The following is a 115,343-nucleotide window of genomic DNA, read 5'->3' as shown; positions in this document are numbered from 1 at the left end:
CAGCGAGTTCGAAGGGAGCACGAGCCATGGAACCATCCTTGCGTGACAACAACGCTGTTCTTCGTACTTTCCTTATACGCTCACGGTCACCGCAAGACGAGCCCCTCAATCCATACATTCATGAATGTAAAACCCCGCCGACTCGGGTAGAATACGGCTATCCCGTCATCTTCGGAGATCCCTCCCCCCATGGCCAGACGCACCAAGGCCGAGGCCGCTGCCACCCGGGAAGCCCTGCTCGACGCCGCCGAGGAAGTCTTCCTGGAGAAGGGCGTGGCCCGCACTTCCCTGGAACAGATCGCCCGTCATGCCGACATGACCCGGGGTGCCATCTACTGGCACTTCCGCAACAAGGCCGACCTCTTCCAGGCCATGCTGCAGCGCGTGCGCATGCCCTTCCAGGAACTGGTCGAGGAGATCGGCGACCCGAGCCTCGTCGAGCGTCCCCTCGAGGCGATCCGCCTGGCCTGCCTGAAGGGTTTCGAACGCCTCGAACAGCCCCGCTACCGGCGCGTGCATGCCATTCTCATCCACCACTGCGAGGTCTTCGGCGATATCGACCCGCTGGCCATGCAGACCGAGATGGCCGAGGAGGCGTGCGGGGCACTGATCGACTATTTCGGCTGTGCGGCCCGCCTGGGCCACCTGCGTCCGGACCTGAGCCCCGAGGTGGCCGCCGAACTGCTGCAGGCCATGCTCGGCGGCCTCTTCCACGACTGGCTGCGCAACCACGAGAGCTACTCCCTGCGGGAGCGCGGCACGGTGCTGCTGGACACCCAGCTGGACCTGATGCGCGCCTCGCCCTCAGGGTGAGGCTGCCGGCCCGCCGTTGCGCGCCCCACCCTTCTTGCGTTTCTGTTGCAGGCGCAGCCGGCTGAGCCGGGTACGGGCATCCAGGTACTCGCGTTCGGCCACGCTGCGGTAGGCCCCTTCTCCCGGCAGGTACTTGACCAGCACCCGGCGCTCTCCGGCCCGTGGCAGGGCGCCCGGCTTGCCGTGGAGGCGGACATCGCACGCCGGGTCGTCGATGACCCCCGCCGTGGTGCACTCGTCGCTGCCCGGCGCCTCCTTCACCACCACCGTCTCGCCGAGCAGGCAGCGGCGCGGCGAGTGGCGATGGAACCAGCGATGCAGCCCGTGGCAGAGCGATGCGGCCAGCGGGGAGGCGAGCGCGAAGGCCCCCCACAGCACCACCGCCCCTACCGGTATCCGGAACAGCCCCAGCGGCAGCCAGCGCAGCACGAGGAGTTCTACTGTCAAGGTGATGCCACCCGCCAGCACCAGCAACACCGTCAACGCGAACGACGCCGGCACGCCGGCAAAGCCCAAGGTGACCAGGGTGCTGGCCAGGTGATCGCCCTTGAGGCTATCGTGCTCGAAGAGTTCCACCGGTGCCAGGCGTATCGCCACCAGCAACCAGTAGAGGGCCACCAGGGGCAGCAGAACGCTGAATACCACCAGCGGAAAGCTCAGGGCAATCTGACGAACGACTTCCATGGCGCGCTTCTCCTGCCACCCCAGTCTCGGAGGACGGGGCCGACAAAGGGGTTGTCTCCCTCAGCGTAGACCACCCTCCGCCGGGATCGGCCCGGCACCGTGCCGATCGGCCGGGACCGTCCTGGTGGCGACAGGCCGAAAAAAGGGCACCACCCCGCCTGGAGTGGTGCCCTATCGCCGGAGGCGACACGCGATCAGCGCTGATCGCTCTCCAGTGCCGGCGGGTGCTCGGAGGCCTCCTGGCTGCCCAGCTTGCGCCTCAGCCAGTCGGTGACATGGGCGATCATCGTGTAGAAGGTCGGCACGAAGAAGCTGCCCAGTATCGCCACCGAGGCCATGCCCATCGCCACCGTGGTGCCGATATGGTGGCTGCTGGTGTCGCTGGCACCGGTGGCCAGGGCCAGCGGCAGGGTACCGAAGATGAACGCCAGCGACGTCATGACGATCGGCCGAAAGCGCAGCTCCGCGGCGGTCACCGCCGCCTCACGGATCGACTTGCCGAGCTCCCTGCGCTGGAGCTCGGCGAATTCCACGATCAGGATGGCGTTCTTGGCCGCCAGGCCCACCACCACCAACATGCCGATCTGCACATAGACGCTGGTATCCAGGCCGCGCACGACGATGCCGCCGATGCCCCCCAGGAAGGCGAAGGGAGTCGCCGTGAGCACCGCCAGCGGCAGCGACCAGCTCTCGTACTGGGCCGCCAGGATCAGGAACACCATCAGCAGGCCGAAGACAATGGCCAGCGTCGCGGTGCTGCCCATGTTGCTCTCCTGATAGGCCGTGCCGGTCCACCCCATGCCCCAGCCGCCACCCAGGGTCTCATCGACGATCCCCTCCATGGCGGCGATGGCCTCGCCAGAGCTGTAGCCTTCGGCGGGTCCGCCCTGGAACTGCGCGCCCAGATAGACGCCGAAGCGTGACACCACTGCCGGCTTGGCCTGGCGCTCCAGGGCCACGAACTCAGTCAGCGGAATCCGCTCGCCGTCCCCCCCACGCACATAGACATTGGCGATATCGTCGGGCGTCTTGCGAAACTCGTCCTCGTTCTGCAGGTAGACCTGGAAGTTGCGGTTCTGGTAGCTGAAGTAGTTGACGAAGCCGTTGCCAAAGGTATTCGCCAGAGTGGCGTTGAGATCCTCGAGCTTCACGCCATAGCTCAGCGCCTTCTGCTGGTCGATCTCGGCCCGGTAGCCCGGCACGTTGACGTTGAAGGTGGTGAACACCCGCTGAAGCGCCGGGTGCTCGCCCGCCGCCTGCATCACCTGCAGCGAGGCCTGGAAGAGCTCCTGGGGGTTCGCCCCCTCGAAGGACTGCAGGTAGCCGGTGAAGCCGCCCGTGGTGGAGAGTCCCATGATCGGCGGCATGTTGAAGGCCATGGCCGAGCCGCCGGGAACCTGGGCGCCCAGCTGCATGATCCTGCCCACCAGCTCGCCGGCCGTCAGGTCGCGATCTTCCCAGGGGGCCATGTTGATGAACATCACGCCCCGCGCGGTGTTCACCGCGCTGGAAAGGATATCGTAGCCGGCGACCGCCGCCACGTAGCTGACCCCCGGGATCTCCTCGATACGCGAGCTCAGCTCGCCCATGTAGCCCTGGGTGCGCGCCAGGGAGGCCGAGTCCGGCAGCTGCACGCTGGCCAGCACGATGCCCTGGTCAGTCTCCGGCACCAGGGTCGAGGGCGTTATCTGGTAGAGCCACCAGGCGCCACCGATCACCAGGGCGGTGAGCAGCAGCGCCAGGCCCCAGAAGCGCACCAGCGCCTTGACCACCCACATGTAGACGGCGGTGATGGCGGCGAAGAGGCGATCGAAGAGACGCAGCGGGGTATGGATGGCCCGCTTCAGCTTCGACTCGCCCATCGGCGGCTTGTGCTTGATGAAGATCGCCGAGAGCGCCGGGGTGAAGGTCAGCGCCATCAGCGCCGAGAAGGCCACCGAGATCGCCACGGTGAGGGCGAACTGTTGGTAGATCTGGCCGGTGAAGCCCCCCAGGAAGGCCACCGGCACGAAGACCGCGGCCATGATCAGCGAGGTGGCGATGACCGGCCCCCCCACCTCCTTCATGGCCCGGATGGTGGCATCCCACACCGATATCGATTCGTCCTCGCTGAGCACCCGCTCGACGTTCTCCACCACCAGGATGGCGTCATCCACCACGATGCCGATGGAGAGCACCAGGGCGAACAGCGTCAGCAGGTTGATGGAGAAACCGAAGGCGAAGAAACCGGCGAAGGTGGCCAGCACGGAAACCGGTACCACCGACATGGCGATCACCGTGAAGCGCCAGTTCTGCAGGAAGATGAACAGGATGACACCGACGATCAGGAAGGCCTCGATGAACACCTTGGTCACGGTGTTGACGGACGCATCGATGAACAGGGTGGTGTCGTAGGGCACTACCTGCTCGAGCCCCGGGGGGAAACGCCCCTCCAGCTCGGCCATGGTCGCCTTGACCGCCTCGGCCGTCTCCAGGGCGTTGGCCCCGGGCTGCTGGTTGATGATGATCGGCGTCATGGAGGCGCCGTTCAGACGAGCATCCACCCCGTAGAAGGAGGCCCCCAGTTCGATGCGCGCCACGTCGTCAAGACGCAGCGACGAACCATCCGGGTTGGTGCGCAGGAAGATGTCGCGGAAGTCGTCGACATTCGAGAGTCGCCCGCCCGCGGTGATGGTGTAGCTGAAGGCCCGCGGCTCGCTCTGGGGCGTGGCGGCCAGGCTGCCCGCCGGCACCTCGGTGTTCTGGGCGCGAATGGCGGCGGCCACCTCGGTGGGCGTCAGGTCATACTGGGCCAGCTTGTCCGGGTCCATCCAGATGCGCATGGCGAAATCGCCGCCCCCGAGCACCTCGGCATTGCCGACGCCAGGCACCTGGCGCAGCTCGTCGAGGACATTGAGCGTCGCGTAGTTCTGCATGAAGGTGCGGTTGTAGTCACCCTCCGGCGAAATCAGCGCCACCAGCATCAGGATCGAACTCGATTGCAGCTCCACGGTAACGCCCTGGGCCTGCACCGCCTCGGGCAGCTGGGAGAGCGCCCCCTGCACCCGGTTATTGACGTTGATGGTGTTGATGTCGCCATCGGTGCCGATATTGAACGCCACCTCGAGACTCATCGAGCCGTTGTCGGCGCTCGTCGAGGTCATGTAGAGCATGTTCTCGACGCCATTGATCGCCTCGGCAAGCGGCGCCGCTACCGTCTGGGCCACCGTCTCGGCGTCGGCCCCGGGAAAGCTGGCCTGAACGGAGACCGTTGGCGGTACCACGCTGGGGTATTGCTCGATGGGCAACACGCGCATGCTCATCACGCCGACGACCGTCAGGATGATCGCCAGTACCGTGGCGAAGATCGGTCGCGCGATGAAGAAATTGGAAAACTTCATGACTCCCCTTCTCCATCATCCGCGTCCGGGGCTACCCCTTCCTCCCTGGCGGCGGCCGTTTCCGGGCGTTCCTCTTGCTGCTCTTGCGCCTCGGCCTGCTCGACGTCCGCGACGATCTCACCGGCCTCCCCCGCGAACGGTTTCGGCTCGATGGGTGTGCCGGGCTCGATACCGGACGGATCGCCGACTATCACCCGCTCGCCGGTTTCCAGGCCGTCGCGAATGATCTGCCACGGACCGGCCACTTCCCCCAAGTCCACGGTGCGGGCACGGGCCACGTCGTCGTCATCCAGCACGAACACCTGTGGGCCCATCAGCCCCTGGGTCACGGCGATCTCGGGCACCGCCAGCACAGCGAAGCGCTTCAGCCCCACGATGCGCACGCGCGCGAACTGGCCGGGCAGCACCCGGGCCCCGGGGTTGGCGAAGGTGGCGGAAGCCTGCACGGTGCTGGTGCCCTCGTCGACCCGTGAGCCCAGGAAATCCAGGTGGCCTTGCAGTTGCCCGGCGTCGCTGCCGGCCAGGCCCGGGACCTCGAGGCTGGCGCCGATATCGGTGAGGGACTGGTCCTCGAGCTGGCGACGCAGCTCGAACGCATCGCGCTGGGGCAACTGGAAGCGCACCTCCAGCGGGTCCAGCGGAGTGATGGTGGCGAGCTCGGTACCGGCGTTGACCAGGTTGCCCACGTTGATCCGGCTCAGGCCGATCATGCCGGAGACCGGAGCCGTCACCTCGGCATAGCCGAGATCGATATTGGCGCTGGTCAAGGCGGCTTCCGCCTGGGCGACACGGGCCTGGGCGACACCCAGATCGGCTCGCGCCTGGTCAACCTGCTGGCGGCTCACCGAGTTCTGGTTCAGCAGCCGCTCGAAGCGCTCGGCGTCCCGCTGGGCGCGGGCGAGCTCGGCGCGGGCGCTCTGCAGGTCGGCCTGGCGCTGATTGACCACGGCCTGATAGAAATCCGGCTCGATGGTGTAGAGCTTCTGCCCCTCGTTTACCAACTGGCCGGGTTCGAAGTGCCGCTCCTCGAGGAAGCCGGTCACCCGGGCCACCAGGGTGACCTCGTCATCGCTGCGCAGCAACGAGGGATAGGACTTGTCCAGCGGGATATCCTGCCGGGCCATCTCCACTACCTCCACTGACCGCGGAGGCCGCTCCTGGCCGCCGGCCACCTGCTGCTGTGGTGCCTCGTCCTGACCACAAGCCGCCAGCAACAGGCCCGCGGCCAGCACCAGCAGGACGGTCCGGCCACTACGGATCATCGTTCTCATGACTTCTCTCAATCCCGTCGGGTACTGCGGATAAGTGGGCGAACCTTACATCCATACGTGTATGGATGTAAACGTTAGGCGACTAGTGACCGACCTCAGGGACGCGGCGGTTCGCCGATCTCCATGGCCTCGTCATAGCCATCGCTCTCTTCCGGCAGAGTGAAGGAGACGTTGCCGCCGTCCAGCCAGTCATTCAGCGCTTCCATGGCCGGGACATCCAGGGTGCCCGACTGCTGGCGCAGGCTGAGCAGGTTGATCACGTAATCGAAGCGCGCCTCGGCATGGTCGGCGATGGCGTTGGAGAGGTCCTGCTCGGCATTCAGCACGTCGACGATATTGCGCGTGCCCACTTCATGGCCCGCCCGGGTAGCATCCAGCGCACTCTCGCTGGAGACGATCGCCTGGGCCCGGGCCTCCACTGTCGAGACATCGTTGCTGACCTGGGTGAAGAGCGAGCGAACCTGCTGGATGGTGTCGCGACGCTGATCCTCGAAATCGTACTGGCTGGACTCCAGCAGGTAGGTATTCTGGCGGATGCTGGCGCTGGTGCGTCCCCCGGTATAGAGCGACATGCTGATGCCCACGCCAACCTGGCTGATGGAGGTCACACCCTGAATGCCTTCCCGGTCATCGTCGGCGTAGTTATAGTTGGCGAAGGCATCGACAGTCGGCAGGCGTTCCGCTCGGGCAATGTCGAGCCCGCTGCGCGAGACCTCGACACCGGCCTGGCTGGCCAACACCAGGGGGTTGTTGTTCACGGCCAGCTCCACCCAGTGGTCGCGACCGCGGGGGGTCGGTGGCTCGATGGGCATCTCGCCACTCAGGGCATCGATGCTCGCGTAGCGCTGGCCGGTCAGGCGCTCCAGTGCCTCGAACCTGACCTGCAGGTTGCTCTCTGCGACGATGCGATCCGCCCGTGCCTGGTCGAAGCTGGCCTGGGCCTCCTCCACCTCGGTGATGGCGATGAGCCCCACCTCGAACCTCTCCCGGGCCTGCTCCAGCTGGCGGCCGATGGCGCGTTCCTGGGCCCGCCGGGCCTCGAGGACTTCGTAGGCGCGCAGGATCTCGAAGTAGGCCGTGGCCACGTCGAGCAACACCTGCTGCTCGGTGGCTGCCAGCTGATAGGTCTGCTCGTCGATCTGGCGCTCGGCCTGCGCCAGCTCACGGCGGTTGCGCGCATCGAAGAGGGCTTGTGAGGCCTCCAGCGTCAGGCTCACGCTGTTGTAGCGATCATCGGCTGTAAAGCGATCCGCACCGCCCCCGGTCGTTTCGGCCACCTGGCTCTCGTACTGCTGCGAGTGGGCCGCGTTGCCACGTACGTCGACCTGGGGCAGCAGGTCGGCACGCTCGACGTCCCGGCCCGCCTCCACACTGCCGAACTGGGAACGTGCCGACGCCAGCTCGGCATTGTTGTCCAGGGCATCGCGAGTGATGGTCAACAGGTCGGCCGCCTGCAGCGGCGCTGCGAAGGCCGACGCGATCAGCGCCGGCAACAAGGCCCGGCGGGACAGCCGCCTGCCGGTTCGACGTGAGTGACGGGGGGGGCGAAAACGCATCATCGGCTCATCCTTGATCTGGAGCGAGAACATACATACATTCTCGCATGTTTTTATGACGAATCAATCGCACCGCGACCTCAAAATGTGGAACTTTTCCGTAACGCCGAAAAGTCCGCTATGCTGCCATGCAGCATAGCCCTTCGAGGGAGGCAATGATGGATGCACTGGAGCTGGTCCGGGTGCGCGAGCTCGAGGTGGCGGTTCGCATCTGGCACCCTCGGGCACCGAGGACCCTGGTCGCCTGGCATGGCCTGGCACGCCATGGCGGCGACTTCGCCGGTCTGGCCCGCGAGCTCGGCCCCGGGTGGCGGATCCTGGCCCCGGACACCCCCGGGCGTGGACTGTCGAGCTGGTCGCTCTACCCCGCCCACGACTACCTCTATTCCCACTACATGACGGTGGCCGTGGCGGTGCTCGATCACTTCGGCCTCGAGCGGGTGCCTTGGGTGGGCACCTCCATGGGCGGCCTGCTGGGCATGCTGCTGGCCGCCGAGCCCGACACCGCCGGGCGCATCGAGCGCCTGGTGCTCAACGACGTGGGGCCCGAGCTCGACCCCGACGGCCTGGCCGAGCTGGCCACCTACTTCGGCGTACCCCACCGCTTCTGCCGTTTCGGCGACCTGGAGGCCGAACTGCGCCGCCACTATGTCGGTTTCGGCATCGAGGGCGACGATGCCTGGCGCCGCCTGGCGCTGGACAGCGCCCGCCGCCTGCCCGACGGCAGCTGGACCTACCACTACGATCCGCGCATCGGCGAGCAATTCGTCCATGACACCCCCCGCGACACCTGGGCCGACTGGCAGGCGATCCGCTGCCCGCTGATGGTGATCCGCGGCGAGACCTCGCCGCTGCTGCGCGCCGACAGCGTGGCGCGCATGGCCGAGGTCCATCCCGGCCTGGTCAGCCTCGAGGTACCCGGCTGCGGCCATGCCCCCATGCTCGATCGAGCGAGCCAGGTTGCCCCCATCGCCGACTTCCTTACCCGCCCCCGACGCGACCTGCTGCCGGCCGCCGACCGGCGCCACGACCGGCCCTGGTGGCAGCGCGGCATCGCCTGGCTGAAGGAATTTCGCGCCGACTGATCAGGCCGCCTCCAGCCGCGCCACCGTGCGCTCCACTCCGCTGCGGTAGGCACCGCCGAACAGCAGCAGGTGGTTGAGCAGCGGATAGAGTTGGAACAGCGCTTCCCGCCTCGGCCAGTCGGCCGGGGCGGCGCCGTTCCAGTAGGCCTCGAAGAAGGCCTCGCCCGGCGAGCCGAACAGCGTCAGCATCGCCAGGTCCACCTCCGGATAGTGACGGTACACCGCCGGATCGATGATCGCCGGCCCCTGCGGCGTGAAGAGCACATTGCCCGACCAGAGATCGCCGTGGACCAGGCTCGCCGGGGCGTCCGGCAGCCACCCTTCCAGGCCATGGGCGATGGCCTCGAGCCGAGAGCGCAGGCGGCCATCGAGCACCCCCCGCGCCCGGCAGGCCTCGACCAGTGGCAGCAGGCGCCGTTCGCGCTGGAAGGCCCGGCCATCGGCGAGGGGCGCATTGGGCTGGGGCGTGCTCCCGCAGGCGTTGTCCCGGGGCCAGCCGTGCTCGGAGCCGGTACGGGCATGCAGTTCGCGCAGTCCTTCGCCCAGGCGGGCCTCGTCGCCCGCGGCACGGGAGACCGCCTCCAGCGCCTCCATCACCAGCCAGCCCTCGCCCTGGGCCAGCACGACGGGCACGACCAGCCGGGTGCCGGCCGCGCGCAGCGCCTGCAGCCCCTCCGCCTCACCGGCCAGGCGTGCCGGCGCATCATGCTTGATCACTACCGCCCCCTGGGCGGTGGTCAGGCGGTAGACCGCGGCGATATCGCCGCCGCCCAGGGGGCGAAGCTCACCCTGCGGCGTCAGCCCATGACGCTCCAGCAGTTCCACGAGATCGGCTTGCATGCATTTTCTCCTTGGCCCGAGTGCCACAGACTCGCCACTCCCGGGGTCTAAATCAAGACACGCCGGCGCGGAGCCCCGACACCGGGTTGCCCGACGCGCGAGGGAACTCCCTGCATGCTCCCCGGCCGGCATCTACACTAGGCTCTGTACGAAAAGTGTCTGCGCTCGGCCATACGGCGTTAAAAATCAGCTCAAAGCACTCATTTACACTCCGTAAACTCCGACTTTCCGCTAATTTTTGCTTTGTGACCCACACGGATGTGGGAAATGCGTGGGCCCGTAGGGAACGGGCCTAGCCCTGACCATCGCTCGCCGACTTTTCAGACAGTGCCAAGTCGCCTCATCCCCGGCGTCACTGGGACGGAGGCAGGGCAAGCCGCGAGGTCACCGATGGCCCGACCCGACGAGACCCGGCGTGCACGACAAGCCGAGGCAATGCAGCACCGGCTGCTCGAGGTAATCGACGCCCTGGTGCGCGAGACGCGGCCCCACCGCGGCGCGGCCGGCCGACCGACGCTGGACGCGCGCCTGGACCGGGACCTCGGCCTCGACAGCATGGCCCGCTCGGAACTGCTGCTGCGCCTCGAGGACGCCTTCGGCACGAAGCTGCCCGAGACCGCCCTGATGGCGGACACCCCGGCGGCGCTGCTGGAGATCCTGCTGGCCACCCCGGGCACCGACCGCGAGACACCGCCCATCCCGGCCGCGGCGGACAGCGAGCCAGTGGAAGGCACTCCCGTCGCCGCCGACAGCCTCAACGCGGTGCTGGATTGGCACCTGGCACGCCACCCGGACCGTGTCCATCTTCACATCCATGGCAGCGATGACACGCCGCGGACGCTGAGCCACGCCGATCTCGCCCGGGGCGCGCAGGGCATCGCCGCGGCACTTCGCCAGCGCGGATCGCGACCAGGAGATCGCATCGCGCTGATGCTGCCCACCGAGCCGGACTACTTCATCGCCTTCTTCGGCATCCTGTGCGCCGGCGCCGTGCCGGTGCCCATCTATCCGCCCGCCCGGCCGGCCCAGCTGGAGGAGCACCTGCGGCGCCACGGGCGGATCCTGACCAGTGCCGGCGTGAGGGTACTGATCACGGTGCCCGAGGCGCGCCACGTAGCACGCCTGCTGCGCGCCGAGGCGCCGCGGCTGTCGGCCATCGTCACGGTGGCGGAGCTCGCCGGGCCGAGCGTTTCCGGAGGCGCGAACGCCGAGCCACCCGGAGCGTCGAGCCTGGCGCTGCTGCAGTACACCTCCGGCAGCACCGGCGACCCCAAGGGGGTCATGCTGACCCATGGCCAGTTGCTGGCGAACATCCGCGCCATGGGCGAGCGCCTGGAGGTGAGTTCCCGGGACGTCTTCGTCAGTTGGCTGCCGCTCTACCACGATATGGGCCTGATCGGCGCCTGGCTCGGCAGCCTCTACCACGCCATTCCGCTGGTGGTGATGTCGCCGCTCGCCTTCCTGGTCCGCCCGCTGCGCTGGCTCGAGCTGATCCATCACCACCGGGCCACCCTCTCCGGAGGCCCCAACTTCGGCTACGAGCTCTGCCTTCGCGCCCTGACGCCCGAGCGACTCCAGGGGCTGGACCTGAGCAGCTGGCGGGTCGCCTTCAACGGAGCGGAGCCGGTCAGCCCCCGCACCATGCAGCGCTTCGCCGAGGCCCTGGCGCCATGTGGCCTGGCCCCTGAAGCGCTGATGCCGGTCTACGGCCTGGCCGAGGCGGCGGTGGGGCTGTGCATCTCCCCGCCCGGCCGCGGCCTCGCGCTCGACCGGGTCGAGCACGAAACCTTCACGACACGGCAGGAGGCGCACCCGGCCCAAAGCCACGAAGCGGCCCTGACCTTCGTCAACTGCGGTCCACCACTGCCGGGCTACGCGATCCGCATCGTCGCCCGCGACGGCAGCGAGCTACCGGAGCGGCGCGAGGGCGACATCGAGTTCCGCGGCCCCTCGGCCACGGCGGGCTACTACGATAACCCGGAGGCCACCCGCGAGCTCTTCGACGGCGAGTGGCTGTGCACCGGCGACCGCGGTTACCTCGCCGACGGCGACCTCCATATCAGCGGCCGGGTCAAGGATGTGCTGGTGCGTGGCGGGCGCAACATCTACCCTTACGACCTCGAGGAAGCCATCGGCCGCATCGAAGGGATCAGGAAGGGGTGCGTGGCGGTGTTCGGCCAGCTCGACCCGGAAAGCGGCATCGAGGAGCTGGTCGTGGTGGCAGAGACCAACGTCGCAGGCCGAGCCCAGCGCGACAGGCTCACCCGGGCGATCCGCGAGGTCACGGTCGACATCGTCAATATCCCCGCCGATGTCATCCGGCTGGTGCCCCCCCACAGCGTGCTGAAGACCTCCAGCGGCAAGATTCGCCGTACGGCCACCGCCGCGCTCTACCGCAGTGGCCGCCTCGGCAAGCCCGGTGCGCCCGTCTGGCGCCAGACGCTCGGCCTGGCGATGGAGGCCGGTGTGCAGCGCACTCGGCTGCACCTGAGATGGCTCGGCGAGTGCCTCTATGCCGGCCATGCCTGGGGCGTCTTCGGCCTGGGTGTCGTCCTGGTAGGCGTGCTGGTGCTTCCCCTGCCGCGGCTTGCCTGGCGCTGGCGCGTCGCGCACCATGTCGCCCGCCTGGCCGCCATGCTCGCCGGCCTGCGCATCGAGCGGCATGGCGTGGACCGCCTGCCCCGACGGGCCCCCTGCGTGGTGGTGGCCAACCATTCCAGCTACCTGGACGCCCTGGTGCTGACGGCGACGCTGCCCCGCGGGTTTCGCTACCTGGCCAAGGCCGAGCTCCAGGCCCACGCCCTCCCCCGGCTGATGCTGACGCGCATGGGGGCACTGTTCATCGAGCGCTTCGACCCCCGCCAGGCCACCCGGGAAACGGACCACCTCATCGCGACCGTGGCCGGCGGCGATGCCCTGGCGGTCTTCCCCGAAGGGACCTTCCGCGCGGAGGCCGGTATCGATGACTTCCACATGGGCGCCTTCGTCACCGCCGCCCAGGCGGGGGTTTCCGTGGTGCCGGTGGCCCTGCAGGGCACCCGTGCCGTGCTGCGCGGTCGCGAATGGTTTCCACGACACGGCAGGGTGAGGGTCCATGTCGGCGAGGCGCTCCAGCCGACGACCGGTGGCTGGACGGAAGCGGTCAGGCTGCGCGACGCCGCCCGATCGTTCATCCTTGCCGAAAGCGGGGAGCCCGACCGCGGCGAGCGTTGACGACGCCCCCGCCCCGACAGGACGCGCGCGCTCCGCCGCGTCCACCCCACGAGAAAAGGAGCCCCGAGATGTACAAGCTAGCCTTCTATGTCCCCCGGGAAGACGCCGAGGCGGTCAAGGAAGCCGTGTTCGCCTCCGGCGCCGGGCGCATCGGCGACTACGAGGCCTGCTGCTTCCAGACCCCGGGCACCGGGCAGTTTCGCCCGCTCGCCGGGGCCGACCCGCATATCGGCCGGGTCGGCGACCTGGAGCGGGTCGAGGAGCTCAAGGTCGAGCTGGTCTGCGACGACGCCCTGATCCGCAAGGCGGTGGCCGCCCTCAGGGCCGCCCACCCCTACGAGGAGCCGGCCTTCGATGTCTGGCGGCTGGAGGCGTTCTAGCCAGGCACTCTATCCCAGCCGCCGATCGATCCGCGCCTCCAGGGTCCGCTGGTCCTCATCGAAGCGGCGAATGCCCTCGGCCAGCTTGTCGTTGGCCATGGCGTCCTGGTTATGGCCCCAGCGGAACGCGGGCTCGCTGAGCGGTGCCGGCCGTGAGCCGCTGGCGTCTTCCATCACCACCCGGCGCTCCACCTCGCCGTCGCTGGCGGCGAGTTCCTCGAGCAGCGCCGGCGAGATGGTCAGCCGCGGGCAACCGGCCAGCGCCAGCACCTGGCCGGTGGTGCGGAAGCTCGCACCCATCACCACGGTGTCGTAGCCGCCCCGGCTCGCGCGGGCGCAGACGCCGCGCACGAACTGCACGCCCGGGTCCTCGTCCGGCGCGTAGTCGCGCCCGGTTTCCTTCTTGTACCAGTCGGTGACCCGGCCGACGAAGGGCGAGACCAGGTAGACACCGGCGTCGAAGCAGGCCTGGGCCTGGGCGTCGCTGAACAGCAGGGTCAGGTTGCAGTTGATGCCTTCGCGTTCCAGCACCTCGGCGGCGCGGATGCCCTCCCAGGTCGAGGCCAGCTTGATCAGCACGCGCTCCGGGCCCACACCGTGGCGCTCGTAGAGCGCGATCAGCTCGTGGGCCTTGGCGATGCTGGCCCGGGTATCGAAGGACAGCCTGGCCGCGACCTCGGTGGAGACGCGGCCGGGCACCCGCCTGGCGATCTCCGCGCCCTTGGCCACGGCGAGCCGGTCCGCCGCGTGCTCGACCTGCTGCTGGCGATCGCCGCCCTCGGCCTTGACCGCGTCCAGGGTCTCGGCAATCAGCTCCTGGTAGCCGGGCAGGTCGAAGGCCTTGAGCAGCAGCGAGGGGTTGGTGGTGGCATCCTGGGGCCGGTAGCGCTGGATGGCGTCGAGATCGCCGGTGTCGGCGACTACCAGGGAGTGCTGCTTGAGCGCGTCGAGTCGAGAAGGCATGGGTGGCTCCATATGTCGGAAGTCGGGATGGGCCGGCACGTCATCAGGCGACGGCATGACGTTCGGCGAGGGCCTCACGGTAGCGAGCATAGACTCCTTGATAGGCGGCAACACTCGCCGGGTCGGGGTCGGCCAGGGAGCGTTCGTCGAGATGCACCAGCCGTGTACAGAGCTGCTCCAGGGTCACCCCCTGCTCGCGTTGATGACACCAGGCCGCCTGCAGCGCCGCGCCCAGCGCCGCGGCGTCGGTGATCTCGGGGCAGATCACCTGGGTGCCGGTAATGTCGGCAACCATCTGCCGCCACACCGGGCTCTTGGCGCCACCGCCGATCAGGCGGATCTGGCTGGCCCCCTCGGCCAGCCCGCCGAGCAGTTCCAGGCCATAGCGCATGCCGAAGGTCGCCCCCTCGACCACCGCCCGGCAGAGGTTGGCCTGGGTGGTATTGACACTGGTCAGGCCCAGGAAGCTCCCCGTGGCCTCGGGCAGCATCGGCACCCGTTCGCCATTGAAGAACGGCAACACGGTGACGCCCTCGGCGCCGATGGGGGCGCTGGCGAGGCGTTCGCCGAAGGTCGCCAGGTCGAGCCCGAACAGCTCGCGCACGCGAGTCGTCGCGGAGGTCACGTTCATGGTGCAGACCAGCGGCAGCCAGCCGCCGTTGCTCGAACAGAAGTTGGCGACCATGGCGCTGTCGGGCACCACGGGCTCGGGGGAATGGGCGCAGACCGTCCCCGAGGTCCCCAGGCTCAGGGTCACCAGGCCCGGGCGGATATTGCCGGTGCCGATGGCACCGAGCATATTGTCGCCTCCCCCGCTCGACACCAGGACATCGTTGGCCAGCCCCAGCTCCCGGGCCAGTTCGGGGCGCACCGTACCGGCCGGCTCATGGGCCTCGATCAGCCGCGGCAGCACGCGGGGCGGATCGAGCTCCGGCGCGATCTCGGCGAACACGTCCTCACGCCAGCGCCGTGAACGGGTATCGAAATAGCCGGTGCCGGAGGCGTCGCCGGCCTCGGTGACCCGCTCGCCGGTGAGCCAGAAGTTGAGGTAGTCGTGGGGCAGCAGCAGGCTGTCGATGCGGTGGTAGGCGTCGGGCCGGGTGTCACGCAGCCAGGCCAGCTTGGAGGCGGTATAGCCTGTCTGCAGCACCAGCCCGAGCTTGTCGAGGCAACCCGCCTCGCCCCCGAGCCGCGCGACCAGCTCGGCATTCTGGGCGGCCGTCTCGGTATCGCACCACAGCTTGGCCGGATGGACCGGCTCGCCCCGGGCGTCCAGCGCCACCATGCCGTGCTGCTGGCCGGACACGCCGATGGCGCGGATGGCCCGGCTGTCGATGCCGGCCCTGGCCACCGCCTCATTGAGCGCGCCGCGCAGTGCCTCGACCCACTCGCCGGGCCGCTGTTCGCGCCGCCCGTTCTCGCCCTCGATCAGGCGATGGGGACGACTCGCCTCGCCGAGGATGCGCTCACCCTCGACATCGAGCACCACCACCTTGGTGCTCTGGGTACCGCAATCCACTCCGATATACATCACGCACATCCTCGTACCGAAACCAGCGCTTCCAGTGTGGCACGCGCACCGCGCTCGTGAAGCGATGTCAGGGTCTCGAGATAGGCCGTGCGGAAGCGCTCGCTCTCGGCCAGATCCCCGAACAGTTCGCGATTCTCGATAAAGGCGGCCGGTTGCTCGCGGTTCCGGGCAGCCAGGCGCCTCAGGTCGTCCTTCAAGCGGTCGACCACCTCGATGGGCTCACCCCGCTCGTCGACACCCTCAGCATAGCGGGCCCAACTGGCCACCACCGCGGCCGAACGATGGATCTCGCCGCCCTTGGCCAGTTGCTCGCGGATCACCGGCAGCAGCCACTTGGGAATGCGATCCGAGCTCTCGGCACACAGCCTCGCCAGGGTGTCCTTGATCTCGGGGTTGGCGAAGCGCTCGATCAGGGTCAGCCGGTACTGCTCGAGATCCACGCCCGGCACCGGTGCCAGGGTCGGTGAGCCCTCGCGGCGCATGTAGTCGAGCAGGAAGTCGACGAACAGCGGGTCCCGGCAGACCTCATGGGCGTAGCGGTAGCCGGCCAGGTAGCCGAAATAACACAGCGCCTGGTGGCTGGCGTTGAGCAGGCGCAGCTTCATCAGCTCGTAGGGCTCGACATCGTCGACCACCTGCACGCCGACCGCCTCGAAGGCGGGACGCCCGGCGACGAAGCGGTCCTCCAGCACCCACTGGGTGAAGGGCTCGCAGACTACCGGCCAGGCATCATCGACGCCGAAACGACCGGCCAGCTCCTGGATATCGGCGGACGCGGTCACCGGGGTGATGCGGTCGACCATGGAATTGGGAAAGGCCACCTCGGCGGCGACCCAGGCACCGAGCTCGCCGTCGCGGGCCCGGGCATAGGCGGTGAACATGCGGTGCGCCACCTCGCCGTTGCCCTGGATGTTGTCGCAGGACATCACCGTGAAGGGTGCCAGGCCGCGCTCGCGGCGGCGCGCCAACGCCTCGGTGATCAGCCCGAAGGTGGTCTTCGGTGAGGCGGGATGCGCCAGGTCGTGCTGCACCTCGGGGGTATCGAGGTCGAAGGCGCCGCTGACCGGATGGAAGTTGTAGCCGCCCTCGGTGACGGTCAACGAGACGATGCGAGTGGCCGGGTCGACCATCCGGGCGATCACCGCCTCCGGGTCGTCGGGGGCGAACAGGTAATCGATCATGCTGCCGATGACGCGGGGCTCGCGGCGGCCATCGGGGTGCTTGACCACCAGGGTATAGAGGTGGTCCTGGGCGGCCAGCGCCTCCTGCATGCGGCGGTCGCCGGGCATTACGCCGACGCCGACGATGCCCCAGTCCAGCGCCTCGCCGCGGTTCATCATCTCGTCGAGGTACATGGCCTGGTGGGCGCGGTGGAAGCCGCCGACCCCGAAGTGGACGATGCCGGGGGTGACGGCGCCGCGGTCATAGCGGGGCGTGGCGACCTCGGGGGCCAGCCGGCCCAGGTTGGCGTTGTTGAGTCGGGTCATGAAGGGTCTCCTGCCGCTCGTGGCGATGGCGTCGTATGAGGAAATGGGGGATCAGTCGCTCGCGGCCCAGTGCAGGTCGGCGGCCACCGAGGCCGCCTTGATCAGCCGGGCATTGAGCATGTCCTTGTGGCGGGTGCGCTCGATGGCGCCGGCCTGGTCCTGGCCCATCTCCCGCCAGCGCTGGATGAGGCGCGCCTCGAGCAGTTCATCGGGCACCTCGAGAAACAGCGTCATGTCGAACAGCGGACGCAGGGTGGGCCAGGGGCCCTCGTCGAGTAGCAGGTAGTTGCCCTCGACGATGACGATGCGGTGCTCGGGGGTGATCAGCCGGCCGCCGGCCCGGGCCAGGTCCAGGGGCCGGTCGAACACCGGCACGGCGACGCTGCGATCGGCGCGGCGGATGCGCTCCAGGTCGTGCTTGAGCCCGTCGCAGTCGAAGGTCTCCGGCGCCCCCTTCACGGGTACCAGCCCCCGGGGCTCGAGCACGGCGTTGTCGTAGTGGTAGCCGTCCATCGGCACCACCGCGGCGCAGTCGGCCTGGCGGGCGTTGAGTTCACGGCACAGCCAGCCCGCCAGGAAGGACTTGCCGGCGGCGGGCGGCCCCGCCAGGGCCACGATGAAGCGACGGCGATCGCCCGCCGCCTCCAGCACCCGCCCTGCCACGTCATGGATATTGGGTGTCATGTCGTCTTGTCTCTTGTCGTCAGCTCATCCAGTTGCCACCGTCGACATTGAGGGTCTGGGCGACCACATAGTCGCTGTCGTCGGAGGCCAGGAAGACCGCGGCCCCGGCGTGATCCTCGGGGCGCCCCATGCGACCATAGGGCACCGCCTCCCCCACCAGGCGCTTCTTCTCGCCGAGCGGACGGTTCTCGTAACGGGCGAAGAGCGCATCGACCTCGTCCCACATCGGGGTGTCGACCACCCCCGGCGCGATGCCGTTGACGTTGATGCCGTGCGCGATGAGCGACAGGCCGCAGGACTGGGTCAGGCTGATCACCGCCGCCTTGCTGGCACAGTAGACGCTGACCAGCGGCTCGCCGCGACGCCCGGCCTGGGACGCCATGTTGATGATCTTGCCACCCCGGCCCCGCGCGACCATGGCCTTGGCCACCGCCTGGAGCGTGAAGAAGAGCCCCTTGGTGTTCACCGCGAACTGCCGGTCGAAGCTCTCCTCGGTCACCTCGAGCACCGGTGCCATGTCGAAGATGGCGGCGTTGTTGACCAGGATGTCGATACCACCGAAGCGCTCGCCGACGCTGGCGACCATGGCATCGACCGATGCCCGGTCACAGACGTCCAGGCGCACCCCCATCACCCGCCCCGCCTCGCCTTCGGCCCGGGCGGTGAGGCTCGCTGCCGCCTCGTCGATGGCGGCCTGGTCGATATCGGCGACCACGACATTGGCGCCCTCGTCCAGGTAGCGCTCGGCAATGGCCAGGCCGATACCGCGGGCACCGCCGGTGATCACGCTTGTCTTGCTGTCGAGTTTCATTGGTTCCTGCCTCTTGTGATTGGGTTAGCGAGCCGCGGCTCGCAGGCGGGCGTGGCGCCAGTCATCGACCATCGACTCGAGTCCGTGCATGTGGTCGAGAATGCGCCAGGCCCCGGCCTCGACCAGTCGACGCGCCTGCCCCGGCTCGACGTGACTGGCCCCGGTGAAGCCGATGACCGTCATGCCGGCGGCGTGGGCCGCGGTGACGCCCGAGACGCTGTCCTCCACCACCAGGCAGTCGGCGGGAGCACAGCCCAGCTCACGGGCCGCCAGCAGGTAGAGGTCGGGGGCGGGCTTGGGGTAGGCGACCTGGTCCGCCGTGAAGACCGGCGACTCGCCAATCAACCGATCCAGGCCGGTCGTGGCCAGCGAGGCCAGGACGCGGCGGCGGCGGCTGTTGGAGACCACCGCCTTGGGCAGGGGCAGCGAGGCGATCGCCGCGGCCACGCCGTCGATGGCCTCGAGCTCCCTGGCCAGCCGCGCCTCGATGGTCCGATCGACCCGCTCGGTGGCGTCGGCCGGCAGCCGATGGCGGCTCAGCGGCTCCAGGTGGCCCAGGATGTTGGCCGTGGTCATGCCCAGGGCCTGGCGCAGCACGGTGTCGGCGGCCAGGTCGGGCAGCCACTCCCCCAGCAGCCCGACCAGGGTGGCCTCGGCGATCGCCTCGCTGTCCACCAGCACGCCGTCGCAGTCGAAGATCAGGGTATCCATGGACGCTCCCCGTCACTGGCAACCGCTTGTGGAAGACAAGCGGTTATCGTGGCGGGTGAGGCCGGCCAGGGGATGCTGGTGCAGGCTGGGCAGCGCCTGGGTCTCGGCGTCGAAGAGGTGGGCGCGGCCCGGTGCGAAGCCGAAACGCACCTTGTCGTGGACGCGATGGGCCACGTCCCCGTCGGTCATGAGGGTGACCATCGCCTCGCCCATCTGCACATAGAGCGAGGTCTGGCCGCCCAGGCGTTCGAGGACCTTGATCTCGCCCGCCAGCGGCCCCTGGTCGTCGAGCTGCAGGTGCTCGGGACGGATGCCCAGCTCCAGCGGGGAGTCGACCGCTAGCCGACTGCCATCCACCGGCACCGTGCACGCCTCGCCGCCGGGGAGCCGGATGCGCACCCCCTCGGGGCCCGACTGGACGAGGTCGACGTCGAGGAAGTTCATCTTGGGCGAACCGATGAAGCCGGCCACGAAGCGGTTGCACGGATGGTGATAGAGCTCCATGGGCGAGCCCACCTGCTCGACCACGCCGTCGTGCAGCACCACGATCTTGTCGGCCATGGTCATGGCCTCGATCTGGTCGTGGGTGACGTAGATCATGGTGGCGTCGAGCTCCTCGTGGAGTCGCGCCAGCTCGATGCGCATCTGCACGCGCAGCGCCGCATCCAGGTTGGAGAGCGGCTCGTCGAACAGGAAGATGCTGGGGTTGCGGACGATGGCCCGACCGATCGCCACGCGCTGGCGCTGGCCACCGGAGAGCGCCTTGGGCTTGCGGTCCAGCAGGGGCTCGAGCTGCAGGATCTTCGCCGCCTCGAGCACCTTCTCGCGTCGCGCCTCCTTCGGCACGCCGGCCAGGCGCATGCTGAAGCCCATGTTGTCCTCGACGGTCATGTGCGGATAGAGCGCATAGCTCTGGAACACCATGGCCAGGCCGCGGTCGGCGGGCCCCACCTCGTTCATGCGCGCCCCGTCGATGAGGATATCGCCCGAGGTGGCGCTTTCCAGCCCGGCGATCATGCGCATCAGCGTCGACTTGCCGCAGCCGGAGGGACCGACGAAGACCACGAATTCGCGGTCGTTGACCTCGAGGTCGACGCCCTTGATGACGTCGGTGTCGCCGAAGCTCTTGGTGATCTGCTTGAGTTGTAGTGTTGCCATGATGGGATTCCTTTACTTGACGGCGCCGAAGGTCAGGCCACGCACCATCTGTTTCTGGGTCAGCCAACCGAAGACGAGAATCGGCGCGATGGCCATGGTCGAGGCCGCGGAGAGCTTGGCCCAGAACAGCCCCTCGGGGCTCGAGAAGGAGGCGATGTAGGCGGTCAACGGGGCCGCCTTGGAAGACGTCAGGTTGAGGCTCCAGAAGGCCTCGTTCCAGCTCAGGATCACCGACAGCAGGCCGGTGGAGGCGATGCCCGGCAGGGTCAGCGGCAGCAGCAGGAAGCACACCTCCTGGAAGGTGGTGGCCCCGTCCATGCGCCCCGCCTCGAGGATGTCCTTGGGCATGTCCTTGAAGAAGGTGTAGAGCATCCATACCACGATCGGCAGGTTCATCAGCGTATAGATGATGATCAGGCCGGTGCGGGTATCGAGCAGCCCGACGTCGCGAAAGATCAGGTAGATGGGCACCAGCACTCCGACCGGCGGCAGCATCTTGGTGGAGAGCATCCACAGCAGGGTGCCCTTGGTGCGCCGGGTGGGGAGAAAGGCCATCGAATAGGCCGAGGGTATCGCGATCAGCAGCGCCAGCAGGGTCGAGCCGAAGGCCACCGCCACGCTGTTCAGCGCGAACCGGGTGTAGCCCGCCCGCTCCTGGACCGCCTGGTAGCTTTCCAGGGTCGGCGAGAAGATCAGGCTGGGATCGGCAATGGCCGCGGACTCGGTCTTGAAGCCCGTCAGCACCATCCAGAAGATCGGGAAGAAGATCAGCAGGGCCACCGTCCATCCCAGCACGGTCAGGCCGAGCTTGCGGGTATTGGCCGAGGCCAGGAACGGCAGTTTCGCACTGCGTGCCGGCACTGCCTGGCCGCCGCCCCGCGAGGACGTTTCCAGCCTGTCATGCTTGGTCGTTGTCGTCATGATAAGGGACTCCCGAGACACTAGTCTTCCAGGTTCTTGGCCACCATGCGGACCAGGAAAATGGCAACGATATTGGCGAGGACGATGGCGATCACCCCACCCGCGGAGGCGGTGCCGACGTCGAAGTCGAGCAGGGCCCGGATATAGATCAGGTAGGCCAGGTTGGTGGTCGCCAGTCCCGGGCCACCGGAGGTGGTGACGAAGATCTCGGCGAAGATGGTCAGCAGGAAGATCATCTCGATCATGATCACCACACTGATCGCCCGCTTGAGATGCGGCAGGGTGATGAAGAAGAAGATCGCCACCGGGCCGGCCCCGTCCATGCGTGCGGCTTCCACCTGGTCCTCGTCCAGCGACTGCATGGCGGTGAGCAGGATCAGCAGCGCGAACGGCAGCCACTGCCAGGCCACGATGATGATGATCGAGGTCAGCGGCAGCGAGGAGAACCAGTCGACGGCCGGCAGGCCGAACGACTCGGCGACCCAGGAGAGCACCCCGTTGGACGGGTGCATCATCATGTTCTTCCACACCAGGGCGCTGACCGTGGGCATGACGAAGAAGGGCGAGATGGCCAGCACCCGGGCGATGCCGCGTCCGGCGAACTCCTGCTGGAAGAGCACCGCCAGCAGGGTGCCGCCCACCACGGTGATCGCCAGCACCCAGCCGACCAGCAGCAGGGTCGTGCCCATGGCCGACCAGAGGGCCGGGTCGGTGAACAGGTATTCGTAGTTTTCCAGTCCGGCGAAGCCGGTCATCTCCGGCATCAGGAGGTTGTAGCGCTGCAGCGAAAACCACACGGTCATCGCCAGCGGCACGATCATCCACAGCAACAGCAGGGTGACGGCCGGCGCCTGCAGCGACAGGGTCCTCAGACCCCCGACGGTGCGCCCGGAAGCTCTTGTCTTGTTCATGGGATTACCCGCAAAACCAGGTAGGGAAAAGGGCCCGGCCGGGAAGACCCGGCCGGGAACGGCAGACTCCGCTCAGTCGAGGTAGCCGGCGCGCTGCATGGCGCGCTCCGTGGCGCGTTGTGCGGTCTGCAGCGCCTGCTCCACCGTGACGTCACCGGTCAGGGCCGATGCCACCGTCTGGCCCACCTGGGTGCCGATCGACTGGAACTCGGGAATGCCGACGAACTGCACGCCGACATAGGGGCTCGGCTCCAGGGTCGAATCGGTGGGATCGGCGCTGCGCATCGCCTCGAGCACGAAGCCGGCGAAGGGGGCCGCTTCCTGGTAGTTCTCATTGGCGTAGGTGGACTCGCGGGTGCCGGGCGGCACGCTGGTCCAGCCCTGGGTGTCGCCGACCAGTTCGATATACTCACGCGAGGTCGCCCACTGGATGAACGTCCTGGCGGCCTCCTGGTTCTCGGAGGTGGCGGGAATGGCCAGCGCCCAGGACCACAGCCAGTGCGAGCCCTTGGGCGTCTTGGCCACCGGCGCCGGCGCGAAGCCCAGCCGGTCGGCCACGTCGGACTCGCCGGGGTCGTACAGCTTGCCGGCCGCCGAGGTGGCGTCGACCCAGATGGCGCAGCTCCCCCGTGAGAACAGCGCCAGGTTCTCGTTGAAGCCGTTGGAGCTGGCGCCAGGCGGGCCGAAGTCGTTCAGCAGGTCGACATAGAACTGGATTGCCTCCTGCCACTCGGGCGAGTCGAGCTGGGGCTGCCAGTCTTCATCGAACCAGCGCCCGCCGAAGGTGTTCACCAGGGTCGAGACGAAGGCCATGTTCTCGCCCCAGCCCGGCTTGCCACGCAGGCAGATACCGGCCCGCTGCTCCTCGGGATCATGCAGCTGGCTGGCCCAGTCGCGGACCTCCTCCCAGCTCGGCTGCTCGGACACCTCGATGCCGGCCTCGTCGAACAGGTCCTGCCGGTAGTACATCATCGAGCTTTCGCCGTAGAACGGCAGCGCATGCAGGGTGCCGTCATTGCTCAGGCCGTCGCGCACCGAGGTCAGCAGGTCATCGACCTGGTACTCGGCGGGGAGGTCATCGAGGGGCGACAGCCAGCCGCGTTCGGCCCAGATGGGCACCTCGTAGGTGCCGATGGTCATGACGTCGAACTGGCCGCCCTGGGTGGCGATATCGGTGGTCATGCGCTGGCGCAGCACGTTCTCCTCCAGCACCACCCAGTCCAGTTCGATGTCGGGATGCGCCTCCTCGAAGGCATCGGTCAGGCTCTGCATGATCACCATGTCGTTGTTGTTGACCGTGCCAATGGTGATTTCGGTCTGGGCCTGGGCCTGGGAGGCGGCGGCGACGGCCGCCGTCAGGGTAGCCAGCGGCAGGGCTCGGGTGAGCTTCATGATGGGCTCCTGTGGGATGCGTGTTGTTGTGTGTCGCGTCGTTTTGATCAATTTGATCATCGATCAATCAAATGATCGACTACGCACCGAAAAAAAGCAAAGCCTCGGGCATTAGACTTTAGGCACAGGTATCAGCGATTGCGGATAATGCGGTGCGTCATGACATCTCGGTGAGATAGCGGGCCGCCGTCTCGTCGGTGATCAGCCCGTTGAGCCAACCGCCGCGCAGGGCGGCCAGCAGGGCCGGTCCCTTCTCCCGGCCGCCCGCGATGGCGACCAGCGGCTGCTCGCGCAGCATCTCCAGCGGCAGGCTGGTGACCCGGCGGGTGATGGAGCAGTCGATGACCTCGCCGTCACGGTTCATCGGCCAGCCGAGCAGTTCGCCCACCGTCTCGAGACCCAGCAGCTCCTCGAGGTCGCTCTCGTCGATGAAATGATCCTGGAAGAGGGTCGCCTGGGGGTCGATGCGCCCCACGCCGATGAAGGCGGTCTCGGCCTGCTTGGCCACCGCCATGATCGCCTGGAACAGGCGCTGCCCGCGCATCGCCTCCTTCTCCTCCACCGAGTCGGCGACCACCGGGGTGGGCAGCAGGAAGCGCTCGCCGCCGGTCTTGTCGGCCAGCACCATGACGCCGTCGTAGCGGTTGGCGGAACCGTCGCGCGCCACGTTGCCGACCAGCGAGACGAAGCGGTGCTGCGGTCGATCGTAACGGCTCATGGCCTCGACGGTCGCGCGGATCGAGCGCCCGGTGCCCAGCGACAGGGTCAGCGGCTCGCTGCGCACCACCAGGCGGGAGATCCGTTCCGCCCCGGCCGTGGCCAGGTAGTAGGCGGCGCCGTCGGGCGCATCCGGCTCGGCCGGCACCACGTCGCAATAGTCCAGGCCGTAGCGGTCGCGAATGGCCGCGGCCATGGCCATGCAGGCGGAGATCGGATGATCGATGCGTACCTTGATCAGCCCCTCCTGGCGGGCCAGGGCCAGCAGGCGCTGCACGCCGGGCCGGGACACGCCGAGCTGCAGGGCGATCTCGTCCTGGGTGATCCCCCCCACATAGGACATCCAGGCGGCCCGCGCGGCCTGGTCCAGCTTGCGTTCGAACTTGTCCACGGCCTGTATCCTCGTTCCGCCCGGCATCACGCTCTTCATGATACCGCCGCCGCCCCGCACAATCTCGGCTGCCGCCCCGGTCAGGCGGAACCGAAGTAGCGCTCGCGGTCCACGGCGGTGATATCGCTGATATGCAGCGGGAAATGCCCATCGCCGCGGTCGGCATAGAAGTGGCGCAGGGTGCGCTCGATGGTGGGAAAGGCGAGTTCGTCCCAGGGGATCTCGTGCTCCTCGAACAGCGCCACCTCGAGGCTCTCCGGGCCGGCGCCGAAGCCGCCCGCCAGGTCCGCCCGGAAGATCATGTAGACCTGGTTGATGTGCGGCAGGTTGATCAGGGTATAGAGGCCATGGATGCAGACCTCGGCGCAGGCCTCCTCGAGGGTCTCCCGGGCGGCGGCCTCGACGGTGGTCTCGGCGTTTTCCATGAAGCCGGCCGGCAGGGTCCAGAAACCCTGGCGCGGGGGGATGGCACGGCGACACAGCAACACCCGCGAGCCACTCACCGGCAGGGTACCGGCGACGATGCGGGGGTTCTGGTAATGAATGGTGCCGCACTCGTCGCACAGGTAGCGCGGACGGTCATCCCCGTCCGGAATGGCGAAGCGCACGGTATGGCCGCAGTGGCTGCAGAAGTTCATGGTGCTCCCTGGCAGGCTGGCGAGCGGCCCGGTAGCCGCCCGGCTCGGGGCTTGACGCCGGCGACGGCGGCCGGGTAGAAGGGATCAAACCCGATGGAAACCCCATGTTAGAGAAACTTCGCGAACGCCTGCAAGCACACCGGCCGCAGCGGCTGACGCTCGACCTGCCCCAGGCCGCGGTCCTGATGCCGATCGTCGACCGTCACGAGCCGACCCTGCTGTTCACCCGCCGCGCCGATCACCTCACCACCCACAGTGGCCAGGTGGCCTTTCCCGGCGGCAAGCGCGAGGCCCAGGACCCGGACCTGCTGAGCACGGCGCTACGCGAATCCCTCGAGGAGATCGCCCTGCCCCGCGAACGGGTCGAGCTGCTCGGCCGGCTCTCGGACGTCATCTCGCTGTACGGCATCAGCGTCACCCCCTACGTCGGCCTGATTCCCCCGGACCTGCCGCTCGTGCCCGACCTCAACGAGCTGGATGCGATCTTCGAGGTGCCGCTGTCGCTGTTCCTCGAGGACCGTCGCCACCACACCGACGTGATCCCGGTGAACGGTCGACCGCACTTCGTGCCGAGCTACCATGTCGCCGGCCAGGTGATCTGGGGGCTCTCGGCCATGATGCTGGTGGAACTGCTGGCCGAGGGCTTCGGCCGCGAGATCAGCCTCCACCGCGAGCCAGCGGGCGGTCGGCTGTGCTATTTTCCCGAGCGACTCCTGCGGGCCCGGGATGGCCTGGCCCGGGCGCCCTGACACCCATCTCCGCTGCCGCATGGGGACACGCCACTGACTCCACGACTCATACACCCCGTCCTGGACACCGCCGCCCTGCCCCGCCTGGTCGACGCCCTGGTGGAACAGGGCTGGTACCTCGGCGAAGCTGTCATCGCCCCCGAGCTCTGCGCCGAGCTCCACCGCGAGTTGACGCTCCTGGCCGACCACGACGCCCTGGACGCCGCCGGCATCGGCCGTGGCCAGGCGCACGCCCTGCGCCGCGACATCCGCGGCGACGCCATCCGTTGGCTCGACCGCGAGAGCCTGGCCCAGCGCCGCTATCTCGACGCCATGGGCGAGCTGCAGAACGCGCTCAACCGGGCGCTGTTCCTGGGGCTCTTCGAGTACGAGGCGCACTTCGCCCACTACCCGCCCGGCGCCTTCTACCAGCGCCATCTCGACAGCTTTCGCGGCCGCGCCAACCGGGTCATCTCCACCGTGGCCTACCTCAACCCCGACTGGCCCGCCGACGGCGGCGGCGAGATGGTGATCTTCGACGCCATCGACCCCGAGCGCGAGGTGGCGCGGGCGCGCCCCGCGGCCGGCACCTTCGTCTGCTTCCTCTCCGAAACCGTTCCCCACGAGGTGCTGCCCACCCGCCTGCCCCGGGCCAGCATCGCCGGCTGGTTCCGGCGCAACGCCTCGCTGGGCGGCCGGGTGGACCCGGCACGCTGATGGCGGGCAACGACGACACCCGCCGGCGCCCGTCGTGGCGGGCCGCGCTCGAGGCCCGCTGTGCCGAGCTGGAGGCCCGTAACGCGGCCCTCGAGGCGGAGAAACGCCATTACCAATGGTTGGCGGAGAGCACCACCGACCTGATCTCGCGCCACGCCCGGGACGGTACCTTCCTCTACGCCTCGCGGGCCGCCCGCGACCTGCTCGGCTATGAGCCCGAGGAGCTGATCGGCGTCTCCGCCTACGACCTCTTCCACCCGTCGGACCTGGCCGACCTGCTCAACAAGTCGCCGCGGGTCTACTACCACGACGGCTTCTACCAGCAGACCTACCGCTTCCGTGCCAGGGACGGCCACTACGTCTGGTTCGAGACCACCAGCCGCACCCGTCGCGACCCGGCCACCGGCGAGCTGCTCGACATCCTCTGCGTCTCCCGCGACGTGGGCCGGCGCATCCGCGCCGAGGCCAACCGCGAGCGCCTCGCCCGGGTGGTGGAATCCACCACCGACTACGTGCTCTTCGTCGACGGCCAGGAGCGACTCTTCTACTCCAACGAGGCCGCCCGCCGGCTGCTTTCCCTGCCCCGGGAGGGGGGTGACGCCTGCCTGGAGCAGGCCTATACGCCGGCGTCGCTGGGCGTGCTGCGCGAGATCGTGCTGCCCGCCGTGGCCCGCTACGGCTCCTGGAGCGGCGAGCTGGAGATGCGCGGCCCGCGGGGGCCGGTGCCGGTCCTCAGCGTGGTGCTCGCCCACCGCGGCCCCGGCGCCGAGCCCGACCACCTCTCGCTGCTCAACCGCGACATCGGCCTGCGCAAGGCCGCCGAGGCCCAGGCCCGCCACCACCAGGAGCAGATCGCCCACGCCAACCGCCTGGCGACCACCGGCGAGCTGGCCTCCAACATCGCCCACGAGCTCAACCAGCCGCTGGGCGCCATCGCCAACTACGCCAGCGGCGCCCTGATGCAACTGCGCGCCGACCCCGGCCGGCCGGCCGGTGACCTGGAACTGCCGCTGACGCGCATCAGCGACCAGATCCAGCGCCTGGCCGAGCGGCTCCGCCATATCCGCACCTTCGTGCGCAAGGGCCAGACGCGCCCGCGCCCGGTGGCGCTCGCCGAAGTGGTCGACGCCGCCTGCCGGCTCTGCGAATGGCAGTACCACCAGGCCGGCGTCGCGCTCGAGCACGAGCTGCCCGAGACGCTGCCGCGGGTACAGGCCGACCCGGTGGCGCTCGAACAGGTGCTGGTCAACCTGCTGCTCAACGCCCTGGAAGCGAGCCGCAACCACCCCGGCGCCGATCGGGTGGAGATCCGGGCACGGCGCAGCGGCCCCCGGGAGGTCACCTTCACGGTCGACGACCGCGGCCCGGGCATTGCACCGGACGACGTCGAACGCATCTTCGCCCCCTTCCACTCCACGCGCCCCGACGGCCTGGGCATGGGGCTCGCCATCAGCCACTCGCTGATGGAGGCCATGGGGGGTCGCCTGGCGCTGGCCCCGGACGACGGTTCCGGCGGCGCCACCTTTGCCGGTACACTGCTCACCGAGCCCGCGCCGCTGCCCCCGGCGTAGCTCGCCCCACCTTGACTGCCCGGAGCCCCGCGTGACCGAGACCGCCAGCCCCCCGCCCTGCATCGCCGTGGTCGACGACGACGAGGCCCTGCGCGACTCCCTGGCCTGGCTGCTGGAATCGGTGGGCCTGTCGACCCGTGCCTACGGCGACGGCGAGGCCTTCCTCGCCGCGGCCCCCGAGGCCCACGACGCCATCCTGCTCGACGTGCGCATGCCCGGCCTGTCCGGCCTGCAGGTACAACAGCGGCTCAACGAGCGCGGCGACACCCCCCCGGTGATCTTCATGACCGGCCATGGCGACGTGCCCATGGCGGTGGCGGCGCTCAAGGCCGGCGCCTTCGACTTCATCGAGAAGCCCTTCAACCACCAGCAGCTGATCGACTGCGTGCAGCAGGCGCTGGCCGAGCACCAGCGAAAGCGCCGGGCCCGCTCGCGGCTCGAGACCCTCCAGGCACGCTACGTTGCCCTGCGCCCCAAGGAGCAGCAGATCCTGGTCCACGTGGCCGAGGGCATGACCAGCCGCGAGATCGCCGACCACCTCGGCGTCAGCGCCAAGACCGTGGAGGTCTACCGGCTGCGTGCCATGAAGGCGCTGGGGGCCGCCAATCTGGCCGAACTGGTCAGGATCTGCGTGGCGCTGGGGCTGGTGGAGGCGCTACCGACGGAACCTCGGCAGCGGTAGGTGGAGACGGTTCTTCCACCGGAGTGTGCGGTACCGTACCGACATCGTGCGTGCCGGACGCCAACCTATAGCTCATGGAACCCCAAGCGCCGACTATCGACATCACCGCCGAGCCACGGGCATTGAAGCGCGCCCTGGGCGAGTACCGCACGCCGCGCCTGGCGCGCAGCGTCGTGGAACTCATGGTCACGGTGGTCCCCTTCGCCGCCCTCTGGATACTGATGTGGGGCACCCTGAGCGCCGGCCACTGGCTTGGCCTGTTGCTCGCCGTGCCCGCCGCGGGGTTTCTCGTGCGCTTGTTCATGATCCAGCACGACTGCAGCCACGGGTCATTCTTTCGTTCCCGACGTGCCAATGACTGGGTCGGCCGAGCCATCGGCATCTTGACCCTGACGCCCTACGATCTCTGGCGACACAGCCATGTCCTCCATCATGCCAACTCCGGCAATCTCGATCGCCCGCGCGTCGGCGGCATCGACACCCTGACCGTGCGCGAGTTCCGGGGCTTGCCGCGAACGCAGCAGCTACTCTATCGCTTGTACCGGCACCCGCTGGTGCTGTTCGGTGTCGGCCCGACGTACCTGTTCATCCTGGACCATCGCCTGCCAGTGGGTTTCATGCGCGCGGGCTGGATGCCCTGGCTGAGCACCATGAGCACCAACGCGGCGCTCGCGCTTCTCGTCACCACCATGATCTGGCTGGTCGGCGTGAACCCCTTTCTGCTCGTGCAACTGCCCATCACGCTTCTCGCCTCATCGATCGGCGTCTGGCTGTTCTATGTCCAGCACCAGTTCGAGGACACCCTGTGGGAGCACGACGACGACTGGACGTTCCACGAGGCGGCGCTGTACGGCAGTTCCCACTATGACCTGCCGGGCCCCCTGCGCTGGTTCACCGCCAATATCGGGATCCACCATGTCCATCATCTCTGCAGCCGCATCCCCTCCTACCGGCTGTCCGAAGTGCTGCGCGACCATCCCGAACTGCGCCATATCGGCCGCCTCACCCCGCGGCAAAGCCTCGAGTCGGTGCGGCTTGTGCTGTGGGATGAGGAGCAGCGTCGCCTGGTCTCCTTTGCCGAGGCGCACGGGGCGGCCACCGACCGGGCTCCTAAACCGTGACCTCGTCGAGGAAGCCGTTGCCGCTGTCGGCGGCGGGCGCCTTCTCGGGTTCGGGGGGCGGCTCCAGGGCCTCGACCTGGCCGTCGGGGTTATCCAGCAGCTGGCGCAGCTGTTCGTAGTTCAGTGCCACGCTGGCCTCGCTGCTGTTGCGCTCCAGCAGTGCCAGGGTCTCGAGCAGCGCCGCCATGCCCTCCTCCTGCTCCTCGAGGGCCTGGTAGACCTGCACATAGGGCGTGTCGCCCTCCCAGCCGGCCTTGATCGGCTGGTCGATGATGTTGACTCGGGTGCCCTCCGGGACCCGATCGAACACCGACTCGATGTCCTCCGGGAACATGCGGATGCAGCCGCGGCTGGCGCGCATGCCGATGCCATCGGGCTGGTTGGTGCCGTGGATCAGGTAGCCGGGGATGTCGAGCAGGATGGCGTGGCGGCCCAGGGGGTTGTCGGGGCCGGGGGGCACCACCTCGGGGGGCGGGTCGCCACGCTCGGCGGCCTCTTCGCGCATCGAGCTGGGCGGATACCAGGCCGGATCCTCGAGGCGCATGGTGGTCTTGGTCACCCCCAGCGGGGTGTTGTAGCCCTCGCGGCCGATGCCGATGGGGTAGGTCTCGACCCGCGGCGTCTCGCCCTCGCCCACCTCGGGATAATAGTAGAGCCGCAGCTCGGCGATGTTGATCACGATGCCCTCGCGCGCCACCGGCGGCAGGATACGACGCGCCGGGATCACCACCTCGGTGCCCTCGCCCGGCACCCAGATGCTGACATCGGGATTGGCCCGGCGGATCTCCTCGTAGCCCACGTTGTGCTCGCGGGCCACGTCGAGCAGCGTCTCGTCCTCGCGGGTCTCGACGGTGTAGACCTCACCGATCACATCGCCGTCATCGGGCAGCGGGTAATGCCCCTTGGGCCACTCGGTCGCTTCCTCGGCCAGGGTCACGACCGAGAAAAGCAGGCCGCTGGCCACCAGCAGCCCTCCCAGGGTCCGCCTCAACCACCGCGGGGCTTGCCCCGACACACCAGGGTTACAGCTCGCTATTGCCATACTCTCGCCTCTTCCATGCTGCCGCGGTCCTCGCAACCTCGGCACGATCATCATGCACCAGTGTACCGGGAGCGCGCCCATCATGAGCAGGAACACTGTTGGGTTTTGTCACAGACGCCCCTCATGCCTTACGCCGAACCCGGTCGGCCGGCGGTCACAGCACCGCCGCCACGACCAGCAGACCGCAAGCGCAGGGGGTCTTGATGCGGATCAAGTCTCGTTCGGCGCCAGCGGGCTATGCTGAAACACCTATCGCCTCGTCACGAGGGCCCATGCCTCATGCAGCAGCAGGCGTCACGAGGCGGCGCCGAACTCCGCTCCCCCTTCGATCCGGGCATGGCGCCGGCTCGAGTCCCTTCCCCTTGTTCAACAAAGCGAGAGTGAATCATGAACATTACAACCTTTCATGACGTGGTCGAGTGGACACGGGCGTTACATGAGCATCTGGCACAGTGCCTGAAACATTGCGCTTCACAGCATGAAGAAGAGCGTGCCAAGTGGCTGCTGGGCTATCTGTCGGATCATGAAGCGGCGCTGGAAACAGTCGTGGCCGGTTTCGAGAAGCAGGCCGATCCCAAGGCATTGAACACCTGGCTCTACGACTACCAGTCATATGCCCCCATCAAACCGCACAAGACATGCACCGAACCCTACGCAAAGATGAGCTTCGACGAGATATGTCAGGAGATCTTCGACCTCCACGAGCAGGTCATCGGTTTCTACCGCTATCTCGAAGGCCGTACCGAGATTCCCGAGACGCGCGCGTTGATCGGTGAGCTCCTGAAACTGGAAGAGCATGAAGCGATGCGCCTGGTCCACCAGACCAACCGCTCCAGGGATCTCTGAATGACTCATGAGCGTTCCAGCTCGGCGACGGTTCGGACGTCGCCAGATGAACTGGTATACGCGGACCAGACACCGGCGTTCGAGCGAGTGTGTGCACTGTCTGCACACCACGTGACCTTCTATGAAACCTTTGTGGGGCCCTGGATACGGCTATTTTCAGGCGCCAGTGAGACACGGTGACAGCGACCCACCTTTGCGGGCTCAACGCCGAAGCCGATGCCTGGCAGGAAGTGTTCGCCCTCCAGTCCCGGATGGCCTGCCATGACAGCTCCAAGGCTCATGGCGGGCATTATCCTGGATGTTCTGATCAACGAAACGGTAATGCTCTTCCTTGAAACGCGTCCACCAGTCATGGCAGATCTTGACACCATGCTCCGTCAGGATTTCCTCGATGCAGTCGAGACAAAGACGTGAGGCGTCGTAGGCGAGATCGAGGGTGTGTTTCTTGTCATCGAACGTCACCCGGTCGATGCCATAGAGCCCATCGATCTCGCCGATGGCCGCTTGAAGCTGCTCGTGATCACAGGGTTCCAGCTTCAGATGCCTGCTGACACAGGTCACTTCGGAAACCCCCAAGCGATGCTCATCCTTCATGTCACTTCCTCCCTTCGATACCAGGCCATACGATTCTGGAACACCTCGACACCCGACGGCCCCGGATGGCGGTCATGAAAGCGAGTGTCTCCGCGGGAACGCATGGACGTTCCTTCACTATAAGGGCGGTCAACGATGCCTGCCTTGACACAGGTCACGTCGCTCACTTTCCTCAAATCGGCGATGGGATCTGTGCCCTTATCGGATGGCATGGGAATGAGGGAAGGGGCCGAAGCCACTGGATTGACGGGGATCAAGCGGGAGGTCATGCCAGTGGTCTATGGTTGAGGATAGAATCTTGTTACTGCTCCAGGAATCACCTTCCATGTTTCAGCGACCGTCATCGCCCCGTGTTCCGCCTCTCCTGACCTTGAATTGGGTCAGGCCCGCGCTGGTGGGGCTGGTAGTGGTGGTTGCCTTGCTGCTGAGCGGACACTCCCTGGCTGCCATGGAGCAGACTGGGCAAGCCAGCGCCAGCCGGAACGGCGTCTCCGCCACGACCGTGGCCTTTTTGTTGGAGTGGAACGACCATCACTGTCAGCACGATGAAGGCCGTGTCTCGTCAGCCTGGGGGCTGGCCCATGGCAAGCGCCAGGATCCCCAAGGCGATAGTGGTCCCGCCATCGGCTTCGCGGCCCCCTGCGCCCGCCTGATCACGGCGGCAGCCGGCAAGCCGTCTCGTCCAGCCCGTTCTGCCCCCCTTCCTCTCTTCCTCTTGACGCAGCGCCTGCGTCCCTGAGCCTCCGGTCCGACGAGCCCTACCAGCGATGCGATCGATGATAGGCCGAACATCCGCGCGCTTGGGCTCACTGCAGACGCTCGTAGCCCGCAAATACGACGGGCCAGTGCTTGGACATCGCAACCGGGGAGGACAAGACAATGACGAACGATCGGTGCCATCCGCTCAGGATGGCCACGCTCCTGGTGATGCTGGTCGTCCCCCCGACCACCGTGGCGAACGACGAGCACGATTCCGTTCCCCAGGCGGAGAGTGCGACATCATCGACGGCGCCTTCCGAGCCACAGTCCCTCGAGCAGCGAGTCGCCACTCTCGAGGAGGAACTGGCCAGGGTCGAGACGAGCCTGGAGGCTCTGCAGCCCGACATGACCATGATCATGCCGGATTTTGCCGAACGCTTTCATGTCATGCATCGAGCCGGAGACGCTGGCGACTGGGCCGTGGCCAATCACGAATTATTGACGATGCGACAGATCACCGACCGAGTGAAGCGCTTCGATCCGCAGAACGGTGCTCTGCTCGACAGCTACCTGTCGGGACCACTGAACAAGCTCGCGGAACTCATCGAGCATCGTGACCAGGAAGCGTTCGGCCAGGCCCTGGAGCAGACGGTTCAGGTCTGCAATGCCTGTCATCAGGCGGTGGGGAGTCCCTTCATCCGGGTCACGCTCGAGCCTCCGGAGGCGCTGAACATGCGCCACCCCCATCAACTCCAGTCGAGCGAGGCCTCTCGCGTGCACACCCATGGCGAAGCGCGAGAGGCCATGGGCGGCCACATGTCCGGTGGCCATCACGAGGGGGAGACCACGGATGATCACTAGCCCTGGATCATGAGCCATGTGTTGACTGGTCCGTGGTCGATGACGGTCTCATCGACGTCTTCCATGACATCCCGACCTCCCGCAGGCGGTCGCCCACGCCCCTCCGGGGCCTCAACACCTAGGAAATGCCTCTCATGAAGAACTCTCTGCAGAGACCGTGGCTGGCTTGTCTCATGGCCGGCGTCGCCCTCGGAGCCTCGACTGCCGCCATGGCGGCCAGCGACCGAGCATTCGTGCCGATGGGGACCGCAGATGCAGTAGATATCATCGACCTGGGCCGTCAGGAGGTGATATCGACCGTGACCGATACGATCAACACACACGGCTCCGCGCTCACTCCCGACGGTCAGCAGCTCATCCTTGGCAGTCTCACCCCTCAGGAAGCCGGTAGCGAGATCGCGCGCCCCGAGGGCGTGACGGAAGACGAGCACGCGGCCCATCATGGCGATGCCAGCACGGCTTCCATGGAGGAAGCGAGCACCGGCCTGCTTTACGTCGCCGACACCGCCACGAGCCGCATCATCAGGACCCTGGAGGTGCCAGGGCCCGTGCATCATGTGCTGGTCACGCAGGATGGACGCCATGCCGTCTCGACCCATCCCACCGGCGGAGGCATCAGCGTGGTGTCGCTGGAAAGCGGCCAGGTGATCGCCTCGGTACCCACGGGGCCGAACCCGAACTACCTGGTTCAGCATGACAAGGGCTCGATACTGGTCAGCAATGCGGGTAACGGCACCATCAGCGAGGTCGACCCCCTGCACTGGTTCGTGCGGCGCAACATGCGCGTCGGCGGCAGCCCGGAGCACATGGTGCTCTCGAAGGACGGCGACCGCCTGTACGTTAACGATAATACCGGAGGGAGAACCCTGGCGCTGAATCTCCCGACCGGGAGTGTGGCAGAAGAATATGAGATCGGCACGGCGCCTCACGGCATCGACCTGAGTCCGGATGGCCAGAGGCTCTATGCGACGAGTCAAGGCGATAATCGCATCGTCAGGATCTCCCTCAAGGACGGCACACGACATAGCGCCGAGCTGTCTCCGGCCCCTTACCATCTCGCCGTGGCGCCCACCGATGGCCGAGTTCTGGTCACCAGCCGCGTAGAACCCCACCTGTGGATCGTCGACCCGGATTCCCTCGAGGTGTTGCAGACCGTGGAACTGGGAGGCATCGGTCACCAGATATCTCTCGAGCCTTCGGGTTCTAGGTGAACCAGCAACAGGCGATTATCAAATCGCCCATTCCCGGGAGGCTGTAGGGCGAAGGCTCACCAAAGGGAAGCATGTGACAGGAGGTGACCATGCAACTGGTAGATAGTTCACGCTCCAGGAAAAGCAGATATCCTCCTTGAAAAGTGAAATATCATTCACTCATCCTTAGCAATTCTTGGAGAGAGGACGTGACCGAGATTCTAGCCGGCATCGTAACGTTCACAGGTGTTGTGATGCTGTTGGTTGCAGCGTTACTCGTCGCCAGGAAGTGGATGGTCGCTACTGGTCAGATAAACCTGTTTCTCAACGGTGACACCTCTCACCCCTTGGTCATCGAGCCAGGAAGAACGCTACTGGATACCTTGGCAAATCAAGAAATATACCTTCCAGCGAGCTGCGGTGGACGGGGTATCTGCGGAACTTGCAAAGTCTGCATACGCAAGGGCGCTGGCTCTCCCCTGCCGAGCGAGTTGTCCTTGGTAACGCTGGCCGAAAGACGCAAGGGGATCCGACTGGCTTGTCAAGTCAAGGTCAAGTCGGACATGGCCGTCGAGTTGCCAGCTGAATACTTCAGCGTTCGACAGTGGAAATGCCGGGTTCTCTCCAGCCGTAGCGTGGCCACTTTTATCAAGGAAGTGGTTCTGGAACTTTCTGATGGCGAATCGCTTCCCTTCCGCGCAGGTGGCTACGTCATCGTACAGTGTCCGCCCCACAAGCTTCACTACGCAGATTTTGACATTGATCCGCGATTTCAGGAACCGTGGAATAAACTTGACCTGTGGCAATACTCCTCTCACGTGAAAGAAGGCACAGAGCGGGCTTACTCCTTGGCAAATTATCCTTTGGAAAAAGGCATCTTGATTCTCAATGTGCGCATCGAGCTCCCACCGCCTTCACATCCGAAAGCACCGCCGGGGACCGTTTCTTCCTATTTGTTCAGTCTCAAGGCTGGCGACTCCATGACTGTAAGTGGCCCGTACGGTGAGTTTTTTGCCCGCGAAAGCGATGCCGAGATGGTGTTTGTTGGTGGTGGAGCGGGGATGGCCCCTATGCGCTCTCATATCTTCGATCAGCTTGAGCGTTTGCATACCAGTAGACGGATCAGTTTCTGGTACGGTGCCAGAAGCCTTCAGGAAGCCTTCTACGTAGAGGATTTTGACCGCCTGGCTGCTGAGCATGTGAATTTCCAGTGGATTTTAGCCCTTTCTGACCCACAGCCGGCAGATAACTGGCAAGGGGCACGCGGCTTCATCCATGAGGTAGTCCGGGAACGGTATCTGGCAAATCACCCTGCCCCTGAGGATATTGAGTACTACCTGTGTGGACCGCCAGCAATGATCGATGCCTGCGTGCTGATGTTGACAGACCTGGGCGTAGAACCGGAGAACATACTATTTGATAAATTCGGCTAAACATGCGTGCTGGCCCCGACCTGCAGTTCATGATTGATGAAGTTGCCGAGGCGACCAGCTCCCGGAACGATCGGCGAACGGGAGGCTGTGAAGTCGGTCAGCAGGAAGAAACCGAGGCGCTTGCGGGCAAACAGTCGGGCTTCGACCTGTAGACGGCACAGGCCGATACCCAGCAGCCAGGCCATGACAAGACGGGGCATCGGCACCGCCTTTTTCCGGAAAAGCATATATCTCGGCAGGAGTATTTCGCTTCGCCGCGGGCAACCTCAGAGCCACACCGAGGTTTTCAGCGCAGCATTGACTTGATATGGGTCAATGGTCATGGTCCGATTCTGGGCTATGGTGAGGGGTACATCCTTCCACAGGAGCCCTGCCGCATGGCTAGGCATGCCCCCTTTCCCAAGCATTCCACGCGGCCTGCCTCCGCGTGGCCTCGCCTTGGGATGGTCATCCTGCTGGGCATGGTGCTGCTGCTCTTCATTGCCGCCACGAAGGCGGATGTGCCCTCCTCCACCGCGTCTGGCCAGGTTGGCATCGAGCTTCACTCGGACACGCACTCGAACGCCGAACGCATCGACGCGGAACGTCCTCGGCCGCACTGTCACCATGGCCATGGCACTCGCCATGCCGGCAGCGCCCTGTTGCGCCAGGAACGCCCGGACCTCGAGTTCGAGCCCCTTCCCTTGAGCATGGCAACCCCCGTCATGGCACCTCGGCTTGTCACCGCCTGCGGCACGCCACGTGCCCTTCCCGCCCCATCGCCGGTTGCAGTCTACCTTTTGACTCAACGCTACAGGGTCTAAGTCATCCCCGTTTCCCTAGCCCCGCACGATTCCAGACGTCGACGCGCGGGAGGAACCCGTGCCCCGCCAAGAGAAAAACATGAACATTCGCAAGCACGCCCGCGGGCTCGGTGTGGGGCACGACTTAGCGGAAGTCACGATGAGGCATTTATGAACGCACTGTTTTACTTCCTGCTTTGGGCAGCGATCCTCTTCTTGATGATGCGCTTTGGCTGTGGAGCCCACGTCATGGGGCACCGCCATGGCAGGAGCAAGCATGGCGACGATAGTCCAGAGGATCCACACGCCACCGAGGGGCTGAAGTGGATTCCGCCAGCCGAGGACGTCGATCCCGTCTGCGGCAAGACCGTCAGAACCGAAAGGGCCAAGCCGAGCGTCCACGATGGCCACGTCTTTTACTTCTGCTCTCGTGACTGCCGGGAGCGCTTCGAGGCCGCGCCCGAACAGTATCTCGCACCTGCAGCAAAGGCCTTGCCTACCCAACCGGAGAACGAAGATGCCTGATGCCGATGTTCCGTCGACAACCAAGCCGCGTTACGGAACCCGCTTGCCGGTTCAGGCCACGCCACGGATTCCCGTGATCGCGCTCGGGATGAGCCTGGGGCTGTTTCTGGCAGTGACCTTCATCCTATGCGTCGGCTTCGACCTGCTGTTTCCCGACCAAGCGATGTATGAGAGTTGGCTGCGCCTGCTGCCTGGCTTCACCTGGCTGAGCTGGCCAAGTTTTTTCCTGGGCCTGGCTGAAAGCTTCGGCTACGGCTGGTACGTCGCCTTGGTCTTTGGCCCGCTCTACAACTTCTTTGTCACACGCCTCAACCGGCACAGTAGAGCATAGGCCATGAACGAAACCATCAATCATACCGGGGGCTGGGGCCTCGCACTGATCGTCGTCGTCTTGGTGTCCTGGTTCTTCTATCGCTATTTCGCACCGATGAACTGGCGCGAATGGGCCGGTGCCGGCGCGGTGCAGGCCTTTATCATCGCGCTTTACGCCGAGATGTATGGCTTTCCGCTCACCATCTATCTGTTGGTGCGTTTCTTCGGTCTGGATAGCGAGTCTGTCAGCGCCAGTCTCTGGTCGACGCTGGTGGGGCTGGGAGAAACCGGCATGCTTGTCTCCATGCTGCTTGGCTACGGGCTCGCGTTTACCGGCATCGGCATCTTTATCCAGGGCTGGCGGCAAGTGTACAAGGCACGGCGCGAGGGCCGCCTGGTGACCGGCGGACTATATGCCCTGGTACGGCATCCGCAGTACACAGGTTTGTTCATCGCCTTGTTCGGCGAAGGCGTAGTGCATTGGCCGACGCTATTCTCGGTCGGCCTGTTTCCGGTGGTCGTGCTTGCCTATGCTTGGCTGGCCCACCGCGAGGAACAGCAGATGCTGGCCCGGTTCGGTGACGCCTATCGCGCCTATCAGCGGCGAGTACCGATGTTTATTCCTCGCTGGGGGCAGTGGCGGAAGCTAGCGGATACTTCACGCAATACGCACGATGAGCCGGGGTTTCACTAACATGGATTCACACATCAAGGCATGCGTGGGGCGTTGATTCCATTCCACCGAAGATGCCGAAAGTTGACCGGGATCACGAGCCGCATGCTTTCAGCTCTATCTTATCTTGACCCTTGGGTTACCCGCAGGTTTTACCCTGTCATCAGGGCAGGATAATTCAATTCAACATGAAAGGAGATCCGACCATGTGGGGCGACATGATGGCGTATATGGGGAGTTACGGCTGGGGGCATATGCTCTTCGGCGGGCTCATGATGGTGTTGTTCTGGGGCGCCGTCATTGCCTTGGCCGTTCTCCTGGTGCGTGGCCTGACCCGAGGCCGGGGCGAGGCCATTTCTCAACAGCGGCCAACGGCACTGGACATTCTGCAAGAACGTTACGCCCGCGGCGAGATCGACCAGCAGGAATACGAGCAACGCAGGCGCGATCTGCGGCATTGACGACGCTGCACAGGCACCATGGCGTCCCTCACTCGCGGGAAGGAACACCCTGAGATACCACCAGCCAACGAAGGTAATGGAGACGGCTTCATGACTCAGCAGCACATCAAGCGACGCGAGCACTCGCATCACGGTAGGCTGAAGGAAGGCACAGATGCCGGCGCCATGAAAGGCACCGATCACAAGGCTTCGGCTTCCCAATACACCTGCCCGATGCATCCCGAGGTCGTCTCCGACCAGCCGGGTGACTGCCCGAAGTGCGGCATGTACCTCTTGCCCGTGGGAAGCGACGACGCTCAGGCGCCTTCCGATCATGGCAAGCATGCCCAGTGCCACGGAGATGCCACCGACCATGCGGGAAGCGAACCGGTGCGTGGCGGCAAGTACGACAAGGTGCCGGCCGGACATACCGGCGCCGTCTACACCTGCCCCATGCATCCCGAAGTGCGCCAGACCACCCCCGGTGCCTGCCCACTGTGCGGTATGGGGTTGGAGCTGGAATCGGCGGCGGTCGGCGATGAAGGGCCGAATCCCGAGCTGGTCGACTTTACCCGACGTTTCTGGGTCGCGGCCGTGCTCACGCTTCCGGTCCTGATACTGACAATGAGCCCTTACCTGGGCCTTGCGGCCATTCGCGACTTCTTCGGCGAGCGAAGCGCGATGTGGATCGAGTTCGCGCTCAGCACGCCGGTGATCCTGTGGTCCGGCTGGCCGTTCTTCGTGCGCGGCGTTAATTCCTTCCGCACCCTGAACCTCAACATGTTCAGCCTGATCGGGATGGGGGTCGGCGCGGCCTATCTCTTCTCGATCGTCGCGGTGCTGGTACCCGGCATCTTCCCCGAGGGTTTCCGCCGGGAAGACGGTACCGTCGGTGTCTATTTCGAGGCCGCGGCGGTGATCGTGACCCTGGTCCTGCTGGGCCAGGTGATGGAGTTGCGCGCCCGCGAGGGCACCGGCAAGGCGATCCGGGCACTGCTCGACATGGCCGCCAAGACTGCTCGGCTGATCCGGCCCGACGGCAGCGAAGAGGAGGTGGCGCTGGAAGACGTGCAGGTGGGCGATCACCTGCGGGTGCGGCCCGGAGACAAGGTGCCGGTAGACGGTGTGGTCGTCGAGGGGCGCTCCTCGATCGACGAGTCGATGATTTCCGGTGAGCCGGTGCCGGTGGAAAAAGTCGAAGGTGACAAGGTCACGGGGGCCACGATCAACGGCACAGGCAGCCTGATCATGGAGGCCACCCGCGTCGGTGCCGATACCATGCTCAGCCAGATCGTCGAGATGGTGGCTGCCGCTCAGCGCTCGCGCGCGCCGATCCAGAAATTCGCCGACAAGGTGGCGGGCACGTTTGTCCCCGCGGTCATTGGTGTCGCCATTCTCTCCTTCATCGCCTGGGCGATCTGGGGCCCGGCGCCGGCGCTGTCCTATGCGCTGGTCTCGGCGGTAGCGGTGCTGATCATCGCCTGTCCCTGTGCACTGGGCCTGGCCACGCCGATGTCGATCATGACGGCCACCGGGCGCGGCGCCCAGCTGGGGGTACTGATCAAGAATGCCGAGGCACTGGAGCGTTTCGCCAAGGTCGATACGCTGATGGTCGACAAGACCGGCACGCTGACGGAGGGCAAACCGAAGCTGGTGGCGGTGCTACCGGAGGCGGGGCATGACGAGGCCGAGGTGTTGCGCCTGGCGGCCAGCCTCGAGAAAGGCTCCGAGCACCCGCTGGCCGAGGCCATCGTCACCGGCGCCGAGGAACGCGACGTATCCCTCGCCGATGCCACCGATTTCGAGGCCGTGACCGGCATGGGCGTCAAGGGGGTCGTGGACGGCAAGTCGGTGGCCCTCGGCAACGCCAAGCTGATGGCCGAGCTGGGCCTCGACGGCGGCCGGATCTCCGAGACCGCGAACGCCCGCCGCGATGAGGGCGAAACGGTGATGTTCGTCGTGCTCGACGGCCAGATCGCCGGCCTGGTCAGCGTGGCCGACCCCGTGAAGGAGACCACACCCGACGCCCTGAAGGCCCTGCACCGGCTGGGATTTCGCATCATCATGGCCACCGGCGATAATGAGCGTACCGCCCGTGCCGTCGCCGGCCGGCTGGGTATAGACGAGATCCGCGCCGACGTGCTGCCCGAGGACAAGGCCCGCATCATCCGTGAATTGCAGGAACAAGGCCGCAAGGTGGCCATGGCCGGCGATGGGGTGAACGACGCCCCCGCCCTGGCCCAGGCGGATGTCGGTATCGCCATGGGCACCGGCGCCGACGTGGCGATCGAAAGCGCCGGCTTCACGCTGGTCAAGGGCAACCTCGACGGCATCGTCCGGGCCCGCAAGCTGTCGCTGGCCACCATGCGCAACATCAAGCAGAACCTGTTCTTCGCCCTGGTCTACAACGGGGCCGGAGTACCGATCGCCGCCGGGATCCTCTATCCGTTCCTCGGCATCCTGATCGGGCCGATGTTCGCCGCCTTCGCGATGAGCGCATCCTCGCTGTCGGTGGTGATGAATTCGCTGCGCCTGCGCCGGGTGAGGATCTGATCATGAATGACGAAAAGGGGTGACTGGAGCGAGGACCCAGCAAGGGCACCTTCTGGCTCATGGTAGCGCTCGCCCTGGCGGTGATGGGCTTCCTGCTCTGGGGGGAGCACAAGGTGCACCTGCTCGGTGCCCTGCCCTGGCTGATCCTGCTCGCCTGTCCGCTGATGCATGTGTTCATGCATGGAGGACACGGGGGTCATGGCGGACATGATGGCCACAAGGGAGGACGCGATGAGTGACGACGTACCCGCCTATGGCCTGTGGGGCCTGGTCATTCTCAACTCGGCGATCTTCATCTTCTTTACCTTCAGCTTCTTCAAGCCGCAGACGCGCCGCGACTGGCGCTCGCTCGGGGCCTTCAGCGCCTTCCTGGTGGCGCTGTTCACGGAGATGTACGGCTTCCCGCTGACCCTCTACTTCATCTCCGGCTGGCTGCAGTCGCGCTACCCGGAAGTGGACTGGTTCAGCCACGATGCGGGGCATCTGCTGGAGATGCTGTTCGGCTGGCAGGCCAACCCGCACTTCGGGCCGTTCCATCTGCTGAGCATGGTGTTCATCGCCGCGGGTTTCTGGCTCATCGCCGCCGGTTGGCGGGTGCTCTATGCCGCCCAGCGGCGGGGAGAGCTGGCTACCACCGGACTCTACGCTCATGTCCGGCATCCCCAGTATGCCGGCTTCGTGCTGGTGATGGCCGGTTTCCTGCTGCAGTGGCCCACCCTGCTGACCCTGGCCATGTTCCCGGTATTGGTGTGGATGTACTCCCGCCTGGCGATCCACGAAGAGCGCGAGGTAGCGCGCCAGTTCGGCGACAAATGGCAGACCTACGCGGCCAGCACGCCGCGATTCATTCCGCGTCTACGAGCCACTCACCCCAGTGGCCAGCGCCCGGTCGGGAGCCAATCATGACCACACTGGCACAGCAGGGGGCCGAAGAGCGCGCGGCGGGCCTGGTGACCGTCGGCGCCATGTTCGTGGCGCTGATGTTCGCCAACTCGCCACTGCGCGACTTCTACCAACTGGTGCACCATACCCCCGTGTCGGTTCAGGTCGGCACCCTGGGCATCGACAAGCCGTTGATCCTGTGGATCAACGACGGGCTGATGGTGTTCTTCTTCCTGCTGATGGGCGTCGAACTCAAGCGCGAGATGCTCGGTGGCCTGCTTGGCTCGGCCCGGCAGGTGGCGCTGCCAGCGATCGCGGCAGCCGGTGGCATGCTGCTGCCGGCGCTGGTCTACCTGCTCGTCAGTGGCACCGAGGGCATCGCCGCCCACGGCTGGGCCGTGCCCACTGCCACCGACATCGTACTGGCGTTGGCGGTGTTGTCGCTGTTCGGCGAGCGCGTGCCTCCCGCACTGCGGGTGTTCCTGATGGCCCTGGCGGTCTTCGACGATCTCGGCGCCATCGCGATCATCGCGCTGTTCTATACCGAGCGTCTCGCCGGGGAGGCGTTGTTGATTGCCGGTACGGCTCTTGCCGGATTCGTCCTCCTCAATCGCTTCCGGGTCACGCGCGCCATGCCCTATGTGCTGCTGGGGCTGGTGCTGTGGGTGGCGGTACTCAAATCCGGGGTCCATGCCACCCTGGCCGGCGTCGCCATCGCCCTGGCCATCCCCGCCAGAACGCAGGACGGCCGGCAGGAAGGCTCGCCCCTCGCTCGCACTTACCATGACCTGCGGCGCTGGGTCACCTTCGGGGTCGTCCCGGTATTCGCCTTCTTCAACGCAGGAATCGTGATACGAGCAGCAGGCGACGGCTTCAGTGACGTCTTCCTCGGAGTGGCCCTCGGCCTCTTGCTGGGTAAGCAGTTGGGAGTCTTCTCACTCGCCTGGCTGGCGATCCGGCTGCGCCTCGCCCGGCTTCCCGCGGGTGTTCGATGGTGCCATCTGTACGGGGTGGCCGTGCTGGCGGGCATCGGTTTCACCATGAGCCTGTTCATCGCCGGGCTCGCCTTCGATACCCCGGCGGCCCTGACCGCGGCCCGCCAGGGCGTGTTGGCCGCCTCGGCTATCGCGGCGCTGGTCGGCGCTGCGGTATTGGCGGTAACGCTGCCCCACTCGGCGGCCCCGCAATCCGAATCCAGGAGGCGATCATGAAACGCAGACGCTTTCTCGTCGGCGCGACGGTGGTGATCGGCGGCGTCGGGACGGCATTCACGGCCGTGCCATTCATTGCCTCCTGGCAACCCAGTGCGCGCGCCAGGGCCGCCGGCGCCCCCGTAGAGGTCGATGTCAGCAAGCTGGAGCCGGGGGAGCAGGTGACCGTGGAATGGCGCGGAAAGCCCATCTGGGTGTTGCACCGCACCCCGGAGATGCTTGATCGGCTGGCGACGCTGACGGACTCCGACAGACTCCGTGATCCGCTGGCCAAGGTGGCGACACAGCAGCCGGCCTATATCACCGGGCCGCTACGCTCGCTCAAGGAGGTGTATCTAGTGGTCATCGCGATCTGTACCCACCTCGGCTGCGTTCCCTCGTTTCGGCCCGAGCCGGGCTCGGTCGGCGACGACTGGCCGGGCGGCTACTTCTGCCCGTGCCACGGCTCCCGGTTCGGCTTCGCCGGCCGCGTGTTCAAGGCGGTGCCGGCGCCGACCAATCTGGAAATCCCGCCGTACCGCTTCCTGTCCAATACCCGGATCGAGATCGGCGTCGACCCTGAACCATCGACATCCTGACCATAAGAGGCAACATCCCATGCCAGCCAAGACATCGACCACCAAGGCTCGCCGCGCTCCGCGCAAGCGCCAATCCACCGCCCCGCAAGAGGCCACCGACCGGGTGAACCCACCCGAGCCCGGACCGGTCACCTCCCCGAGCCACCCGGCAGCGGAGCTGCTCACCTATCAGCTCGACCTGTGGCGACGCGGCGTGCGCTACCTGGACACGCTGCGTGAGCGCGCGAACAACATGCTCGAGCACGAGCGGGCCGGCATGCCGCCGCTGCTCGACTTCGACTACGAGACGATCCTCGACGCCCGCCGGCTGGAGCGCCCCGCCAACTATGCCCTGCTGCGGGTCACACGCGTGGGGGATGACTGCCTGGAGGACTGCCTCGATGCCAGCAAGCCGCCGGTGGTCATCGTCGATCCGCGCGCCGGCCACGGCCCGGGCATCGGCGGCTTCAAGCGTGACTCCGAGGTGGGCATGGCCCTCCACGAGGGCCACCCGGTCTACTTCGTGATCTTCTTCCCGGAACCCTTGCCCGGCCAGACCCTGGACGACGTGCTGCACGTCCTGCGCCGCTTCGTCGAGACGGTGGCCGCGCGTCACCCCGGCCAGCCGCCGGTGCTCTACGGCAACTGCCAGGCGGGCTGGGCCATCGCGCTGCTCTCCGCCGACTGCGAGGGCCTGGTGGGGCCGGCAGTGCTCAACGGCTCGCCTCTCTCCTACTGGGCGGGTGAATCCGGCGTCAATCCCATGCGGCTGGCCGGCGGACTGCTGGGCGGCGCCTGGATGACGCACCTGTTGGCGGACCTGGGCGATGGCCGCTTCGATGGCGCCCACCTGGCCGCCAACTTCGAATCGCTCAAACCGGCCAATACCCTGTGGCAGAAGGACTACCAGCTATTCGCCGATATCGACGGCCAGCGCGAACGCTTCCTCGACTTCGAGCGCTGGTGGACGGGCTTCTACGCGCTGAGCAAGGAAGAGATCACCGCCATCGTCGAGAACCTCTTCGTCGGCAACCAGCTCGAACGCGGGGAGCTGCAGGTCTGTCCGGGCTGCACCGTCGATCTCCGGCGTATCCGCAATCCACTGGTGATCTTCGCCTCCAGCGGTGACAACATCACCCCGCCCCATCAAGCGCTCAACTGGATCCCCGCGGTCTACCCGAGCACAGAGGCGCTCAAGGCCGCCGACCAGCACATCGTCTACCTGCTCAATACCCATGTGGGCCACCTGGGCATCTTCGTGTCCTCCAGGGTCGCGCGCCTCGAGCACCGGGCGATCCTCGAGAATGTCGGCGAACTGAACGACCTGGCGCCCGGCCTCTACGAGATGCGCATCGACAACCCCACCGGCGACCCCGACTGCCACAAGCCCCAGTTCCAGGTGCGCTTCGAGGAGCGCCGCGTGGAGGACCTGGAGTATCCCGACCAGGCCCCGGCATTCGACCGGGTGCGCGCCCTCTCCGAGCACAACGTGGCCCTCTACGAGACCTTCATCGGTCCCTGGGTTCGCCTGGCCGTCAATCCCTGGCTGGCGGAGACGCTGCGCCAGCTGCATCCCGCACGTACCAGCCGGCTGATGTTCTCGGAACGCTTCGCCCCCTGGATGACCGGCGTGAAGTGGCTGGCAGACGTGACAGAACCCGCACGGGAGCCGCTCGATGACGACAATCCCTTTCGGCAGTGGGAAGCCCTCGTGAGCGAGTCGATTGCCTCGGCACTGAGCCTTGCCGGCACCACCCGCGACAGCCTGTACGAGATAGGGTTTCGCAGCCTCTACGGCTGGGGGCTGCCGAGTGAGGACAAGAGGCAGAGCTGAGGCCGAGCCGGTTCACAGCAAATCCTGCAGAGCAAGTAGCCCATCAAAGGAGAACATCGGATGAAGATCGAGACCTTTCAAGACCTGATCGAGTGGACCCGGCAGCTGCATGCCTATCTGGCAGAGTGCCTGAAGCACTGTGCCACCCGGCAGGAGGAAGCCCGCGCCAAGTGGTTACTGGAGTATCTTGCGGATCACGAGGCGATCCTGGAACAGGCCGTGGCCGGCTTCGAGAAGCAGGCCGATCCGAAGGCCCTGCACACCTGGGTCTACGATTACCTGTCCCATGCCCCCATCGCCCCGCACCAGGTGTGTCATTCACCCTATGCCGAGATGAGCTTCGATGACATCTGCCAGGCAATCTTTGCGCTGCATGATCAGGTCCTCAAGCTGTACCGCTACCTGGAAGGACGCGCCGAGATCCCCGAGACCCGTGAGCTCGTTCGCGAGCTCTTGAAGCTGGAGGAACACGAGGCGATGCGCCTGACCCATCAGATCAACCGAGCCCGAGACCTCTAGATGAACCGGGACCATCTTCCGCCCCCGGAGAAGGAGGACCTCGATCGTATGGTATGGGGAACGGCCAGCGGGATCGGCACGCCACAAGGCCGGCTCCAGGTGTCGACGGCACAGGGGCAGTCGAAGTGGAGGCCGTGGCCACCGATGAAGAGCGGATGATCGCCCGGCACGTGCAGCGCACTCTGACCAACCAACAACAGGAGATGACATGACCAAGACGGCGACGCCAGTGGCCCTTGCGACGCTCGATGACCTGGTGCAGCAGGCCCGTGGCGGTGACCCGATCCGCGTCGCCGTCGTCAACTCGGCCCAGGCCGCGGTGCTGGAGACGCTTCGCGAGGCGGCGGGCATGGGCATCGCCGAGCCGGTGCTCATCGGCCGCGCCGCCGAGATCGTCGGGGCCGCCGCTGCGATCGGCTGGGACCTCGATCCGCAAGCGATGATCGAGGCCGATTCTGACGTGGAGGCCGCCGGTATCGGGGTGGAGCTCGTGCAGGCCGGACGCGCGGAAGCGCTGATGAAGGGACACCTCCACACCGATACCTTCCTGCATGCTCTGCTGGGCAATGGCCTGCGACAGTCCGGCCGGCGCGTCAGCCACGTCTTTCTGGTGGACGTGCCCGACTACCCACGCCTGCTGGCCGTTACCGATGCGGCCGTGAACATCGCGCCGGACCTCGACGCCAAGGCGCTGATCCTGCAGAACGCCATCGAGCTGATGCACATGATCGGGCTCGAGCAGCCTCGCGCCGCGGTCATTTCCGCCGTGGAAACGGTGAATCCAGCCATCGTCTCCACCCTGGATGCGGCCTGCCTGACGTTGATGGCCCGCCGCGGCCAGATTGCCGGCGCCGAGGTCGATGGGCCGCTGGCCTTCGACAACGCCATCTCGGAGCGTGCGGCCCGCGAAAAGGGCATCGATTCCCCGGTGGCGGGGAAAGCCGACATCCTGCTCATGCCGGATCTGGTGTCCGGCAACGTGTTGGCCAAGAACCTCGAGTACCATGCCGGCGCCACGGCGGCCGGGGTGGTCATGGGGCTGACGGTGCCGGTGGTACTGAGCTCCCGGGCCGACCCTCCCGAGGCGCGCCTGGCCGGACTGGCCGTGGCGGCGTTGATGTACCGAGCGGGGATCCGCCTGCCCGTGCCCTCCCCTGGCGAAGCGGAATCCACCTTCTGCTGTTCCCCGCAACCCGAGTCGGCCTGCTGCCCCACGGAGGTGCGCTGATGGACACCACGACCCGAACCACCATCGATGTGCCGGCAGCGAGCCCACCGGCGACAACCACCGACCAGCGCCTGCACGCCATGATGAGTCTGTTCACGGGAGGGCTGTCGCCGACCGCCGTCCAGCAGGCCTGGTGGGACTGGGCGCAACATCTGGCCGCGTCGCCCGACAAGCAGGCCGAGCTTGTCGGCAAGGCCCTGCGCAAGTGGCAGCGTTTCGGCAGCTACTGCGAGCGAGCTTGCCGGGCGCCGTGCGAGCCCTGCATCGAGCCGCTGCCCCAGGACAAGCGGTTCCGCGGCGAGGCCTGGCAGCGCTGGCCCTTCAACGTGCTCTACCAGGGCTTCCTGCTGCAGCAGCAGTGGTGGCATGCGGCCACCACCGGTGTACCGGGCGTCTCGCGCCATCATGAGGCGATGGTGAACTTCGGTGCTCGGCAAATGCTCGACGTCTGGTCGCCGTCGAACTTCCTGGTCACCAACCCCGAATTGCTGGAGCAGACGCGGCGCGAGGGTGGCGCCAACCTGGCCCGTGGTGCCGGCAATCTGCTGGAGGACTGGCGGCGCCGGCAGGCCGGCGAGGGGCCAGTGGGGGTCGAGGCGTATCGAGTCGGCCGGGACGTGGCGGTGACGCCGGGCAAGGTGGTCTATCGCAACCGACTCATCGAACTGATCCAGTACGCGCCCACCACCCAGGAGGTCCATGCCGAGCCGGTGCTGATCGTGCCGGCGTGGATCATGAAGTACTACATCCTCGACCTCTCCCCGGAGAACTCCCTGGTCCGCTACCTGGTGGAAAGGGGCCACACCGTCTTCATGATCTCGTGGAAGAACCCGGGCAGCGAGGAGCGGGACCTGGGCATGGCCGACTATCGGCGATTGGGCGTCATGGCGGCCCTCGACACCGTGACGGCCAGCTGTCCGGAACAGCATATCCACGGGGTCGGCTACTGCCTGGGCGGCACCCTGTTGTCCATCGCCGCGGCCGCCATGGGGCGAGACGGCGACAAACGCCTCGCCAGCCTCACGCTACTCGCCGCGCAGACCGATTTCAGCGAGGCCGGCGAACTGATGCTGTTCATCGACGAGGATCAGGTGCGTTTCCTCGAGGATCTCATGGCCGTCAGGGGCTACCTGGATACCCGCCAGATGGCCGGCGCCTTCCAGCTGCTGCGCTCCCAGGACCTGATCTGGTCGAGGATGGTGCGTAGCTACCTGGCCGGCGAGCGTCCGCCGATGTTCGACCTGATGGCCTGGAACGCGGACGGCACGCGCATGCCGGCGCGCATGCACAGCGAGTACCTGCGCTGGCTGTTCCTCGACAACGACCTCGCCGGCGGGCGCTACCGGGTGGACGGACGGCCCGTGTCCCTGACCGATATCCACATCCCCGTGTTCGCCGTCAGTACACTCAAGGATCACGTCGCCCCCTGGCGCTCGGTCTACAAGGTCCAGTGGCTGACGCCGGCGGACGTCACCTTCGTGCTCTCCAGCGGCGGGCACAACGCCGGCATCGTCAACCCGCCCGGTGATTCCCGCCGCTTCCACCAGATCTCGACCATCCGCCGCGACGACCCCTTCGTGGACCCCGACGGCTGGCAGGCCGAGGCGGCGCATCATGACGGCTCCTGGTGGCCCTGCTGGCAGGGCTGGCTGGAAGGTCACAGCACCGAGCGCGTACCTGCCCGGGAGCCGGGAGCAATCGAAGGCTATCCGGTGCTGGACGAGGCGCCAGGGCGTTATGTCCTGGAGCGCTGAGCGTGAATCAGGCTCCGCTGCTATTGGTCCCCTGCGGTCCGTACGGCCTCATCAAGCTGTGCCCTTCATGCCAATGGGGTCCGGCGATACGCGGCAACGGCGTGCCGATAAACCCCGTATGGCGAGGGACGACGCCGACCGCGTTGATGCAGGTCAAGCCCCTGCTCCACCCCTGGCCTGTCCCTGCCGTTGCGTCCCAACCACCGGCTGTCGGCGCGACGAGACGATCCGTGCTGCGCCCACGGCACGGATCGACAGTTCATGGTTGATGAAATGGCCGGTTCGCCCGGCCCCGGCGCGAGCGCGGCCTTCCGGGCTCGAGCCGGCTTACAGGGTCGACCAGTCCTGGCCGCCGTTGGTGCTGAGCAGCAACCGGCCCTGGTCATCCGCCGCCACCAGACGGGCAGGATCCTCGGGGTCCACCGCCAGGTGGATCAGGTAGCGCTCGCCCCAGTCGCGGCTCACCTCCTCCCACTGGCGGGTGGCCTCCTCGGCCCGGATCAGGCCGACACCGAGCATGAAGGCGTAGAGCGCCTCGCCATCGGCCGCCACCAGGCTGACGGGGCGACGCTCGGGGTGCAGCTGGCGCCAGCGCTGCCCGCCATTCGGGCTCATGAACAGCCCCGATTCGGTCGCGGCATAGAGATGGTCCGGATCACGGCCGGATGCCGCCAGGCCGATCAGTCCGTCCGGCACAGGGCCCTGCACCTGCCAGGTATGGCCTCCATCGCGACTGACCTGCAGCCGTCGGGCATGGGCCCCGTACAGCACCTCCGGGTCGGCCGCGCTGACGGTCAGCTGGTGGAAATCCACCGGACCGTCGACACCCGTCGAGCGCTGCTCCCAGCTCTGGCCACCGTCGCCGGAGACCAGCACACCGAGATTGCCGCCACGCGCCGGATGGCCGCTGGCGAAGAGCGTCTCGGCCTCCTGTGGGTGCGGCGTGAAGCCCATGAAGTCATGGGTCTCGTGGGAGACCTGGCGTGCCAGGCCATCGGCGCCGACCACATGGAAGCCGTGATGGGTGGCCAGCAGGATCCGTTCGCTGTCGGTGGGGTCGAAGGCCAGCCCATGGATATGGGTCTGCTGGCGCAGGGCGTCGAGCGTGATGCCCTCCGGCTCCGACTGGCAGGCGACCAGGGCCAGCGCCAGCAAGGGCATCAACAGGGGATATAGGCGAAATGGAGTCATGGTCGTATCCGTGTCGTGTTTCGATGAACGATGATATGCCAGTGGCAGAGCCAGTCGCCAGGCTCACGAAAGACAGGCGTTTCAGAACAGCGCCCGACACCTTCGCCCGGCTATCGGAGAGTCGCCGCGCCGAGCGTCGAGGCGGCAAGCCGGCAGAAATCCCAAACACTATTTCGATACCACTTGCTTGTCTGCTCACGCCGTCTATCTTTCTCTTTGCGACAACGCTGTGATCGCCTTGTCCTGTCGAAACGGTTCCCGGCAGCGGGGTGCGTCACGTTCGTTGTCACCCGAAATGACAGACACCGGCCACGAGCCTGTCGAGTCACAAGGCCGGCAGGCTACCGAAACGCCACGATGAGCATGGCAGGGACGGATGGCCCGTGGTGCAGCAACAGGCGGGCTAGGCAGAGGTTCCCTGTCTGCAAGGGGGCGCTGAATGAAACACTCATTATCACTGTATCAGGACTTTGGCCCCGACCCCGTCGCCTGTCGGGAGACAGGCCACTACCAGCGAGAGTACATCGAGGGCTTCGTCAACAAGTGGGACGAGCTCATCGATTGGGAGAGCCGGGCACAGAGCGAGGGCAACTTCTTCATCAACATGCTGCGTGAGCACGGCGCCAGGAGCGTGCTTGACGTGGCCACCGGCACCGGCTTTCATTCGGTGCGGCTGATCGAGGCGGGTTTCGAGGTCGTCAGTTCCGACGGTAGCCCCGAGATGCTCGCCAAGGCGTTCGAGAACGCGCGTGCACGAGGCCATATCCTGCGCACCGTCCAGGTAGACTGGCGCTGGCTCAATCGCGATATCCACGACCACTACGACGCCATCATCTGCCTGGGCAACTCCTTCACCCACCTGTTCTCGGAACACGATCGCCGCAAGGCGCTCGCCGAGTTCTACGCCACCCTCAAGCACGACGGCCTGCTGATTCTCGACCAGCGCAACTACGACGCCATCCTCGACGTCGGCTATTCCGGCAAGCACACCTACTACTACTGCGGCACCCATGTCTCCGTCAGCCCGGAGTACGTGGACGAGGGCCTGACCCGCTTCCGCTACACCTTTCCGGACCACTCCACCTACCACCTGAACATGTACCCGCTGCGCAAGGCGTATACCCGGCGCCTGCTGCAGGAGGTCGGGTTCCAGCAGGTGGACACCTACGGAGACTTTCAGGAGACCTACCGGGATAGCGAGCCGGACTTTTTCATTCACGTGGCACAGAAAGGTTATCGGGAGCCAATCTCATGAACAAGCTCATGGATCAGGTCGCATACCGGACCTATTCACCCGCGGTGGAGACGGCCCGCGAGTACTACAACAGCGACGACGCGGATAACTTCTACTCCCTGGTCTGGGGGGGCGAGGACATCCACGTGGGCCTCTACCACCACCCCCGGGAGGCGGTCTATGACGCCAGCCGCCGCACCATCGCCGAGATGGCGACACGCCTGCCGGGCCTGGACGCCACTACCCGGGTACTGGACATCGGTGCCGGCTACGGCGGCTCGGCGCGCTACCTGGCGCACCGCTTCGGCTGCCGGGTCACCGCGCTCAACCTCAGCGAGCGAGAGAACGAACGCGGTCGCCGGCAGAACCGTGAACAGGGCGTGGACGCCCTGGTGGAGGTCATCGACGGCAGCTTCGAGGACCTGCCCTTCGATGACGACGCCTTCGACGTGGTCTGGTCCCAGGACGCCATCCTGCACAGTGGCGACCGTCGGAAGGTGCTGGAGGAGGCGGTACGGGTACTGCGCCCCGGCGGGCACTTCATCTTCACCGACCCCATGCAGGACGACGACTGCCCGTCCGAGGCGCTGGCGCCGATACTGGCCCGCATTCACCTGGAGACGCTGGGTTCGCCGGGCTTCTACCGGGAAACGCTGGCCGAACTCGGCCTCGAGGAGCTGGCCTTCGACGACGCATCGGAGATGATCGCCACCCACTATGGGCGCATTCACGAGGTGCTCACCGAGCACGAGGACGAGGTCGCCCAGGTGGTCAGCCGCGACTACATCGAGCGCATGAAGCGGGGCCTCCAGCACTGGGTCGAGGGGGGGCGCAACGGCCACCTGCGCTGGGGCATCTTCCTGTTTCGCAAGCCGAACCGCGCGGCCATCTGAAAAACAAGAGAGGGCACCATGACCAGACAGTATCTGTTCACCTCAGAGTCGGTTTCCGAGGGGCATCCGGACAAGGTCGCCGACCAGATCTCCGATGCCGTCCTGGATGCGATCATCGAGCAGGACCCGCGGGCCCGGGTGGCCTGCGAGACGCTGGTCAAGACCGGCATGGTGATCATCGCCGGCGAGATCACCACCTCCGCCTGGGTCGACCTCGAGGCGCTCACTCGCCAGACCGTCTCCGGCATCGGCTACGACAGCGCCCAAGTGGGCTTCGACGGCGCCACCTGCGCCGTGCTCAATGCCATCGGCAAGCAGAGCCCGGACATCGCCGGCGGCGTGGACCGGGACACCGAGGAGGCCCAGGGCGCCGGCGACCAGGGCATGATGTTCGGCTACGCCTGCAACGAGACCAACGTGCTGATGCCCGCCTCCATCACCTATGCGCACCGCCTGATGCGCCGCCAGAGCGAGGTGCGTCGCCGCGGGGTACTGCCGTGGCTGCGCCCCGACGCCAAGAGCCAGATCACCCTGGTCTACGAGGACGGGGCACCGGTGGCGGTGGACACCGTGGTCCTCTCCACCCAGCACGCCGAGAGCATCACCCAGGACGACCTCAGGGAAGCGGTCATGGAGGAGATCATCAAGCCGGTGCTGCCCGCGGCCTGGCTCAACGAGCGCACGCGCTATCTCATCAACCCCACGGGCAAGTTCGTCATCGGCGGTCCGGTGGGCGACTGCGGCCTCACCGGGCGCAAGATCATCGTCGATACCTACGGCGGCATGGCTCGCCACGGCGGCGGCGCCTTCTCGGGCAAGGATCCCTCCAAGGTGGACCGCTCCGCGGCCTATGCCTGCCGCTACGTGGCCAAGAACATCGTCGCCGCGGGGCTGGCGGACAAGTGCGAGATCCAGGTCTCCTACGCCATCGGCGTGGCCCAGCCCACCTCCATCCACGTCGAGACCTTCGGCACCGGCAAGGTCTCCGAGACGCGGCTGGTGGAGCTGGCGCGGGAGCTGTTCGACCTGCGACCGTTCGGGATCCTGAAGATGCTCGACCTGGTGCGCCCCATCTACCGACCCTCCGCGGTGTACGGCCATTTCGGCCGCGAGGAGGAGACCTTCACCTGGGAGCGCACGGACAAGGCCGAGGCCCTGCGCGAGGCGGCGGCTTCCCCTATCCACCACCACAACGACACTCAATTCCGACACGGAGTGACACCATGAACCTGGTCGCTGAAAAGCGCGAGGAAGCCGTTATCGCCGACCCCGCCCTGGCTCCCTGGGGCCGCAAGGAGATCGCCATCGCCGAGACCGAGATGCCCGGCCTGATGGCGCTGCGCGAGAAGTACGGTGCCGAGCAGCCACTGGCGGGCGCGCGCATCGCCGGCTCGCTGCACATGACCATCCAGACCGCCGTGCTGATCGAGACCCTGCTCGAACTCGGCGCCGAGGTGCGCTGGGCCTCCTGCAACATCTACTCGACCCAGGATCACGCCGCCGCCGCGATCGCCGAGCGCGGCGTGCCGGTGTTCGCCTACAAGGGCGAGACCCTGGAGGAGTACTGGGAGTACACCCACCGCATCCTGGAGTGGCCCGGCGGCGAGCCCACCCTGATCCTCGACGACGGCGGCGACGCCACGCTCGCCGTCACCCTGGGCGCCAAGGCCGAGCAGGATCCCTCGCTGCTCGACAATCCGAGCAGCGACGAGGAGCGCGCGCTGTTCGACGCCATCCGCTGGCGCCTGACCCACCGGCCCGGCTTCTACGCCCGGGTGCAGCAGGCCCTGCGCGGCGTCAGCGAGGAGACCACTACCGGCGTCAAGCGCCTTTACGCCATGGAGAAAGCGGGCACCCTGCCCTTCCCGGCCATCAACGTCAACGACTCGGTGACCAAGTCCAAGTTCGACAACCTCTACGGCTGCCGCGAATCGCTGGTGGACGGCATCAAGCGCGCCACCGACGTGATGATCGCCGGCAAGATCGCCGTGGTGGCCGGCTACGGCGACGTGGGCAAGGGCTGTGCCCAGAGCCTCAGGTCCCTCGGCGCCACCGTCTGGGTCACCGAGGTCGATCCGATCTGCGCCCTGCAGGCGGCCATGGAGGGCTACCGGGTGGTGACCATGGAAGAGGCCGCCCCCCTGGCAGACATCTTCGTCACCGCCACCGGCAACTACCACGTGATCACCCATGAGCACCTGACGGCCATGAAGCACCAGGCCATCGTGTGCAACATCGGCCACTTCGACAATGAGATCGACGTGGCCAGCCTGCGTCGCTACGAGTGGGACACCATCAAACCCCAGGTCGACCACATCACCTTCCCGGACGGCAAGAAGGTGATCCTGCTCGCCGAGGGCCGGCTGGTGAACCTGGGCTGCGCCACCGGGCACCCGAGCTTCGTGATGTCGGCGAGCTTCACCAATCAGGTGCTCGCCCAGTTGGCCCTGCACCTTAACCGGGGCGAGTACGGCCAGGCGGTCCACGTGCTGCCCAAGCACCTCGATGAGGAGGTCGCCCGGCTGCACCTGGAGAAGATCGGCGCCCACCTCAGCGTCCTGCGCGAGGAGCAGGCACGCTATATCGACGTGCCGGTGGCGGGGCCGTTCAAGCCCGAGTACTACCGTTACTGAGGCGCCGCCGGCCATCTGCTGACAGGGGCTAGCGGATCCGGCAGTGGACTGCAGATCGAGAGGCCCGCTTCCCGGTCTCCGAAGCGCGCAGGAAGTGGACATCCACTCACCCGAGAGGAGGGGATGCTGATGGATAGCTTGGTAAACCGCCCGGCGCCACCCACCGAACTTGTCCTGGAGGCCGTGCCACCGGAACTCGGCCAGGGGGAAAGCGGCATCGAGGCGACGCTGGAGCGGATCGCCGGCCTGCACCGCGTGCTCGGCCTGGACGCCGTCAATATCCCGGAGATCCACGAAGAGCGCTCCCGGAGCCACAAGGGCGAGCGGCGCCGGCCCTTCGCGCCCCGCGTGGAACCCCGCCTGCTCGCCCGGTACATCCAGGAGCGCCTCGACCTCCCCTGCATCATCAACCGGGTGGTGGTCCACCTCGAGGCGGAGCGCCAGCTCGAATGGTTCCGGGAAACCTGGGAGCGCTACGGTGTCCGTCGCTTCGTGCTGGTCGGCGGCGAGCGCAGCGACCGCACCTATCCGGGCCCGTCGGTCCCCGAGGCCAACCGCCTGCTGCGTGAGCGGCTCGACGCGCCGCGGATGCGCATCGGCAACATCTGCATCCCCACGCGCCGCGGGGAGGCCGAACGAATGCAACACAAGGTCGCCGCCGGTGCGGACTTCTTCACCACCCAGGTGATCTTCCACGCCGAGGAGCTCACCGCGCTGCTCGACGTGCTCGGCGAGCCCAGGCACGGCCGACGCCCCCCCGGCCTCCTCATCTCGCTCGCGCCCGTGCGCTCCGCGCGCAGCATCCACTTCCTGCACTGGCTGGGGGTGAGCCTCTCCGACGAGCTGGAGACGTGGCTCACCCGCGGCCCCGAGTCGGTGACCGAGCGCTCGTTGTGGCACATCCACGACACCTGGGCGCGCCTCGCCCATCACGCGGCCGCCACCGGGACTGCCTCTCCGCTGGGTATCAACCTCGCACCGATCGGTGCCATCCCGGCAGCGACCACGATCAGGCTCGCCCAGGCACTGCGCGACGGCCGCGACCACTGGGCGGGCGCTGCGAGTCCTGCCCTGACGGCACGGCAGGCGGGGCTCCCCCCCGGCGAGTATCGCCGCCAGGGTCCGTAGCGAAAGCCCCCGGCGTAAGGCCGAGCCCGACGAGCCGACTAGACAAGACAAAGGAAGGAGAGTGTCACCATGAGTCGCGAGCTGATTCAGGCACTGCAAGCCCCCCACTGCTACGACCACCCGGTCAGCGACTTCACCCTGCACGAGACCCATATCTCCTGGGTCCTGCTGACCGGCGAGTTCGCCTACAAGATCAAGAAGCCGGTGGACTTCGGCTTTCTCGACTTTTCCACCCTGGAGCGGCGCCGGCATTTCTGTGAAGAGGAGGTGCGCCTGAACAGCCGCCTGGCCCCGGAGCTGTACCTGGATGTCGTGCCCATTACCGGCAGCCCGGCCGCCCCACGGCTCGGCGGCCAGGGTGACGCCTTCGAGTACGCCATCCGCATGCACCAGTTCGACACCGCGCAGATGCTCGATGCACTGCATGACGCGGGGCGCCTGCAGGCATCGCACCTGGATGAACTGGCCGACCAGATCGCCGACTTCCATGCACGACTGCCCGCCACCCACGACGAGTTGGGGACGCCGGCGCGGGTGCGTGCGGATGCCGAGGAGAACTTCCAGCAGATCCGCCCCCTGCTGGAGACGGCAACGCAACGCGATCAGCTGGGCCGGTTGGCCGCCTGGAACCAGGAGACCTTCGAGCGGCTGGCGCCGCACCTGGCACGGCGCCATCGCGACGGCCATGTACGCGAATGTCACGGTGACCTGCACCTGAGCAACATCACCCTCTACCGGGACCGGGTCACGGTGTTCGACTGTATCGAGTTCAGTGATGGGCTGCGCTGGATCGACACCTGCAACGACCTGGCGTTTCTGCTCATGGACCTGGAGCATCGCGGCTCGCCGCAGCTGGCCAACCGGGTCCTGAACCGCCACCTGCAGCTCAGCGGTGACTTCGACTGCCTGCCCCTGCTCGGCTTCTACAAGGCCTACCGCGCCACCGTACGGGCCAAGATCGCACTGCTGAGCCGGGGCAACCCCGACCTGAGCGAGGCGGACAAGCAGGCGCTGCTCGACCACTACCACTCCTATATCGACCTGGCGGAGCGCTATGCGACGCCGCGTCACCGCTGCCTGCTGGTGACCACCGGAGTATCCGGCAGCGGGAAGAGCTGGTTGAGTCAGCGGCTGGCCGAGTCATTGAACCTGGTCTGGCTGCGCTCCGATGTGGAACGCAAGCGCCTGTTTGGCCTGGCGACGCTCGCCAACAGCCACGCCCAGCCCGAACTCGATATCTATACCCGCCGGGCCTCGCGTGAGACCTACGAGCGCCTCTCGGCACTCGCCGCCGATGCTCTGGCGGCCGGCTATTCCGTGATCGTCGATTCCGCGGCCCTGCAGCGGGCGGAGCGGGACCAGCTGATCGAGGTGGCCGCCTCCCGCAACATCCCCCATCGGCTGCTGGCCTGCACGGCCCCCGAACGCCAACGCCGGCACTGGCTGCGGGCCAGGGCGGCCCAAGGCACGGACCCTTCCGAGGCGGATGAATCCATCATGGAGCGCCAGCAAGCCTGGGCACAATCCATCAGCGAAGCGGAGCGCGCCTACAGCCTGGAGGTGGACACGACGGACGAGGCTGCCGTGGACGACCTGGCGAGCCGGATCCGCGAACAGTGCGCACTCTGACCAAAAATCACCCAAAACAGTAACCCATGCCCTTCACACAGGTTCATTCCCGGCCTTTCGCTTGATACAGGTCAATGGCGACGGTGGGTGCCTCGACTATGCTGAGGTGGCATGTCACACCACAGGAGCCCGGCGTGACGACCCTCCACCCTGCCCGAAGCCGGCCCGGTCAAGGCTCCGCGTGTGGCTGCCGTCAGCGGCCTGCCGAGGGCTCGCCCCGAGCCCGCCCCGGCGCCTGTCGACCCGACGATTCCGATCCTGAGTGATTCACCGCCCGACTCGAGCGCGACGGCGCCTGACGGACCATGGCCGCACGACCTGCCTCACTTACTTCACGGCATCCCGCCGCAACGCATCCAGCGACAACCGCATGATGGGCCAGCGTGCCCGCAAGGAGAAACACCATGAACACTCGCAAGCGCACCCTCGCTCTCGGCCTGGCCCTGGCACTCGGTGCCGGTGGCGCCGGTTTCGCCATCGCCCAGGGCATGCCAGGCGGCATGATGGGCGGCGGCCAGGGCGACATGGGCCCCGGCAAGATGGGGGGAATGATGGGCGGCAGCCAGGGCGGCATGGGCCCCGGCATGATGGGGGGAATGATGGGCGGCGGCCAGGGCGGCATGGGCCCCGGCATGATGGGCGGAATGATGGGTCACGGCCAGGGTGGCATGGGCCCCGGCATGATGGGCGGAATGATGGGCGGGGGCATGATGCCCTGCCCGATGATGGCCGAAGGCATGGGCATGATGTCGCTGCTTACCCCCGAGCAGCGCGACGAAATGCGCGAGCTGATGCGAGAACACCGCCCCGCCCAGTTCGAGCGCATGGGACAGATGATGAACCTGCGCGAGGACCTGATGGCCGTGATGCGCGACTCGCGCCCCGACCCGGTGGCCGTGCAGGAACAGCACGCGCGCATGGCCGAACTGCAAGGCGAGATGATGGCCGAGATGGTCCGGATGCGTAACGCCATGCACGACCTGCTCACCGATGAACAGCGCCAGCAGCTGCAGGAGGCTGCGCCTCCTGCAGGGAACCCTGACGACAACGACTCCCATCGCTGATCGCCGTTCTCTCCCCCCCCTGAACCGGGCGATCGCGTGGCGGTCGCCCGCTCGGCCCTTCCATCAGGAGGATAGCAATGGCCGACATGACCCTGAGAACGATAACCCTGACGGTCCCCGGCATGGGCAGCGATCACTGTGCCGGTATCGTGCGCAAGACGCTCGAGCGCCTGGAGGGCGTCGGCGAAATCCAGACCAATATCGCCAATCACCATGTCAGGGTAGCCACCAGCGAAAACGGTCCCGATGGCGAGGCACTCAAGGTCGCCGTGGAGGGCGCCGGCTATGACGTGGCGGCGGTCCACGACGAACGCGAGGAGGAGAGCGCCGACGAGGCCGGGATCGAGGAAGCCTACCTCGGCCAGGCCCGCAAGCGGCTGATCATCGCCGCGGTGCCCACCGCCCTGATCATGCTGCTGATGATGCCGCACATGTTCTGGCAGCCGATCCCGGGGTATCTCGCGATCATCGCCGTGCTGGCCTTCCCGGTGGTGTTCCTCTACGGCGGCATCGCCACCCACCGCTCGAGCTGGCGCTCGCTGAGGAACGGCACCTTCAACATGGACGTGCTGATCTCCATGGGCAGCCTGCCCCCCTACCTGATTGGCCTGATCGGTTTCGTCTACCCGATGACCTCGTTCATCGAGATGGCCGCCACCATCATGACCTTCCACCTGCTGGGACGTTACCTGGAGGCGCTGGCCAAGGGGCGTGCCTCCCAGGCGATCCGCCGCCTGCTGACCCTGGGCGCCAAGACGGCGCGGGTGGAGCGCGACGGCGAGGAGATCGAGGTCCCGGTGAAGGAGCTCGCGCCCGGCGACATCATGATCGTGCGCCCCGGCGACAAGGTGCCCACCGACGGCGAGGTGGTCGAGGGCGAGAGCCACCTCGACGAGTCCCTCGCCACCGGCGAGTCGATACCGGTCTACAAGGGCACCGGCGACGGCGTGATCGGCGCCACCATCAACAAGGAGGGGCGGCTGCGGGTGAAGGCCACCCGGGTCGGCGGCGATACCTTCCTCGCCCAGGTGGTGCGCCTGATCGACCAGGCCCAGGGCTCGCGGGTGCCGATCCAGGAGTTCGCCGACCGCATGACCGGGCGCTTCGTGCCGGCGGTGCTGCTCATCGCCCTGGCCAGCCTGATCGTCTGGGCGCTGTTTCCGGAGGCCCTGCGCCCGATCCTCGACTGGGGCGCCACCTTCCTGCCCTGGGTGAATCCGGGGGCCACCACGCCGGTGCTGGCGATACTCGCTGCCATCGCCGTGCTGGTCATCGCCTGCCCCTGCGCCCTGGGCCTGGCCACCCCCACGGCCCTGATGGTCGGCTCCGGCATCGGCGCCGAGCGCGGCATCCTGATCCGTTCCGGCGAGGCGATCCAGACCTTCAAGGACGTCAAGGTGATGGTGCTCGACAAGACCGGCACCATCACCCGCGGCGAGCCGAAGCTGACCGACGCCATCCCCGCCGAAGGGGGCGACGAGACCCGCCTGCTGACCCTGGCGGCGAGCGTCGAGAACGCCTCCGAGCACCCCATCGCCCGCGCCATCGTCGACGGCGCCCGGGAACGCGGCATCGCCCCCGGCGAAGTGAGCGAGTTCCGTTCCACCGGCGCGCGCGGCGTGTCCGGCAAGGTGGACGGCGAGCAGGTATTGATCGGCAATCGCCGCCTGCTGGAAGAGGAAGGGGTGACCGGCCTCGACGCCCTGGGCGACGACATGCAGGCGCTCGAGGGCAAGGGGCGCACCGTGGTGATCGTCGCCGCCGAGGGCCGGGCGTGCGGTATCGTCGCCGTGGCCGACACCCTCAAGGAGGAGTCGATGGAGGCCATCCGCGGCATGCATGCCCTGGGCCTGCATGTGGTGATGATCACCGGCGACAACGAGCGCGCCGCCCGGGCGGTGGCCGACGAGGTGGGGATCGACGAGGTCCAGGCCGGCGTGCTGCCCGAGGGCAAGGTCGACGCCATCCGCAAACTGCAGGAGAAGCACGGCAACCATGTGGCCATGGTCGGCGACGGCATCAACGACGCGGCGGCACTCAAGCAGGCCAACGTGGGCATCGCCATCGGCGCCGGCGCCGACGTGGCCATCGAGGCCGCCGACGTGACCCTGGTGCGCGGCGAGCTCACCGGAGTGGTCGACGCCATGCACCTCTCCCGCGCCACCTTCGGCAAGATCGTCCAGAACCTGATCTGGGCCAGCGGCTACAACGTGGCCGCCATTCCCATCGCCGCCGCCGGCCTGCTGCACCCGATGATCGGTGTTATCGCCATGACCACCAGCTCACTGTCGGTGATCGGCAATTCGTTGCTGCTCAAGCAGCGCTATGCCCGCGAGCAGCCCAAGGGAGACGGCTCATGACTCGACGTCCTTCACCGCACTGCCGGGCGGGGTACGTGACGGTCGGCCGCTGTCACTCCTTGGCCAGGCGATCCAGCTCCTCGAGATAGCTTTCCAGCACCAGGTTGGGAGGCGCCCCCTTGCGGGTGATGGCGCTGTAATGGGTGAGATAGTGCCACCTGTCAGGATTCAGGGCGCGCATCCGGCCATCGCGTACCCACCTGTCGGCGTAGTGGGTCGGCAGGTAACCGATATAGCGGCCGGAGAGAATCAGGAAGGCGATGCCCTCGCGGTCGGTAGCGGAAGCGGCCGCCCTGAGGGGCCCATGCGACGCCTTGATCTCAGGGGCCTGGGCGTAGGCGGGTAACACGGCATCACAGTTCGCCAGCTGTTCTTCCGTCACTCCCTCGGCGTCGAACAGGGGATGATCGGAGGCGCAATACAGCTGCGAGGCCTCCTCGTAAAGCGAGAGATACTGCAGCCCGGGCAGGGTCTTGAACGCCGGGATCACTCCCGTGTGCAGGCGACCATCCAGGACGGCCAGCTCGATGTCGCTGGGGGGTATCATGCGGATGTTGATACGCACATCCGGGCCGCGTTTCTTGAGCGCGCTGAGCGAATCGGTGATATGCATCTCAGGCATGGTCACCAGGTTATCGGTGATGCCGATATTGAGCTCCCCCTTGAGCCAGGCGTGGAGGCCGTTGACCCGGGTGCGGAAGCCTTCCACCGCCGCCAGCAGCTGCAGCACGGCCTCGTAGACCTCGGCGCCATCGTCGGTGAGGGAAAAGCCGCTACGCCCCCGCTGGCAGAGCCGCAGGCCGAGTCGTGTCTCCAGATCGTTCATCGCCATGCTGATGGCGGCACGGCTGATATTGAGTTCCACCTCGGCAGCCGAGAAGCCACCGCATTCCACGACCTTGCGATAGATCCTCAACAGCCGAAGATCGGCATCGCTCGGCTGGCCCGTCAAGGCCTCCCTTCGGGGTGGCATCGGCACCTCCCTCCTTTCGACGACATGCAGTATCGAGGATACCCACGCCGAGGCAGAAAGTTAAACAATGACTTTCATGAGATTAAATATATCTAGATTTAACTTACCGGTAGCCGGGTCTAGCATGCCCTACAGAACCTCCGACAACGGCGATATCAACAGAGGGTGCGGCCATGTCAGATCAACATTTCCCACAGACCGCTGGTCTGAGCCCCGAGCAACTGGATGCCTACTGGATGCCCTACACCGGTAACCGCCAGTTCAAGCGTGATCCGCGGATCATCACCGGCGCCCGGGGCAGCTACCTGACCGATGCCCAGGGGCGCCAGGTCTTCGACGGCCTCTCCGGCCTCTGGACCTGCGGCGCCGGCCACTGCCGCCCGGAAATCACCGAGGCGGTGTCCCGCCAGCTCGCCGAGCTGGACTACTCGCCGGCCTTCCAGTTCGGCCACCCCAAGGCCTTCGAGCTGGCCCACCGCCTCCGTGAGCTGACGCCTCCGGGCCTCGACTACGTGTTCTTCACCGGCTCCGGCTCCGAGAGTGCCGACACCTCGCTGAAGATCGCCCGTGCCTACTGGCGCAAGAAGGGCAAGGCCACCAAGACCAAGCTGATCGGCCGCTCCAAGGGGTATCACGGCGTCAACTTCGGCGGCTTCAGCCTGGGCGGCATCGGGGCCAACCGCACCATCTTCGGCCAGGGGGTCGATGCGGACCACCTGCCTCATACCCTGCTGCCGGAAAACGCCTTCACCAAGGGCATGCCCGAGAAAGGCGCCGAGCGCGCCGACGAGCTGCTGGAACTGATCGCCCTGCACGATGCCTCCAATATCGCCGCGGTCATCGTCGAGCCCCTGGCCGGTTCCGCCGGGGTGATCCCGCCGCCCAAGGGCTACCTCAAGCGCCTGCGCGAGATCTGCGACCAGCACGACATCCTGCTGATCTTCGACGAGGTCATCACCGGTTTCGGCCGCATGGGCTCCATGACCGGCGCCGAGGAGTTCGGCGTGGTGCCGGACATCATGAACGTCGCCAAGCAGCTGACCAACGGCGCGGTGCCCATGGGCGCGGTCATCGTCCAGAACGAGATCTACCAGACCTTCATGGAACAGGGCGGGCCCGACCACATGCTCGAGCTACCCCACGGCTACACCTACTCGGGCCACCCGGTGGCCTGTGTCGCGGCCCTGGCCACGCTGGAGGTGCTCGAGCAGGACCGCCTGATCGAGCGGGTCAAGACTATGGCGCCGATCTTCGAAGAGACGCTGCACAGCCTCAAGGGCGCGCGCTACATCAGCGATATTCGCAACTACGGCCTCGCCGGGGCGCTGCAGATCGAGCCTTTCCCGGGCGAGTCGGCCCTGCGCCCCTACCAGATCGCCATGAAGTGCTGGGACAAGGGCTTCTACGTGCGCTATGGCGGCGACACCATCCAGCTCGGCCTGCCCTTCACCGTCGAGCGCGACGAGATCGATCGCCTCGTCAACGTCCTTGGCGACGCCATCGGCGAACTGGACTGAGCCATCAGCGGGCTGGAGAGAGCCCTCAGCGACCTGCAGAGAGCCTTCCCGAGCTGAAGAGAGCCCTCAGCGGAATATACCGAGCCAACAGCAAACCGAGCTCACGACTTTACTCACAACGACGACTTAGAGAGGTATCACCATGACCACGCTTGGCCATCTGATCAACGGCGCTCGTGTCGAAGACGCCGCACGGACCCAGGACATCTTCAACCCCTCCACCGGCGAAGTGGGGGGCCAGGTCGCCCTGGCCAGCCAGGCCACCGTCGAGGACGCCATCGCCGCCGCCCAGGCTGCCTTTCCGGCCTGGCGCGACACTCCCCCCGCCAAGCGCGCCCGGGTCATGTTCCGCTTCAAGCAGTTGCTGGAAAAGCATGCCGACGAGATCTGCCGGCTGATCGGCCAGGAGCACGGCAAGATCGTCCACGATGCCAAGGGCGAGCTGCAGCGCGGCATCGAGAACGTGGAATACGCCTGCGGCGTGCCGGAGCTGCTCAAGGGCGAGCACAGCAAGAACGTCGGCCCGGGCATCGATTCCTGGAGCGAGTTCCAGCCGCTGGGCGTGGTCGCCGGCATCACGCCGTTCAACTTCCCGGCCATGGTCCCGCTGTGGATGTACCCGATGGCCATCGCCACCGGCAACACCTTCGTGCTCAAGCCCTCCGAGCGCGACCCGACCTCGACGCTCTTCATCGCCGAGCTGGCCCTGGAGGCGGGCCTGCCCGCCGGCGTGCTGAACGTGGTCAACGGCGACAAGGAAGCCGTCGATACTCTGCTCGACGATCCCCGCGTGCAGGCGGTCAGCTTCGTCGGCTCCACGCCGATCGCCGAGACCATCTATTCCCGCGCCAGCGCCAACGGCAAGCGCTGCCAAGCCCTGGGCGGCGCCAAGAACCACGCCATCGTGATGCCCGACGCCGACATGGACAACGTGGTCAACTCCCTGACCGGGGCCGCCTTCGGCTCCTCCGGCGAGCGCTGCATGGCGCTGTCCGTGGCGGTGGCCGTGGGCGACGAGGCCGCCGACGCGCTGATCGCCAAGATGCAGGAGCAGATGCAGACCCTCAAGGTCGGCCCCTTCCATGACGCCGGCAACGACTTCGGTCCGGTGATCACCAAGGCCCACCAGGAGAAGGTCTGCGGCTACATCGACAGCGCCGAGGCGCAGGGCGCCGAGATCGTCGTCGACGGCCGCGGCGTCCAGGTGCCGGGCTTTGAAAACGGCTTCTACGTCGGCGGCACCCTGATCGACCGCGTGACCCCCGAGATGACCTGCTACCTCGAGGAAATCTTCGGGCCGGTGCTGCTGGTGGTCCGCGCCGGCTCCATGGAAGAGGCCATGCAGCTGATCGACGATCACGAGTATGGCAACGGCACCTGCATCTACACCCGCGACGGCGAGGCGGCCCGCTACTTCAGCGACCGCATCCAGGTCGGCATGGTCGGTATCAACGTGCCGCTGCCGGTGCCGGTCTCCTACCACAGCTTCGGCGGCTGGAAGCGCTCGCTGTTCGGTGACCTGGCCGCCTACGGCCCGGATGCCGTGCGCTTCTACACCAAGCGCAAGACCGTCACCCAGCGCTGGCCGTCGGCCGGGGTGCGCGAGGGCGCGCAGTTCTCCTTCCCGTCCTGAGCACACCAGTCGCTTGAGATGAGGTGATCTCACGATCAAAGCCGAATCAGGAGACCTGATTCGGCTTTTTTGTCGTGGATGGTAAGAGTAGAAGCGGCCTCGATCGCAAGCTCATTCGGTTTCACACATCTATCGCGTCTATACTTCACTAGTGCGATCCACCTTGACAATCACTTTGATCGAGGTACTGATATGCCACGCACAATCAACCACTTCGTGAACAGTGAAGAGAAGACGGGCCGAGGCACGCGTACCAGCCAGGTGTTCAATCCCGCAACCGGTGAACAGACCGGCACCGTGCTACTGGCCACCACCGAGGAAGTACGTGAAGTCGTCGCGGTTGCCAAGCAGGCCTTTCCCGCCTGGTCCGCCACCCCCCCGCTACGGCGCGCCCGCATCCTCAACCGCTTCCTGGGCATTCTGGAAGAACGCATGGACGAACTGGCGTCCGTGATCACCGCCGAGCACGGCAAGGTACTCTCCGATGCCAAAGGCGAAATTCAGCGCGGCATGGAAGTCGTCGAGTTCGCCGTGGGTGCGCCGCAACTGCTCAAGGGCGAGGTCACCGAGAACGTCGGCACCCGAGTCGACAGCCATGCGTTGCGGCAGCCTCTGGGCATCGTCGCCGGCATCACCCCTTTCAACTTCCCCGTAATGGTGCCGATGTGGATGTTCCCGGTTGCCCTGGCCTGCGGCAACTGCTTCATCCTGAAACCTTCGGAGCGAGACCCCTCGGCCTCCCTTCTGATCGCCGAGTGGCTCAAGGAAGCGGGCCTGCCCGATGGCGTTTTCAATGTCGTTCAGGGCGACAAGGAATCGGTCGACGCCCTGCTGACCGATCCGGACATCGCGGCCGTCAGCTTCGTCGGCTCGACACCGATCGCCCGCTACATTTACGAAACCGCAGCACGCGCCGGCAAGCGCTGCCAGGCACTGGGGGGCGCCAAAAACCACATGATCATCATGCCGGACGCCGATCTCGACCAGGCCGTCGATGCGCTCATGGGGGCGGCCTACGGTTCGGCCGGCGAGCGCTGCATGGCGATTTCCGTCGCGGTTCCCGTTGGCGAGGCAACCGCCGATGCCCTGGTCGCCAAGCTCGAAGCCAAGGTACGGAAGCTCAAGGTTGGACCGGGTACCGACACTACCTCGGACATGGGCCCGCTGGTGACGCGCGAGCACCTCGAGCGGGTGCGCGGCTATATTGCCTCTGGGGTAGAAGAAGGCGCCAAGCTGATCGTCGACGGCCGGGAACTCAAGGCAGCGGGGCAGGAAAACGGCTACTTCATCGGCGGCAGCCTGTTCGATCATGTCACGACCGATATGAAGATCTACAAGGAAGAGATTTTTGGGCCGGTACTCGCCGTGGCACGAGCGGATTCCTACGAAACCGCCGCACGCTGGGTCAACGAGCATGAGTTCGGTAACGGCACTGCGATCTTTACCCGCGACGGCGATGCGGCCCGTGAGTTTGCCCACCAGATTCAGGTCGGTATGGTCGGCATCAATGTGCCGATTCCAGTACCGATGGCGTTCCACTCCTTCGGGGGCTGGAAAGCCTCGCTCTTCGGCGACCATCACATGCACGGCCCCGAAGGCATACGTTTCTATACCAAGCTCAAGACCATTACGTCTCGCTGGCCGACCGGCATCCGTGCCGGAGCGGACTTCGTCATGCCGACCATGGAGTAACCTCGGTTCGGATCTTGCAAGCATCAACGCCTGTAGGATAAACGACCCACGTCGTGTCGACTCCATACTAGTTTCGATAGATATTAACCCGACGAAATCGCCGGGTTAATATTCTTTTTCATTCAAGCCCTTGGTGAACTCCGCTTCTTATCCGGGGATGGAGAGCGTGAGGGGGACCCCTTGCACCCTTGCGCTGGGTCAAGGCAAGCTCCGGGCTGACGCGGTTGAATACGCAGACACTTCGCCTCGCTGATCGAGTACCTCTTCACCTCGCTCCGTTCCACCCCCCCACTCGGGAGACCGCTCATGAACCGCCCTGCCATGTCCCTGCTGCTCTCAGGCGCCCTGCTGCTGGGCTCTACCGCGGCCCAGGCCGCCCTGCCCGACGAGGCCACCCTCTACAAGAACCCGCAGTGCGGCTGTTGCGACGACTACGCCCGTCACCTGGAGGAGATGGGCGTCTCGGTCACCATTGTCGACGACGTCGAGGTGGGCAGCATCAAGCTGCAGGCCGGGCTGCCCTACGGGCTCGGCGCCTGCCACACCACCCTGATGGGCGGCTACGCCATCGAGGGCCACGTGCCCCTGGCCGCCGTCGAGAAGCTGTTCGAGGAGCGCCCCCCTATAGGCGGCATCGGCCTGGCCGGCATGCCCATCGGCACCCCGGGCATGCCCGGCCCCAAGCAGGGCGACTGGGACATCTACCAGTTCACCGACCAGGAACCCTCGCCCTTCATGACGCTGTGACCTCGCCGGGTCACAACGCGAAGCGCCGCTGCCAGGAGCGGCACTTCGTTGTGGGGGTGTCCGGCGATCTCCAGCCTCATGAACCGCCCCGGGTCCGAGTGTCGGAGACCTCCCCCGGGGTCGACGGAGGGGCATGGCGGGCATCCCCTCGGGTCGCAGGCGATGGTGTCTCCGGGGGATGGTCCATCTCGGGCCAGGGGGGATGACGGGTATGGGCACTGCACGCCACCCGACGATGCAGTGCCGCACGGGCCATCACATGGGCGCTCACCGGTGCCGTGACGAAGAGGAAGACCGTGATCAACACCTCCTGCACGCTGATGCCCTTGCCGGCGGCACTGAAATACAGCAGTGAGCCCAGCATCGTGCAGCCCACCCCCAGGGTGCTCGCCTTGGTCGGACCGTGCAGGCGCATGTAGAAATCCGGCATGCGGGCCAGCCCCACCGAGCCCAGGGTGGCCACAACGGCACCGATCAACAACAGCGCCGCGATCAACGCGTCAAGCCAGAGCGGGATGTTCATGGGCCCCTCCTAGCGGTCATTCGATGACGTCACCACGCACCAGGTACTTGGTCATGGCCACGGTTCCCACGAAGCCCATGAGGGCGATGAGCATGGCCGCCTCGAAGATGATGGTGGTGTCCATGTAGATGCCCGCCAGCACGATCACGGCGATGGCATTGATGTTGAGCGTATCCAGTCCCAGGATGCGATCGGTCAGGTCTGGCCCGCGCAGCAGTCGATAGAGATTCAGCAACAGGCTGACGCTGAACAGCAGCAGGGCCAACGGCAGGACGGCGGCGATCATTCCAGAATCTCCTTCAAGGGTTGCTCGTAACGGGTGTGGATATGGCGGATCAGGGCCTCTTCGTCCACCACGTGCAAGGCATGGATCAGCAGGGTTTTCTGGTCCGGACTGAGTCCGGCCGAGACCGTGCCCGGGGTCAGGGAAATGGTGCTGGCCAGCATGGCGAGGGCGAACTCATCCGTCAGGATGACGGGGTAGCGGATGAAAGCGGGCCGGAGTCGCCTCGGAGGCAGCAGAATCAGCCAGGCCACCGTGACGTTCGACTTGAGGATGTCCCACAGCAGGTGGGCGAAGTACGGCACCAGCCGCCACGCCTGGTGCAGGAGGGGGCGCTCCGGCCAGAACGGCTGGGTCAGGAAGGGGATCAACCAGCCCAGGAAGGCACCGGTCAGCAGCTGGGCCAGGCTCAGGGTGTTCATCAGCAAGAGCCACAGCACCAGCAGAAACAGGGAAAACTGTGGCCGGGGCCACCAGTAACGCAATTGCCGAAGGACTCCCATCTCAGCGTTCCCCCCCTGTCTGTCGAGCCGCCGCCTCGACCGCCTCCACGTAGGCACCGGGCGACAGGACGGCGTCGGCGGTATCCAGCATGAGCGACATGACGGGAGTGGCGGCCACGGACAGCATCACACTGCCCAGCAACATCGTGATCACGACGCCAAGCCTTGCCGGGTCCACCCGCAATCGCAGTGGGGGCTCACCGGACTGCCGCCAGAAGAACTTGCTGCCGGCCCGGCTCAGGGCGATCAGGATCATGAAGGCGGCAATCAGTAGCAACGCCCATAACCAGGCCTGACGGTCCGTACCGCCGGCCACCTGCAGGATCCAGACCTTGCTGACAAAGCCGCTGAAAGGCGGCAAGCCGGCAAGCGCGATGGCGCCGACGAAATACACGATCCCCAGGGTACGCTTATGCGCCATGGCCGCCGCAATCACCATATGGTCGGCGGCTGCCCCGCGTTGCCGGGCGATCAGGTCGGCCAGCAGGAAGAAGGCCGCCGTCATCAGGGTGGAATGAATCAGGTAGAAGAGCCCGGCGGCGAGGGCGTCCCGACTGCCCAGCGCCAGGGTTGCCAGCAGGGTCCCGACGGAGACGATGACCATGTAGGCGGTCAGGTTGCGCAGGTTGATCGCCCCGAGTACCCCGATGCCACCGAGCGCCAGGGTGGCAAGTGCCAGGGGCCATAGCCACTGCCAGGCGATGGTGCCGACCAGGCCCGTTTCCAGGCCGAAGATCAGGCTGAAGACACGCAGCATGGCGTAGACGCCGACCTTGGTCATGATGGCGAACAGCGCCGCGACGGGAGCGCTGGCGGCGGTGTAGGCCCGAGGCAGCCAGAACAGCAGGGGCAAGAGGGCCGCCTTGATGCCGAACACCACCAGCAACAGCAGCGAGGCCGCGGTCAGCAACGGCAGGTCTTCGGCGGGGGCATTGGCCACGCGTACCGCCAGGTCCGCCATGTTCAGGGTACCGGTCACTCCATAGAGGATGCCGACCCCGATGATGAACATCGCCGACCCGACCAGGTTCAGGATCACGTAATGCAGGCTGGCCCGGCAGCGCGCGATGCCGCCGCCATGCAACAGCAGGGCGTAGGACGCGATCAGCAGGATCTCGAAGCAGACGAACAGGTTGAACAGGTCGCCGGTGAGGAAGGCACCGTTGATGCCCGCCAGCTGGAACTGCAGCAGCGCGTGGAAGTGGGCACCTCGGGTGTCGTCCCCGCGACCCGCGTACAGGACGCAGAACGCCGCCAGCACGGCGGTGATCAGCAACATCAGGACACTGAGGCGGTCCGCCACCAGGAGAATCCCGAACGGCGGCGACCAGTTCCCCAGCGTATACAGCACATGATTCCCCGCCATGACCTGCTCGAACAGCAGCCACGCGATCAGCACGAGCAGCGCCGTGCTGAGCAGGCTGATCAGGCGCTGAAGCGCCAGCGGGACGGCGAAGGCAATCACCAGGAAGGCACCGGCCAACAGCGGGATCAGCACCGGCAGGATGAGCAGGTGGTTCATGGGCGCCAGTCCTCGTCCGGATCCACCCCATCCACATGATCACTGCGCAGTTCCACCGCGGCACGCAGGGCCAGCACGACCACGAAGGCGGTCATGGCAAAGCCGATCACGATGGCGGTCAGCACCAGGGCCTGGGGGAGCGGGTCGGCCTGATGGCTGCTTGCGCCGATGACGGGGGGCGCCTCCAGGGCCAGGCGGCCCATGCCGAAGAGAAACAGGTTCACGGCATGGGACAGCAGGGTCAGGCCCAACACCACCGGAAAGGTGCGGGCGCGCAGGAGCAGGTAGACACCGCAGAACGTCAGCACCCCCAGGGCGGCGGCAAACAATACTTCCATCAGCCGATCTCCTTCCCCGGCCCTTGCAGGGTCATGAGCTTGCCCATGTTGGCCAGGATCAGCAGGGTCGCCCCCACCACCGTGATGAAGACGCCAAGGTCGAACAGCAGCGCGGTGGCAAGCTCGAAGTCGCCCAGCACCGGCAGTCGATAGTGCCCGAACCAACTGGTCAGGAAAGGCGCGCCGGCTGCCAGGCTGCCCAGGCCGGTGAGTGCGGCCAGCAGGATGCCGCCACCGACCAGGGGACGGAAGGGAGTCAGCATGCACGAATGGGCCCAGGCCAGGCTGCCCGCCATGTATTGCAGCGACAGGGCAACGGCCGTGATCAGTCCCGCGATGAACCCGCCTCCGGGCATGTTGTGCCCCCGCAGGAAGATGTAGGCCGACACCATGATCGTGACCGGCAGGATGGGGCGGGCGATCATCCTGAGAATCATGGGATGGGGCTCGGACGCCCAGTACTGCCCCTGCTCCTGTGGCACCCGTTCCTTGAGTTGCAGGTTGCGGGTGAGCGCGAAGACGGCCACGGCGGCAATCCCCAGTACCGTGATTTCGCCGAGGGTATCGAAGCCGCGGAAGTCCACCAGGATCACATTGACCACATTGGTGCCGCCGCCCTCCGGGACGCTACGGGCCAGGAAGAACCCGGAGATGCTCTGCGTCGGGCGGGTCATGACCGCGTAGGCCAGGGTGGCCATGCCCAGGCCACTCACGCCGGCGAGCGCGAGATCGCGCACGCGCCGCGGGACGGAGGACTCCGGCGGCGTCGTCTGCGGCAGGAAGGACAGGGCCAGCATCATGATGATCACCGCCATCACCTCCACGGACAGCTGCGTCAGGGCCAGGTCCGGCGCAGAGAAACGGGCAAAGGTGAGGGTGACGAAGAGTCCGGCGGACCCGGTGAGCAACAGGGCGAGGAAACGGTTGCGGTGGCCGATGGCCACCCCCAGGGCGGAGACCATCAGCAGCACGGTACCGAATATGGTCATGGGATCGAGGGGAGTCAGTGCCTCGGGACCGCGCCACTCCGTCATGCTGGCGAGGGCCGAGCCCATCGTGATCAGGGCGCTGAGCAGCACGAGCGCGATATAGCGCTGCACCGAGCCGTTCTCCAGCCGGTGCACCAGCCGTTCGGCGAAGGTCCCCGCCTGCAGCATCAACCACTCGAAATTTTCCTTGGCATCGACCTCGGGCAGCCGGTCATAGATGGCGAAAAGCTGCCGTCTTGCCAGGTACATGGCGAGGCCGCCCGTCAGCGCCAGGGCACTCATCAGGAACGGCAGGTTGAAGTGGTGCAGCAGGCCGAGATTGTACTGGGGCAAGTCATCACCCAGCGCCGCCTCGGCGGCAATCTTCAGCAGCGTATGCACCACGTATTGCGGCACGATGCCGACCAGGATGCAGGCGGCGGACAGCAGCGTCACGGGTATCAGGATGCCCACTCCTGGCGCTTTCGGGGGCCAGATGGGCAGGTCCCGCGGTGCCCCGTTGAAGAAGACGTTATGGAAGATGCGCGCCGAATAGGCGACGGTCGCTAGCCCCCCCAAGGCCGCCAGGGAGGGGGTGAGCCAGGCCAGCACGCCGGAGAACGGCGAGACCAGGGTCTCGGCAAGGAACATCTTCTTGCTCAAAAAGCCGTTCAGCAGCGGCAGCCCGGCCATGGAGGCGGCGGCCACGCCGGTGAGCACGCCGAGATAGGGCATGAAGTGCCACATGCCGTTGATGCGACGCATGTCCCGTGTGCCGGTCGACTGCTCGACGATGCCCGCCATCATGAACAGCGGTGCCTTGAACAGGGCGTGGTTCAGCAGGTGGAACAGGCCCACGATCAACCCCATCCTGGTGCCCATGCCCAGCAGCAGGGTGATCAACCCCAGATGGCTGACCGTGGAGTAGGCCAGCAGCCCCTTGGTGTCGTGCTTGAACATCGCCACGAAGGCGCCGGTGAGCAGGGTCGCCATGCCCACGGTGGAGACGCTGTACAGCCAGAGAGGCGTTTCCGCCAGCACCGGATGCAGCCGGGCCAGGAGAAAGATCCCCGCCTTGACCATGGTCGCCGAATGCAGATAGACAGACACCGGCGTGGGCGCGGTCATGGCATGCGGCAGCCACAGGTGAAAGGGAAACTGGGCAGACTTGGTCATGGCCCCCAGCAACACCAGGGACAGGATCAACGGATACTGGCGGTGATCGCGCAGGGTATCGCCGGCCGCCAGCACATCGCTCAGCTGAAAACTGCCCACCACCTGGCCGATCAGGATGACACCGGCCATCAGCGCCAGCCCCCCGCCGCTGGTGATCACCAGGGTCAGGCGGGCACCACGGCGCGCCGGGCGCTGATCCGAATGAAAGCCGATCAGCAGGAACGAAACCAGGCTCGTCATTTCCCAGAACACCAGCATGAACAGCAGGTTGCCCGAGGTGACGATGCCCAGCATGGACGCCATGAACACCAGCGTCAGGACATAGAAATGGGCTCCCCCGTGCTTGCCGGCAAAGTAATAGCGCGCATACAGCATCACCAGCAGGCCCATGCCGACGATCAGCAGGGCGAACAGCATGGCCAGCCCATCCATGCGGAAGGCGATCGTGAGGCCGATGGCCTCGATCCAGCGCCACTCGGCAGCGATGACCTCGCCGGCCAGGATCGCGGGCAACTGGGACAGCACCAGGGCCAGCACCGTCACGGGGGCCAGCGCCGCGACGAGGGCCGAGAACCGCAGGTCCCGGGCGCGGGCCGTCGCACTGGTCAGCAGGGCACCGAGCAGGGGCAGCGTGACGATCAGCAGCAGCGTCATGAAACCGCGGGCTCCCGGAGGCGAGTCGTTGACCGGGCACGTGCTGGCTTATCGCCGGATGGTTCCCTCCACCGCATCATCCGCAGGCCCCGTCGATGCATGCCATCACTGTCAGCTCATCGGGAATGACCACCTTGTCATGACAAGCCATGTGAACTCCTGAGTCCGGAAGTAAGGAGATATCGCGGCTCTGTCAGTATGGTTCACGAGCTCCGGGGTTTCCTGATGCAGGTCAGGATCGGCGAAACGCTTGTGTCAACGCTCGGGATGCCGGCAACGACCGCGCCGGGTAGCCCTGATGCCGTGACATCGCCGGGCCGGAAGCGCGCAGCGTCGCCCATGATGTAGCGCAGCCGCCAGTCATCGCCGGCGGCGGAGACCAGGATCATCACCTTGTCGCGGAACAGGGCCACGCCTCGCCCGGGGGCGGCTTATGGACTAGCTTCAAGTCGAGCGAGGGGTTTCCCGGCCAGGCGCGCCGGGCTTCAGGGAGGAGCGCAGGATGCGACGGCAAGGTGCGATCCGGGGGGAACTGCTTTTCACCATGCTGCTGTTCGTGGCCGGCTGCGGTGAACCACCCCCGCCCCTCGACACGAGCGGCCCGACGGGCGACTGGCCGCACTACGGTCAAGGCCTCGAGGGCCTGCGCTACTCGCCCCTCGACCAGATCCGCCCCGACAACGTCGCCTACCTCGAGGAGGTGTGGCGCTACGAGAGCGGCGACTTCGCCCTCGGCGACGAGACCCAGACCCGCACCTCGCTGCAGGTCACGCCCATCGTGGTGGGCGAGCGGCTGATCTTCTGCACCCCCTACAACCGCGTCATCGCACTGGACCCGGAAACCGGCGAGGAGCTCTGGCAGTTCGACCCCGAGCTGCAGCTGCGCCGGCTGCACGGCGCCTACCCGATGATCTGCCGCGGTGTGGCCCACTGGCAGGACGCCGAGGCCGATGGCGGGAACGAGAGCGAATGCCGGGAGCGGATCTTCACCGGCACCCAGGACGCCGAGCTGATCGCCCTGGACGCCGCCACCGGCCGCCCCTGCGCCGACTTCGGCGAGGCCGGCCGCCTGGCGCTGCGCGACGACCTCGGCGACGACGTGCCGCCCTGGGAGTACTACGTCACCTCGGCCCCGCTGGTGGTCGACGATCTGGTCATCGTCGGCGCCCTGGTGGCCGATAACGTGCGCGCCGACGCCCCACCGGGGGTGGTGCGCGCCTTCGACGCCCGCACCGGCGAGCTGGCCTGGGCCTGGGACCCGGTGCCCCCCGATCACCCCGCCACCCCGGCGGAAGGCCCCTACCGCCGCTCCACCGCCAATGTCTGGGCGCCGATGGCCGCCGACGCCGAGCGCGGCCTGCTTTTCGTGCCCACCGGCAATGCCCCACCGGACTACTTCGGCGGCCAGCGGAACGGGCTCGATCACTACTCATCCTCGGTGGTCGCCCTGCACACCCGCGGCGAGCGCGCCGGCGAGGTCGCCTGGCACTTCCAGACCGTCCACCACGACCTCTGGGACTACGACATAGGCGCCCAGCCGTCGCTGATCGAGCTGAACACCGACGACGGCCCGGTGGCCGCGGTGGTCGTCTCGACCAAGGCCGGCCATGTGTTCGTGCTCGACCGCGAGAGCGGCGAACCGCTGCACCCCATCGAGGAGCGCCCGGTGCCCCAGGACCCGGCGCCGGGCGAGTGGCTCTCGCCCACCCAGCCCTTCCCGGTTACCCCGCCGACGCTCTTTCCGCCGCAACTGACCCCGGACGACGCCTGGGGCCTGACCTTCTGGGACCGCGGCCGCTGCCGTCGCGAGATCGAGTCGCGCCGCGCCGAAGGCCTCTACACCCCGCCCAGCCTCGAGGGCACGGTGGTCTACCCCGCCGCCACGGGCGGCATCAACTGGGGCAGTGGCGCCGTCGACCCGAGCCGCAACCTGCTGGTGGTCAACCAGTCGCGGGTGCCCACCGGGGTGCGGCTGATTCCCCGCGAGGAGTACGCGGCGCTGCCCGAGGAGGAGACCCGCACCGACGCCGGCGGGCTCGCCGGCGCCAACCGCCTCTACAGCGAGATGCGCGACACCCCCTATGGGGTCAGCGTGGAGCTGCTGAGCTCGCCGCTGGGCATGCCGTGCAGCGCCCCGCCCTGGGGTACGCTGACCGCCGTCGACCTGGACGACGGCGAGATCCGCTGGGAGGTGCCCCTGGGCTCCACCCGCGGCCTGGCTCCCTGGCCCTTCTGGCTCGAGTGGGGCGTGCCCAATGTCGGCGGCCCCATCGTCACCGCCGGCGGCCTGGCCTTCATCGCTGCCACCCCGGATCGCTATATCCGCGCCTTCGACCTGGCCAGCGGCGAGACCCTGTGGCGCGCCGACCTCCCCTACGCCGCCCACGCCACGCCCCTCACCTACCGGCTCGGCCCCGAGCGACGCCAGTTCCTGGTGGTCGCGGCGGGCGGACACCTGTTCTCCGACCCCGGCGACGCCATCGTCGCCTTCGCCCTGCCGGAGCCGGAATGAGCGGGCTGGCCGAGACCTGGGTCGAGCGCCCCGGCTACCGGCTGCGCGTGCGCCACGGCGGCGACCCCCAGCGCCCCCTGGTGCTCTTCCTGCACGGCTACCCGGACAGCCAGCGCATGTGGCAGGAGACCATGACGGCCCTGGCAGATCGCTACCGGGTGGCCAGCCTGGACTGGCCCGGCATCCCGGCCGGGGAGCCGCGCCAGCCGGCGCGGCGCTACCGTATCGCCGCCCTGCTCGAGGACATCGAGGCGGTGATCGGGGTGCTGGGCGCGAGCCGGCTGCACCTGGTGGGTCACGACTGGGGCGCCACGATCGGATGGTCCTATGTCACCCACCCCAACTACGGCCAGCGGGTGCTCAGTTGGAGCTTCATCTCCGGGCCGCACCTGGCGATCTGGCGCCAGTGGGGGCTGGAGGGCCTGAAGAGCCTGAGCCCGCGCCGCCTCTGGCCGGTGGTCGCGCAACTGCTGCGCGCCAGCTACACCCTGCCGCTGCTGGCCTGGCCGCTGGGCGAAGCGCTGTGGCGCCTCGGCGGCGTGCCCGCCTGGCGCCTGGTGCTGCGCATTGCCGGCGTCCCCAAGGGCGATCCCCTGCTCGAGGAGAGCCGAGAGCAGGTACTCGCCATGGCACTGGGCCCCATGGCGCTGTACCGCCAGAACGTGCTCCACCCACCGCCGCTGCCCCCCAGGGCCAGCGTGACCTGCCCGGTGCAGCTGATCGTCGCCGAGCGCGACCCCTTCGTCTCGGAGGCCGGCTACGCCAACCTCGGCGACTACGCCACCGACCTGCGCATCGCCCGCCTCCCCGGCTCCCACTGGGTGACCCGCAGCCATCCGGAGGAGACCCTGGCCGTGCTGCGGGGCTTCCTCGCCGAGGTCACGGGGGCTGGTGGGTCGGCGTGATGTTCTGATTGAAGCGGAAGACATTTTCCGGATCGTACACGTTCTTCAGCGCGACCAACCGCGCGTAGTTGGCCCCATAGGCCGTCCTGACCCTCGCCTCGCCCTCGTCGCCCAGGTAGTTGACGTACGCGCCCTCCTCCAGGAAGGGGGCCACGGCGCGGAAGCAGCGGCGTCCCCACGCGATATTCGCCTCCGATTCCGCGGGATCCTCCCACATCCGCAACACCAGGACGCTGTGTTGCGCCTGCCGGTGGGCGAAGGCGGTGTCCTGGGCGCCCACGCGACCGATGGCGCCCCCCAGATGCTCGATGGCGATCGCGGCAAAGGGTGCGGGCGTGTCGGCGACGAAGAAGTCGAGGAGCGCCTCGATGGCGTCGTCGCCGAACGCCCTCATGAAGCCAGCCTTCCAGTAGTGCCGCCGGCCGGGCTGGAACACCTCGGTGAGCAGGTTCTGCACCGTGGCGTAGGGGACCGGCGCAACGGTATCGAGCACCGGAGCGCCGAACGCGCGCATGGGCTGCAACACGGCCTCGCCCTCCTCGAGGGACCCGCAATAGCACATCTTGATGTCCAGTACGGGGCCTTCGGGCCCGGACAGCAAGGTGGCATCCGCCCTCACTTCATCGGGGGCCGTACTGGACCAGTCACGATAGAAGCGCAGGACATCCCTGGCACGGTCGAGGGGATAGACGAGTTCACCGCCCAGCACCGGCCCCACCGGATGCAGCCGATACGCGAAGGACGTCACCACGCCGAAGTTGCCACCCCCGCCACGCAGGCCCCAGAACAGGTCCGGATGCTCGTCGGCACTAGCCGTCACCAGCCGTCCCTCCGCGGTGACCACATCGGCCGACACCAGGTTGTCGCAGGCCAGGCCATGCTTGCGGTTGAGGTAGCCGATCCCGCCTCCCAGGGTGAGCCCGGCGATGCCGGTCGAGGGCACGATGCCGCCGGTGGTGGCCAGGCCGAAGGCCTGGGTTTCATGATCGAAGTCCCCCCAGGTGGCACCGCCCTCGGCGCGCGCCACGCGTTGCCGAGGATCGACCCACACGCTCGCCATCGGCGACAGGTCGATCACCAGACCCTCGTCGCAGACGGCACTGCCCACCACGCTGTGGCCACCGCCACGCACGGCGATCGGCAGCGCCGCCTCCCGCGCGAAGTCGACGGACGCGATCACGTCGGCCACCCCGGCACACCGCACGATCATGGCAGGACGTCGGTCGATCAGGCCGTTGAACACCCGGCGAGCCTCGTCATAGTCCTCCTGTTCCGGCAGGACGAGCCGTCCCCGCAAGCGGTTCCGGAATTGCTGGATGGTGCTGTCATTGATGGTCATGATCGCCCCCTCCCCTCGTTGAGGTCATCTCCACAGTTCAAGACTACGACAGGAAGGCCGGGCAACGCCTCGGCGAAGCTACCCGATCGGCCTCAGGCGGCCACTGGGTAGTTTCCGCCAGGTGCAGGGGGAATCAGGGAAGCGCTGATTTATGTCGCGAGCGAAGAGAGGCTGGCCGCCACCGGAGCACAGCGACCGGAGTTGACTGATTGCTCAATGAGGTCCGGGCCCAGAGGTCATTGCTCTCGGCATCCTTGCCCGCCAGGTAGGCGGCAACGGCGAGACGCTCGAGATCGTCCAGCGCCAGCGTGGTCCCCCGGGCAGCGCCCCCTCCCTGTCGAAAGCGCGACGTGCCGTTCGACTAGCAGGAGACAGCACAGACAACTATCACTATTGCATCCACCCGATGGAGGCCAACCATGTCACGCATGATCTTCGTGAACCTGCCCGTCGCCGACCTCGACGCGTCGGTGGCGTTCTACACGTCCCTCGGTTTCGAGAACAACCCACATTTCACCGACGATACGGCGGCCTGCATGGTATGGAGCGAGGCGATCAACGTCATGCTGCTCACCCATGCCAAATGGCGCACCTTCACCAGCCGGCCGCTTCCGCCGACCACCTCCAGCGAAGTGATGCTGGCCTTGTCGTGCGACAGTCGCGCCGCGGTCGACGCCATGAACGAGGCGGCCGCCGCCAAGGGCGGCACCGCCGATATCAATCCCCCTCAGGATCTCGGCTTCATGTACAACCGCAACCTGGCGGATCCCGACGGTCACGTCTGGGAGGCGATGTGGATGGACCCGGCGGCCATCCCCTCGAACGATTCAACGGGCTGAGAGGAATCAAGGCGGCGGGTGGCGACGCAACCGGCTCAGGCAGCGCCCGGCTCCTCGATCACCCGGCGGATCGTCGCCATCATCACCTGCGTCGCCTTGCCCAATCCACCGGAGCGGGCCACGCTTTGCCAATGTCGCCATTGCCATTGGACAAGGAGCGCCCCCATGGACACCCTCGAACTCCAGAAAGTCTGGGCACCCCGCGTGCTCAGCGTGCTGCGTATCGTGTCGGGCTTCATCTTCCTCTTGCACGGCACCCAGAAGCATCTCGGCTTCCCGCCAACGGACCGTGTGGTCGAGACCTTCTCGCTGTCGGGGATCTCCGGCTTCATCGAGATCATCTGCGGGGTACTGATCATGGTCGGCTTCCAGAGCCGGGCCGCGGCCTTCCTGGCCTCCGGCACCATGGCCTTCGCCTACTGGATCGCCCACGCCCCGCAGGATCTCTTCCCGGTCAATAACGGCGGCGACGCGGCCATCCTCTACTGCTTCGTGTTCTTCTACCTCGTCTTCGCGGGCCCCGGCCCCTGGAGCATCGACGCCATGCGGGGCAAGGGCTCCGCGTAAGCGGCCTGAGCGTCGGATCGTCTCCCCGCCAGGTTGCTAGACTGAAGGCGAAACCGCGACGGGAGCGCGTCATGACTCGGCTCAACGTGACCCGCAAGCTGATCGAGTCCCACCTGCTGTCAGGCAGGATGGTGCCGGGCGAGGAGATCGGGCTTGCCATCGACCAGACCCTGACCCAGGACGCCACCGGTACCCTGGTGATGCTGGAGTTCGAGGCCATGCAGGTCGGCCGCGTGCGCACCGAGCTCTCGGCCCAGTATGTCGACCACAACCTCCTGCAGGAGGACTTCAAGAACCCCGACGACCACCTGTTCCTGCAGAGCGCCTGCCGCAAGTTCGGCGTCTGGTTCAGCCCGGCCGGCAACGGCGTCAGCCACCCGGTCCACCAGGAGCGCTTCGGCATGCCCGGCAAGACCCTGGTCGGCTCGGACAGCCACACCCCGGCCGCCGGGGCACTGGGCATGTTCGCCATCGGTGCCGGCGGCCTGGAGGTGGCCCTGGCCATGGTCGGCAAACCGCTCTACCTCAACATGCCCAAGGTGGTAGGGGTGGAGGTGACCGGCGAGTTGCCCGACTGGGTCAGCGCCAAGGACGTGGTGCTGGAGATGCTGCGCCGCTTCGACGTCAAGGGCGGCGTCGGCAAGGTCTTCGAGTACTACGGCCCCGGCCTCGCTGCCCTGAGCGCCATGGACCGTCACGTGATCGCCAACATGGGCACCGAGATGGGGGCGACAACCTCGGTGTTTCCCTCCGACGGCGAGGTGAAGCGGTTCCTGGAGCGCCAGGAGCGCGGCGACGCTTGGCAGGAACTGCTCGCCGATGACGGCGCCGACTACGATGAGCATGTCGTGCTGGACCTGTCCACCCTCGAGCCACTGATCGCCCTGCCCAGCAGCCCTGGCAACGTCAAGCCGGTGCGTGAAGTGGCCGGCGAGGAGATCTACCAGGCCTACGTGGGCTCCTCGGCCAATCCGGGCTTTCGCGACTTCGCCGTGCCGGCGATGATGGTCGAGGGCCGCCGGATAGCGCCGGGCGTCTCCTTCGACGTCAACCCCACGTCGCGCCAGATCCTCGAGAACCTTTCCAGTCACGGCTACCTGTCGCGGCTGATCCGCGCCGGTGCCCGCCTCCACCAGGCCGGCTGCAACGGCTGCATCGGCATGGGCCAGGCGCCGGCCACGGGCCGCAACAGCCTGCGCACCGTACCGCGCAACTTCCCGGGCCGCTCCGGCACCCCCGAGGACCGGGTCTTCCTGTGCAGCCCGGAAACCGCCACCGCCTCCGCCCTGACCGGCAGGATCACCGATCCGCGCGATCTGGACATGGCGTACCCACGGTTCGAAGAACCCGAGCCGCTGGCGATCAACCGCGAGATGCTCGTCGCCCCTGCCGAGGACAGCGGCCTGGTGGCGCTGATCAAGGGGCCCAACATCAAGTCGCTGCCGGAATTCGAGCCCATTCCCACCCGCTTCGCCGGCCCGGTGCTGCTGAAGCTGGGTGACGACGTCTCCACCGACGAGATCCTGCCCGCCGGGGCCGAGGTGCTGCCCCTGCGCAGCAATATCCCGGCCATCGCCGAGTACGTGTTCCGGGCCGTCGACCCCGACTTCAGCCAGCGCGCCAAGGCGCTGGACGGCGACGGCTTCTTCCTCGTCGCCGGCCGGAACTACGGCCAGGGTTCGAGCCGCGAACACGCCGCCATCGCCCCCCGCTACCTGGGGCTGCGCGCGGTCTGCGCCCTCTCCTACGGCCGTATCCACTGGCAGAACCTGGCCAACTTCGGTGTCGTGCCGCTGACCTTCGCCAACCCCGACGACCTGGAGCGCATCGACCAGGGGGACGAACTGGTCCTGGACGACCCGCTCGGCGCCCTCGACAGCGGCGGCGAGGTCATGCTGCACAACCGGACCAGGGAGGAGTCCTACACCCTGCACCACGGCCTGTCCCAGCGCCAGATCGCCATGATCCGCAGCGGCAGCCTGATCAATCTGGTGCGCGAGGAGACCTAGGGAAGCGCTGATCCATGTTGCGAGCGATGAGAGGCCGGCTCCTCGCCGCCGGACTCGCTCCACCACATCGCTACCGAACCCACCGGGGCACCTACACTGTTCCTTAGGGAAGGAACCGATTCCCGGAGGCCCCAATGCAACCGCTAGCGAATGCCATCGCCATGATCGGCAACACGCCGATGGTGCGGGTCGCCAATATGGACACCGGCCCCTGCGAACTCTACCTGAAGCTGGAGAACATGAACCCGACCGGCTCGGTCAAGGACCGCATCGGGCTGTCGATGATCGAGGCCGCCGAGGCCTCGGGCGAGCTAAAACCGGGCGGCACCATCGTCGAGGGTACCGCCGGCAATACCGGCCTGGCCCTGGCGCTGGTGGCGCAGCAGAAGGGCTACCGCGTGATTCTGGTGATTCCCGACAAGATGAGCCGCGAGAAGATCTTCCATCTCAAGGCCATGGGGGCCGAAGTGGTAATGACGCGCTCGGACGTGGCCAAGGGCCACCCCGAGTACTACCAGGACAAGGCGGCGGCCATCGCCCGGGAGATCCCGAGCGCGATATTCATCAACCAGTTCGGCAACCCCGCCAATCCCCTGGCCCATGAGCACGGCACCGGCCCGGAGATCCTGCGCCAGATGGACGGGCGCCTCGACGCCGTGGTGTGCGGCGTGGGCTCCAGCGGCACCATGACCGGCCTGTCACGCTGCTTCGCCAAGGCCGCCCCCGAGGTGGAACTGGTGCTGGCCGACCCCGAGGGCTCCGTGCTGGCCGAGTACGTGCGTAGCGGGCAGCTCGGCACCAAGGGCGGCAGCTGGCTGGTCGAAGGCATCGGCGAGGATTTCCTTCCGTCCATCGCCGACCTGTCGCGGGTCAGCCAGGCCATCACCATCTCCGACAAGGAGAGCCTGCTGTGCGGCCGCGAACTGCTGCATCGCGAAGGGATTCTGGGCGGCACCTCCACCGGCACCTGCGTGGCGGCGGCGCTGCGCTACTGTCGCGCCCAGACCCAGCCCAAGCGGGTGGTGACCTTCGTCTGCGATACCGGCAACAAGTACCTGTCCAAGATGTACAACGATCACTGGCTGGAGGATCAGGGCTTCATCGAGCGGCGCCAGTACGGCGACCTGCGCGACCTGATCCGGCATCCCTATGCCGAGCACGACACCGTGGTGGTAACGCCCGACGAGCCGCTGACCACGGCCTACGCGCGCATGAAGCTCTACGATGTCTCCCAACTGCCGGTCATGGAGGGCGACCGGGTGGTCGGCATCATCGACGAGTCGGACATATTGATGGCGGTGTATGGCCACGAGGACCATTTCAAGTCGCCGGTGCGCGAGGCGATGATCACGCAGCTGCAGGAGCTCGGCCCCGGGGCCAGCCTGGACGACCTGGTGGCGGTGTTCCAGGAGGATCACGTCGCCATCGTCACCGAGGGCGACCAATTCGATGGCCTGATCACGCGGATCGACCTGCTCAACTATCTGCGGCGCCGGATCGACTGAAGGGAACGGGAGAGATGCGATGAGTGACGATTACCAGGACGGACGCCATCGGCTGGCGACCCGGGCCATCCATGCCGGGCAGGCGCCGGACCCCAGCACCGGGGCCATCATGACGCCGATCTACGCCACCTCCACCTACGTGCAGGCCAGCCCCGGTCGACATCAGGGCTTCGAATACTCGCGCAGCGGCAACCCCACCCGCCTGGCGTTCGAGCGCTGCATGGCGGACCTGGAAGGCGGCACGGCGGGCTTCGCCTTTGCCTCGGGCATGGCGGCCACGGCCAGCGTGCTGGAACTGCTCGACCACGGCAGCCATGTGATCGCCTTGGACGACCTCTACGGCGGCTCCTACCGCCTGTTCGAGAACGTCCGCCGGCGCTCCGCCGGGCTCGATTTCGGCTTCGTCGACCTCAGCCGCGAGGCCGACCTGAAAGCTAGCCTGGAGACCGCCCTGCGCGACAACAGCCGCATGCTCTGGGTGGAGTCGCCCAGCAACCCGCTGCTCAAGCTCGTCGACCTACAACGCATCGCCGACTTCGCCCGCGCTCACGGCCTGATCAGCGTCATGGACAACACCTTCGCCACGCCGGTACTGCAGCGGCCGCTGGAGCTCGGCTTCGACATCGTGGTGCACTCCACCACCAAGTACCTGGGGGGCCATTCCGATATCGTCGGCGGGGTCGCCGTGGTCGCCGATGAGGCGCTGGCCGAGCGGTTGGCCTTCATCCACAACGCCGTCGGCAGCATTGCCGGGCCGTTCGACAGCTACCTCGCCCTGCGCGGACTGAAGACCCTGGTGCTGCGCATGCGCCAGCACTGCGAGAATGCCCGGGCGCTGGCCGCCTGGCTGGACGCCCACCCGGCCGTGGAGCGAGTCATCTACCCCGGCCTGGCCAGCCATCCCCAGCACGCCCTGGCCGGCCGCCAGATGAGCGACTTCGGCGGTATGGTCACCATCGTGGTTCGCGGCGGCGAAGCGGCGGCCCGGCGCGTGCTGGAACGCTGCCAACTGTTCGCCCTGGCCGAGAGCCTGGGCGGGGTGGAGAGCCTGATCGAGCACCCCGGCATCATGACCCACGCCTCCGTGCCCGCCGAGACCCGCGAACGGCTCGGCATCGAGGATGGGCTGATCCGGCTCTCGGTGGGCATCGAGGCGCTCGATGACCTGATCGCCGACCTGGATCAGGCCCTGCAGGGCGGCGGCGAAGCCGGCCCACCATCTTGAGCCCGTCGCATGTCGAGTTGCCCTTTTTCAATTGAGCTGGTCGCCATGTCTCAGGCAACATGGAGACAGGGAGAGCAAGCATAGACGGATGAGCAACGGCATACCGCTGGAGGAGCCACATGCAACCGCTGAGCTATTACTACTACAACGTGCTGGAAGGCCTCGAAAAGCCGTGCGACGTGCCGGCGGACCACCTGCAGGAGGGCTTCGACATCCTGTATCGCCATGGTGGCCGCATCGAAATGGACCTGATGCGCAAGGCCGAGGATGGCGACGCACAGGGCGAGCCGTATCACTGGTACGAAGCCCTCGATGCCGAGCAGCGGGCGAAATTGCACAAGGCCCTCGGTGACGGCAACCCCGCGAAGATCCTCAAGATCATGCAGCGCAACGGGTATGCCGGCATTCTGTATCACCATGCGTGGGAGCACTTCCGCGAGCCGGGAGCCGCCTAAGCCTCCCTCTCCACCACTTAAAAGGGCCCGCGATCTCTCGCGGGCCCTTTGGGTTGTGGGGTTGCTGCTCGCCCAGCTCCGGCGTGAACGCCTCGCCGACGTCCTCGCTCAGCCGGGCGCAATGTTGCGATTGACGCGGAAGCGATTGTCCGGATCCCAGCGGCGCTTGATCTCGGCGAGCCGCCGGAGGGCCGGGCCGAGGGCCGCTTCGACGCGCTCCGGGCCTTCGTCCTCGGTCAGGAAGTTGATGTAGGTGCCGCCGGTGGAGAAGGCCTTCAGGTCGTGCCAGGCCTCGCGGGCCCAGGCGATGTTCGCCGCGTCGTCCTCCGGCTGCTCCCAGGCGCCGCCCACGTTGAAGACGTAGCGCGCATCGCGGTTGCCCACGGCCGAGTGGTCGTTGTCGAGCTCGTTCAGGGCGCCGCCGAGATGGGACAGGATCACCGACGAGTACGGCGAGCGGATGCGCCCGGCATGCTCGATGACCTTGTCGCACAGCGCGGGCTCGATGCCCGGCAGATACTCGCTCTTCCAGTAGTAGCGCCGCCCCTTGGGCTGGGTGGCATCGAGCAGCTTCTGCAGCTGCACATAGGGCCGACGCACCAACACGTCGCCGATGGGCTTGCCGAACGCCTTGATCGGCGCGACCACCGCCTCGCCCTCCTCCGGCTTGCCGCTGTAGCAGGCGAGCAGCGCCACGATCGGCTCGCCATGGTACTCCTTGGGCAACCACGGGGCCGGCGGTGCCGGCCGCAACAAGGCGAACAGGGTCAGCTCGGGCGGGGCCTGACCGCCATCTGGATGGGCCTGATGACCGTGGCGGAGGCGCTCGCCGGCGGCAAGCTCCTGCTGACCGGGGCTCGCCAGTTGCAGGCCAGCATGCAGCGCTGGCTGGGACTGAGTGTCTTTGCCGGCGAGCCCAAGCGGGTCAGCGCCTGAGCAGCGCTGTTATCAGCGCGAACCCGACAGTGGAGTCATTGGCGGAGAAGGGGGGGACGTCCCCGATTACTCCAGGAATGGAATGACCGGGCTATTCCTCTGCGGCCGACAGCATCTCGCCTTCCAGTACGAAGACACGATTGGTCTGTGACGGAAATTCGACATGAAATGTCCCCGCGCCATTGAGCCCCTCGAACTGGCCGGTACCGCCAACGACCTCCCACAAGCCATTGTTGAGCAACGATGGCTTGCCCTCAGGGCCAGGAACGAATACGGCACGCAGTAGCCACTTGATGTAGGCGATGTCACCTTCTCCCGCGGTGAATACCAGATAGCCGTTGGCGTCGCCTCCCACGCCGGGCAAGATGTCATGCATGCCATATTCCGTCACGGTAGTGCCATCGAGTGGTCCACTGCCGATCGCTTCGCCCTCACGATTGAGTAGTTGGACAAATCTCTTGCTTCCATCGGCAAAGTCGAGACGTACCTCCTCCTTGGGCATCACCGTGGCTTCGATCTTGACCGGTTCCGCACTCGCCAAGGAAAGCGTGGCCCCGATCCCCGCCACCAGCACGATGGCCTTCGTCAAATCCCGTGTCACGCGAGGTTGTCGCATGGTCTTGTCCCCTTGTCTTGCCCCTTATGGAAAACGCACCGGCGAAAGACTCGCCTAAAACAAGATTAGGCGACGTTGGGACAAACACCCTGACATTTAAGCAGGCAATTCATTCATACATGGATACCTTCAGACACAACCTGATATTCCTCATGAAATATCACTGAGAAATCACAGCCCCCGTGACCAGGATATGGCACTAACGCTAACCTCGTAATGAGATTACGCAGGTCATGCGGCTTGGGCTAGCCTCACCATGACATCGGTTTTTTTCTGGTCCACCGCACTTCCCCAGGACACGCGGCGCTGAGCGGCTCCTACGCCGTGGCGTCGAACACCTGCCTGACCAACTCGGCGAGCGTCGGGTGCACGTGGATGCTGTCGCGCACCCCTTGCGCCTTGGCCCCCGGGGTGTTCATGGCGACCACCACCTCGTGAATCAGGTCGGCTGCCTGGGGGCCGATCATATGGAAGCCCAGGATCCGGTCGCTGCCCTTCTCGACCAGGAGTTTCGCAAAGCCCGGGGGTGAACCGACGATCTTGCCCTTGGCGAAATCGGCGTAGTCCTTCCGGGCCACGGTGTAATCGAGGCCCTGGTCGCGACAGGCACGCTCGGTCAGCCCGACCGAGCCGATCTGCGGGTTGCTGAACACGGCGTGGGGGTTGGCGGTGTAGTCGACGGCAAGGGAGGCACCGTGGGCGTTGCGGTAGGCAAGCTCACCTTCGTAGCTCGAGGTGTGCTTGAACATCCCCTGCCCGATGACGTCGCCATAGGCATAGATGTCGGGGTGCGTGGTCCGCAGCCCGTCGTCGACCACCACGAAGCCGCGGCCGTCGAGCTCGACCCCCGTCCGCTCCAGCGCCAGGCGATCGGTGTTGGGACGCCGACCGGTGGCCAGCAGGAGCCGATCGCCGAGCACGGTCCGTTCGCCGTCGTCGGTGGCGACGACCAGGCCGCACTGCCCGTCGCGCACCAGCGCCTGGCGTGCCTCGGCTTGCAGCACCAGCTCCACCCGCTTGGCGAGTTCCTGCGTGAACAGCGCCCGCACGTCGTCGTCTTCGGCCAGCAGGCACTCGGAATGGTCGATCACCGTGACGCGGGTGCCCAGGGCGGAGAAAAAATGGGCAAACTCGCAGCCGATGTAGCCGCCGCCGAGGATGATCAGGTGCTCGGGCTGCTCGGTGAGGTCGAAGATGACGGACTCGTTGGTGAGAAACCCGCTCTCCGCCAGCCCGGGGATCGGCGGGATCGCGGGTCGCGCGCCCGCGGCGATGAAGATCCGCTCGCCGGTCAGCCGGCGCCCGTCCTCCATCTCGATCAGCTTGTCGTCCACGAAATGCGCCTGGCCATAGTAGGGGGTGAAGGCGCTCTCCACCCAGCGGCGCACGGCAGCGGCGTCGTTCTCGCGCCGCCGGCGGACCGTGTCGAGAACGGCCTGGAAGTCGACGCGAACCGACGACTGATCCAGGTGGATACCGAAGTCCCCGGCGTGCCGGATCGTCTGCATCACCTCGGCGGCCTGAATCAGGCCCTTCGTCGGGATGCAGCCACGGTTCACGCAGGTGCCGCCGAGCTGGTCGGGACGGTCATCGACCAGCGCGACCGACTTGCCGTCCTGCTGAGCGTAATAGGCGGCCGTGAGGCCGGAGCCGCCGCCGATGCAGATCACGTCGTAGCGCTCAATCGCCGCCATGGTTCCTCCCCGCTTTACTGCGCGGCGCGAGTACGAGGGCCGGGGCGTCGAACGCCAAACGAGATCCGCCCCACTGCGCCGCGCTCGATATCCTCCGGCCGGCCCCGTCGAGGTCGGCGATCAGGTTCTTCTTCTGCGAGTGTAGCCCACTCTCTGCCCGCCACAGGGAGTTCGAACCAGGCTTTGTCCAAAAAGTCGGCGAGCGATGGCCAGGGCTAGGCCCGTTCCCTACGGGCCCACGCATTTCCCACATCCGTGTGGGTCACAAGGCAAAAATCAGCGACAAATCGTCAGGATAGACGATTTGGGCAGCTCCGCTGCTCGAAGAGCGAGTGACAGGGATGTCGCGAGTCCAAAGCGGAGTTTACGTGGGTGTAAATGAGCATTTTAAGCTGATTTTTAACGCCGTATGGGCGAGCGCAGGCAGTTTTCGGACAAAGCCTTGGCTTCAGGAGGCGGTCGCGACAATGTGACGTTATAACTATTACCGAGGCTTCCGCGAACGCCAATAGCGAGAAATAGTGGGCTTTACGCTGACCCCGTGAACCAGAATCGACAAGGCAACCACCACCAGGGTCAGGTGTATCAATTCCAGCGCGACTTCCTCTGGCAGCCCGTGTTGGATGGCGTACATCAGATAGTACAGCGAGCCAATACCTCGAACGCCAAACCAGCCCACCAGGTGGCGCATACGCATGGGCGCCCGGCTTCCCAGCACGCCGAGATGCACGCTGACGGGGCGGACGACAAAAAACAGAAACGCCGCGAAACCCACGGCTCGCCAACTCCAGGAATCCCAGAAGAGCGAGCCACCGATCAGTAAAACCAGCACGATTTCTGCCAGCCGTTCGAGGTGCTCGTTGAATACCAGGGAGCTTTCGCTCACGTGCACGTGCGCTATGGCTTGCGGCTCACCCTCCAGGCGTGTCTCGACAGGTACCGAGTAACCTTGTTTGAGGCCGGCCAATTTCAATTCGGTATGGCGCAGAGCCACCGCTGCACTAAAAACGGCCAAGAAGCCCCAGGCATCCACTAACAGGCTGATTCCGTAGGCGAACGCGATCAGCCCCAGGCCGAGAAAGCTTTCCAGAAAGGCAGTGTCCACAATGCTGGTACGTATCTTGTTTACCAGCCAACCGACACCACCGCCCGCCAGGATACCGATGCCGATACCTGCACCGCTTGCCCAGAACACATCCACCGCCAGCCACCGCCAACCGGCGTCGCCAAGCTCGTGCAGACCCAGCAATCCCAGGCCGAGCATCACGAACGGGAAGGCGCTGCCGTCGTTCATTCCGGCCTCGCAGGTCAATGAAAAACGTAGTTCGTCAGTATCATCGGCGTGACGAACCTGCACCTCGGTCGCCAGTACCGGGTCGGTCGGTGCGACCACGGCACCCAGCAACACGGCGGCCCCAAGGGGCAAAGCAAGCCAGTAGTAGCCGAACAGCGTCACTAGTCCGACGGTAAGCGCCATCGAAACCACCGCCAGTTGCAGGGGAGTTCGCCATCGCTTCAGGGTGACCGGCGCCGGCATTTTTACGCCGGCGCAATACAATGAAATAAGCACGGCGATTTCGGTCAGGAGCTCCAACAAAGCCGACTCTTCCAGCGGATTGAAATGAAACAAGTCGAAGCCCATGGGCCCCACAATGAATCCGATAAGAAGATACACGATGGCAGAGGTGGCGGGCACGCTTTTGAGATAGGAGAAGGTAAAGCCCACTACCAGCAGCAGCGAACCGATCAAGATAAACCAGGTAGCGGTTGTCATAGATGACTCGGCAGGTGTGTATTCATTCGCCCAGTCACACGCGACCCGACAGGATCGAACCAGCGTAATCGCGCTCGTTCGTGAACTCGCCTCAACGCCCCTGCGCACCCCGGCGCAGCCAGTCATGCACGAAGGCGAGCTTACGGCGCGCGGCGTCCGACAGCACGAAGGGGTAGAGATCCGACAACCCCATGGAGCGGTTGACGTGGTTGACCCCCATAGCGAGGGAGGCCGCGACATGGATCAGGCGCTCGGCATCCGGTTCCGAATACGGGTCCCAGCCCGGGCTCGGCAGCTCTGGCGAGGACAGGCCCGCCGCGACGAAGCTGTCGGTAATATCGGTCAGGTGCAGCAGATGCGCGGCGGTCTCGGCCCAATCCTCGTGCGGATGTGCAGAGGCGTAGCTGGTCAGGAAGCGCAGCCTCCAGTCGGGCGGCGGACCGTCATGGTAGTGGCGCTGGAGCGCGGTGGGGTAATCCGCGCGTTCGTCGCCGAACATGGCGCGGAAGGCGTCGAGGAAGTCGGCGCGCAGGCTGAGCCGCCACCAGAGCATATGCGCGATCTCGTGGCGCATATGGCCGATCATGGTGCGGTAGGGCTCGTCCAGTGCCTGGCGGCGGGTTGCGCGCAGGACCGGGTCCGCTTCGGCCACGCTGATGGTCACCACGCCCGCGACATGCCCCATGAGCACAGGCGTCGGGCCCTCGGCGAGCAGGTGGAAAACGGGGCGCGTGCCCGGATCCTCCGGCCGGAACCAGTGCCAGCGGCCGAGATTGTCGAGCGCCCAGCGCTTGGCGGCCTCGGTCTGCGCCCAGTTGGGGATGGCGCCGGGGATGGCGGGATCCGGGGCCAGCGCCGTCATGGCGCAGGATCGACAGAAGGCGCCCTGTTCCGGGGCGATCCAGTTGCAGCCGATGACCTCCCGGTTGGCGCAGAAGGGCGGCATGGGCAAAAAGGCCCGCGCCTGCGGGTCGTAAGCCACGGGGGTGCCGTCGGCGGTGGCAAGGTTATCGAACCACAGCGAACCGGAACCGACCGGGTTGGTAAAGACGCGCATACAGTAGGGACTCCGTAACAACGACAGGGCACAGGGGCCGACAAGTCACGAATTCATACTTCGCTTCTCCAGGACGGGTGTCAAACCCTTTGCCGCGCCGACCGCGGAGGCTCACCCGGGCCGGCGAACGGCTCTCAGCTTCCCGCTGCCTCCGCCGCCGCAGAAGAACCGGTCGCCGCCATCGGACTCGAGCCCCGACACGCCCATCCCGGGCGGCATCTCGAGACTCTCCAGGACCTCTCCCGTGCGCGGATCGACTCGCCTCACATCGCTCGCGTCATCTTCCCAGGTGCCGTGCCAGAGCTCGCCATCGACCCAGGTAACCCCGGTGACGAAGCGGTTGGACTCGATGGTGCGAAGCACCGCCCCGGTTTGCGGATCGACCTGCTGGATCCTCCGGTCCGGATACTGCCCTACCCAGAGCGACCCTTCGGCCCACGCGAGCCCCGAGTTGCCGCCGCCGGGGGGTGCCGGAATCGTGGCGAGCACAGCGCCGGTGTCCGGATCGATCTTCTGGATGCGATCCTCGGCGATCTGAAACAGGTGCTGGCCGTCGAAGGCCGTGCCGGCCTGCGCGGCGACATCGATCGAGCGCAGCATCTGCTCGCTCGCCGGGTCGAAGGCGGTCAGCCTGTCGCCGGTGGCAAACCAGACGAGCTGACCGTCATAGGTGACCCCATGCACGCCGTCGACACCCGGAAAGGGCCCATATTCACTGATGATCTCGGCCGCTGAACGCTTCATGCTTCCCTCCTCATCACTCGGGATTGAGGCTTCCATGCTAGTCGCCCGGCAGGGGAGCGGGGAGTAACAAAGTCGTCGGGAATCCCGGCACGGGCGGGGTCATCCAGCGACGCGCTCGCCCGCCACCAAACGCCTGCGCCTTGCCCGCCGCCGCCAGCGCCTCCAGTGCCCGCTGCACCGTGCGCTGGCTGGTGCCAAGCGCCAGCGCCAGGGCCGAGCTCGACCACGACTCACCGTCGGCGAGCAAGGCGAGCACCGTCGCATGCTCATCGTCGACCGGCGGCGCCAGCACGACGACCTCGCCTGCCCCGTGCGGCGCCAGCGCGAACCCTCGTTTCGTCGCGCGCACCCCGGCCAGCGTCCCAAGCTCGGAGCGAAGCCGCCCCACTTCGACACGCAAGCGCGCGCGATACGACTCATCGGCGAGCCTGGCGCGGAATGCCCGTGCGACGAGCGTGCCCCGCGGTACGTCGCCGGGCCAGGCTTCGCCCAGCGCGCGGGCGAGCGCGAACAACACCGGACGCCTGGCGAGCGAGACCACCGTGCCGGCGTCACGCACGACATGACGACACGCGTCGACGACGAGCGCCCTCGAGGCCAGTAACGCTTCCACCTCCTCGAGCAGCAGGAGCCGCTCCTCGCCACGCACGATCAGCCGCGCCGCGGGCGTGTTCAGGGCGAGGGAGGCGCTTTCCACCTCGGCCGTCAGCGCCGGGATGACGGCGCGGCGCGCGGCGTGCCCGGCCCGAGCGACCGCGGCACGCGCCGGCTTCGTGCGGAGGCGTCGCATCGCGATCCCCGCGACGACCAGCTCGTGGGCGGCCCTCGCCGCGGGCGGGAGGGGCGCGGGGTCGAGGTCGGCGAGCCTGCGCTCGGCCTCGTCGAGGCGCCCGATCAGCAGCAGGCGCCGGACCTCGAGATACCGTGCATAGGCGGCGTTCACCCGGTCGCCATGCGCTTCGAGCGTCGCTCGCGCCGCGTCGAGCGTCTTCGCCGGCCAGCCGAGGTCGCGCGAGACGAGCGCGATCTCGGCCTCGGCGACGACACACCTTGCCCGGGCCACGGCCTCTTTCGGACCGAAGGCCCGCGCCGCACGTCGCAGGAGCGCCTTCGCGCGCACGAGATCGCCGAGCTGCGCCATCGCGATGCCGCGCAGCGCGAGCGCAGGCGCGTCGTCGCGCAAGGCGACCCGGTTCAGGGCGCCGAGGGGATCCCCCGCCGCCAGCGCACGCGCCGCGGCCGTGATCAACGCCTCCATCGGAATCCCGTCACACTTGCTGCTCCCAGCATTCGATGCCCGTTACTAGGCTTCGTACGAAAAGTCGACGAGCGATAGCCAGGGCTAGGCCCGTTCCCTACGGGCCCACGCATTTCCCACATCCGTGTGGGTCACAAGGCAAAAACCGACGACAAATCGTCAGGACAGACGATTTGGACTAGAGGGCACCTGGCCCCGGGCGCGAGCACGCCCCCGAGTGCACACACCGCGAGCGTCGGCTCCAGCCCGACGGGAGCGAGACCATAGGAGAAGAGAAAGTCGATCGAGGAGACCCTCGCGAGACGCCGTGGATCGACGACAGGGACAGCGCCATTCGGCCCGGCAAGCGGTCTGCTGCGGGACAGGCTTAGCCGAACAGCCCGTGGCGTCGCAGGCCAGCAAAGAAATGCTCGTTGCGAGCGGCGTCGGTATAAGGCTGCCAGTTCTGGCGGCTCTCGAGGAAACCGGGCCGCAGGCGCTCGGACCGATGGAGTGCGGTGCGCGCCTCTTCGGTACGGTCGAGGTGCGCGAGGCAGATGGCGAGTCGGAAATGCAGGTCTGGCTGATCCGGGCGGAGTTGAACCGCCTTGCGCGCCCAGCGCAAGGCGGTTTCGTATTCACCGACAGCGATGTGGGCGCGGGCCAGAAATCTCATGAAGTTGAACCGACGGGGATCGCGGGGATTGAGCCGAAGCGCATGCAGCATCTGCGCGATCCCTTCCGCCGTCTGGCCAATCAAATCCAGGCGGTTGCCAAGGGCCATGCGGGCAAAGGCGTTGCTCGGATTCAGCTCGATCGCAAGCTCGGTCTCGGCAATCGCCGCATCATAGTCCTCTACCCAGGTGTACGCCGTGCCGAGGACATGGTGTGCCGAGGAGGAGTTGGGATCGAGACTCACCGCCTCGCGTGCCGCCGCCACCCCCCGCGCAAGCGCCTCCTCTCGTGAAGCCGCCGTTTCGATATGGAAGAGGTCGCGAAGGTGTCCACTGGCGAGTCCCATGAATGCGTCGCTATAGGTGGGATCGAGCCGTAGCGCTTGCTCGAAGTCGGATCGCGCCCGCGCGTTGTCTTCGGCGGTAAAATGGTTCAGGAGAGACCAGCCCCTGAGGAAATAGTCCCAGGCGTTCCAGTCCTCCGTCCGCTTGGTAAGGATTCGACGAAGCTCGGCCTGCTGGAGTTCAGGCGCAACAGCCGCCACGATCTTCTCTGCCGCCTCCGCCTGCACCGCCAGGATATCGTGCAGATCCAGATCGAAGCGCTCCGCCCACAGGTAGCGCGCGGTTTCCACTTCGACCAGATGAGCGCTGATCCGCAGCTTCGTGCCCGAGCGGCGCACCGAGCCATCGACCAGGTAACGAGTGCCGAGTTCGGCAGCGATGCCGTGTAGGCCATTGCCCCGTTCGCGATAGCAGAAGGTCGAGCTGCTGGCGATCAGCGGGAAGCAGCGCCAGCCGGCAAGCGCCGTGATGATGTCCTCGCTCAGCCCATCCGCAAAGTAGGTTTGTGACGGATCGCCGCCGAGATGGGCGAACGGCAGCACTGCGACCGCCGGTCGCGCCAGCAGGGGCGCCTCAGCCGGCGGGGATGGCGACGCTGCCGGTTGGGCAGAACGTCCAGGGGCGGACGCAGGCAGTTCGCCCCGGCAGCGGCGGATCTCCTGATACAGCTGCTCCGTCTCGGGTTCCGGTCGGCTCCCCAGCTCGCGCTCTAACGCGGCGCGGCAGACGTGGTACTGCTCGAGCGCCGAGCCACGGCGGCCCCGTTCGAGATAGAGCCGTATCAAGCGCCGGTGAACGTGCTCCTGAAGCGGGTCGAGTTCGAGAAGACGAAGCGCCATATCGATGGCGGACTCGGTTCTGCCCACCTCCAGCCGATCGGCGAGCAGCCCCGAGAAGATGTCGAGCGCGCGCTCGTGCAACCGCATCCGCTCGATCATGGACCAGTCGGCAAAGGGGCCGTCGGCGAGATTCACCCCCTCGAGGAAGTCGCCGCGGTACAGCGCCGCGGCCCGTTCGCGCGCTTCTGGCGTGCCGGCCTCATGCAGCCGCTCGAACAGGTCGACGTCGACCTCAACGGCACTGGACTCCAGCACGAGTGCATCGCCTTGGCTGACAATGATCGCATCGCCCTGGTCCGCGAGCGCCCGACGCGCCAACTTGAGCGCCTGACGCAGGTTGCGGCGCGCCTCGGACTCGGCGCTGTCGGGCCAGAACATGGTGGCCAGCCCTTCGCGCCCTTGCGGTTGTCCCGGGTGCCGCGCGAGAAACGCGAGCAACGCTCGTGCTTTCCTCGTCGGGAACACAATGCTGGGCCCGGCACTCCTGTACACCCCGAAGCCGCCGAACAGCCTGACATACAACTCGGTCATGTGATCACCGCCTTGGGTCAGCACTCCCCGACAATTTTCACGATCCTGTCACGCCACTCAACCCCGTTCTCATCACGCCCGCTACCTAGACTTCACCATGCAGCAACCGCGAGAGTTCTGCATGTTACCCATCAGGAGGGTTTCGACATGATTACCACATCCAGAATCGTCCCTCTTCTTGCCGCTGGGGCGTTGACAGCTGTATCGGCTCTCGGCACTGCCTTTGCCGACGAGACACCCAAGCTCACGGAAATTCTGAAGTCCCCTCTCGCGATAGCGGATGGAAACGAAGTCATCGTGAGTCACGTCGACTATCCACCGGGTTTCACCTCGCCGGTGCACTACCATACGGGCCATGTAGTCGTTTACATCCTGGAGGGCTCGGGGGCCATGGAAGTCGACGGAGAAGTCCGCAACGGCGGGCCGGGCGACGTGATCGAGGAGCTTCCAGAGAAGGTGATGGTGATGCGCAATGAGAGCGAATCGGAATGGCTGCGCTTCGTCGTCTTCCAGGTTGGTCCCGAAGGAGCGCCTTTTATCGTCAAGACCGAATGACATGGCAACTTCGCACACGAGGCGAATAACGATGCACATGTCCGTTGGAGGGCTTCATCATGAGCATCAAGGATAGATAGGAAATACAAAATCACCGGATTACTGCTCAGGCATGCCGGCGAGACGGAGGCCTTCGAGGACGCGTTCGAATCCCGGGCCCATCCAGGAGTGGCTGGCGCGCTGCGTCTCGATCATGGTTCGGCCGCTGTAAGCCAGGGCCATGGATTTTTCAAGCGCGGCACGCGCCTCTTCCACGCGGCCGGTCAAGGCCAGGGCGGATGCCAAGGCAAAGTTCGCCGTTGGATCGTTGGGCGAACCGGCGATGGCACGGTTCAGTGCGGTGATGGCTTCCGTATCCTGTCCGTTGTGCAAATACGCGAGCCCCATGTAGGTAAATTTCGTGGACGGCCGGAACCTTGGATTCAGGCGCAGCGAGTGTCGAAAATGCGGCAGGGCTTCGGCCGGATTTCCCAACGCCATGTTCGTCAAGCCGGCACACACATAAGCACAGTCGTTGTTGGGATTTAGCGCCATGGCGGTGTTACACGAAACCAGGCCGCGTTCCGGCTGCCCGTTCCGGGCATACCCCACACCAGCCATCCAATGCCCTTCGGCGTCCTTCGGGTCGAGCGATACGGCCCGCTGTGCCGCTTCCAGGGACAAGTCTTTCGAGTTCGGCGCCGAAATGCCGGGGATGGGGCGCGTGCTCGCCACGAAATGGACGAACGCCAGCCCACTCCATGCCGAGGCGATACCGGGGTCGAGCTCCACGGCCTTGTCCAATAGCGCCTTGGCATCCTGAAAATCCTCGGCGCTCTCGGGGTTGAACAGCAGCACATTGCCTCGCAGCGCGTAGTCCCAGGCTTCGAGGCTTGCCGTCGGCCGTTGTCGCTGGCTATCCGCCTCTCGAAGCTCGGCCTTCAGCGCCGCGGCGATCTGCCCCGTCACGTTGTCCTGCACCGAAAACACATCCGTCAAGGCGCGGTCGTAACGGTCCGACCAGACGTGACTACGGGTCTGGCCATCGATGAGCTGGGCATTGATGCGGACCTGGTCGCCGGCTCGACGGACGCTCCCTTCGAGGACGTAACGAACCCCCAGGTCGGCGGCCACGTTCTTCACGTCCACCGCCTTTCCCTTGAAGGTGAATGAGGTACGACGCGCGATGACAAAAGCATCTCGGATGCGTGACAGGTCCGTAATCAGGTCTTCCGTGAAGCCGTCGGCGAAATATTCCTGGTCGGGATCACCGGAGAGATTATCGAACGGCAGGACGACAATAGAGGGTTTGGCCGGCAGCGGCAGCGAGGTCTCGGTAATCTCGCTGTCATCCAGCCACCACACGGCACCCAGCCCCCCCAGCATGAGGACCAGGATAGCCGGCCCCACCCAGACCCAGGCACGGCGAAGGGCCGACGCCTGGGGCGCCATGACCGGGGCGTCGGCTTCGTCGTCCGCTTCGAGACAGTCGGTCTCGGCCACGAACTGAAAGCCCCGCTTGGGATAGGTCCGCAGGAACCGCTGCTGCGCGCGATCGTCGCCCAGCGCCCTGCGAACCGCGCGGATGCGCGTGTTGAGTGCGGCGTCGGAGACGACGCGCCCCTGCCAGATCTCGTCGATCAGCTCGTCCTTGGAGACGATGCGGTCCCGGTTCTCGACAAGATACGTCAGCAGGCTCAAGACCTGGGGCTCAAGCGGGACAGGTTGGCCGGAATCGAGCAGTCTGGCCGCATCCGGATCGAACACAAACCTTTCGAATCGATAGATCATGCCTGACACCGGGGTTCGCCATGCAACTTCATGAAAAAAACAGCAAAATTCATACGCTCTTCAAGCGGAATGCTCTCCTCCGGAATATCCTTAACTCTAGCCATGGACAGCGTGGATCCGGACGGTTATTCCGTCCCTTGGCTTCAGACTGTTTGCAACGAACCTAAGGGAGATGCGCTCATGAACATCAAGATATCTCTGATCGGAATACCGGCTTTCGTCGTGCTGGCAAGCACTTCGCTCAGCGCGGCAGCGGGAACCGACATGGAGGAGGCGCTTAACAACGGCGCCCAGCAACTCACCGCAGACGAAATTGCCGAGCGCGTGGCCGGAAAGACGGTGACGTATCTTCTTCCAGACAAGAAGGAAGTCCAGGTCCACTATGGTGCCGAGAACGCCGCGTCCGGCAGGATGGTCGGCGGAGACTGGTCCGATACCGGCTATTACGGCATCACGAACAGCGATCGCATCTGCATCTCGTGGAGCGAGTCGGACGAGGGCCGGCTGCGGTGCTTCAGCGTTCTCGTCGTTGACGACGTCGTCAAGAAATTCCATCCGGACGGCCGCTTCGCCATGGAAGCCGTGGAATTCGAGGATGGCAATATCCTCTGATCGGTCGCCCACGCCGGCTGCACTTCAGCAGGCTGTCGCAAGACAGCCTGCTATTCGGCGCCTGGCCGCCGCGGTCACGCCATCAACGGCTTGGCGATTGTAGATCGTAATAACTTTATGACCGATGGGCGGCTTCAGGACTCAACCACGCTACCGCCCTCGGGGATCGCGACATGCGGTGCCGTCGTCCCCGGCAGCAGCCCCCCGCGCCGCCAGTCGGCGGCAAGACGCCTAGTACGCATACGTGTTCTTACACTCCCAGCCTAATCAAACATCCTGCGGCTTGCGCAGGCGAATCTGGAGCGCCGTGACGTCAAGGCGACCCGGTTCAGGGCGCCGAGGGAATCCCCGCCGCCGGCGCACGCGCGGCGGCCGTGATCAACGTCTCCATCGGAATCCCGTCACACTTGTTACTCCCAGCGTTCGATGCTCGTTACTAACCTATCTCACGAACCCCTAACCGACACGTCGTAGCGAGAACGGAATGCACGACACTCATCCTGACACTGGGGGCCAAGGGAGGACAGAACGATGACGACACACCTGACCGGGACACGGGAGGAGTGGCTGGCGGCCCGGCTCGAGCTGCTCGAGGCCGAGAAGGCACTGACGCGGCGCAGCGACGAGCTGGCGCGGTGGCGACAGGAGCTGCCCTGGGTGCGGATCGACAAGGCGTACCGCTTCGAGACCGACGAGGGGAGTGTCTCGCTGGCGGACCTCTTCCGCGGGCGCTCGCAGCTCCTCGTCTACCACTTCATGTTCGGGCCCGACTACACGGCGGGCTGCCCCGCCTGCTCGGCGATCGCCGACGGCTTCGACGGCTGCGTCGTCCACCTGGCCAACCACGACGTCACGCTCTGCGCGGTGTCGCGGGCGCCGCTCGCGAAGCTGCAGGCGTACCAGCGGCGCATGGGCTGGACCTTCCCCTGGGCGTCCTCGCTCGGCAGCGACTTCAACGCCGACTTCAACGTCTGGTTCACCGAAGCGCAACAGCGCGAGGGAGGTATCGAATACAACTACCGGCGCGAGGCGGCATTGCCGTTGCGCGGCGAAGACCCGTCTGCCGCCGAGATACCCTCGCGCTCGACACCGGACGGGGCCACTACCTTCGCTGCCATGAGCGGAACCGACACGGCCACCTACACGCGCGAGAGGCCGGGCATGAGCGCGTTCGCGCTGGAGGATGGCGTCGTCTACCACACCTACTCCACCTATGCGCGCGGACTGGACGGCCTCTGGGGCATGTACCAGTGGCTCGACCGCGCACCACGCGGACGCAACGAGACGGGCGTCTGGTGGCGTCGCCACGACGAGTACGACAACCGCTGAGCCAGGGCGCGGTGTTGGTGGTGCAACCGGTGGAGGGAGATCTTGCGAGGCTGGGTTGCCGAGCGGGCTTGCCAGCGAGCCTGCTGCGGTGCATCGGCGCTGGACTTCGCTGCCAGCGTGGAGGTGGCGATCGTCTGGTGCGCGACTACGGCCGGAGCGGCGTCATCGACAACACCTTCGCCACGTCGATGCTGCAGCGCGGCTTCGACAAATCGTCTATCCTGATGATTTGTCGCTGATTTTTCCTTGTGACCCACACGGATGTGGGAAATGCGTGGGCCCGTAGGGAACGGGCCTAGCCCTGGCCATCGCTCGCCGACTTTTCGGACAAAGCCTTGTGTCTCTCCGGGCTTGGCAGCGGCCCCTATTTCGCCGCTCTGCCGAAGGCCCAGAAGTGGCGCGAGGCGCTGGCCGTTCACCCCTCGGTCCGCGAGGCCGACGCTCCAGGCTACAACGACCGCCTGCGCCGCTTCATGCAGAACAAGGGAGGCGTGCTGGCGCAGCTGGATGAGGTGGCAGTGTGAAACGAAAGCTCGCTCACTCCATTGATCTTGCGCCTCAGTTCACTGAAACGCTGCGTTCCAGATTCCAGCGCGATCAACGCCAGGATGCCCCAGCGGCTCGTGACGTGCTGCAGCAATTCACGGGCAGAGCAGGTCGCGGCCATCACATTACCGCGTCGCAGCTTTTCCGACGCATAGTAAATCTGTTTGCAGGCGCGGTTCTGGTTGTCCAGTGGCGCCCTACAACTACTACAAGTCGCCTACCATCCAATGCCCCGGTTGGTCGTTCGACGTTACGATACTTTTCCTAACTGTCAACCCTTTGAGGTTCACTCTATCTCCCATTCAGCCGGAAATGAGGGTCTGTCCCTCATTTCCTTATGTATGCGCATCGCTGCATACATAGTTCGTGTCCTGGCTCATGCCATCAACGCCCTGTGGCTGTGCTCCAGCTGACGCTGGGCCTCGGCCAGCGAGTGGGTTTTGCCGCTCCAAGGCAAACGCTCGCCTGCGCGGTGGATGTGGTACTCGACCTGGCCTCGGCCCTCGTCGTCCAGGATCTCGTAGCGGTGGATCTCGTCGCCGAACTCGTTGCACCACCAGTCGGCGGGGATCTTGATCCAGTACATGGCGATCACCTCCACAGGCGCATCAGCGCCAGGATTCTCCAGTTCACGACAGCGCGCTTGCGCGCGGCTTTGATCTAGTCTGCTCGGCGGACTTCACGCGGCCCCACAGCGCCTTGCTCCGGAGCGCCTCATCGACCGGTGGCGCGTACTGCGGCAAGAACAGCTGGCGATTTCGCGGACATTTCCCGGCTTGGTCCGGGCGCGGTCGCCGAGGAATCGACCCACCATCGCAGCCTGTTGCTTCTCGAGGGTCGTCCCATGACGCGCTCACCTGTTCCGGCCGTCCCGCCCCCGACTGCCGGGGCTCATCGCCCTGGTCCTGATGCTCTCGCGCAGCCCCTGTGCGATCCGGCCATGGCCCTCGGTCGCCACGCCCGGCGCATCCTGGTCCCCGGGACGTCGCTGCTGGGCGAATACTCAGGAGCCCTGGATACCGAAGGTGCCGCACTTATTGCTTGAATTCAGGATTTCCGATCTCAGGGCACGCTACCGCCAGGCAGTACCACATGACGCCGCCTCCTCGACCATTGCGACATGTACTGTTTCTATTTGGAGACATATGCATCCCGCAACGAAACATCAAGTAACATAAGTTTACCAAAGATACCTCCATGTTGCGTAATCGAATGCTGAGGAAAAAGTCGTAGGGGCTTGGTGCGTAAAGGCTGGCAGAGAGCTACCGCTGGGTGTGCTGCCCTTCGCCTGACCAAACGGCCTTCTGGACACCGTTGCCATGATCGGCCATCAGCCGGTCGCGCGCTAAAGCGTCCTCCTGCACGACCGTTGCCCACTGTCTGGATGCAGTGGTGGGGGACACACTCGGGGCTTGAAGTGTTTCTCTCCATTGATGCGCTGGCGTACCCGCGAGGTTTCGTAGTAGATCAGCTCGCGGGTGCGGTGCTGGTTGCACGGGGGCTCGGGCAGGGCGTGCCAGGGGGGGATGGTGAGTTGGCGGGCCAGGCGGTCGCGAGCATCGGTGCCGATGTCGACATCGTTGCCTGATGGCGGCGGATGGCTGGTACGAGCGGTTGGCGGTTGATGGCGAACCGCCGTGGTTCGAGGGAATCTGGGCCGCGCGGGTGGATGGAGAGAGTGACGCCCCGCCACTGCATGCCGGTAGTCGGCGTCATCGCTGGGCCCTAGGGATGGTAGTTTATGTCTTTCGGATGAGTTGCCCCGGCCACGAGCCGGGGCTTTTCTTGTTCGTCACACGTTGACGTGAGCACCTATGATGGACAACCAAGCGTCGTCGATCTGCTGGCTCGCCCAGTCCAGGGCGCAGCCCCAAGCCACGTGCTCGTCGAACGTGGCGGCCAGTGGCGGCATGGGGTGAGTCTTCGGCTCTGGCGACTCGTCCAGATGCCAGCTCATGGTTGCAAGCCACTCCCTCGTGACAGGGTCTCGCGCGAGTAACAGCTCGACCTCAGTTGAGCGAAATGAAAATTCGCAGCGCTTCACGCTCATGGCACACCCCCTATGGTCGACCTCGGCAGAGTAGCGGCATCGGTGCGGGCTGGGGAGGCGCCATCACATCATTCCGTGTCAGCCATTGCCGACAGCTGCCCGTCGTCAAAATCTGACGACGGGCAGCTCGCACGTCCACCTGCGCGGGAAATGAGGGTCTGTCCCTCATTCTCCGGAAGTGGCGCGAGGCGCTGGCCGTTCACCCCTCGGTCCGCGAGGCCGTCGCTCCAGGCTACAACGACCGCCTGCGCCGCTTCATGCAGAACAAGGGAGGCGTACTGGCGCAGCTGGATGAGGTGGCAGTGTGAAACGAAAGTGACCGGGAGACACCGGGGCTCCAGGCTCCGGCGATCCGCTCGGTTTCCAGCTCGATGACTGCAGTAGGCAACGCAACCTATCGGACGAAGGGCGAAGATCGAGGATCATTGGCTAGGCAGATTATCCCCGAGCCACTCGGCGAGGTGCCAGCCATTCTTTCGTTCGCACTGGCTGAGCAGTCCCCGAAAGTAGCGTAGTGCACGATCGCGCGTTTCCGAACGTGGAATGAGCGGGCCTAAACGATCCGCCAGGTCATCAAACAATGCGGAGACAGAGAGGTCCAGCGCTTGCATCTTTCACCGTGTGATCGTCTCCATATCAATCACATGCATTGCAGCTTATTCAGATACGACTATAGTACGAGACTCTGTGTGGAAACCCGCACACCGCAACACCTGTCCCGTGCGGGATTCCAGCCCACCCTCGCCCATCATGCTTCGACCAAGGTCGAATGACTCTATCGCAACCATATGAAATGCCAGATATTTCAATATGAAGGCATGACCATTGCGGAGCAATGGGGGTTGATGCCACCCCGGCCTGGCTCACGGCAGGTCCCGCAACCGGTGACCATATGTCGCCGCGAGAAAAAGCGAATGAGGTAAAGCACATGGCAGACGATTTGCGCGACAGCGCCTTGCAGTACCATCGATTCCCCCGCCCCGGCAAGCTGGCGATCCAGGCGATCAAGCCCATGGCCAGCCAGCGGGATCTGTCGCTGGCCTATTCGCCCGGGGTGGCCGCGGCCTGCGAGGAGATCGAACGTGACCCCCTGCAGGCGGCCGAGTACACCGCCCGTGGCAATCTGGTTGCCGTGGTCAGCAACGGCACGGCGGTGCTGGGGCTGGGTAGCATCGGCGCCCTGGCTTCCAAGCCAGTGATGGAAGGCAAGGCCGTGCTGTTCAAGAAGTTCGCCGACGTGGACGTGTTCGACATCGAGATCGAGGAGCGCGACCCGGACAAGCTGATCGAGATCGTCGCCGGCCTGGAAGCCACCTTCGGCGGCATCAACCTGGAAGACATCAAGGCACCGGAATGCTTCGAGATCGAGCGGCGCCTGCGCGAGCGGATGAAGATCCCGGTCTTCCACGACGACCAGCACGGTACCGCCATCGTCTCGGCGGCCGCCCTGCTCAACGGCCTGCGGGTGGTGGGCAAGAAGCTCGGCGACATCCGCCTGGTCTGCAACGGCGCGGGCGCGGCGGCCTTGGCCTGTCTGGATCTGGCGGTGGCCCTGGGGGTACGCAAGGACAACATCCTGGTTTGCGACCGCAGCGGCGTGATCCACACCGACCGTACCGAGGACATGGATCCCTACAAGGCGCGCTACGCGGCTCGGACCGAGGCCCGCACCCTGACCGATGCCGTCAACGGGGCCGACGTGTTCTTCGGTCTCTCGGCCGGGGGCGCCCTCAAACCGGAGATGGTGGCGACCATGGCCGATCGCCCATTGATCCTGGCCATGGCCAACCCCATCCCGGAAATCATGCCGGAGGACGCCAAGGCGGTACGCCCGGATGCGGTGATCGCCACCGGACGCTCGGACTACCCCAACCAGGTCAACAACGTCCTGTGCTTCCCGTTCATCTTCCGGGGCGCCCTGGACTGCGGCGCCACCACCATCAACGAGGAGATGAAACTGGCCACCGTCAAGGCCATCGCCGACATGGCGACCACCACGGTGCCGGAAACGGTGGCGGTGGCCTATGGCGGACAGGCGCTGACCTTCGGCCCGGAGTACATTCTGCCCAAACCCTTCGACCCGCGCCTGATCGACACCATCCCGCCGGCGGTGGCCAAGGCCGCCATGGACAGCGGTGTGGCCGCTCGCCCCATCGCGGACCTGAATGCGTATACCCGCTCGCTGTCACGACTGGTATACCGCTCCGGCAATGTGATGGAGCCGGTGTTCGAGCGGGCTCGACAGAATCCGCTACGCTTGCTGTACGCCGAAGGCGAGGATGAGCGCATCCTTCGCGCCATGGAGGTCTGCATCAGTCAGCGATATGCCAAACCCGTACTGATCGGCCGCCGTGCGGTAGTCGAGGCACGCATCGAGGAATTGGGCCTGCCGGTGAAGCCCGGCGTCGATTTCGAGCTGATCGACGCCCAGGACTATCCCGGCTACGCCGAACTGGCCAGCGAGTACCACAAGCTGATGGGACGGCGCGGTGTACAGCCGGAGGCCGCCGAGAAGCGAGTACGGAGCCGGGCCACCATCCTGGCCTCGTTGCTGCTGCGCCGGGGCGATGTGGACGCCATGATCGCCGGCCCGGTGGGCACCTACCGCGAGCACCTGGGCTTGGTGCTGGACGTCATCGGCCTGCGCGAGGGCGTCAGCACGGCTGCCGCCCTGCAACTGCTGATCCTCGAACGGACCACACTGTTCATTGCCGATCCCTTCGTCAATTACGATCCCGATGCCGGTCAGATCGCCGAGATCACCCTGCTGGCCGCGGAGCAGATTCGCCGCTTCGGCATCACGCCCCGCGCCGCCCTGGTCTCCCACTCGAATTTCGGCAGTTCCGACTTCGACAGTGCAGGGAAGATGCGCCAGGCACTGGCGCTGATCCGGGAACGCGCACCGGATCTGGTGGTGGACGGGGAAATGCAAGCCGACTCGGCGCTGTCCACCGGCGTGCGCGGGCGCATCCTGCCCGATTCGCTTCTCGACGGCGAGGCCAATCTGTTGATCATGCCCAACCTGGACGCGGCGAACATCACCTTTTCCGCTCTGAAGGTACTGGGCAACGGTGTGTCCGTGGGGCCCATCCTGCTGGGGGCCGCCAAGCCGGTTCATGTGCTCAACCGCACGGTCACCGCGCGGGGTATCGCCAACATGAGCGCCTTCGCCGTGGTCGAGGCACAGACCGATCAATAACTACAATAATTCCGACCCAACCAAGGGAGACGATCCATGGCATTCGACAACTACAACGACTTCGATCCACAGGAAACCCGGGAGTGGCAGGAAGCCGTCGACGTGGTAGTGGAGCGGGTGGGCCCCGAGCGAGCCACCTACCTGCTGCACAAGGCGGTGGAAGAAGCCTACGGGGCCGGCGCCGAGCCGCCGGACACCACCCGCACGCCGTATGTGAACACCATCCCACCCCACAAGGAGGCCAAGCTGCCCGGCGACGCGGCCTTGCTACAGCGGCTGACCGCCTATCTGCGCTGGAACGCCATGGCCATGGTGGTGCGCGCCAACAAGAAACCTGCCGAGCCCGGGGGGCATATCGCCAGCTACCAGTCCTCGGCGGTGATGTACGAGGTGGGGTTCAATCACTTCTGGCATGCCCCCAGCGATAATCATGGCGGAGACATCATCTACGTACAGGGCCATTGCGCTCCGGGTATCTACGCACGGGCGTTTCTGGAGGGACGGCTCACCGAGGAGCAGCTGGAGAACTTCCGCCTGGAAGTGGACGGCAAGGGGCTCTCCTCCTATCCCCACCCCTATCTGATGCCCGACTTCTGGCAGGTCTCCACCGTGTCCATGGGTCTGGCGCCGATCATGGCCATCTATCAGGCACGCTTCATGAAGTACCTCCAGCATCGGGGGCTGGCCGACACCGAAGGTCGAAAGGTCTGGGCGTTTCTGGGCGACGGCGAGATGGACGAGCCCCAGTCCCAGGGTGCCATCGCCCTGGCCAACCGGGAGAAGCTGGACAATCTGATCTTCGTGATCAACTGCAATCTGCAGCGTCTGGACGGCCCGGTGCGGGGCAACAGCAAGATCGTCCAGGAACTGGAAGGCAACTTCCGGGGCGCGGGGTGGAACGTCATCAAGTGCCTGTGGGGTTCGGGCTGGGACGAACTGCTGGCCAAGGACACCAAGGGGCTGTTGCGCAAGCGCATGGAGGAATGCGTCGACGGCGAGTATCAGAACTTCAAGGTCAAGGGCGGCGGCTATATCCGCGAGCATTTCTTCGGCAAGTATCCGGAGCTCAAGGAAATGGTCGCCCACATGTCGGACGACGACATCTACTACAAGCTGGTCCGTGGTGGCCACGACCCGCAGAAGGTCTATGCGGCCTATCACGCGGCGGTCAACACCAAGGACAAGCCCTCGGTGTTGCTGATGAAGACCGTCAAGGGCTACGGCATGGGCGAAGGCGGCGAGGGCCAGAACATCACCCACCAGAAGAAGAAACTGGGCGAGGATCACCTCAGGCACTTTCACAAGCGCTTCGACCTGCCCTTCAGTGACGAACAGGTCACCAGGGCGGAGTTCTTCAAGCCCCCCGAAGACAGCGCCGAGATGCAATTCCTGCACGAGCAGCGCAAGGCGCTGGGCGGCTACCTGCCCCAGCGCCGGCGCAACGGCGATGTGCTCAAGGCGCCTCCCCTGGACATGTTCAAGCAGGTGCTGGCGGACACCGGTGAGCGCACCATGTCCACCACCATGGCCATGGTGCGCATCATGGTATCCCTGGCCCGGGACAAGACCCTGGGGCCGCGGCTGACCCCGATCGTCGCCGACGAGTCACGCACCTTCGGCATGGAGGGCATGTTCCGGCAGATCGGTATCTACGCCCCCGAAGGGCAGAAATACGTGCCCATGGACGCCGAGGAGATCATGCCCTACCGGGAGGACCAGAAAGGCCAGATCCTGCAGGAAGGCATCAACGAGGACGGGGCCATGTCGTCGTGGATCGCCGTGGCCACGTCGTACAGCAACCACGGGGTCACCATGATCCCGTTCTACGTCTACTACTCCATGTTCGGCTTCCAGCGCATCGGCGATCTGGCCTGGGCAGCCGGCGACATGCTGGCGCGAGGTTTCCTGATCGGCGGCACCTCGGGGCGCACCACCCTGAACGGCGAGGGCTTGCAGCACCAGGACGGGCACAGCCAGCTGTTCGCCCAGTTCATCCCCAACTGCATCGCCTATGACCCCACCTTCCACTACGAGGTGGCGGTGATCGTGCGCGATGGCCTCAAGCGCATGTACGAGGACCAGGAGAACGTCTTCTACTACATCACCACGCTGAATGAGAACTACCATCATCCGGCGCTGCCCGAAGGCGCCGAGGACGGCATCATCAAGGGCATGTACTCATTCAGCAAGGCAAAGGGCAAGGGGCCGCGGGTACAGCTGCTGGGCTGTGGCAGCATCCTCAACGAGGTGATTGCCGCGGTGGACCTGCTGCGCGACGACTGGGGCGTGGCGGCCGACGTCTGGAGTTGCCCGAGCTTCAATGAACTGGCCCGTGACGGCCACGCCGTCAAGCGCTGGAACCGGCTGCATCCCGGGAAGAGAGCGCGCAAGAGCCATGTCGAAGCGTGCCTGGAAGGCACCGAAGGGCCGGTCATCGCCTCCACCGACTACATCCGGATGTTCGCCGAACAGATTCGCCCCTTCGTGCCGCGGCGTTACGAGGTACTGGGTACCGACGGCTTCGGCCGCTCCGACAGCCGCCAGGCCCTGCGCCGCCACTTCGAGGTGGATCGTCATTACGTCACCGTGGCCGCGCTGCAAGCCCTGGTCGACGAGGGCAAGCTCAAGAGCGGCAAGGTCCGGGACGCCATCGCCAAATACGGCATCGACCCCGAAAAGCCCAACCCCCTGTACGCCTGAGCCGGAGGAGAAGAAAAGTGGCCATCCAAGAAATCAAGGTACCGGACATCGGCGATTTCACCGATGTCCCGATCATCGAAATCCACGTCCAGGCCGGCGACAGCGTCCAGATCGAGGATCCGCTGATCACCGTGGAGTCCGACAAGGCATCGATGGACGTGCCCGCGCCCGCCGCGGGCACGGTCAAGGAGGTCAAGGTCAAGGTCGGCGACACGGTCTCCGAGGGGTCGACGATTCTGATGCTGGAGGCGGAGGGTGAATCCCCCTCCCCCCCTGCCTCCTCTCCCGCCGGGGGAGAGGAAGCACCGACACCGTCCGGTGGCGGGGTCGAGGAGATCAAGGTCCCCGACATCGGCGACTTCAGCGATGTGCCGATCATCGAGGTCCATGTCCAGGCCGGTGACGGCGTCCAGGCCGAGGACCCGCTGATCACCGTGGAGTCCGACAAGGCCTCGATGGACGTGCCCGCGCCCAAGGCCGGCACCGTCAAGGAGGTCAAGGTCAAGGTCGGCGACAAGGTTTCCGAGGGCAGCCTGGTGCTGCTGCTGGAGAGCGAGGCGGGAGAAGGAGAAAAGACCGCGGCTCTCACCGGGGAAGAAGAGAAGAAACCGCAACCGGCGGCTGCCCCCTCCACCGCACCTTCGACCGGCCAGATTGCGGATTTCAGCCGGGTTCACGCCAGTCCCTCGGCTCGCCGCGTGGCCCGCGAACTGGAGGTGGACCTGAACCTGGTGCCGCCGACCGGCCTCAAGGGCCGGGTCACCAAGGAGGACATCCAGAGCTTCGCCAAGGGCGGCGCCCCGGCGGCGCAACCGGCGGCTGCGGCCCCGTCCGGTGGAGAAGGCATGGATCTGCTGCCCTGGCCCAAGGTCGACTTCGGCAAGTTCGGTCCGGTGGAGACCAAGCCGCTGTCGCGCATCAAGAAGATCTCCGGTGCCAATCTGCATCGCAACTGGGTGAGGATTCCCCACGTCACCAACCACGACGAGGCCGACATCACCGACCTGGAAGCCTTCCGGGTGCAGTTCAACAAGGATAACGAGAAGTCGGGTATCCGGATCAGCATGCTGGCGTTCATGATCAAGGCCGCGGTCGCCTCCTTGAAGCAGTTCCCCGAGTTCAATGCCTCGCTGGAAGGCGACAATCTGATCCTCAAGCAGTATTACCACATCGGATTCGCCGCCGACACGCCCAACGGCCTGGTGGTGCCGGTGATCCGCGATGCGGACCAGAAAGGCGTGATCGAGATCGCCCAGGAAATGGGTGCGCTGGCCAAGCTGGCCCGCGACGGCAAGCTCAAGCCCGATCAGATGCAGGGCGGCTGTTTCACCATCTCCTCGCTGGGCGGGATCGGCGGGCTGTATTTCACGCCCATCATCAATGCCCCTGAAGTGGCCATCATGGGCGTGTGTCGCTCCTACTGGAAGCAGGTCTCGCCGGACGGCAAGCAGTCGGCGTGGCGGTTCATGCTGCCGCTGTCGCTGTCCTGGGATCACCGGGTGATCGATGGCGCCGCCGCGGCCCGTTTCAACGTCCATTTCGCCAACCTGCTCGCCGACATGCGGCGCATCATCATGTAAGGAATCGACGACATGGCCAATGCAATCGAAGTCAAGGTGCCCGACATCGGGGATTTCAAGGACGTCGAGATCATCGAGGTGCTGGTCAAACCGGGCGATGCGATCGACATCGAAACCCCGCTGATCACCCTGGAGACCGACAAGGCCTCCATGGACGTGCCGTCCCCGATATCGGGCACGGTCGGAGAGCTCAAGGTCAAGGAGGGTGACAAGGTCTCCGAGGGTTCGACCATTCTGATGCTGGAACCGGCCGAGACCGGATCCCGGGTGGCGGACCACGAACCGCATCCGGCGGTCCATGAAAAAGGGGTTGGCTCAGCGGCGCCCGGCGATGCAGGCGGTGGTTATGGCGGCGGCAGCCTGGAAGAGGTTCGGGTGCCGGACATCGGCGATTTCGGCGATGTTCCTATCATCGAAGTGCTGGTTCGCGCGGGCGATACGATCGGTGCCGAGGACCCGCTGATCACCGTGGAATCCGACAAGGCCTCGATGGACGTGCCCGCACCCAAGGCCGGCAAGGTCACCGAGGTGCTGGTGTCAGTCGGCGACAAGGTCTCGCAAGGCTCGGCGATTCTGATACTGGAAGCGGAGGGGAAATCCCCCGCATCCCAGCCTTCTTCCGCGCAGGGAGCGGGAGAGAAGGCGGCCACCGCGCCCGCCCCGAAGGCGGCCACCCATACCGGCGGGGCCGACCTCGAGTGCGAGATGCTGGTGCTGGGCGCCGGCCCGGGCGGCTATTCGGCCGCCTTCCGGGCCGCCGACCTGGGGATGAAGACCGTGCTGGTGGAACGCTATGCCAACCTCGGCGGGGTGTGCCTGAACGTCGGCTGCATCCCCTCCAAGGCGCTGCTGCATGTCGCGGCGGTCACCGACGCGGCCACTGCCATGGCCGATCACGGCATTGCCTTCGGCAAGCCGAAAATCGATCTCGACAAGCTGCGCGGCTGGAAGGAAAAGGTCGTCGGCAAGCTCACCGGGGGGTTGGCCGGTATGGCCAAGGCACGCAAGGTCGACGTTGTCCGCGGGTTCGGCAAATTCCTCGACCCGCATCACCTGGAAGTCGCCCTGACCAGCGGCGACGGCCAGGAGCAGACCGGCGACAAGCAGGTGGTGAAGTTCGACAAGTGCATCATCGCCGCCGGTTCGCAGTCGGTGAAACTGCCCTTCATTCCCGACGATCCCCGGGTGGTCGATTCCACCGGCGCGCTGGAACTCACGTCCATCCCGAAGCGCATGCTGGTCATCGGCGGCGGCATCATCGGCCTGGAGATGGCCACGGTCTACTCCACCCTGGGCACCCGCATCGACGTGGTCGAGATGCTCGACGGGCTGATGACCGGTGCCGACCGCGACCTGGTCAAGGTCTGGGAAAAGGTCAACCAGCCACGCTTCGACAAGGTGATGCTCAAGACCAGGACCACCGCCGTCAAAGCCCAGAAGAGCGGCCTCAAGGTCAGCTTCGAGGGCGACAACGCCCCCGCTGAGCCACAGATGTACGACATGATCCTGCAATCGGTCGGGCGCAGCCCCAACGGCAACAAGATCGGTGCCGAAAACGCCGGCGTGGCGGTCGACGAACGCGGTTTCATCGCCACCGACAAGCAGATGCGCACCAACGTCGGGCATATCTTCGCCATCGGCGACATCATCGGCCAGCCGATGCTGGCCCACAAGGCGGTTCACGAGGCCCATGTTGCCGCCGAGGCCGCCGCCGGACAGAAGAGCTTCTTCGATGCCCGCCAGATTCCCTCGGTGGCCTACACCGACCCGGAAATCGCCTGGGCCGGCAAGACCGAGACCGAATGCAAGGCCGAGGGCATCAAGTACGGCAAGGCGATTTTCCCCTGGGCGGCCAGCGGTCGGGCGATCGCCAACGGCCGCGACGAGGGCTTCACCAAGCTGCTGTTCGACGAGGAGACCCATCGCATCATCGGCGGCGCCATCGTCGGCACCCAGGCGGGGGATCTGATCAGCGAACTGTGTCTGGCCGTCGAGATGGGCTGCGACCCGGTGGACATCGGCAAGACCATCCACCCGCATCCGACCCTGGGCGAATCGGTCGGCATGGCCGCCGAACTGTTCGAAGGCGTGTGTACCGATCTGCCGCCGCAGAAGAAGCGATAGGGTGACTTCCATCGGGCTGCGGCGGTCGATGCGCCAGGATGACGTGGGGCCTGCGCGCCTTCGGGTTGCTCATGGCGCTGGTGGTCTGGACCGCGATGGGTTTCGCCGAGGGACTGTCGTCGGACGCGCGCTAGGTCGCGCCGATCGCCACCCTGATGGCAATCTGGTGGATGACCGAGGCGGTGCCGCGACGGGCTCTTGCCCGGTACGATGCAGCACCGCCCGGTTGTCCCGCTGGCGACCCGGCTGGCGGACGCGTGCAATCATCGAATGGCCACGCACAGAAGGCGACCGCGGCTATTATTGCTCGGCGCCCTCCTCGGCCCGGCCTTCTCCTTCTCCGCCTTCTCCTTCTCCTTCCGTTTCGGCCGCCTCTTCGTTCTCTTCCTGGCGCATCTCGGGCGGAATCATCGCCTCGGACACCTCGAGCCCCTGCTCCCGGTAATAGCGCACCGCTCCCGGGTGGAACCAGATCACATCGTTCTTCTCCATGTGCTCCGGCCGGGTCTCGGCCGCTGCGGGGTGGATCTCCTGCATGGCGTCGTTGTCCTCGAGCACCAGCGCCATGAGTTCATGGACGAAGCCCTCATCGAGGTCCTTGTGGCCGATGGCGAAATTCCAGAAGGCCACCGAGGCCTGGGGGGCATCCATCGACGCATAGGTGTCGGCAGGGATCTCGTAGGGAGTCACCGGAAAGGCGTCCACCAGGGTCGCCTGCTGTTCCTCGGTCAGGCCGAACATCCGTACCTCCTGGCGACTCTCCACATGCTCGAAGGCCTTGATAGGCAGGCCGGCACAGAAGGCGAAGGCATCGCTGAGGCCGCCGAGCACGTAATCCGCCAGCAGGCTGGCGCCGGCATACTGCAGGCGGACATCCTCAACCCCCAGCTCATCGAAGAACCGCTCCCAATAGGTGGCGCAGGTGCCGCCCATGGGCCCCACCCCGACACGGGCCCCACTCAGGTCATCGATGTTTTCGATGCCTGAATCGGCCTGGGTGACTACGTGGAAGGGGGTCCGGTACATGGGAAAGAGGGCACGCACGTTGCGCATCTTCTCACCATCGGCGAACTCGGCCTCGCCTTCCCAAAGCTCCCTTGCCGGCCCCAGGGTGACAAAGCCCAGCTCCGCTTCACCCGTGTGGACCAGGATCATGTTGTGGTAGGGCCCGCCGGTGGCACGTGTATCGGCGAGCAAGTCGAGTTCATCGGTGATGCGCGCGGACAGGCCGTGGCCGTAGATATGGTAGGTGCCGCCGATGGAGGCAGTAGCCACTCTGATCCGTTCCGGCCAGTCCGCACGCTCCTGGGCCATGGCCATGGAGCCCCAGATCAGCAGGCCACCGGCCGCGACAAGGGTAGGAAGGCAGAAAAAGCGTTCGTCAGTCATGGCATGTCTCTCGACCGAGGTGGTGTGGATCACTTCCTTCCACAAACCTAGCTGATTATCCAGGAGCCTGTCGGACTTAACGCTGATCTACTGCGAGAGCCGGTCTTTCGGCCAACTTCATTCGATCTGATTCGTTAAATAGCGGGCTATTCGCCTCATCAGATCGATGAACTTGTCTCGAAATCCGACTCTCTCGCGACGATCGGTCAAATCCGACAGGCTCCTAGCCGGGTGCCGCAGCATCGGAACCGCGCCACCACATCGAGTATTGCCAATTAGGTATCGGCCCTTTTCTCCCAGCGCACCAGGACTTTCCCGAGATCATCCGCGCGGCGCCCCGGGCCTGCACTTCTATACCCCCAACTATACCCTCAACCAGGCCAAACCGACCCTGAAGGTCCTCGACAATATCAGCGGCTGACACGCCGCCGGGAATGACATGAAGGAAAAAGGGCCCCGCCAACGATGGCGGGGCCCTTCTGCTGATGCCGGGACGGCATGAGGTCAGCTGGAGGTGGCCGGTTTGGCACCGCCGCCGTGGCTGCCGCGCTGGAGCATGAACAGCCCGCCACCGATGGCCAGTCCCGCGACGTCGGTGTAGATGCCACCATAGATCATGAACATGGCGCCGAGGAGCATCACCAGGCGCATCCACACCTTGACCGGCCCGAAGAACCAGGCCTGGACGGTGGCGGCCAGCAGCACGATCCCCAGGGTGGCGGTCACCCCGACGC

Annotated in this window: 99 protein-coding genes and 2 pseudogenes (1 of these 101 running past the window's edge); 56 read left to right on the top strand and 45 right to left on the bottom strand. The window is 66.1% G+C overall.

The annotated features are described in order from the left end of the window. A protein-coding gene (locus MKP05_RS05575) for a succinylglutamate desuccinylase/aspartoacylase family protein (protein WP_240567396.1) crosses the window boundary here: on the bottom strand, positions 1 to 28 show its 5' end (the start). The gene continues 1,004 nt to the left of window position 1, outside the view; 28 of the gene's 1,032 nt are visible here — the first part of the coding sequence; it begins with the start codon at positions 26 to 28; its stop codon lies off the left edge, out of view. Positions 29 to 189: 161 nt separating this feature from the next. Between MKP05_RS05575 and MKP05_RS05570 the strand changes: the two genes are divergently transcribed. Continuing rightward, positions 190 to 813, top strand: coding sequence for a TetR family transcriptional regulator (locus MKP05_RS05570; protein WP_110283582.1), 624 nt, complete (start codon positions 190 to 192; stop codon positions 811 to 813). On the opposite strand, the gene MKP05_RS05565 is transcribed toward MKP05_RS05570, so the two are convergent. From MKP05_RS05565 to MKP05_RS05550, 4 genes are all read right to left on the bottom strand, one after another. Then, a complete protein-coding gene (locus MKP05_RS05565) occupies positions 805 to 1,497 on the bottom strand; it encodes a hypothetical protein (RefSeq protein WP_240567395.1) in 693 nt (230 codons plus the stop codon). The two genes, MKP05_RS05570 and MKP05_RS05565, sit on opposite strands and share 9 nt — an antisense overlap. Before the next feature lie 194 nt (positions 1,498 to 1,691). Further along, positions 1,692 to 4,877 (bottom strand): efflux RND transporter permease subunit, encoded by a 3,186-nt coding sequence (locus MKP05_RS05560; RefSeq protein ID WP_240567394.1) that lies wholly within the window; start codon positions 4,875 to 4,877, stop codon positions 1,692 to 1,694. After that, positions 4,874 to 6,148 carry an efflux RND transporter periplasmic adaptor subunit gene (locus MKP05_RS05555; protein WP_110283579.1) on the bottom strand — a complete coding sequence of 425 codons (1,275 nt, stop codon included), beginning with the start codon at positions 6,146 to 6,148 and terminating at the stop codon, positions 4,874 to 4,876. Before MKP05_RS05555 ends, MKP05_RS05560 begins: the two co-directional genes overlap by 4 nt. 95 nt (positions 6,149 to 6,243) lie before the next feature. Continuing rightward, positions 6,244 to 7,707, bottom strand: coding sequence for a TolC family outer membrane protein (locus tag MKP05_RS05550; protein ID WP_240567393.1), 1,464 nt, complete (start codon positions 7,705 to 7,707; stop codon positions 6,244 to 6,246). 155 nt (positions 7,708 to 7,862) lie between these two features. Between MKP05_RS05550 and MKP05_RS05545 the strand changes: the two genes are divergently transcribed. Next, positions 7,863 to 8,789 (top strand): alpha/beta fold hydrolase, encoded by a 927-nt coding sequence (locus tag MKP05_RS05545; protein ID WP_240567462.1) that lies wholly within the window; start codon positions 7,863 to 7,865, stop codon positions 8,787 to 8,789. On the opposite strand, the gene MKP05_RS05540 is transcribed toward MKP05_RS05545, so the two are convergent. Continuing rightward, positions 8,790 to 9,629 (bottom strand): fructosamine kinase family protein, encoded by an 840-nt coding sequence (locus tag MKP05_RS05540; RefSeq protein WP_240567392.1) that lies wholly within the window; start codon positions 9,627 to 9,629, stop codon positions 8,790 to 8,792. It lies immediately after the preceding gene. 390 nt (positions 9,630 to 10,019) lie between these two features. On the opposite strand from MKP05_RS05540, the gene MKP05_RS05535 reads away from it, so the two are divergent. Both MKP05_RS05535 and MKP05_RS05530 read left to right on the top strand, forming a co-directional pair. Continuing rightward, the gene (locus tag MKP05_RS05535) at positions 10,020 to 12,842 is read left to right on the top strand and encodes an AMP-binding protein (protein WP_240567391.1); all 2,823 of its coding nucleotides are present in this window, start codon (positions 10,020 to 10,022) and stop codon (positions 12,840 to 12,842) included. 68 nt (positions 12,843 to 12,910) lie between these two features. Continuing rightward, positions 12,911 to 13,222, top strand: coding sequence for a YqfO family protein (locus MKP05_RS05530; protein WP_240567390.1), 312 nt, complete (start codon positions 12,911 to 12,913; stop codon positions 13,220 to 13,222). Between the two features lie 9 nt (positions 13,223 to 13,231). Here MKP05_RS05530 and tal read toward each other — a convergent pair whose 3' ends face one another. The 12 genes from tal to MKP05_RS05470 form a co-directional block, all read right to left on the bottom strand. Continuing rightward, the gene (tal, locus tag MKP05_RS05525) at positions 13,232 to 14,185 is read right to left on the bottom strand and encodes a transaldolase (RefSeq protein ID WP_110283574.1); all 954 of its coding nucleotides are present in this window, start codon (positions 14,183 to 14,185) and stop codon (positions 13,232 to 13,234) included. 43 nt (positions 14,186 to 14,228) lie between these two features. Continuing rightward, a complete protein-coding gene (gene xylB / locus MKP05_RS05520; protein WP_240567461.1) occupies positions 14,229 to 15,716 on the bottom strand; it encodes a xylulokinase in 1,488 nt (495 codons plus the stop codon). Continuing rightward, positions 15,716 to 17,203: a mannitol dehydrogenase family protein gene (locus tag MKP05_RS05515; RefSeq protein WP_240567389.1), complete on the bottom strand. Its 1,488-nt coding sequence runs from the start codon at positions 17,201 to 17,203 to the stop codon at positions 15,716 to 15,718. The genes xylB and MKP05_RS05515 overlap by 1 nt, the downstream gene beginning before the upstream one ends. Positions 17,204 to 17,254: 51 nt before the next feature. After that, the gene (locus MKP05_RS05510) at positions 17,255 to 17,887 is read right to left on the bottom strand and encodes a nucleoside triphosphate hydrolase (protein WP_240567388.1); all 633 of its coding nucleotides are present in this window, start codon (positions 17,885 to 17,887) and stop codon (positions 17,255 to 17,257) included. A 19-nt stretch (positions 17,888 to 17,906) separates the two neighbouring features. Beyond that, on the bottom strand, positions 17,907 to 18,698 hold the full coding sequence (locus tag MKP05_RS05505) for an L-iditol 2-dehydrogenase (RefSeq protein WP_240567387.1): 792 nt from the start codon (positions 18,696 to 18,698) through the stop codon (positions 17,907 to 17,909). Between the two features lie 24 nt (positions 18,699 to 18,722). Continuing rightward, positions 18,723 to 19,409, bottom strand: a complete 687-nt coding sequence (locus MKP05_RS05500; RefSeq protein ID WP_240567386.1) for an HAD family hydrolase — start codon at positions 19,407 to 19,409, stop codon at positions 18,723 to 18,725. A gap of 12 nt (positions 19,410 to 19,421) precedes the next feature. Further along, a complete protein-coding gene (locus tag MKP05_RS05495) occupies positions 19,422 to 20,567 on the bottom strand; it encodes an ABC transporter ATP-binding protein (protein ID WP_240567385.1) in 1,146 nt (381 codons plus the stop codon). Positions 20,568 to 20,579: 12 nt separating this feature from the next. Next, positions 20,580 to 21,488, bottom strand: coding sequence for a carbohydrate ABC transporter permease (locus tag MKP05_RS05490; protein WP_240567384.1), 909 nt, complete (start codon positions 21,486 to 21,488; stop codon positions 20,580 to 20,582). Positions 21,489 to 21,508: 20 nt separating this feature from the next. Further along, on the bottom strand, positions 21,509 to 22,399 hold the full coding sequence (locus tag MKP05_RS05485) for a carbohydrate ABC transporter permease (RefSeq protein ID WP_240567383.1): 891 nt from the start codon (positions 22,397 to 22,399) through the stop codon (positions 21,509 to 21,511). Between the two features lie 72 nt (positions 22,400 to 22,471). Next, positions 22,472 to 23,791 (bottom strand): ABC transporter substrate-binding protein, encoded by a 1,320-nt coding sequence (locus MKP05_RS05480; RefSeq protein ID WP_110283566.1) that lies wholly within the window; start codon positions 23,789 to 23,791, stop codon positions 22,472 to 22,474. A 157-nt stretch (positions 23,792 to 23,948) separates the two neighbouring features. Further along, positions 23,949 to 24,899 carry a sugar-binding transcriptional regulator gene (locus MKP05_RS05475; protein WP_110283565.1) on the bottom strand — a complete coding sequence of 317 codons (951 nt, stop codon included), beginning with the start codon at positions 24,897 to 24,899 and terminating at the stop codon, positions 23,949 to 23,951. A gap of 80 nt (positions 24,900 to 24,979) precedes the next feature. Further along, positions 24,980 to 25,537 (bottom strand): NUDIX hydrolase, encoded by a 558-nt coding sequence (locus MKP05_RS05470; RefSeq protein WP_240567382.1) that lies wholly within the window; start codon positions 25,535 to 25,537, stop codon positions 24,980 to 24,982. A 104-nt stretch (positions 25,538 to 25,641) separates the two neighbouring features. On the opposite strand from MKP05_RS05470, the gene MKP05_RS05465 reads away from it, so the two are divergent. From MKP05_RS05465 to MKP05_RS05440, 5 genes are all read left to right on the top strand, one after another. Continuing rightward, positions 25,642 to 26,286 carry a CoA pyrophosphatase gene (locus MKP05_RS05465; protein ID WP_240567381.1) on the top strand — a complete coding sequence of 215 codons (645 nt, stop codon included), beginning with the start codon at positions 25,642 to 25,644 and terminating at the stop codon, positions 26,284 to 26,286. A 33-nt stretch (positions 26,287 to 26,319) separates the two neighbouring features. Further along, positions 26,320 to 26,982 carry a 2OG-Fe(II) oxygenase gene (locus MKP05_RS05460; RefSeq protein WP_439108967.1) on the top strand — a complete coding sequence of 221 codons (663 nt, stop codon included), beginning with the start codon at positions 26,320 to 26,322 and terminating at the stop codon, positions 26,980 to 26,982. Next, entirely contained in the window at positions 26,982 to 28,553 is a 1,572-nt protein-coding gene (locus MKP05_RS21745; protein ID WP_276316527.1) for a PAS domain-containing sensor histidine kinase, read from the top strand. Before MKP05_RS05460 ends, MKP05_RS21745 begins: the two co-directional genes overlap by 1 nt. A 31-nt stretch (positions 28,554 to 28,584) precedes the next feature. Then, the gene (locus MKP05_RS05445; RefSeq protein WP_240567379.1) at positions 28,585 to 29,235 is read left to right on the top strand and encodes a response regulator transcription factor; all 651 of its coding nucleotides are present in this window, start codon (positions 28,585 to 28,587) and stop codon (positions 29,233 to 29,235) included. 74 nt (positions 29,236 to 29,309) lie between these two features. Next, positions 29,310 to 30,356: a fatty acid desaturase gene (locus MKP05_RS05440; protein ID WP_240567378.1), complete on the top strand. Its 1,047-nt coding sequence runs from the start codon at positions 29,310 to 29,312 to the stop codon at positions 30,354 to 30,356. Here MKP05_RS05440 and MKP05_RS05435 read toward each other — a convergent pair. Next, positions 30,346 to 31,320 carry a L,D-transpeptidase family protein gene (locus MKP05_RS05435; protein ID WP_338072339.1) on the bottom strand — a complete coding sequence of 325 codons (975 nt, stop codon included), beginning with the start codon at positions 31,318 to 31,320 and terminating at the stop codon, positions 30,346 to 30,348. The two genes, MKP05_RS05440 and MKP05_RS05435, sit on opposite strands and share 11 nt — an antisense overlap. A gap of 465 nt (positions 31,321 to 31,785) precedes the next feature. On the opposite strand from MKP05_RS05435, the gene MKP05_RS05430 reads away from it, so the two are divergent. Beyond that, on the top strand, positions 31,786 to 32,244 hold the full coding sequence (locus MKP05_RS05430; protein WP_240567376.1) for an ATPase: 459 nt from the start codon (positions 31,786 to 31,788) through the stop codon (positions 32,242 to 32,244). A gap of 201 nt (positions 32,245 to 32,445) precedes the next feature. Here MKP05_RS05430 and MKP05_RS05425 read toward each other — a convergent pair whose 3' ends face one another. Beyond that, positions 32,446 to 32,838, bottom strand: coding sequence for a cation transporter (locus tag MKP05_RS05425; RefSeq protein ID WP_110283556.1), 393 nt, complete (start codon positions 32,836 to 32,838; stop codon positions 32,446 to 32,448). Between the two features lie 879 nt (positions 32,839 to 33,717). On the opposite strand from MKP05_RS05425, the gene MKP05_RS05420 reads away from it, so the two are divergent. From MKP05_RS05420 to nqrF, 3 genes are all read left to right on the top strand, one after another. Continuing rightward, on the top strand, positions 33,718 to 34,398 hold the full coding sequence (locus MKP05_RS05420) for a hypothetical protein (protein ID WP_240567375.1): 681 nt from the start codon (positions 33,718 to 33,720) through the stop codon (positions 34,396 to 34,398). A gap of 134 nt (positions 34,399 to 34,532) precedes the next feature. Further along, the gene (locus MKP05_RS05415) at positions 34,533 to 35,609 is read left to right on the top strand and encodes a YncE family protein (RefSeq protein WP_240567374.1); all 1,077 of its coding nucleotides are present in this window, start codon (positions 34,533 to 34,535) and stop codon (positions 35,607 to 35,609) included. Positions 35,610 to 35,797: 188 nt separating this feature from the next. Next, positions 35,798 to 37,021, top strand: coding sequence for an NADH:ubiquinone reductase (Na(+)-transporting) subunit F (nqrF, locus tag MKP05_RS05410; RefSeq protein ID WP_338072338.1), 1,224 nt, complete (start codon positions 35,798 to 35,800; stop codon positions 37,019 to 37,021). Positions 37,022 to 37,044: 23 nt separating this feature from the next. On the opposite strand, the pseudogene MKP05_RS05405 reads toward nqrF, so the two are convergent. Further along, a pseudogene (locus MKP05_RS05405) lies at positions 37,045 to 37,161 on the bottom strand (prolipoprotein diacylglyceryl transferase family protein); the annotation flags it as partial. A 303-nt stretch (positions 37,162 to 37,464) separates the two neighbouring features. Here MKP05_RS05405 and MKP05_RS05400 point away from each other — a divergent pair. The 14 genes from MKP05_RS05400 (at position 37,465) to MKP05_RS05335 (ending at position 50,291) form a co-directional block, all read left to right on the top strand. Continuing rightward, positions 37,465 to 37,824: a hypothetical protein gene (locus MKP05_RS05400; protein WP_240567373.1), complete on the top strand. Its 360-nt coding sequence runs from the start codon at positions 37,465 to 37,467 to the stop codon at positions 37,822 to 37,824. A gap of 150 nt (positions 37,825 to 37,974) precedes the next feature. Continuing rightward, entirely contained in the window at positions 37,975 to 38,328 is a 354-nt protein-coding gene (locus tag MKP05_RS05395; protein WP_240567372.1) for a YHS domain-containing protein, read from the top strand. After that, the gene (locus MKP05_RS05390; protein ID WP_240567371.1) at positions 38,321 to 38,659 is read left to right on the top strand and encodes a DUF5676 family membrane protein; all 339 of its coding nucleotides are present in this window, start codon (positions 38,321 to 38,323) and stop codon (positions 38,657 to 38,659) included. The genes MKP05_RS05395 and MKP05_RS05390 overlap by 8 nt, the downstream gene beginning before the upstream one ends. Positions 38,660 to 38,662: 3 nt before the next feature. Continuing rightward, positions 38,663 to 39,334 carry a methyltransferase family protein gene (locus MKP05_RS05385; protein WP_240567370.1) on the top strand — a complete coding sequence of 224 codons (672 nt, stop codon included), beginning with the start codon at positions 38,663 to 38,665 and terminating at the stop codon, positions 39,332 to 39,334. A gap of 185 nt (positions 39,335 to 39,519) precedes the next feature. Further along, positions 39,520 to 39,774, top strand: coding sequence for an SHOCT domain-containing protein (locus MKP05_RS05380; RefSeq protein WP_110283549.1), 255 nt, complete (start codon positions 39,520 to 39,522; stop codon positions 39,772 to 39,774). A gap of 90 nt (positions 39,775 to 39,864) precedes the next feature. Beyond that, a complete protein-coding gene (locus MKP05_RS05375; protein WP_240567369.1) occupies positions 39,865 to 42,306 on the top strand; it encodes a copper-transporting P-type ATPase in 2,442 nt (813 codons plus the stop codon). Positions 42,307 to 42,365: 59 nt separating this feature from the next. Continuing rightward, positions 42,366 to 42,545: a DUF2933 domain-containing protein gene (locus MKP05_RS05370; RefSeq protein ID WP_240567368.1), complete on the top strand. Its 180-nt coding sequence runs from the start codon at positions 42,366 to 42,368 to the stop codon at positions 42,543 to 42,545. Continuing rightward, on the top strand, positions 42,538 to 43,212 hold the full coding sequence (locus MKP05_RS05365; protein WP_240567367.1) for a methyltransferase family protein: 675 nt from the start codon (positions 42,538 to 42,540) through the stop codon (positions 43,210 to 43,212). The genes MKP05_RS05370 and MKP05_RS05365 overlap by 8 nt, the downstream gene beginning before the upstream one ends. Further along, a complete protein-coding gene (nhaA, locus tag MKP05_RS05360; RefSeq protein ID WP_240567366.1) occupies positions 43,209 to 44,399 on the top strand; it encodes a Na+/H+ antiporter NhaA in 1,191 nt (396 codons plus the stop codon). The genes MKP05_RS05365 and nhaA overlap by 4 nt, the downstream gene beginning before the upstream one ends. Then, entirely contained in the window at positions 44,396 to 44,977 is a 582-nt protein-coding gene (gene petA / locus MKP05_RS05355) for a ubiquinol-cytochrome c reductase iron-sulfur subunit (RefSeq protein ID WP_240567365.1), read from the top strand. Before nhaA ends, petA begins: the two co-directional genes overlap by 4 nt. Positions 44,978 to 44,996: 19 nt before the next feature. Further along, a complete protein-coding gene (locus MKP05_RS05350; protein ID WP_240567364.1) occupies positions 44,997 to 46,790 on the top strand; it encodes a DUF3141 domain-containing protein in 1,794 nt (597 codons plus the stop codon). 60 nt (positions 46,791 to 46,850) lie between these two features. Beyond that, positions 46,851 to 47,309 carry an ATPase gene (locus tag MKP05_RS05345; RefSeq protein WP_240567363.1) on the top strand — a complete coding sequence of 153 codons (459 nt, stop codon included), beginning with the start codon at positions 46,851 to 46,853 and terminating at the stop codon, positions 47,307 to 47,309. Positions 47,310 to 47,517: 208 nt separating this feature from the next. Next, positions 47,518 to 48,537 carry a bifunctional enoyl-CoA hydratase/phosphate acetyltransferase gene (locus MKP05_RS05340; protein WP_240567362.1) on the top strand — a complete coding sequence of 340 codons (1,020 nt, stop codon included), beginning with the start codon at positions 47,518 to 47,520 and terminating at the stop codon, positions 48,535 to 48,537. Then, positions 48,537 to 50,291, top strand: coding sequence for a PHA/PHB synthase family protein (locus MKP05_RS05335; protein WP_240567361.1), 1,755 nt, complete (start codon positions 48,537 to 48,539; stop codon positions 50,289 to 50,291). The genes MKP05_RS05340 and MKP05_RS05335 overlap by 1 nt, the downstream gene beginning before the upstream one ends. A 327-nt stretch (positions 50,292 to 50,618) precedes the next feature. On the opposite strand, the gene MKP05_RS05330 is transcribed toward MKP05_RS05335, so the two are convergent. Next, positions 50,619 to 51,482: a WD40/YVTN/BNR-like repeat-containing protein gene (locus MKP05_RS05330; RefSeq protein ID WP_146218673.1), complete on the bottom strand. Its 864-nt coding sequence runs from the start codon at positions 51,480 to 51,482 to the stop codon at positions 50,619 to 50,621. 439 nt (positions 51,483 to 51,921) lie between these two features. Here MKP05_RS05330 and MKP05_RS05325 point away from each other — a divergent pair, with 439 nt between their 5' ends. The 8 genes from MKP05_RS05325 (at position 51,922) to MKP05_RS05290 (ending at position 62,423) form a co-directional block, all read left to right on the top strand. After that, on the top strand, positions 51,922 to 52,737 hold the full coding sequence (locus MKP05_RS05325; RefSeq protein ID WP_240567360.1) for a glycine/sarcosine N-methyltransferase: 816 nt from the start codon (positions 51,922 to 51,924) through the stop codon (positions 52,735 to 52,737). After that, the gene (locus tag MKP05_RS05320) at positions 52,734 to 53,609 is read left to right on the top strand and encodes an SAM-dependent methyltransferase (protein ID WP_240567359.1); all 876 of its coding nucleotides are present in this window, start codon (positions 52,734 to 52,736) and stop codon (positions 53,607 to 53,609) included. Before MKP05_RS05325 ends, MKP05_RS05320 begins: the two co-directional genes overlap by 4 nt. Positions 53,610 to 53,627: 18 nt before the next feature. Next, complete coding sequence (gene metK, locus MKP05_RS05315) at positions 53,628 to 54,836, top strand: methionine adenosyltransferase (protein WP_240567358.1); 1,209 nt, start codon at positions 53,628 to 53,630, stop codon at positions 54,834 to 54,836. After that, positions 54,833 to 56,242, top strand: coding sequence for an adenosylhomocysteinase (ahcY, locus tag MKP05_RS05310; RefSeq protein ID WP_240567357.1), 1,410 nt, complete (start codon positions 54,833 to 54,835; stop codon positions 56,240 to 56,242). The genes metK and ahcY overlap by 4 nt, the downstream gene beginning before the upstream one ends. A gap of 129 nt (positions 56,243 to 56,371) precedes the next feature. Next, positions 56,372 to 57,370, top strand: coding sequence for a methylenetetrahydrofolate reductase (locus MKP05_RS05305; RefSeq protein WP_240567356.1), 999 nt, complete (start codon positions 56,372 to 56,374; stop codon positions 57,368 to 57,370). A gap of 69 nt (positions 57,371 to 57,439) precedes the next feature. Then, positions 57,440 to 58,999 (top strand): bifunctional aminoglycoside phosphotransferase/ATP-binding protein, encoded by a 1,560-nt coding sequence (locus MKP05_RS05300; protein ID WP_240567355.1) that lies wholly within the window; start codon positions 57,440 to 57,442, stop codon positions 58,997 to 58,999. Positions 59,000 to 59,403: 404 nt separating this feature from the next. Next, positions 59,404 to 60,063, top strand: a complete 660-nt coding sequence (locus MKP05_RS05295) for a Spy/CpxP family protein refolding chaperone (RefSeq protein ID WP_240567354.1) — start codon at positions 59,404 to 59,406, stop codon at positions 60,061 to 60,063. Between the two features lie 77 nt (positions 60,064 to 60,140). Next, the gene (locus MKP05_RS05290; RefSeq protein WP_240567353.1) at positions 60,141 to 62,423 is read left to right on the top strand and encodes a heavy metal translocating P-type ATPase; all 2,283 of its coding nucleotides are present in this window, start codon (positions 60,141 to 60,143) and stop codon (positions 62,421 to 62,423) included. Positions 62,424 to 62,475: 52 nt separating this feature from the next. On the opposite strand, the gene MKP05_RS05285 is transcribed toward MKP05_RS05290, so the two are convergent. Next, positions 62,476 to 63,396, bottom strand: a complete 921-nt coding sequence (locus MKP05_RS05285) for a LysR family transcriptional regulator (protein WP_240567352.1) — start codon at positions 63,394 to 63,396, stop codon at positions 62,476 to 62,478. A gap of 173 nt (positions 63,397 to 63,569) precedes the next feature. On the opposite strand from MKP05_RS05285, the gene aptA reads away from it, so the two are divergent. The 4 genes from aptA (at position 63,570) to MKP05_RS05265 (ending at position 68,985) form a co-directional block, all read left to right on the top strand. Continuing rightward, entirely contained in the window at positions 63,570 to 64,913 is a 1,344-nt protein-coding gene (gene aptA / locus MKP05_RS05280) for an omega-aminotransferase AptA (protein ID WP_240567351.1), read from the top strand. 142 nt (positions 64,914 to 65,055) lie between these two features. Beyond that, positions 65,056 to 66,546, top strand: a complete 1,491-nt coding sequence (locus MKP05_RS05275; RefSeq protein WP_240567350.1) for a CoA-acylating methylmalonate-semialdehyde dehydrogenase — start codon at positions 65,056 to 65,058, stop codon at positions 66,544 to 66,546. 192 nt (positions 66,547 to 66,738) lie between these two features. Next, positions 66,739 to 68,238, top strand: coding sequence for a CoA-acylating methylmalonate-semialdehyde dehydrogenase (locus MKP05_RS05270; RefSeq protein WP_240567349.1), 1,500 nt, complete (start codon positions 66,739 to 66,741; stop codon positions 68,236 to 68,238). Positions 68,239 to 68,544: 306 nt separating this feature from the next. Further along, on the top strand, positions 68,545 to 68,985 hold the full coding sequence (locus tag MKP05_RS05265; protein ID WP_240567348.1) for a DUF411 domain-containing protein: 441 nt from the start codon (positions 68,545 to 68,547) through the stop codon (positions 68,983 to 68,985). Positions 68,986 to 69,061: 76 nt separating this feature from the next. Here MKP05_RS05265 and MKP05_RS05260 read toward each other — a convergent pair whose 3' ends face one another. The 7 genes from MKP05_RS05260 to MKP05_RS05230 form a co-directional block, all read right to left on the bottom strand. Beyond that, the gene (locus tag MKP05_RS05260; protein ID WP_240567347.1) at positions 69,062 to 69,508 is read right to left on the bottom strand and encodes a Na+/H+ antiporter subunit G; all 447 of its coding nucleotides are present in this window, start codon (positions 69,506 to 69,508) and stop codon (positions 69,062 to 69,064) included. Between the two features lie 16 nt (positions 69,509 to 69,524). Beyond that, entirely contained in the window at positions 69,525 to 69,794 is a 270-nt protein-coding gene (locus MKP05_RS05255; protein WP_240567346.1) for a K+/H+ antiporter subunit F, read from the bottom strand. Beyond that, positions 69,791 to 70,294: a Na+/H+ antiporter subunit E gene (locus MKP05_RS05250; RefSeq protein WP_110283530.1), complete on the bottom strand. Its 504-nt coding sequence runs from the start codon at positions 70,292 to 70,294 to the stop codon at positions 69,791 to 69,793. The genes MKP05_RS05255 and MKP05_RS05250 overlap by 4 nt, the downstream gene beginning before the upstream one ends. Position 70,295: 1 nt before the next feature. Further along, entirely contained in the window at positions 70,296 to 71,816 is a 1,521-nt protein-coding gene (locus tag MKP05_RS05245) for a monovalent cation/H+ antiporter subunit D (RefSeq protein WP_240567345.1), read from the bottom strand. Further along, complete coding sequence (locus tag MKP05_RS05240; RefSeq protein ID WP_110283528.1) at positions 71,813 to 72,154, bottom strand: Na+/H+ antiporter subunit C; 342 nt, start codon at positions 72,152 to 72,154, stop codon at positions 71,813 to 71,815. Before MKP05_RS05240 ends, MKP05_RS05245 begins: the two co-directional genes overlap by 4 nt. After that, entirely contained in the window at positions 72,154 to 74,952 is a 2,799-nt protein-coding gene (locus tag MKP05_RS05235) for a monovalent cation/H+ antiporter subunit A (protein ID WP_240567344.1), read from the bottom strand. Before MKP05_RS05235 ends, MKP05_RS05240 begins: the two co-directional genes overlap by 1 nt. A 203-nt stretch (positions 74,953 to 75,155) precedes the next feature. After that, positions 75,156 to 75,365 carry a hypothetical protein gene (locus MKP05_RS05230; RefSeq protein ID WP_110283526.1) on the bottom strand — a complete coding sequence of 70 codons (210 nt, stop codon included), beginning with the start codon at positions 75,363 to 75,365 and terminating at the stop codon, positions 75,156 to 75,158. An 89-nt stretch (positions 75,366 to 75,454) separates the two neighbouring features. On the opposite strand from MKP05_RS05230, the gene MKP05_RS05225 reads away from it, so the two are divergent. Together MKP05_RS05225 and MKP05_RS05220 are read left to right on the top strand one after the other, a co-directional pair. Next, positions 75,455 to 77,464, top strand: coding sequence for a pyrroloquinoline quinone-dependent dehydrogenase (locus tag MKP05_RS05225; protein ID WP_240567343.1), 2,010 nt, complete (start codon positions 75,455 to 75,457; stop codon positions 77,462 to 77,464). Further along, positions 77,461 to 78,369, top strand: a complete 909-nt coding sequence (locus tag MKP05_RS05220; RefSeq protein ID WP_240567342.1) for an alpha/beta fold hydrolase — start codon at positions 77,461 to 77,463, stop codon at positions 78,367 to 78,369. The genes MKP05_RS05225 and MKP05_RS05220 overlap by 4 nt, the downstream gene beginning before the upstream one ends. Here the strand turns inward: MKP05_RS05220 and MKP05_RS05215 are convergent. Beyond that, complete coding sequence (locus MKP05_RS05215; RefSeq protein WP_240567341.1) at positions 78,344 to 79,708, bottom strand: FAD-binding oxidoreductase; 1,365 nt, start codon at positions 79,706 to 79,708, stop codon at positions 78,344 to 78,346. The two genes, MKP05_RS05220 and MKP05_RS05215, sit on opposite strands and share 26 nt — an antisense overlap. Before the next feature lie 419 nt (positions 79,709 to 80,127). Here MKP05_RS05215 and MKP05_RS05210 point away from each other — a divergent pair, with 419 nt between their 5' ends. From MKP05_RS05210 to MKP05_RS05185, 6 genes are all read left to right on the top strand, one after another. Beyond that, positions 80,128 to 80,547, top strand: a complete 420-nt coding sequence (locus tag MKP05_RS05210; protein WP_110283522.1) for a VOC family protein — start codon at positions 80,128 to 80,130, stop codon at positions 80,545 to 80,547. Positions 80,548 to 80,712: 165 nt separating this feature from the next. After that, positions 80,713 to 81,114 (top strand): DoxX family protein, encoded by a 402-nt coding sequence (locus MKP05_RS05205; protein WP_110283521.1) that lies wholly within the window; start codon positions 80,713 to 80,715, stop codon positions 81,112 to 81,114. A 71-nt stretch (positions 81,115 to 81,185) separates the two neighbouring features. Then, positions 81,186 to 83,123: an aconitate hydratase gene (locus MKP05_RS05200; protein ID WP_240567340.1), complete on the top strand. Its 1,938-nt coding sequence runs from the start codon at positions 81,186 to 81,188 to the stop codon at positions 83,121 to 83,123. Between the two features lie 134 nt (positions 83,124 to 83,257). Beyond that, positions 83,258 to 84,628, top strand: a complete 1,371-nt coding sequence (locus tag MKP05_RS05195; protein WP_240567339.1) for a pyridoxal-phosphate dependent enzyme — start codon at positions 83,258 to 83,260, stop codon at positions 84,626 to 84,628. A 19-nt stretch (positions 84,629 to 84,647) separates the two neighbouring features. After that, positions 84,648 to 85,853: a trans-sulfuration enzyme family protein gene (locus MKP05_RS05190; RefSeq protein ID WP_240567338.1), complete on the top strand. Its 1,206-nt coding sequence runs from the start codon at positions 84,648 to 84,650 to the stop codon at positions 85,851 to 85,853. A gap of 119 nt (positions 85,854 to 85,972) precedes the next feature. Continuing rightward, positions 85,973 to 86,308 carry a hypothetical protein gene (locus MKP05_RS05185; RefSeq protein WP_110283517.1) on the top strand — a complete coding sequence of 112 codons (336 nt, stop codon included), beginning with the start codon at positions 85,973 to 85,975 and terminating at the stop codon, positions 86,306 to 86,308. A 108-nt stretch (positions 86,309 to 86,416) separates the two neighbouring features. On the opposite strand, the gene MKP05_RS05180 is transcribed toward MKP05_RS05185, so the two are convergent. Further along, the gene (locus MKP05_RS05180; protein WP_240567337.1) at positions 86,417 to 87,004 is read right to left on the bottom strand and encodes a BBE domain-containing protein; all 588 of its coding nucleotides are present in this window, start codon (positions 87,002 to 87,004) and stop codon (positions 86,417 to 86,419) included. 111 nt (positions 87,005 to 87,115) lie between these two features. Between MKP05_RS05180 and MKP05_RS21740 the strand changes: the two genes are divergently transcribed. After that, a complete protein-coding gene (locus MKP05_RS21740; protein WP_276316525.1) occupies positions 87,116 to 87,244 on the top strand; it encodes a hypothetical protein in 129 nt (42 codons plus the stop codon). A gap of 91 nt (positions 87,245 to 87,335) precedes the next feature. On the opposite strand, the gene MKP05_RS05175 is transcribed toward MKP05_RS21740, so the two are convergent. The 7 genes from MKP05_RS05175 to MKP05_RS05145 all read right to left on the bottom strand — a co-directional run bounded on the left by MKP05_RS05175 (position 87,336) and on the right by MKP05_RS05145 (position 96,755). After that, positions 87,336 to 87,860, bottom strand: a complete 525-nt coding sequence (locus MKP05_RS05175; protein ID WP_240567336.1) for a hypothetical protein — start codon at positions 87,858 to 87,860, stop codon at positions 87,336 to 87,338. A gap of 317 nt (positions 87,861 to 88,177) precedes the next feature. After that, positions 88,178 to 89,554 carry a dihydrolipoyl dehydrogenase family protein gene (locus MKP05_RS05170; protein WP_240567335.1) on the bottom strand — a complete coding sequence of 459 codons (1,377 nt, stop codon included), beginning with the start codon at positions 89,552 to 89,554 and terminating at the stop codon, positions 88,178 to 88,180. A 484-nt stretch (positions 89,555 to 90,038) separates the two neighbouring features. Further along, positions 90,039 to 91,328 carry a cation:proton antiporter gene (locus MKP05_RS05165; protein WP_240567334.1) on the bottom strand — a complete coding sequence of 430 codons (1,290 nt, stop codon included), beginning with the start codon at positions 91,326 to 91,328 and terminating at the stop codon, positions 90,039 to 90,041. Positions 91,329 to 91,419: 91 nt separating this feature from the next. Continuing rightward, positions 91,420 to 92,385 carry a zinc-binding metallopeptidase family protein gene (locus tag MKP05_RS05160; protein ID WP_110283512.1) on the bottom strand — a complete coding sequence of 322 codons (966 nt, stop codon included), beginning with the start codon at positions 92,383 to 92,385 and terminating at the stop codon, positions 91,420 to 91,422. 111 nt (positions 92,386 to 92,496) lie between these two features. Beyond that, positions 92,497 to 93,129, bottom strand: coding sequence for a Vgb family protein (locus tag MKP05_RS05155; protein ID WP_240567333.1), 633 nt, complete (start codon positions 93,127 to 93,129; stop codon positions 92,497 to 92,499). Between the two features lie 37 nt (positions 93,130 to 93,166). After that, complete coding sequence (locus MKP05_RS05150) at positions 93,167 to 94,387, bottom strand: helix-turn-helix domain-containing protein (protein ID WP_240567332.1); 1,221 nt, start codon at positions 94,385 to 94,387, stop codon at positions 93,167 to 93,169. A gap of 367 nt (positions 94,388 to 94,754) precedes the next feature. Further along, positions 94,755 to 96,755, bottom strand: coding sequence for a BTAD domain-containing putative transcriptional regulator (locus MKP05_RS05145; RefSeq protein WP_240567331.1), 2,001 nt, complete (start codon positions 96,753 to 96,755; stop codon positions 94,755 to 94,757). A gap of 147 nt (positions 96,756 to 96,902) precedes the next feature. Here MKP05_RS05145 and MKP05_RS05140 point away from each other — a divergent pair, with 147 nt between their 5' ends. Beyond that, positions 96,903 to 97,310: a cupin domain-containing protein gene (locus MKP05_RS05140; RefSeq protein WP_240567330.1), complete on the top strand. Its 408-nt coding sequence runs from the start codon at positions 96,903 to 96,905 to the stop codon at positions 97,308 to 97,310. A gap of 99 nt (positions 97,311 to 97,409) precedes the next feature. Here the strand turns inward: MKP05_RS05140 and MKP05_RS05135 are convergent, their stop codons facing one another. Continuing rightward, positions 97,410 to 99,080: a winged helix-turn-helix domain-containing tetratricopeptide repeat protein gene (locus tag MKP05_RS05135; RefSeq protein ID WP_240567329.1), complete on the bottom strand. Its 1,671-nt coding sequence runs from the start codon at positions 99,078 to 99,080 to the stop codon at positions 97,410 to 97,412. 180 nt (positions 99,081 to 99,260) lie between these two features. On the opposite strand from MKP05_RS05135, the gene MKP05_RS05130 reads away from it, so the two are divergent. The 3 genes from MKP05_RS05130 to MKP05_RS05120 all read left to right on the top strand — a co-directional run bounded on the left by MKP05_RS05130 (position 99,261) and on the right by MKP05_RS05120 (position 101,545). Continuing rightward, on the top strand, positions 99,261 to 99,692 hold the full coding sequence (locus MKP05_RS05130) for a hypothetical protein (RefSeq protein WP_240567328.1): 432 nt from the start codon (positions 99,261 to 99,263) through the stop codon (positions 99,690 to 99,692). 531 nt (positions 99,693 to 100,223) lie between these two features. After that, positions 100,224 to 101,021: a DUF899 domain-containing protein gene (locus MKP05_RS05125; RefSeq protein WP_240567327.1), complete on the top strand. Its 798-nt coding sequence runs from the start codon at positions 100,224 to 100,226 to the stop codon at positions 101,019 to 101,021. Positions 101,022 to 101,356: 335 nt separating this feature from the next. After that, on the top strand, positions 101,357 to 101,545 hold the full coding sequence (locus tag MKP05_RS05120) for a hypothetical protein (RefSeq protein ID WP_240567466.1): 189 nt from the start codon (positions 101,357 to 101,359) through the stop codon (positions 101,543 to 101,545). Here the strand turns inward: MKP05_RS05120 and MKP05_RS05115 are convergent. The 3 genes from MKP05_RS05115 to MKP05_RS05105 form a co-directional block, all read right to left on the bottom strand. Then, the gene (locus MKP05_RS05115) at positions 101,470 to 101,688 is read right to left on the bottom strand and encodes a winged helix-turn-helix transcriptional regulator (RefSeq protein ID WP_240567326.1); all 219 of its coding nucleotides are present in this window, start codon (positions 101,686 to 101,688) and stop codon (positions 101,470 to 101,472) included. The genes MKP05_RS05120 and MKP05_RS05115 overlap by 76 nt on opposite strands. Positions 101,689 to 101,943: 255 nt before the next feature. Then, positions 101,944 to 102,153, bottom strand: coding sequence for a hypothetical protein (locus tag MKP05_RS05110; protein WP_240567325.1), 210 nt, complete (start codon positions 102,151 to 102,153; stop codon positions 101,944 to 101,946). A gap of 1,206 nt (positions 102,154 to 103,359) precedes the next feature. Next, positions 103,360 to 103,617, bottom strand: a complete 258-nt coding sequence (locus MKP05_RS05105) for a hypothetical protein (RefSeq protein WP_240567324.1) — start codon at positions 103,615 to 103,617, stop codon at positions 103,360 to 103,362. 928 nt (positions 103,618 to 104,545) lie between these two features. Here MKP05_RS05105 and MKP05_RS21865 point away from each other — a divergent pair. From MKP05_RS21865 to lpdA, 4 genes are read left to right on the top strand one after another with little or no spacing between them, the layout of a single operon-like run. Beyond that, positions 104,546 to 106,816: an NADP-dependent malic enzyme gene (locus MKP05_RS21865; RefSeq protein WP_240567323.1), complete on the top strand. Its 2,271-nt coding sequence runs from the start codon at positions 104,546 to 104,548 to the stop codon at positions 106,814 to 106,816. Positions 106,817 to 106,852: 36 nt separating this feature from the next. Continuing rightward, positions 106,853 to 109,516 carry a pyruvate dehydrogenase (acetyl-transferring), homodimeric type gene (gene aceE / locus MKP05_RS05095; protein WP_240567322.1) on the top strand — a complete coding sequence of 888 codons (2,664 nt, stop codon included), beginning with the start codon at positions 106,853 to 106,855 and terminating at the stop codon, positions 109,514 to 109,516. A gap of 17 nt (positions 109,517 to 109,533) precedes the next feature. Further along, positions 109,534 to 111,096, top strand: a complete 1,563-nt coding sequence (gene aceF, locus MKP05_RS05090) for a dihydrolipoyllysine-residue acetyltransferase (RefSeq protein ID WP_240567321.1) — start codon at positions 109,534 to 109,536, stop codon at positions 111,094 to 111,096. A 12-nt stretch (positions 111,097 to 111,108) separates the two neighbouring features. Then, complete coding sequence (lpdA, locus tag MKP05_RS05080) at positions 111,109 to 113,220, top strand: dihydrolipoyl dehydrogenase (protein ID WP_369127976.1); 2,112 nt, start codon at positions 111,109 to 111,111, stop codon at positions 113,218 to 113,220. Positions 113,221 to 113,520: 300 nt separating this feature from the next. Here lpdA and MKP05_RS05075 read toward each other — a convergent pair whose 3' ends face one another. Next, positions 113,521 to 114,609: a TAXI family TRAP transporter solute-binding subunit gene (locus MKP05_RS05075; protein WP_240567320.1), complete on the bottom strand. Its 1,089-nt coding sequence runs from the start codon at positions 114,607 to 114,609 to the stop codon at positions 113,521 to 113,523. A gap of 504 nt (positions 114,610 to 115,113) precedes the next feature. Continuing rightward, a pseudogene (locus MKP05_RS05070) lies at positions 115,114 to 115,343 on the bottom strand (TRAP transporter permease); the annotation flags it as partial.

The sequence above is a fragment of the Halomonas flagellata genome (assembly GCF_022487945.1).
In the GTDB taxonomy this organism is placed as follows: Bacteria; Pseudomonadota; Gammaproteobacteria; order Pseudomonadales; family Halomonadaceae; genus Halomonas; species Halomonas flagellata.
The sequence above is the reverse complement of the archived record's forward strand: the minus strand, read 5'-3'. Positions and strand labels throughout refer to the sequence as shown.

Coding starts and splice junctions, on each gene's coding strand:
- MKP05_RS05495 (WP_240567385.1), bottom strand. CDS start 20,567: ATGGCAACACTACAACTCAAGCAGATCACCAAGAGCTTCGGCGACACC.
- MKP05_RS05510 (WP_240567388.1), bottom strand. CDS start 17,887: ATGACACCCAATATCCATGACGTGGCAGGGCGGGTGCTGGAGGCGGCG.
- MKP05_RS05115 (WP_240567326.1), bottom strand. CDS start 101,688: ATGGCCGCGACCTGCTCTGCCCGTGAATTGCTGCAGCACGTCACGAGC.
- aceE (WP_240567322.1), top strand. CDS start 106,853: ATGGCATTCGACAACTACAACGACTTCGATCCACAGGAAACCCGGGAG.
- MKP05_RS05265 (WP_240567348.1), top strand. CDS start 68,545: ATGAACCGCCCTGCCATGTCCCTGCTGCTCTCAGGCGCCCTGCTGCTG.
- MKP05_RS05150 (WP_240567332.1), bottom strand. CDS start 94,387: ATGGAGGCGTTGATCACGGCCGCGGCGCGTGCGCTGGCGGCGGGGGAT.
- MKP05_RS05570 (WP_110283582.1), top strand. CDS start 190: ATGGCCAGACGCACCAAGGCCGAGGCCGCTGCCACCCGGGAAGCCCTG.
- MKP05_RS05140 (WP_240567330.1), top strand. CDS start 96,903: ATGATTACCACATCCAGAATCGTCCCTCTTCTTGCCGCTGGGGCGTTG.
- MKP05_RS05110 (WP_240567325.1), bottom strand. CDS start 102,153: ATGTACTGGATCAAGATCCCCGCCGACTGGTGGTGCAACGAGTTCGGC.
- MKP05_RS05350 (WP_240567364.1), top strand. CDS start 44,997: ATGCCAGCCAAGACATCGACCACCAAGGCTCGCCGCGCTCCGCGCAAG.
- MKP05_RS05190 (WP_240567338.1), top strand. CDS start 84,648: ATGAGTGACGATTACCAGGACGGACGCCATCGGCTGGCGACCCGGGCC.
- MKP05_RS05165 (WP_240567334.1), bottom strand. CDS start 91,328: ATGACAACCGCTACCTGGTTTATCTTGATCGGTTCGCTGCTGCTGGTA.
- MKP05_RS05565 (WP_240567395.1), bottom strand. CDS start 1,497: ATGGAAGTCGTTCGTCAGATTGCCCTGAGCTTTCCGCTGGTGGTATTC.
- MKP05_RS05260 (WP_240567347.1), bottom strand. CDS start 69,508: ATGAACATCCCGCTCTGGCTTGACGCGTTGATCGCGGCGCTGTTGTTG.
- MKP05_RS05505 (WP_240567387.1), bottom strand. CDS start 18,698: ATGAAACTCGACAGCAAGACAAGCGTGATCACCGGCGGTGCCCGCGGT.
- MKP05_RS05130 (WP_240567328.1), top strand. CDS start 99,261: ATGAACATCAAGATATCTCTGATCGGAATACCGGCTTTCGTCGTGCTG.
- MKP05_RS05125 (WP_240567327.1), top strand. CDS start 100,224: ATGACGACACACCTGACCGGGACACGGGAGGAGTGGCTGGCGGCCCGG.
- aptA (WP_240567351.1), top strand. CDS start 63,570: ATGTCAGATCAACATTTCCCACAGACCGCTGGTCTGAGCCCCGAGCAA.
- MKP05_RS05195 (WP_240567339.1), top strand. CDS start 83,258: ATGCAACCGCTAGCGAATGCCATCGCCATGATCGGCAACACGCCGATG.
- MKP05_RS05250 (WP_110283530.1), bottom strand. CDS start 70,294: ATGGGAGTCCTTCGGCAATTGCGTTACTGGTGGCCCCGGCCACAGTTT.
- MKP05_RS05470 (WP_240567382.1), bottom strand. CDS start 25,537: ATGAACTTCTGCAGCCACTGCGGCCATACCGTGCGCTTCGCCATTCCG.
- MKP05_RS05185 (WP_110283517.1), top strand. CDS start 85,973: ATGCAACCGCTGAGCTATTACTACTACAACGTGCTGGAAGGCCTCGAA.
- MKP05_RS05345 (WP_240567363.1), top strand. CDS start 46,851: ATGAAGATCGAGACCTTTCAAGACCTGATCGAGTGGACCCGGCAGCTG.
- MKP05_RS05535 (WP_240567391.1), top strand. CDS start 10,020: ATGGCCCGACCCGACGAGACCCGGCGTGCACGACAAGCCGAGGCAATG.
- MKP05_RS05220 (WP_240567342.1), top strand. CDS start 77,461: ATGAGCGGGCTGGCCGAGACCTGGGTCGAGCGCCCCGGCTACCGGCTG.
- metK (WP_240567358.1), top strand. CDS start 53,628: ATGACCAGACAGTATCTGTTCACCTCAGAGTCGGTTTCCGAGGGGCAT.
- MKP05_RS05385 (WP_240567370.1), top strand. CDS start 38,663: ATGAACGAAACCATCAATCATACCGGGGGCTGGGGCCTCGCACTGATC.
- MKP05_RS05285 (WP_240567352.1), bottom strand. CDS start 63,396: ATGCCACCCCGAAGGGAGGCCTTGACGGGCCAGCCGAGCGATGCCGAT.
- MKP05_RS05275 (WP_240567350.1), top strand. CDS start 65,056: ATGACCACGCTTGGCCATCTGATCAACGGCGCTCGTGTCGAAGACGCC.
- nhaA (WP_240567366.1), top strand. CDS start 43,209: ATGACCACACTGGCACAGCAGGGGGCCGAAGAGCGCGCGGCGGGCCTG.
- MKP05_RS05210 (WP_110283522.1), top strand. CDS start 80,128: ATGTCACGCATGATCTTCGTGAACCTGCCCGTCGCCGACCTCGACGCG.
- MKP05_RS21745 (WP_276316527.1), top strand. CDS start 26,982: ATGGCGGGCAACGACGACACCCGCCGGCGCCCGTCGTGGCGGGCCGCG.
- MKP05_RS05170 (WP_240567335.1), bottom strand. CDS start 89,554: ATGGCGGCGATTGAGCGCTACGACGTGATCTGCATCGGCGGCGGCTCC.
- lpdA (WP_369127976.1), top strand. CDS start 111,109: ATGGCCAATGCAATCGAAGTCAAGGTGCCCGACATCGGGGATTTCAAG.
- MKP05_RS05415 (WP_240567374.1), top strand. CDS start 34,533: ATGAAGAACTCTCTGCAGAGACCGTGGCTGGCTTGTCTCATGGCCGGC.
- MKP05_RS05145 (WP_240567331.1), bottom strand. CDS start 96,755: ATGACCGAGTTGTATGTCAGGCTGTTCGGCGGCTTCGGGGTGTACAGG.
- MKP05_RS05330 (WP_146218673.1), bottom strand. CDS start 51,482: ATGACTCCATTTCGCCTATATCCCCTGTTGATGCCCTTGCTGGCGCTG.
- MKP05_RS05430 (WP_240567376.1), top strand. CDS start 31,786: ATGAACATTACAACCTTTCATGACGTGGTCGAGTGGACACGGGCGTTA.
- MKP05_RS05490 (WP_240567384.1), bottom strand. CDS start 21,488: ATGACGACAACGACCAAGCATGACAGGCTGGAAACGTCCTCGCGGGGC.
- MKP05_RS05295 (WP_240567354.1), top strand. CDS start 59,404: ATGAACACTCGCAAGCGCACCCTCGCTCTCGGCCTGGCCCTGGCACTC.
- MKP05_RS05200 (WP_240567340.1), top strand. CDS start 81,186: ATGACTCGGCTCAACGTGACCCGCAAGCTGATCGAGTCCCACCTGCTG.
- MKP05_RS05270 (WP_240567349.1), top strand. CDS start 66,739: ATGCCACGCACAATCAACCACTTCGTGAACAGTGAAGAGAAGACGGGC.
- MKP05_RS05175 (WP_240567336.1), bottom strand. CDS start 87,860: ATGCGACAACCTCGCGTGACACGGGATTTGACGAAGGCCATCGTGCTG.
- MKP05_RS05550 (WP_240567393.1), bottom strand. CDS start 7,707: ATGATGCGTTTTCGCCCCCCCCGTCACTCACGTCGAACCGGCAGGCGG.
- MKP05_RS05380 (WP_110283549.1), top strand. CDS start 39,520: ATGTGGGGCGACATGATGGCGTATATGGGGAGTTACGGCTGGGGGCAT.
- MKP05_RS05340 (WP_240567362.1), top strand. CDS start 47,518: ATGACCAAGACGGCGACGCCAGTGGCCCTTGCGACGCTCGATGACCTG.
- tal (WP_110283574.1), bottom strand. CDS start 14,185: ATGCCTTCTCGACTCGACGCGCTCAAGCAGCACTCCCTGGTAGTCGCC.
- MKP05_RS05155 (WP_240567333.1), bottom strand. CDS start 93,129: ATGAAGCGTTCAGCGGCCGAGATCATCAGTGAATATGGGCCCTTTCCG.
- MKP05_RS05440 (WP_240567378.1), top strand. CDS start 29,310: ATGGAACCCCAAGCGCCGACTATCGACATCACCGCCGAGCCACGGGCA.
- petA (WP_240567365.1), top strand. CDS start 44,396: ATGAAACGCAGACGCTTTCTCGTCGGCGCGACGGTGGTGATCGGCGGC.
- MKP05_RS05540 (WP_240567392.1), bottom strand. CDS start 9,629: ATGCAAGCCGATCTCGTGGAACTGCTGGAGCGTCATGGGCTGACGCCG.
- MKP05_RS05425 (WP_110283556.1), bottom strand. CDS start 32,838: ATGAAGGATGAGCATCGCTTGGGGGTTTCCGAAGTGACCTGTGTCAGC.
- MKP05_RS05390 (WP_240567371.1), top strand. CDS start 38,321: ATGCCTGATGCCGATGTTCCGTCGACAACCAAGCCGCGTTACGGAACC.
- ahcY (WP_240567357.1), top strand. CDS start 54,833: ATGAACCTGGTCGCTGAAAAGCGCGAGGAAGCCGTTATCGCCGACCCC.
- MKP05_RS05365 (WP_240567367.1), top strand. CDS start 42,538: ATGAGTGACGACGTACCCGCCTATGGCCTGTGGGGCCTGGTCATTCTC.
- MKP05_RS05290 (WP_240567353.1), top strand. CDS start 60,141: ATGGCCGACATGACCCTGAGAACGATAACCCTGACGGTCCCCGGCATG.
- MKP05_RS05555 (WP_110283579.1), bottom strand. CDS start 6,148: ATGAGAACGATGATCCGTAGTGGCCGGACCGTCCTGCTGGTGCTGGCC.
- MKP05_RS05375 (WP_240567369.1), top strand. CDS start 39,865: ATGACTCAGCAGCACATCAAGCGACGCGAGCACTCGCATCACGGTAGG.
- MKP05_RS05255 (WP_240567346.1), bottom strand. CDS start 69,794: ATGATCGCCGCCGTCCTGCCGTTGGCCCTGCTGCTGTTCAGCGTCAGC.
- MKP05_RS05480 (WP_110283566.1), bottom strand. CDS start 23,791: ATGAAGCTCACCCGAGCCCTGCCGCTGGCTACCCTGACGGCGGCCGTC.
- xylB (WP_240567461.1), bottom strand. CDS start 15,716: ATGTATATCGGAGTGGATTGCGGTACCCAGAGCACCAAGGTGGTGGTG.
- MKP05_RS05420 (WP_240567375.1), top strand. CDS start 33,718: ATGACGAACGATCGGTGCCATCCGCTCAGGATGGCCACGCTCCTGGTG.
- MKP05_RS05225 (WP_240567343.1), top strand. CDS start 75,455: ATGCGACGGCAAGGTGCGATCCGGGGGGAACTGCTTTTCACCATGCTG.
- MKP05_RS21740 (WP_276316525.1), top strand. CDS start 87,116: ATGACCGTGGCGGAGGCGCTCGCCGGCGGCAAGCTCCTGCTGACCGGG.
- MKP05_RS05245 (WP_240567345.1), bottom strand. CDS start 71,816: ATGAACCACCTGCTCATCCTGCCGGTGCTGATCCCGCTGTTGGCCGGT.
- MKP05_RS05500 (WP_240567386.1), bottom strand. CDS start 19,409: ATGGATACCCTGATCTTCGACTGCGACGGCGTGCTGGTGGACAGCGAG.
- MKP05_RS05205 (WP_110283521.1), top strand. CDS start 80,713: ATGGACACCCTCGAACTCCAGAAAGTCTGGGCACCCCGCGTGCTCAGC.
- MKP05_RS05235 (WP_240567344.1), bottom strand. CDS start 74,952: ATGACGCTGCTGCTGATCGTCACGCTGCCCCTGCTCGGTGCCCTGCTG.
- MKP05_RS05485 (WP_240567383.1), bottom strand. CDS start 22,399: ATGAACAAGACAAGAGCTTCCGGGCGCACCGTCGGGGGTCTGAGGACC.
- MKP05_RS05075 (WP_240567320.1), bottom strand. CDS start 114,609: ATGACTGACGAACGCTTTTTCTGCCTTCCTACCCTTGTCGCGGCCGGT.
- MKP05_RS05530 (WP_240567390.1), top strand. CDS start 12,911: ATGTACAAGCTAGCCTTCTATGTCCCCCGGGAAGACGCCGAGGCGGTC.
- MKP05_RS05335 (WP_240567361.1), top strand. CDS start 48,537: ATGGACACCACGACCCGAACCACCATCGATGTGCCGGCAGCGAGCCCA.
- MKP05_RS05400 (WP_240567373.1), top strand. CDS start 37,465: ATGGTCATCCTGCTGGGCATGGTGCTGCTGCTCTTCATTGCCGCCACG.
- MKP05_RS05325 (WP_240567360.1), top strand. CDS start 51,922: ATGAAACACTCATTATCACTGTATCAGGACTTTGGCCCCGACCCCGTC.
- MKP05_RS21865 (WP_240567323.1), top strand. CDS start 104,546: ATGGCAGACGATTTGCGCGACAGCGCCTTGCAGTACCATCGATTCCCC.
- MKP05_RS05240 (WP_110283528.1), bottom strand. CDS start 72,154: ATGGAAGTATTGTTTGCCGCCGCCCTGGGGGTGCTGACGTTCTGCGGT.
- MKP05_RS05370 (WP_240567368.1), top strand. CDS start 42,366: ATGGTAGCGCTCGCCCTGGCGGTGATGGGCTTCCTGCTCTGGGGGGAG.
- MKP05_RS05320 (WP_240567359.1), top strand. CDS start 52,734: ATGAACAAGCTCATGGATCAGGTCGCATACCGGACCTATTCACCCGCG.
- MKP05_RS05305 (WP_240567356.1), top strand. CDS start 56,372: ATGGATAGCTTGGTAAACCGCCCGGCGCCACCCACCGAACTTGTCCTG.
- MKP05_RS05300 (WP_240567355.1), top strand. CDS start 57,440: ATGAGTCGCGAGCTGATTCAGGCACTGCAAGCCCCCCACTGCTACGAC.
- MKP05_RS05135 (WP_240567329.1), bottom strand. CDS start 99,080: ATGATCTATCGATTCGAAAGGTTTGTGTTCGATCCGGATGCGGCCAGA.
- MKP05_RS05105 (WP_240567324.1), bottom strand. CDS start 103,617: ATGAGCGTGAAGCGCTGCGAATTTTCATTTCGCTCAACTGAGGTCGAG.
- MKP05_RS05545 (WP_240567462.1), top strand. CDS start 7,863: ATGGATGCACTGGAGCTGGTCCGGGTGCGCGAGCTCGAGGTGGCGGTT.
- MKP05_RS05465 (WP_240567381.1), top strand. CDS start 25,642: ATGTTAGAGAAACTTCGCGAACGCCTGCAAGCACACCGGCCGCAGCGG.
- MKP05_RS05160 (WP_110283512.1), bottom strand. CDS start 92,385: ATGCGCGTCTTTACCAACCCGGTCGGTTCCGGTTCGCTGTGGTTCGAT.
- MKP05_RS05515 (WP_240567389.1), bottom strand. CDS start 17,203: ATGACCCGACTCAACAACGCCAACCTGGGCCGGCTGGCCCCCGAGGTC.
- MKP05_RS05215 (WP_240567341.1), bottom strand. CDS start 79,708: ATGACCATCAATGACAGCACCATCCAGCAATTCCGGAACCGCTTGCGG.
- MKP05_RS05395 (WP_240567372.1), top strand. CDS start 37,975: ATGAACGCACTGTTTTACTTCCTGCTTTGGGCAGCGATCCTCTTCTTG.
- MKP05_RS05560 (WP_240567394.1), bottom strand. CDS start 4,877: ATGAAGTTTTCCAATTTCTTCATCGCGCGACCGATCTTCGCCACGGTA.